The following is a 112,885-nucleotide window of genomic DNA, read 5'->3' as shown; positions in this document are numbered from 1 at the left end:
CTCCCCGCCCCGGCCCTCGTTCTCGTCGAGCGGGACGCGGGCATCAATGGCCTCGGCCAGCTCCGGGTCGAGCGGGGGCGTGGACGGCTGAGAACGGGCCAGCCGGATGCGCTCGTCGGTTAGCGCTTTGATGGCGACGGTGAGCCGGTCGATCTCGGCCCGCAAGCGGCTCCACTGGCCCTCTGCGGCGGTGAGTTCTGTGAGGTACTCGTGCAGACGCCGCTGGTTCTCTGCGGCCGGGTCCTCCACCAGGAGCATCACCAGGGGCAGGTCGAGGGCCTGGGCTGCGGCTACTGCTTCGTCCAGGCGCACAGCCCTCTGCTGCTGCTCAATGCGGGTTATGGCCGAGGGGTCGACCTTGATGCCGAGAACTGTGGTCATGCGCCGGGCGAGTTCCGCCTGGCTGATCTCGGCTCGCTCGCGCTCAGTGCGCAGGCGGCGTGCGAAGAAGTCGGACGGTATGGGTGTCATCGGTCGGTGGCCTCTTCCAGGGGTATGCGCAGGCGGCACGGCAGTGAGCAGATCGCACTGTACACACATGCTTGTGCGCCGAATGCACTGACTCGCTACTTCTGCCGCACCCGCCCTCGACTACCCTCACTACCTCGTCATCCCTATGCCATCCAGCCACCGATTGGATGGACTCATCGCGATCGACTGTTGATGATGATTCGAATGATGTAGATTGATGATTTCCAACACGCACCAAACAGGGGCAACAGGGCAGACGACGTTGGAGTCGAGAGGCGCCCGACTGCCAGTGGACAACCCGAGTCACCGAAATCAGGAGCGACTCGGGAACTCATTGCACGTCTACAAAGAGGGCGAGCGAGTCGCCTATGTCAATCAGTGGCCTGTCAGGTGTGCATCGGAGACCAAAAGGCGAGAGGGACCAATCATGACGACCATCAACGAAGCAGGGACGCAGACCATCGCGCTGCCGAGCGCGGCATGGGACATCGGCAGTTTTCTGGAGAACGCGACCAGCACGATTCAGGGCTGGGGCGGATCCCTGCTGATCCTGCTCGGATGCGTCGGGCTCATCTGGGGAGGCGTATTGCTCATCCTCAAGCTCACCGCCAGTCCTCAGAAGGAGCAGCAGCAGGCTGGCTGGGGCAAGATCGCGCTCCTTGTGCTAATCGGCGGCGCTCTCTTCACTGGCGGCTTCAACATCGTCCAGACCGTGGGATCCGGCGGTCAGCAGACCATTGAGGAGCTCGGCGGCGGGTCCGCCATCGTCTCTTCTTGGAACTGACCGGGACTACGACACGGGCTATCAGAGATTGGATCGAGTCGGTTGAGGCCACGTGGCCTCAACCGACTCGATCGTGTTTCGCACATCGAGAGACATAGCGACGCGGGGGTGTAGACGGATATGGCGATCAAAGACTCGATCATCGCCTTCGGTAAGAGGTTCAAGCTCGACTCGCACCACACGATGGAGCGCTTCGGCGTGGTGTGCGGGATCTTCGCGGTCACGGCGGTGGGCGTCTTCGGTGGGTCGATCTTCGCCGCCTGGAACTCCGGCAAGGAAGCTCTGGCCGATACCTCGGTGTACACCCTCACGTTCACGACGTCGAAGACGAAGCTCAAGGGCGACGTGGACGGGGTGTACACGAATGAGCTGGGAAACAAGGCCTTGTTGATCATGCACTTCGACAAGGGCGCACAGATCTCCTACAACGCCAGCGACTACCAGGGCTTCCTTATGGGCTCTGACGAAAACCTCAACACTGAGAAGGTCTCGACGTCAGGCATCTCCTCGTCCTTCTACGTCTTCGGTTCTACCGGCTACGTCGGCGTTCTCCTCGAAGCCGACGAGCCCTTCGCCCGGCAGGTACTCAACCTGACGATGCGAGCCAACCGGGAACTGTCGTTCAAGGAGGCCAACGACGAGCCCGCCGATGAACTGGTCGGGGACAGATCCTTCGCCCAGCACGACCAGTGGCGGATCTTCTTCAACCCCGGGGCACAGCAAGCGGAGACGATCACCTCGCTCGACGCAGCGACCTTTGACCCCGCCCGGGCCTTCTACGACGTGGTCCTGAAGTCGGATGAGCAGACGGCGCGCGAAGCCCTGGACTCCAAGCTCGTAGAGATGCGGACCGCCCTGTCGCGCATCGACTCCTACACCACGGACCTCGAGACGACGAAAGTCGATGGCCTCTCCCTGCGCCCGCCGCAGGTGCCCAGTCTCATCGCCGGCGACGAGGTCACCGGTGAGTCGAAGTCCGAGTCGGAGGAAGGCAAGTCGAGCCTGGCGCTGACAACGAAGACCGTCGTACCTGGGGGGTTCGACTTCAACTGGCGATCGAGCAACGTCTACGACGGCTACCTCGATGTCCTCGTCCCGGCTGGCAAGAGCTACGGCGAGTTTCTGTCGGAGAAGTCGGGCGAGAGCACGGACGAGGACGAGTTCGGAGTGGGCGACATCGAGTGGACTCTCTCGGACGGGTCATCACTGGCGCAGGACTACCGCACCTCGGACGTGACCATGCGGCCGCTGACGAACGTCATGAACAACCTCTCGCAGGCCTACGCCGACTACTACTCCGCCAAGAACGAGTACCAGTCGAACCTCCTGTTCGCCCTGTTGGCCATCGACGTCGATCTGCGCGACGTGCAGTCGAACAGCTCAGCCAACAGTGATGAGACGGCCCTCTTCATCAACTACTGACCTCGGCCCGATGGAGCCGGAAAGGAGCATCGATGGCCACGCGGCGGCCGCAGGGCACGAACGAGCCGCCCGGTTCCGGGCAGAACGCGTCGGCTCCTGATGGCAAGGTTCCCGCGCCCCCCTCACCTAAGGGAACGCGATCGGGGACGTCAACCGGATCGGGGACGCAGTCCGGTGGAGCAGGGCGGGGCGCGAAGAGCCTCGGGCCCGTCCCGGCAGCAGGATCGACGGCCAAAGCTGCCGAAAGCGCTCAGGCGTTGGAGAAGGTCGACAAGGCATCGAAGGGCGTCGATGGAGCCGGTGCCAACCTCGCGGGATCGGCTGCGCAGAAGGCTATCGAGGGCGACGGCAGCTCCACAGGGCGCAGGGCGGCGGGACGCTATGCGGGCTCGGCTGTCTCGGGTGCGATCGGCGGCGCCCAGAAGGGTGCAGCCGCAGGCGGGGTCGGGGCGCTGCCCGGTGCTGTCATCGGCGCGGCCAAGGGAGTCGCCGTCGAAGGCGGCAAGGACGCGGTCGAGGGCGGCAAGAGGGCCCTCGGCGCGGGCGGGACCGGCTATGCCCGTGAGCAGGAGAACCAGGAGCCCCCGGGCTCGAAGGTGGCCAAGGGCGTGGCGGTGGCTGGCGGCGTCGCCGCCTCTCCTCCGGCCGGGGCTCTCATCGCGCTGATGTCCCTGCTCAAGTGGCTGAAGATGCTGATGATGCAGGTGGCCGCGGCGACGCTAGGCTTCATGCAGTCGCTTCTGGCCTGGGTGTTGGCGATTCCGCAGATGATCGGAGCGATCATCGGCGGCGTCTTCGGAGCGATCGGCTCGGCTATCGTCGGCGTCGTCGCGACCGTTGTGGGCCTTACCATCGCCCCTGCGACGGCGACCATATCGGCGGTCGTGGCCACGGTAGCGGTGATCGCGCTGGCGGCGGGCACCCTCGCCAGCGCTGTCATTGACTCCCAGGCTGCGGCGAACGGGGACGGGAACTCCTCGTACGGTTGCATTGTCAACACCGAGTCGGACCCGATCAGGGTCGGCGACATCAACGCGGACGAGGAGGCCCACGCCCAGGCTGTGTACAAGGTGCTCTCGGGCATGGGCATGCCCGACGAGAACATCGCCGGGATTCTCGGCAATTGGGAAATCGAATCCGAGCTTGACCCGACCGGCGTCGAGGGCATCTACGACGAGCCCTACGAGCTCGGCCCGAAAAAGAAGGCCAAGCTCGACGGCGGCGGGACGAACTACGGGATCGGCCTGGGCCAGTGGACGGCCGACCGCAACACCAAGTTGCAGGAGTACGCCGAGGCAGCCGGCGGCCAGTGGTACGACATGGAGATCCAGCTGTCGTTCATGACCGATCCCGACGGTGACAATCCCTCGGATGTGGCGATCATCAAGGGCATGGTCTCCGAGAAGAAGGGGTCGCCGTCGGAGGCGGCCGAGTACTTCCTGACGCAGTGGGAACGGGCTGGCGTGCCCGCCCTCGGCGCTCGGCAGGAGGCGGCCGAGAAGTGGTTTGCGGCCATGGATGGTTGGGAGGAAGGTTCCGCCTCCGATGCGTCTGAAGTCGAGCCCGTCAATGACGGTCCCGCCGAGCGGCTCGACCTCGGGCAGGTCAAGCCGCATGTACAGGAGGCCGCAGACCTCATCTACTCGAAATTCAAGGACGGGCCAGGGTCAGGTCTCCAAGGTGCTGGCGGCTACCGCGACGGCGGCGGTGCGTACGACGATGATGCGCATGGTCACACCGCCGGACTGGCCGTGGACTTTATGGTCGCGCTCGATGACGAAGGCAAGAAGGCCGGCGACGCGTTGGCGCAGTACGTCATCGACAATCACAAAGAGCTCGGCGACGTGCGGTACGTGATCTGGCAACAGCGGATCTGGAACTTCAGCAAGGGCGACACCGACTGGCAGCCGATGCCGGATCGAGGCTCGCCGACAGAGAACCACATGGACCACCCGCATGTGAGTTGGAATTCGTCCGGCGCGGTCACCGACGTCGTCCCGGTTTCGACCGTCTCCTGCTCCAGTGGGGGCTCTGACGGCGAGAGTGGGGGCGCGGTCGGCCTCAAGGACGGCGGAATTGACTTCAAGACGGCCAAAAAGCTCATGGAGCTGTACAACGAGGAGGCCGACGAGGTCCTGGGCGAGGCGTTCGCCGACGGAGGCGGACCAGCCAAGTGCAACGGTTCCTACGTGCAGAATTGCACCTCGTTCTCATGGTATTTCGCGCACAAGTACGCGCAGTGGGATATGGGATACGCGAGCAACAACGGCAAGGACACCGCTCGTGTCATGGCTCAGCTGCTGAGCGCGAAGGCCTCGGACACGCCGACCCCGTACTCGGTCTTCTCCCACGGCAACTCCTCGGCTGCCGGTCATACGGGCATTGTCCTCGGCATCGACGGCGACCGGATTCTCATCGGTGAGGCCGCCTACTGCGCCTTCCCGGGCCGTGCCCGGTGGGTCGAGGTCAGCGAATGGAAGGACGCCGGTTGGTCGTTCACCGATCTCTCGGACCGCATCGAGGGAGGCGAAGTGAAGGTCTGATCAAGCACGGGCCGCGCCCTTGGGCCCGTGATCGCTTCGAGCGGTCACGGGCCCTTTCGCGTCTCTAAACCGACCGGGCGCACCACTCGGATATCAATGATCTTTCACGCTATGATTGATTCGTCTTTGAATGAGAGTTGATGGTCATGAAGGATCGAGTGTGAGCAGAGACGAGGATGTCAGCCTGCAGCCGGACGAGAGCGGGGGAAGCGCCTCGGACAGGGACCGGTCGGTGAAGGCGAAACTGAAGGCCATCACGGCCAACCGCAGGCCGGTGCGGAGGATGACCGGCGCCGAGCTGGAGTCGGCCTTTGACGGCTGGGCCATCGAGAAGCGAGCGCAGTTGGCCGCGCGCACGCCCGAAGACAACGCCCGCACCCTGCGCAAGGCAGGTGTGGCCGCCGTCGGCACGCTGATCCTCTCCCTGCTCACATTCACCGCGGTCTCTGAGGAGGATTACCGGGCCCAGCAGGCCGAGAACTTCGAGCAGATCATGTCCCTGACGCAGAACGTCGCCGAGGCCGAGGAGCCCCGAGACAACGAAGAGACCAAGGCCCTGCTCACCGCTTTGGCCACCGATGTCTCCGAGAAGGCCAAGTCGGTCGCGATGGAACAGCAGGGTTTCATCGACCTCTACCGCAAGGCCGCATCGGCCCCCACTCCAGGCGACGGCGCTCCGAGCCCGCAGATGGAGGACGTGGCCGAGCATCGCCGGGCGCTGGCACCGTACTTCGCCGACGAGGCCCTCGTTCACGACGACGCGGAAGCCTACCAGTGGTCGACGGCCCTCTCGCACGATCCGGGAACGATCGATCCCCGCTACGCCTGGTACGTCCGCCACGACGGGCGCACCCCGTCACCGGAGTCGGCCTCGACTTGGGCCGTAGCGTCGGCGATGCCGGTCGTGGGCGAGGAGGGCCTGGCTCACGCGGTGTGGACGTGCACCGACACCAAGACTGAGGACGTTCTGGCGTGGGCCAGCGCCGACTTCGACGGCGAGAAGGGCACGTTCGTCGGGCTCGATCTCGTCGTCACCACCGCCGGGGTCGAGCACCTGAGCACCGACGAGTCCGACATCGCGCCGACAAGAGAAGAGGAGGACGGGCGAACGACATGAGCGAGCGATCCTCGACAGGTCGACCGAGATTCCTCCGGCGCAACCTCTGGATGCTCATAGCCGCCACGGTGTTCGTGGCCGCGTGCATCGGAACGGGGCTGCAGCAGATGGATCGCAGCCGCAGGCTCGACGCCCAGGCCGGGGAGATCGCCAGCCTCGAAAGGCGACTGGCCACGGCTCGGGCCGCTGAGAACGAGGCCGCCGAGGCGAACACCTATGAAGCCCTCGGAGTGACGAAGTCGAGGCTGATCGCCGACAGGGTGGTTATCGAAGACGTGCTCGCCACGGCTTTCACCTGGGACGATGGCAAGTCCTACGAGGCGGCCCGTGCGGACCTCGTCGACGGCTTCGACCTCGACGAGAAGGGCCCTTTCCTCACTGAGTTCATGCCTCCGGCGACCTACACCGTCGTTGACGGCACGAGCCAGTACTACATCGATGCCGTGGGCCTGATCTTCTCTCTCGGCGGGGACATCGACATCGACCCGGTCAGGGTTATCGGCACGGACTACGTGTACGCCGTGGTCGCCGAAGTCGACGTGAGCTCGAGCAACGTGCGCCCGGGCTCCGATGGGAAGACACCGACCGAGACGAGGCGGATGCTTCTGCACCTCACCGTCAACGACGAAGGGGAGGTTATGGAGCTGACAGGCGCCCCTCCCCCGGGGGTGACACGGTCGAGTCGATAGCCACATAACAACACTTTTGAATTCTCGCTCTTGAGAATGTCTCGGTAGAACGAACGAATGAGTCGAGAGAAGAATGGTGACGACAAAGACCAAAAGGACCGACGCCGACGAGGACGTCGTCGAGGCCGCGTCGAGGCGGGTGTTCATCACGCCCGCAAACAGGCAAGTGGAGACGAAGCCGGGACCAGACGGGGACAAGTCTTCGCACGTGGGCGCAGAGGATGGCGAACAGCAGCTGTTAGGCACCCGCACCGTGGTGGCTGGAGTGATCATGTTCGTAGTCGCCCTTGTCACCGGTGTGCTCGCCTTCGGCTCCTCCAGCTCGACCGGCCCCGAGGTGAGCGGAGCCGATGCGCAGGAAATCTTCGACCTGCGCGAAAAGATTCACCTAGCCGAGGCCCGCGCCGAAGAGTTGCCCGAGGGCCGGGACGCCGAGCGCGGACTCGTCAAGGCGCTGGCCTCAGCCGACCGGGTCGCGGGCCTTCAGAACGACTACCGACACCTCACGCCGCAGATCGAGTCCGCCGACGGCACCCTCGACCCCGCGCTGGTGACCTCGACCCGCCGCGATCTCACTCCCCTGTTCACACCTTCAGTTGACGCCTCAGCGCTCGACCCCTGGTACCTACTCGCCTCCGACGCCTCGGTGCCAGAGGCCGTAGGCATCCCCGCCAGCTTCGACTCAGGCTTCGAGTGGATTGTGGCGAGCCCGGCCACCATCGAAGTCGACGGGACGATCCCCGTGACCTGGCAGGCCATCGAGCGCCACCCCGCCAAAGACCAGGACCCGGCGGTGCTCGCCTGGGCATCGGCGAACTACGACCTCACCAGCCAGACTTTCTCTGAGGTCCGCATCGGTACGACGGTCCACGGCGCAGCCCGCGGCGTGGAGGTGAAGCAGGAATGAATCAGGGCCTGGGCGCGTGGCTGAAGAAGCGCGCCAACACCGTCTTCCTCAGCATCTGCGCCGGCCTCCTGGCGCTGTCCGTGGCCAGCCTGGTGATGGCTCTGGGCCCCGGAGACCAGGCCTCGTCGTCCGAGCAGGCCGCGGGCATGAAGGCCGGACTGGTCGAGGACAAGGAGAGGGCCGAGGCCGAGCTACAAGACAGGCACTCCGAGCTGATCGCCGAGCTCGGCGGGATCGACGCGGACAGGGTCAAGCGCGACCGGAACGCTATCAGGACCTTCGTGCTCTCGCTGGCCGAAGCATCGGCGTCGTCGAGGTCGGTGCGTGATGAGCAGATCAGTCTCGATGCCCGTTGGGATGTTCTCGGACCGGACTCGCGCACGCTCACCGAGTTCTTGCCCGAGTGGATGGCAACCGGCGAGGGCCGGTATCACCGGTTGACCGACCTCGACGTCCAGGTCGCGGGGATCAGCAGTCTCGACTACAGCTACACCGCACTGGCGCGGCTCGAATCGGACGAGGGCGGGGCCCAGTTCGTCTTCCTGACCGCGACGACCAAGCAGGACGGCGCACTCGTCGAGGCCGAGGCCCACAGGGCCTCGAACGCCAGCAGGGCAAGGCTCGAGGCCGCCGACGGAGGCCGGGCTACGAAGGACGAGAGCGTTGAGCTGACGACCGAGCCCTCAGCAGGAGAAGGCGAGAACTGACCAGACGTACGGCGCCCACCCTTGATGACGAAGAGTGAGAAGGACGACGACACGATGACACGGGCCACTGAGCGCACCGAAATGATCTCCGAGGTCGAGGGGACCGACCACTCCTCCCGTGCGGGCTTGTTGGACGAGGAGCTTCGCCCGAGCCTGGGTAGGCGACTGCTTGACGATCTCAAGGGCGCTAACAAGGCCAAGAGGCGGGCGACTAGGAAGAAGCACTGGGCCATGGTCGGGTTCATCCGCACTTCGACCGTCGTCTTCTACTGGCTGCTCGTGTTCACGACCGCCACCTCGCTCCTGCCTGCCGTGGGTGCGTGGCTGCATATGGAGTCGGGAGCTGCTGGGCCTGGCGTGGGCGTCGACGGCCTTCTCGCGGTGTGGCTGGTGCCCCTGCTGTTCGTCGTCGGGATGCTCATGATCGGCGAGGTCGCGATCATGCGGGGCCTGTGGCGGGCCGGGACACGAAAGATCGAGCGGCTGCGCGCGCAACTGGAGTTCGATGCTGACGCTCCTGAGCGCGCCCGCTCTGGACGGGAGAAGACCACAACGAGCAGTGGCAGCAAGCAGAGGAACCGGAAGCGGAGGAAATGATGCGGACCGCAGGACTGACGATGGCCGACGTGTGGGCCGAGCGGGTGCTGAACCTGAAAGGGGTCAAGGTCCAGCGCTTCGAGCGGATCCCGGCCACCGTCGGGGTGCTGGTCGACACGATCGAACTGGCCCACCACGGCCAGGACCAGAAGTATCGACCCTACCTGCATGTCATCGGCGAGATGCGCACCATCGCACTGCCCGAGGGGATGCCCCACGGGCTGACCGAGCTGACGTACCCGGTCGGATCGGAGCAGGTCGATGTGTTCTATGAGTTCGACGACGCACAGCTCGTCCACATGGCTCAGAAGGGCTACTTCCAGACCGACTTCCGCGTGCCGGACGGTCGGGTCACTGGCGTGGAGTGGGAGCTGCCCGCCGAGATCGACGCGGTGGTGCTCGCCCCCGACCCCGGCGTTGACGGCGGCCAGCTACCGATCGTCTTCGCCCACGTCCATCGCCGCGGCCACCTACCCGCCAGCCTAGAGACCTCCGGCTACGACCTGGCCGCCTACTTCGACGACTTCTCCCGTTCCGAGGCCGAGGTCGCCCAGGTCACCGGGGAGCCCACGGTGGCCACCCACTCCGGCGAATTCGACAGCCTCTTCGGCGAGGACGTCTACAACGTCGAGTCCACTCGTGAAGAAGACGAGGCCGTCAACGAGCTCACGGTCTTCGATGAGTTCGACGGGCGCAAACGGGAGATCGAGGACGCCATCGAGGCCGAGCGCCAGGCGTTCCAGGCCGGACTGGCCGCAGAGGAGGGTACGCCCGAGCACCTCTACGCCCAGCAGGTGGCGTCCTCGCTGCGCGAGAGGAACGAGGACGACGGCGAACGGGAATGGGCCTTCCTCGCGACCGACTCGTCCTCGCTCGACAGACGTAAAGCCGAGGTCGCCGCCCGCGCCGCCGAGCTCGAACAGCCCTCGAGCGAGGTCGAGTGGGAGTACTGAGGCCCCACTGGCGCGACACCAGACCGACCAGCCCCGGAATGCGTGAACTTCATCGCGGGCCGGGGTTGGCCCCATCGACGGGAAGACCAGCGCTGTGCCACTGAAGACGGACATCGTCGTGGTGAACGAGTTCAGCGTGCCCCACTCCGGAGGCAGGGGCTCACGCGGCGGGACACCGGGGGCGTACGTGATCCGGTACATGGCCCGAAAAGGGGCGACCGAGTCCGTGGCCCCGATCCGGCGCCTGCGCACCGATGACTTCATTCTGCGCTACATAGCGCGCGACTCGGCGGTGGAGCGGATGCCCTCGCGCCGGGAGGCGAGGTACGAGATGCGCCACGCCCAGGGAGACGGAGGTGTGGCCTTCGGCTACGACTCGGTGTCCCTGTCCGACGAGCAGTTGCGGTCCGCCAGCGCCGACATTCAACGCCTCTTTGAGGGAGGACACACGGTGATGAAGACTGTGCTGTCCTTCGACGAGGTCTACCTCAAGCGCCACGGCATCGTCGCCCCCGACTTCCGCTGCGAGAAGGCTGGCGACTACCGCGGCCACCTCGACCAGATGAAGCTGCGGATGGCGATCATGCACGGACTCGAGAGGATGGCGTCGGGCGCCGGGGGCTATGACGACCTCCGCTACGTCGGGGTCGTGCAGGTCGACACCGAGCACGTCCACTGCCACCTGGCCATGGTTGACGCAGGCCCGGGGCGGCGAGCCAAGGACGGCGCACAGAAGGGCAAGCTGCTCGACCGGCACAAGGCCCGGCTGCGGCGGGGCATCGACGCCTGGCTCGACGAGAAACAGGCCGTGGCCCACCTCTCCAGCGCGGTTGGCTATGAGCGGCGCAACGTCACGACCTACATCAAGCGCTGGGCCCACGACCGGATCCGGTCCGAGGCTCTGCCGCAGTTCATCCTCGCGTGCCTGCCTGCGGGGGATCGAAGCCTGTGGCGGGCAGGGTCGAACTCGGCGTCGATGCGTAAGGCCAATGCGCTGGTGACCGAGCTCGTGGCCGAGCAACTGGCCCGCCCCGGTTCGCCCATGCCAGCGGCCATGGAACGTATCCGCGACTACGCCGACAATCGACGGGCCAACGAGGACCTGTCGACCGAGCAGTGGCAGCGGCTCATTGACCGCGGCCGTTCCCAGATAGTCGAGCGCGCCGTGAACGGCGTCTACCAGCTGCTGCGAGCGATGCCGGTCGAGGAGCTGACGGTGCGTACCCCGATGCTCGAGGTCATGGGGATGGACTACGAGCGCATGGCCGTGGCCGCTTCCCACGAGCGGGCTCAGGGCAAGGAGACCGATGACCTCATCTCCTTTGGCTTCCGTCTGCGTAGCTACTCCTCGCGCATGGCCCACCACCGCCGCCAGGCCGAGCACAATCGGAGGCTCGCCCTGCGTTGGGAGCGCTCGGATGCCGCCGGCGTCGCCGCAGTGGCATCGCGCCCCCTCTATGACCACTACCGCTTTGAGCAGCGCTGGCACGAGCAGGTGGTGTCCAAGTATCGGCACTTCCTGCCCTTCCTCGCCGATTCCAGGGCCTGGCACGAGGAGCAGCAGGCCATCTCTGACTACGGGGCCCGGTTGCTGTCTCTGATGAGCCTGCGCGCCGATGTCTCGCTGGCGCGGATGAAGGACGCCGAGGAGGCCGAGTGGATCGGCCGCGACGTCTACGACCAGCCCGGGGGCCGACACCTGACCCAGGGCAGGGCTGGGCGGGCCGTCCTCGACAGTCGGATCTCGACGATGAAGCGGTCCTACGACGAGCGAGTCGCCGAGTTGCGCAGCCGGTTGGCTAGCTCGGGCCTGGTCCTCGAGCTCGGCGTTGACCAGAGCGGGGGCGAGGCCGTCACCGACGATGCGGTCATCGCTGAGGGGGTCGGCCACGACTTCGCTGAGGTCAAGGCCCTCGATCTCCATCACCTCGGTTACGACTTCGTTTCCGACGTCGAGGTCGGGCAGCGGGCCGGACAGGTGTTCTTGGCCGCGGCTCGGACTCGGCGGCAGCTGGTCGTGGCGGCGATGGACTACCTCGAGGGCTCGGGTCAATCGGCGTCGATCGTCGAGCTGCCCGTCGACGACGTGGCGGCGATGACGCGTACGGTGCTGGCGCTGTCGGCGGGGCAGGCCGAGACGGGCAAGTTCGTCCTGCGTTCTCGCATCGCCGAGCTGCGGGCGGAGCAGGAGCGGGTCGAGGTGGGACGCCGGTCAAAGGCATCCTCGCTCGACGCCGAGCTGGCGGTGCGGGTTACTGCTCGGGTCGACCGGGCCGCACGCGAAGCGAGCGGGGCGGCATCCAATGCTGGCCAGGATCGTCAGCATGACTCCCCTAGGCCAACCCCAGCAAGAGACCTAGAGTCATGATTCAATGATTGCCAATGATCTGTAATAGTACTACTGTGAGAACCATTATTCGGTGATTCAATAGATCTATCCTGTTGGCGGCACTGATCACGACCGACCTGATTGCAGGCGGATTGGACGAAAGGGAACGATCATGGCCTACCTCCCGGGCGAAGGCGCGATGACCAACATCAACCTCATCGTCAAGACCCACTTCAACAACGTCACCAGGAACGGAAGGAGTCAGTTCCTCGACGTCATGGTCGACCACAGGGACCCTCGCGGCCCCGGCCAGACCAACCTCCACCTGGTCTCGCGGAAGCAGGAGCGCGACGGCAGGACCTATTACAACAACGGCGCGGGCTACTCCATGGACCAGTTCGAGAAGATCAAGGCCGCCGCCGGGCCCAACGTCGAGTCTGTGACCAACAAGGGCGGCGAGCAGATCGGCGCGGCGTTCGCGGTCAAGGCCAGCGTCATGCCGACCAAGGACGGCCTGATCATCAACACCAACAAGGAGATCGGCCAGGCCGACTTCAAGATGGAACCGAACACCCTCGAGAACCAGTTCAAGTCGATGAGGGCGGCCAAGCAGGCTCGCGAGGCCGAGAAGGTTGCCGAGACCCAGGAGGCGCAGACCACCCAACCCGACGCGACCCCGGCCCCGGCCCTCGCGGTCCAGGCGCAGGTCGCCGAACCGGAGCCCTCGATCGGCTGATCGGCATCGACCGCATGAGCGGAAGGCCCGCACCAGGGAGTCCCTCCCTGGTGCGGGCCTTCCGCTCATTTCAGACGCGGACCAGGGAGGAAGTGGTGACAGATGAGAGCGCACTCGGGCCGCGGAGTCGCCGCGCTTGATGCGATCTCGACGCGGGCGATCCGGCGAGGCGGGCCGCTGCCCGAACCGCGGCGACGCATCCCGGGTACAGGTCGAGCGGGCCCCAGGGCGAAGACCGCCGAGCACGAGATGAGGGTCTGAGACGGCGGACGAGCACATCGAGATGTCGTTGCGACCGTGCCGGTCTACGGGGTTGTCTCCAGGGAGGTCGAGCAGGCGGAATTGAGCGGCGAGCCGCGGTCGAGCAGCCCGGGAGTATCGGCGAAGAGACTACCGGTCAGCCCGCAGGTCAGGACCCGAAGGTCGGCAAGACGATCCGGTTCGAGGGCCCCCGAAAGGACCCGAGGGAGTCACCCCCGAGCCCTCTTATGCGCGCATTCGAATCATTCATTTGATAATCTTTCCACTTGTGATTCAATCGAATCAGTCAGATGTCCAGGGGGTCGATCCGGTAGATGTTCCACGACGAAAGGCTCGATGCGGCCTACCCGACCCTCTCGAAGCTGTCAGACCCGCTCAAGCCAGCGGAGCGCGAGATCGTCGGCCGCGAACGGGAGCAGATACAGGTCATGGCGGGGATGGCTCGGCCCGAGTTGTCGAACGTGCTGCTGCTGGCCGAGGCCGGCACGGGAAAGACCGCGCTTGTCCAAGCGGTGTCGGTCCAGGATTCTCAGCGCCGCTACCTCGAAGTCGACCCCGCACGGATGATCGCTGAAGCTGGCAACGGCCAGCAGATGGCCGCCCTGCTCAAGCGCTTCTTCGACGAGGCCGAGGAGTTCCACCGGATCGAGCAAGAAGAGCTCGTACTCTTCATCGACGAGTTTCACCAGATCATCCAGCTCTCCGACGCCGCGACAGAGGCGATCAAACCGGTGCTGGCGGCCTCGGGCACACGCGGGATCCGGATCATCGCAGCGACGACCTACGAAGAGTTCCACAAGCACATATCGTCCAACCAGCCACTCGTCGAGCGCCTCCAGCGCATCAACCTCTCCCAGCCGGACCAGGCGACGACGGTCGAGATCCTCAAGGGGATGGCCGGTCGCTATGGAGTCGCCGACCAGTTCTACGACGACCACATCTTCCAGCAGATCTACGAGTACACCCAGCGCTACATCCCGGCCAGCTCTCAGCCGCGCAAGTCGATCCTCGTACTCGACTCAATGGTGGGCTGGCACCGGATCACTGACCGGTCCATGGACCGAGAATTGCTCGCCGACGTGATCATGGAGTCGACGGGCAACAACGTCGACGTCCGTGTCGACGGGGCGAGGATCAAAGTCGAGCTCGACGAGCGGGTGTTCAGCCAAGACCTCGCCACGAGCATGCTCGCCCGTCGCCTGCAGCTGTCGGTGGCCGACCTCAATGACAAGAGCAAGCCGAGAGCTTCCTTTGTATTCACTGGGAGTACAGGCACTGGTAAGACAGAAACGGTCAAGCAGCTAGCGAACCTCATCTTCGGCGACGACGAGCGACACCTCATCCGCTTCGACATGACGGAGTACGCGAGCGAGGAGTCCTACGCGGTCTTCCGCTCGGAACTGACGAAGCGGGTGTGGGACCGGCCCTACTCTGTGCTGCTCTTTGACGAGATCGAGAAGGCGCACTCGATCGTCACGCGCATCCTGCTCCAAGTTCTCGACGACGGTCGGCTCTCCGACGACAACAACCGGACGGTGAGCTTCCTCAACACCTATATCGTGCTCACCACCAACGCCGGCTCGGAGATCTACAAGACGATCGCGAGCTACGCTTCGTCGGACACCGGATCGGGCGAGAACCTCGTTGAGTACCAGAAACTCATCCGGCGCTCAATCTCGCAGACAACCGGCGGCAACCGATTCCCGCCAGAATTGCTGGGTCGCATCGACGCGATCGTGCCCTTCCAACCGCTGTCAGAGGAGACTCAGAAGAAAATCGTGCGCGGCAAGATGCGCTCGGTCGTTCAGGAGGTCGCGGTCAAGCACAACGTGCGCGTCGACGTTGACCGGAAGGTCCTGCAGTACCTCGTCGAGGACAAGGGCGAGTCGGACTCCGACTCAGGAGGCGCGCGCGCCGCGGTCGCCAAGCTCACCGATGAGGTGACCACCGGCATCGCGACGTTCATCAACGAGCACCCGGCTGAACGACGAATCCGGGTCCAAGTCACAGGGAAGCTCGTCAGCGACAACAAGCGCCTGCTCAAGTCCGACGCGCGCATCGTCGTCCGCACCCACCGAGGCTGAATCTCCTTTCAATTCAAGCGTCCTGAGGCAATCTTCGACTGCCTACACCGCCGCCCTGAGCCCGCATCGGAGGAGGGACCAGCCTTCGGAAATGCGCGCTGCCCTCTCCGCCGAGGCGAACTAGGCAGTCATGTCACACGCGGAAACGACTTGCTCTCACGGTGAACACCGTGAGAGCAAGTCGTTTCCGCGTGTGGGGTCTACTCCTCCCTGGTGGGCCTGTGGGCGTGGGTCGGGTCGGCCCAGCGGTCAAACAGATCGCCCAACGCCTGTTGGGCCTCCTGCGCGGACACCGGCCGGTCGACGCCCACCAGCTTGCGGACCCACTCGTCCGCCTCTTCACGAGCTACTCGGGTGTAGAGATCCATGATCTCCCTCTCGGTGGGCCTGTGGGCGTGGTGTGCGCTCATGTTTTCCCTTCCTTGTCAGCACTCCGGGTGTGGAGCGTCCAGTGAGAACGTCTCGTAAGAGGACTCCGGAGAGTGGTATTTCGTGACGCCTCGGAAGAGTGACCTGAGCCACTCGCGATCGATGGCGAGGTGCCCATGTGCGTCCTGATACGTGACGCTGGAAGCCGTGTTGTTCGGCGATGCAGTGAGAGCACGGACAGCCCGGGTGAGGGTCTCGGCGTCGAGCTCTCGCGCAGGTGCAGGGGGCGGGCGATGCCGTTCAGGGTGTGGTTGACCGGACTGTCGGAGGTCTCGGCGGCCACGCGCAACAGAACCTCAGCCATTCAATGACACCATGCAATGACTCTTTCATTGTCCATTCACTGACGTGAACGATAGGATGCCCACAAAACAGTCGACCTGCGTTTCATCCAGTGAAGGGATCCACACGCATGCCCATTCCAGGGATGCCGGTCACAACCCGCAAGAAACAGCGCAGGAAGAAGCCGGACGAACTGCTGTCCTCGGTCGTGCACGAGACGGCGACCACCGGGACAGTGGATCTGCTCAGGAGGAACGAGAGGTTCGTCTTCCCCTCCGGCACCGCATGGGTAATGCTCGGTCTCGCCTCCGAGGCCGTCGGCGGACTCAATCGCCGTCAGAGCCGTGACGAAGCCAAGGGCTCGATCATCAAACTCATCGAGAACGACGAGATCGAGACCGTGGCCACCGCAGAGATGCTCGCAGAAGAGGTCTTCGGCATCATTCCCACCGTCTCCACGCTCGAACGGATGGATGAGTACTCGCTGCTCACAGAAGCTGAGTACTCCTGGGCCGTGGTCTGGGAGACCGGTGAGGGGGACTTGCACGTCGAGTTCGTCGGTAAAGCGTCCTTCTCCCAGACCCAGCAGATCGCCGCTGGCACCCTCAGCCTCGAGCAGGCGGTGGGATGGCAGGTTTGGGCCGACCACTCGGGACTTTCTGGCGCCAACCCCGTTGAAGCCACAGTCTCTGATCCGACGCAGGCGACAGACGTCGTCGCCCCCCTTGCGCACGAGGACGGCGACGAGATCTTCGCTCCGCTCGATGAGGATGACTCCCCCACTGGCGACGACGATGAGCCGGTCTTTGAGGGCCTGGCCGCCGAAGAGGAGCCCGATTTCGAGGCCCCCGAGACGAAGCCGATCAGCGGGCCCGCACCGGCATCCAAAGCCCCCGTCGCGACGGAGAACCCCGGGGACGAGGGCTTCGGCATCGACGAAGACGACTCCACTCTGGACGGGCCCAAGCCCGTCGATCCAGCTGAGGGTGTCTACGCCGACAACCAAGAGACCGTCCACGACAGCCTTGCTCGGCGCTTCCTGCCCGAGGACCTGGATCTGGGCATCCGACTCGACGAGTTCAACCGCACCTTCTCGATCGGTGCCCCGGCCGTTCAGATCGAAGTGCCCGAGGGCGCGAGCCAGTGGCTCGGCGACCAGGTTGCCCAACTCAGCCGACAGGCCAACGCCGACCTGGCCGGTCTGCGCTACCAGCACGAGGACGAGCTGCGGGCCCTCTACGTCAATCTCATGTCCACCCACATCGAGCAGGTCATACGCGCGGTGGCCACCGATCACGAGGACAGCCGCTACAAGCGGCTCATGGACAGCATCGAGGCCAAGCAGGTCGAGAGGCTCTCAGAGAGAGACGAGAAGGTCCGCAAGGCCAAGGCCCGGATCATCGACGACTACGAGGAGCACGTGAAGGTGCTCAAGGAGAAGGCCGCAAAGGACGCCGAGGCCCACTACCGGGAGCGCAACAAGCCCCGAGTCGACAGGGCCCAGGCCGATGCTGTCGTCGAGATTGATCGGGAGATGAGCAACGCTCACACCCACGACCTGCAGGAGATCCTGCGAATCCGGCGCAACGACGCGAACCTCAAGCTCCAGGTCGGCCAGACGCAGATCTTCAAAGTGCTCGCAGAGAAGCAAAGGGAGAACCTCTCCGCCGAGCAGGAGTGCCTGCATCGCTGGAAGGAGGAGGTCGACCGGATCGTCGCCGATCACCGAGGTAATGACATCGTCCGGGCCGAGGCACTGGCCGAGCAGCTGGTGCGCACCGACGAGCTTGCTGAGGCCCGCTCCGAGCACGCTGGCGCACTCGAGGCTCAGCGTGCCGAGCATGCCGACCGGATCCGTCGGATGGAGGACGAGCTCGACCTCGCCCGCCAGGCGGCGGTCACGAGGATCAAGGAACGCGACGCCGAATGGGACAAGGACTTGTCGCTGGAGCGGGCCAAGACCGAGACGCTGACCAAGCAGGTCCAAGATCTGCGCGACGAGAACGCAGTGATCGAGACCCGTGCCGCGGAGTTCGCTGACCGTCGTCTGCAAACTGTCATGGCCGATCGGGACGCCGCCGACAAGAATCTCGAGCGCTTCGCGGTGCTTCAGCGGCACGCGACCTGGATCATTCTGAGCATCATCGTCGGCTGCGTGATCCTCGGCCTGGGGGTCGGATTCATCGCAGGGACACTCGCGGCCACCTAAGCGCAGGAGCAACGAAGCGCACGGAACGAAATCCACGGCGATGCTCCGGAGGGCCAGGCACCACCGTCGGAATCAGAAGGGCCTCCGAAAACGAGGGATGGGATTCGCACGCCATGGGACTGAAAGCACTTCGGGCCAAGAGGCCCACCGCATCCACCTGGGACAAGATCAGGGCTAGGCGGCCGGACGAGACGCTGAGCAACAGGGACGTGCATGGTGCCCAGCAGCTCGACCGATCGACGCTGGGCACCCGACGCTCGCGCGCCCCGGGATTCATTGGGGCAGCCATCGTCGGCGTCGCCGTCTTCGCGGTGGCCTGGCTGCTCTACTCGCTGTTGGCCACTGTGTTTATCGGTGTCTCCGGCGCCCTGGGCGGAGCGAGCATAGGCGCTCCGACTGAGAAGCTCTACTACGTCAAGACCCAGGTCAGCGAGGACGGAAAGTCGGTGACCTGCTACAGGCAGACCGGCGAGACCGGTTCACCGGCACCTGGCGGGAAGTGCTACAGCAACGCCGAAGAAGTGCCGAAGCCGGATTGGTACCAGGGCGAGTCCGAAAGGGGCACCGATGAGCCCACGGTGACAACGAACATCGAAGCTCAACTGGCAACCGTGACCGGCTTCAAGCTGTTCATGACGGTGGGCACGGGACTGGCCGTCGCCCTGGCCATCTCGACCCTGGTGACCCGGCGGGTCAGCGCTGAGAACCTCATGCACAACACCGACGACATCAACCAGCACCAGAACGACCAGCACATCGCGCTGCCCGAAGAGATCATGGAGAAGTTCGACTACTTCCCCGATGTCGGCGCGCACTCGGCCGTGCAAGTCTCGTCAGTCATTAGCCACACCATGCTCAAGAAGAAGGGTCTGGGCACCGTCGATCTCGTCGAGCGGGCCGAAACCGACATCTTCGACGAGGACAGCGAGATCCTCTACTACGCTGGCGATCCCCTCGAGGACGCCGACGGCAACGTCAAGACCCGGACCATGCCGCTCATCGACGAAGTCTTCGGCGAGGCCCTGTTCGAGGCCTCGGGCGTCCCCGACGTCAAAGGTGGCGATGGCAAGCCGCTGCGGAAACGCTTCGACACCACCGTCATCCCGTACAACCCGGACGGCAAGGCGCGGGAGAAGCTCGGGGAATACAAGACCGTCGCCGAGCTCATCAAGAGCGACTGGACGTTCCCCGATTACGAGGTCCAGCGCCCGGCTGGGGCCTATGTTGTCGACACCGCTCCAGTGAACACCATGGTCCTGGCAATCACCCGAGGTGGCAAGGGCCAGACGATCATCGAGCCGACCCTGGACATGTGGAGCCGGGAGAAGCGGCCCTCGAACATGATCATCAACGATCCCAAGGGCGAGCTGCTGGTCAAGAACTACGTGCCCTTCGTCATGCGCGGGTTCGAGCCGGTTCAGTTCAACCTCATCAACCCGGTGAAGACGAACATCTACAACCCGCTGGGCATGGCCGCCGACGCCGCCCGCGAGGGCGACTCGACCAAGTGCGCCCAATACGTGGAGAACATCGCCGACGTCTTCTTCCCCGTCTCCGGTGGGGAGGACCCGGTGTGGCCCAAAGCCGCCGGCAACTCGTTCAAACGCGCGGCCTACGGCCTCATCGACATTTACATGGAGGAGGAGCGAGAACTGCGGGAGCACGCTGTGGCCACCGACATGCCTCCGGAGGTCCTCGAGCAGCGCCTCGACGAAATGTGGGGCAAGGTCACGCTTTACAACTGCTACCAGATGTTCGTCCAGCTGACGTCGAAGAAGATGAAGAACCCGGAGGCAGAGCTCGAGAAGCGGGTGAAGAAGGGCGAGTTTGACAACGACGAGGAGGGCCTGCAGGCCGAACAGCGCCGGGTCGAGGCGCAGTCGCCGCTGTGGGAGGGCAAGCCAGAGCAGGACATGCTCACGCTGTACTTCAACGCCACCGCGGCCCTGCCGACTAACACGGTGCGCACCCTCATCGGCAACGCCGACAACGCGCTACGCGCGATGGCCGGAGCTGAGAAGATGATTGCGAGCGTCTACGGCATTGCCCTGACCGCGATGTCGTTCTTCTCCGATCCGACGATCTCGCGCCTGACCTCGGGCCGACCGTCGCAGACGACAGATTTCGGCAGTCTGTCCTTCCCACGACGGATCGGCGTGCGATTCTCACAGAATTACCTCAAGCGCGACAATCTCATGCGCGAGATGCTGGCGAAGTGGTCGGCCTACTCCGACCCGATGTTCTCCGAGTCGCTGGGCAAGGACTTCGACCATCAGGACGTCGTCACTCCCGAGGGTTGGGCCCGCTACTACTTCGAGGGGAAGTTCCCCACCGACGAGTCCTGGGTCAAGCTCGAGCTCGTCGACGCCCAGAAGCAGATGCTGGTGCGTACCTTCTACTTCCACTTCAAGAAGAGCTACCAGCTTTCGCTCAATGGTCGGCACTTCGTCAAGGAGCAGGTCACCGGCGAGAAGATCGTCAAGGACGGCGTTATCCGCGAGCTGCGCCCGGTGCGAGAGAGCAGCAAGGCCGACGGGACGATCCTGTCGTTCGAGCCGTCGAACACGATGTACCCGCAGGACAAGCTTAATCTGGCCGACTCAGTCGTGCCCGAGCGGGTCCAGGGCAGGGCGCGGGCGATCCAGCAGACCATGGTGCGGTACTCGGAGAAGACCAAGGCCGTGTTCCTAGTGACGCCGCCGCACCTGACCAAGTACGCCCAGATTGTGCTCATCCTGATCAAGCAGCTCGTCGATCTCAACTTTGACAAGAGCTACATGACCAAGAGCAACCAGAAGCCGCTGTACAAGACCCGGTTCATGCTCGACGAGCTCGGCAACCTCTCCAGTGACGGCGAAGGGATCTCGAGCTTCCAGACGATGCTGTCCATCGGGCTCGGCCAAGAGCAGCAGTTCACGCTCATCCTTCAGACCCTGCAGCAGCTGCGCGACGTCTATGGGGACTCCGTGGACAAGATCGTCCAGGGCAATACCTCGAACATCATCTTCCTCAAGTCGACCGACGACTCGATGCTCGAAACCCTCGAGAGGATGAGCGGCAAGACCCACCGGGTCTACCGCGACTCCAAGCAGATCACGCAGGACATGGACAAGGTCATCGGCGGCAAGACGCAGGGGGCCGTGTCGTACACGATGAGCACACAGGAAGAGCCGCTCATCAAGTTCAACGACATGTACTTCATCCCCGAGCGCAACAGCATCGTTTTTCGCGCCGGGGACGCACCGGTATGGAACCGCAACGAGACGATCCTGCCGATGAGCTGGCGTCTGTTCAAGAACACGATCCGCCACGCCGGCCACGACGAGTACACGCTGCAGACGCTCCCGACCTTGTCGACGGCCGTCGACTTCGACGTCAAGCTCAATCAGCCGGACTTCAAGAAGCTGCTCGACAAGCGGATCGCCCAGGCGATGTGGGCCGATGAGGCCAAGCAGCAGTACCAGGACGCCTACGGCTACGAGGACATCGAGATCGCCCGGCTTGACCCCGACCTGTACGCCGACGAGGTCATGGAGATCATCCGCGGCCTGGCGGCCAAGGATGAGGGCCTGGACCCCGACGCGGCAGTGTTGATGGACCCGGACGACTACGAGGCCTCGATCATGATCGACGACGACCAGTTCATCGCGAACGTCGAGCTGGCGGCCGAGGTCCACGATCTCGAGGCCGAAGAGTCCAGGCGCGAGGAGCGCATCTACGCTGAGGGGCTGGTGAGCAAGGAGATGCTCGTTCACCGTAACGGCGTGGCCAAGCTCAAGACGCTCGACGTGCCACTGGCCGAGGCCTACAAGCACGTGATGCTCGAGATGCACCACGACGACGAGCACTTCTCGGTTGGCGGCGACGGCGAGCTGCGCAGCGCTGATGGGTCGGTCACCTACATCTCACCGATGCGCTCAGCGACCTACTCCGAGGCAATGCAGCGGATCAACGCCCGCCTCGACGACGAAGGCTCCAGGGCCTTCGCTGAGCAGGAGTTGACCGAGGAAGATCTGCACAGTCTGGCGACGGCGAAGATCCACGCGGCCTTCTACCAGTACCTCGCGTCTCTGGAGTCGTGGGAGGTGCTGGCCGGCGGGGCATTCGACCGGGCCATGGCCGTCGAGATGCGCCAGGAGACCCATCCGGCGTAGCCCGGTCTCGACGCGGGGGACGCCCCCGGCCTGGACACGGCCGGGGGATTCGGGTCGATTCCGAAACATGCGGCAATCAGCAACAAAACGCAGTCGAAAGGCTCATTGGAACAGAACGCAATGATTGATGATGACCGGTCGAATGGTCTATACATGATTCTGTAACCCGTAGTCCCAGAGGAGACAGAGACATGAAGAGCGCGCACGGTCTGCGGAGGTACTTCTACGAATACGTCTTCCACCAGGCCATCGACCATGCCCGCGAACAGACTTCGGAGATCGTGCCGATCTCCCAAGCCAAGGCCATCCGATCCCGGGTCGCCAAGATCCTCGCCGGGCTCCCGGCGATCCCCGAAGCCGAGGGTCTGCCAGCGACAGCCCCGCGCCTGGCCCATCCCAAGCTCGGCATCCGGGACTGTCTGAGTGCCATCGACCAGGCGCTGGGCGAGTCGGTAAGCGACTACAAGCCCCAGTTCGGCGACCACTCCGCCGACAACGAGCGCTACCGAGCGCTACAGCGGAACTTCAGCCGGGCCACCGGCGTCGGCGGCGAGACGAACCCGAAGTCAGCTCGGCTGCCGATCAGCCCCTACGACCCCGAGTGGGCCGAGCGGGCGACGATCAAGCGTGGGGGCACCGCGTTGTCCTACTTGCCTGACGAGACCGTGACGAAGATGACCGGCGGCGAGGTCGACCGAGTCGCGGCCCCGCAGCACGGCAACGCGGTGCTCTGGCGCATCGACGACGATGGCAAAGCCGTCGAGGCCGGTCGGGCAATGACCTATGACGACGCCTCGGGGTTGACCGCCCTCATGGACAAGATGAGCGAGGCCGAGTACAACCAGGTCCGCGGCTGGGTGCTCGACGGCGGTCGGGACCCCCGCACCGGGCGCATCGACCGTAACCGCTTCATGTCCCAGGCCGCCGTGGGCCGCTCTGTGGCCGTGCTCGACGAGCTCAAGGCCCAGGGCACGGTCTATAAGGTCGTCCGCGACATCAACCCCGGTCAGATCAAGGCCGTCCTGGCGGACACGGGCCTGGAGATCCGCCTCACCGAGCCCCGAGAGTCCGAGAACTTCGCCGGAGCCCGCATCTACGACAACGGCCTGGTCTCGCGCTACAGCACCAATCACTGGGTCAACGGCGGCGTGGTCTTGCACGCGACGAGCCCCGACGAGGCTGTCGCCCTGCTGCACTTCGCTCAGGGGAGGCCCGTCCCGCGCCGAGACGTCCCGGGAGCGACCGCCGGGGTGCCGGGCACCACGCACACGGAGTCGAGCCGCTCTGGCCCCGTCGAGGTCCCCGACGCCTACTACACCGACAAGGAGTCGATGTTCGTCGTCGACGACTACACGCCAGGCTCGAGCTCGAAAGTCCTGCTGCGACGGGAGAACACCTCGCGAACGTTGCCGACCTACTTCGTCGACGTCGAGGCGGCCGAGACCTACGGCCGGGCGGCTGTGGAGTCTGCGCGGACGAACCTGCAGTCGGCCCTCAACGTCGAGGGTCTCATCAGCATGTTCCACGCCCAGCGCTCGCAAGGCCTCAACCTCGTCGAGTTCGAACCCCCTGAGTACTCGGCTGACGCCGAGGTCGCCGCGATTCAGCGCTCCTACTGGGACGTGCTCACCGGCGAGCGAACCTCGCTGCTGCGGCCAGGGGCAACCGATGAGATGTACGCCGAGAGGCTCGAGGCCATCGGCGAGTCCGCCGAAGCGGGCCTGGGCAACCTCGTCTACGGGGGCTCGCCCGAGGAGATCATCCGCGCTCACGCGGCCGACGTACCCTTCGAGCTCATCGGCACATGGGAGTCCGAGACCCACCAGATCGACGGCGAGTGGGTCGACCAGCGCTTCGACCCGGTCCGGGTGGCTAAGTACACGACCAGCTCGGCAGGTCAGTGGTCCAATCTCGACGACCTCGCCGCGGCGCTGCGCCGGGCCGAGATCGATCCGGCAGAGATGATGGGCACCGGCTTCCAGGCCACACGGTTCAAGGACCGGCTGGTCCGCTTCGACGCCGAGACGGCCGTGCCGATCCAGGCCCATCCGTCGGCGTTCATCCAGCGTGTCGGCACAACCATTCACGACTCGCTGGCCCGCTCAGGCACGGTGCCCGGTGAGATCCTCATCGACGACCAGGGCGTAATCTCCTACACCGCTGAGAAGCAGCGCCGCAACGGGTCACGGGCGCCGGTGTCTGGGCAGATTGGGCAGATCTTCGACGTCGGCGACCACGGCGAGATCATCACGCGGTTCGCCTCTGGCGAGAACGCACTCATCGTGCCTGGCTACCAGGCCCGGATTCGGGCCCAGATGCCAGGACAGCGGCCGGCCTCTGTCGAGGAGCGTACGGTGCTGCGCGGCTACGAGCAGCTTGTCCACGAGCGCATCGCCCACCAGATCGCCAGCGACCTCGTGGCCACCCGTAGCGAGGTCGGCGAGCCGGCGAGTCTCAACGGTGTCTACTCACAGCTCTACGGCACCAAGCACCCGACCGACTTCATCGAGCGGGCCACCGAGCTGAGCGTGGATCCCGCGACCGGCGAGATCAGCTCCCAAGTGGACCCGTGGGTCGAGACGATCCTGTCGACCGAGGCGAAGCGGGTCCGCTACAGCAACGAGGTCAAGGTCGGCTCGACTATCTACGCCGAGTACCGGGCCGGGCGGGACCGCATCGACCCGGCCGACGACAATTGCTTCGACGCCTGGGCGCTGACCGGCGGGCGGAACATGACAGTGCTCACCGGCACCGACGCTAACCGTGTCCCTGCCCCAGAAGGCTATTTCGACCCCGTGATGACGGGTGGGGCCACCAACCAGGGCATTGTCCGCTACCTCACGAACGACGCCGAGGTCTCCTTCGACGGCTCGATCGTGCCCGGAGACCCGGAGACCCTCACCGGTGCGCGTGCCCCACTCATGACCCGGTCCGAGCTGGAGACCCTGCGCTATGACCCCTTCGACCGCCAGCAGATGACGGCCTCGACGATCATGCAGTCGTCGAAGGTGACCAGGCCTGTGGGCACGGCGATGATGACCTTCGGCGGCTGGACTGCCGACGACCCGATCGTCGTCTCCAAGGAGTTCACCGAGGCCCACCAGATCCGTGGTGCCGAAGGGAGGCTGCGCGACCTTGTCGTCGGCGACAAGCTCTCCGACCTGCACGGAAACAAGGGCGTGATCTCGCTCGTCGTCGATCGTTCAATGAGTATTGAGGATGCCGAGAAGCAGAGCATCGCCGAGGAAGTCGCATGGTTCCGCGAGAATCCGCAGATGGACGTGGTGATGAGCCCGTTCTCATTGATCTCGCGCCGCAACGCAGGATCGGCCCGGGAACTCATGGCTGGCGACGTCGAAACGCTGATGGCTCCGTCGATGCGTGGACAGGAGTCCAGCGAGTTCTCGAGTGCTGCGGCCGAGGCTGGTGTCGGCCAGATGCGCTTCGTGGTCACCCATATGGCCGTCGACGAGAAGACGAAGCTCTACGACGACGAGGCAATCCAGGCCGGGCGCGGCCGCAAGGCCTCGAGTCAGCTCGCATGGGCGCTGGGGTCGAAGGACTGCCCGGCCATTATGCGGGAGTTCTACGGGCACAACACCGGCCCGGAGTCGAACGTGCGCGAGTACCTGCAGGTCGCGGGTCTCGATATGGATGCCAACGGAGCGCTGCGGATCGTCGGCCAGAGCGAGCACGGCGAGGAGAGGCCGACGCGGCAGCTTATCCCGATGCCCGAACTCGTCCGCACGAAGCCGGGTAGGTCGACCCGGACACCCGGGCTGAACACCGCAGCGATGCGCAAGTCCTTCGGCAACCTCATCGGAGATCGTGGGGGCGACCTCGAGCTGCCCTTCGCCCTGACCTTTCCCACTGGTGAGCAGACCGAGCAGACCTCAGCGACCAGCTGGAAGCTGCCCGTGCTCTCCTCGCACCTGCGCAACAGCCAGGAGTTCGACGACGGGACCTCGGTGATGCACGACTACACCCGGTCCTACCAGGAGGTCTTCGTCGAGTCCTGCCGGTATCGGTTTATGCAGGAGAAACTCACGAACGATCGGCTCACCGACGACAAGCGTTCGAAGCTGCTGGCGGATATGTCGACGACCGTCCAGCGAGCACAGCGCTCCTTCGAGGCCATCACCACCGACGTGACCTCGCGGGTGCTCACCGGCAAGAACAACGTCTTCAAGACTGGGCTGATGGCCTCGCGGCTGTCGGACTCGGCGACCATGGTGTGGACGGCCGACCCCAGACTGGACATCGACCAGGTGGCGCTGCCGTCGGACAAGGCGACCCGGCTCGGCCTCGCAGAAGGTGACCACGCTCTGGTCTGGCGCGACCCAGTCCTGCGTGACTCGGGTGTGCGCTACATGCGTGTGACCCTCGACGAGCGGCTCACCGGTGCGGCGATCAACCCGGTGATGGATAAGTGTTTCGACGGCGACTTCGATGGCGATGCCGTGGCGGTGGTCAAGCTCCACTCTCAGGCGGCCAAGGACGAGGCAATGGCTAAGTTCTCGGTACCGGCGAACCTGCTCGACACCGGAGTGGTGGACGAGCGCGGGACCCACCCTTTTGCGTTGCAGGTCTCCTTGGACACTCAGGTGGCGATCTCCAAAGACCCGTTCCTTCAGGATGGTCTGGTCAGGCTCAACGGCGAGGCGAATCTCAACACTGTCGAGCCGAGCTATGACGATCCTGAGATGAATGAAGGTGTGGCCCAGCGCAACCGCGACGGCAACGTTGACCTGACCCGTCGACTCAGCGACTTCTATCGGTACGCCCAGCGTCATGAGTTCGGCTCTGCCTTGCGGTTCGACAGCCTGGAGACGCACCTGCAGAGCATCCACGAGGTGTGCGTCGAAACCGGCGCGAAGGGCAACGAGCGCAAGCTTGCTGACTACGCTCGCAACCTCGGCGACAATCAGGGAGTGCCGGGCATCACCCAGGCCGACCAGGAGGCCTCGATGTTCGCCACGGCGATCAAGGCCCACGGCACCGGCCTCGGCGGCGCCTACAGCCAGCGGGCGGTGCGTGCGCTGCGGGGGGACGACCTTAAAGCCGTCCTCGAGGTCACCTACCCGGTGACGCAGTCGATCCTCCAGGCCAAGCACGACGCGACTGAGGCCCGGCACAAGTACGAAATGCTCCAGGGCCCGGGCCGTGACCTGTGGCGGGGCCGGAAACTCGAGCACCTCGGCGTTGGTCAGTGGAAGCCCAAGTTCGTCGAGGGCGAGCCGGTGCAAGCGAACACCGCGGAGTGGGCTGAACAGTTCAAGGCCTTCTACGAAGCCCCCGACGGCTTTAACGTGCAGGTCAACCCCGAGTACGTCCAGCGAGTGGCCCAGGCCCTCACTGACCCGAACACGGGTCTGGTGCGCAACCTCGATGAGGACAAGTCGCTGTCAGGCACCGTCATGGACCGCATGGCCTACGGCGGTGACTTCGAGACCCTCGTGGCAGCGGCTGCGGCCCGGGAGAACGTCTACGACGGACCGGGCAACGAGCAGTTCGCCCCGACCCCCACCGCCCGGGCCCGGACCCGCTCGACCGAGGCCGAGACGGGCGTCGGGGCGCCGACAGTGGAGACGGCCGTACTCAAGCGCGATGTGCTCGCTGCCAGCTTCGACCAGGCGCGCACGCGCCAGGCGAATCGGCGCTCGGCCCAGGCCGTGGTGGTCGGCATCCGGCCGGAGTACACGCCCTCGATCGACATCGAGCAGTCCGTGGCGGGCGGGCGGGACGAAGGAATGGGGTTCTGACATGAGCGGGCGAAGGCGCCTGGGAGACGTAGAGACGGTACCGGTGGGCCGTACGCCCATGACCGTCGACGCACAGGGTCGGATCGACGCCGATGAGTGGACGGCCGAGAGAGCCGAAGCGCAGGATGCCGGGGCGGCCTACCCCGCGTCGTCGGGACCGGCTGACGAGGAGCCGCTCGAAGCCGAGTTCACTGAGGCGTGGCCGACGACCGGGCAGAGGGCTCGCCGCGTGTGGGAGGAGAGCAGAAGGAAGGCGCGAGAGTTCTTTAGCGAGAGTGTGCAGGCCACGATCGTCGATCACGAGGAGCAGCGGGCCAGGGACGAAGAACGGGCGGCGACGGATGACCCGGAGGCCAGCGAGCGAGAACAGCTGCTCAAGCTGCGCAGTGAGGCGAGGATGGCAGGCGAGGAGTACCTCGATTCGCTCAGGCGCTCGCAGATTTTCGTGCCCGGGTTCACGGAGGAGAAGGCGACCAAGCGGCTCGACGCCATGCACCAGGTCTACGTGCAGATGATGGTGCAGAGCTGCCTGCGTCCGCTCTCGCGCGGGGTCAACACCAACTCGGTCATCCAGACTGTGGGGATGATGGCCTCGATGGCACTGCTGTCTGAGGACTTCCGTGATCACACTCGACCGCACGTGGACCGGCTCAGGGAGAAGATCCAGGACCGCATCGACACCAAAACTCGCTCGAGGGTCGGCGCGGCTGAGAAGAGCATCGAGCGTCGCCAGGACTTCTTCAGCGGGGTCGTTGATGAGGAGAAGAGGGCGCGGCTGGTCGGCTCGACCGACGCGCGTGCCCAGCTGTCGAGGAAGTGGCGCAAGCGCTACGACAATCTGCTCTATCGTGAGCGCGGCCGACGGCAGCTCTTCACCCCGGAGTCTGCGGCGCTCACGGAGCTGGGCCTGATGGAGAACGCCTTCGCTCAGATGAGGAACCCGGAGACGGAATCGCAGGAGGTCTATGAGTCCTACCAGAAGCTGCGCTCGCACCTGTGGGCCCAGTTCGAGGACGACGGTCTCGAGCGCCAGGACATCGTCGACCGGGTCAAGGCGATGGTTGGGGTGCGGCTGCAGCACGAGCCGGAACTGTGGACGATGTTCAAAGGCGCCGCCCATGGACGAATCGTCAAGAACTACCGCATCGACGAGGTCACCGGGGCCCGGGACGAACAGTGGCGCGGGAACTGGGCGAACCACATCGGGGCCAGGATGCCCCGCGAGGCGACGTTCTCCCTACGCCCGCCCATGACGAGCGATGAGCACAGCTCGACGATCGCCGAGACGATGCGGATCTCGTTTGCCGACGCGGTGAGAAAGGACATGGAGAACGGCGGGGCTGACGGCGAGCGATTCCGGGCGATGACCATCGGGTACATGGTCGGCTTTGCCGGACGCAGGCAGGGCATGGATCTACGCGGGGCCCCCGCCCATGTGCGCATGGCAGTCGAGCAATCCGAAGTGATGATGGCGACGATGACCGTCGACGGTATCGAGCCCGAGGCTCAGCGGGCGGCGTACTCGATGGCCTACGCCAACGCCATGGACGAGGTCGCCGAGCAATGCTCGGAGGTCAAGGACCTCATGTACGAGCAATTCGGCCCCGATTGGAAGGCGGTACTCAAGGACGCTGCGGACAACCCACGGGACTTCATCATCGCGATGAAGACGAAGCCGCGACCGTACTACGCCGGGGCCGACGGGGGTCCGGCGTACGAGTCGGCCCGGGAGTACGACGCTGCCCACGAGGATCCCCAGCCAGCCTGAGGGGTTGGAGGACGAGGCGGCGAGGAGAGAGGCGGGAGAGATGTCAGAAGACGCGATCCAGCAGCACAGCGAGCCGCGGGGCTCGAAGTTCGCCGAGATGTTTGGCTACGTCAAGCCTGATGACCGGGCGCGGTGGGACCAGCAGCGCCAGGCGATGCAGCGGCGACAGGGGCCGATGAAGACGGGGGCGAAGCAGTTGCTGAGCTCGATGACGGAGTTCGGGCAGATGAACGTCCAGGCCCGGCTCCAGGCCGCTCACCGGATCAAGGAGCAAGAGGCCTTCGATGACAGGAAGGACCGCGTAATCACGGGAGAGGACGGCGAGGTGCGGGTTGAGTCAGTGTCGTACCGTGACAAGCAGATCAGCGACCTAGGGCCGGAGATGGGATAGCAATTCACCGTCGGCGGGGGCTATTCAGTTACAGACAGAAGATGGAGCCCCGAGGAATGATCCCTCGGGGCTCCTGCCCGCTCAGGACGGATTCAGTTGCCGGTGATGGCCATGACGACGAGAATGATGACGAGCATTCCGACGCTGGCTCCGGCACTGGCCAGGAGGCCGTCAACGCTCAGGCCGTTGATGGAGGCCATGAGCTGCCCCCAGACCTCGGCGACGTGGGCGGCGAGGCGGGAGAAGAATCCGGTGGCCCAGGCGCTCAGACCTGCGAGAGAGACACCAGCCAGTACACAGAGGCCGATGACGAGGCGGGTGTTGCGGAGCATCAGAACCTCACGCCCAGGCGTTCTTCGAGGATCGCGAGGATACCGAGGTTGGACAGGAGGAAGATAATACTGACCCCCCAGGCGCGCCGGGGATCCTCGACACACCAGGCCACACAGGCCTTGAGCAGTGGAACGTAGGCCACAAGTGGGGCGAGCAGGTCAGTGCGCAGCACCAGGTAGCAGACGCTGCCCGCGAACGCGACGACGATCCCGGCGGCCAGCAGTCGGCGCAAGAGCAGTCGCGACTTCGATTTCCTCTGCCCGACGGCCCGTTCGGCTGCCGCTCCCTCGTCGGCGTCGCTGACCTCGATCTCGCCCTCACGCATCGAGCCCCCTCTCATTCAATGATCTATTGAATTGACATTATATTGAAGAGGATCACCCATGGATTCAAAAAGGTGCGAATGGTCCAGGGACTTCAGGGCACATCAGGGCGTGCGTGACCAGTGGGCGATGCTCATGCGGCTCTATCCCTGGTCATTGGGGCCACTGGGGTTGTGGCCGGGTGGAGTGAGGTGGATGGGTATCAGATGGCCTCGATCTCGTCCGCAGAGAAGTTCAAACCCTTGGTGTAGAAGTGGTCGTCGATCACGACGATGTACTCACCGCGGTCGTTGATGCTGGTGATGGTGCCAAGGGAGCCCGCAGGGATGGCGTGCCCGGGTGGGAAGCCCGGGGCGGAGGTGAGGGTGATGGTGGTGCGGACGCGGTCGTCGGGGTGAAACATCTGGTGCTCCTCAGAAGAGGGTTGGGTGAGCCTCGGAGGGCCGGGTGGGCGTTGGGGTCAGCTGTTGAAGGTGACGTTGTCGACGATCTCGACGACCATGGGCATCTAAGGGGCGCGCACGTCGTCCTCGGGCATGAGCTCTCCGATGTTTCCGGGGGTCGGCCATACAGTCCTTCGTGTGTTCGGTTGGGTTCGTGCCCGCCCCCGTGCCTTGTACGCGGTGTCTGGCTGGGTCCGGTCAGCCCCTCTCAGGCCATGGCACTGGTCAGGCTGTCCCGCTCGCCCCGGACTGCGTGGGCGGGGTCATCCACGCCTTCGCGTGCTCGGCCAGGTACCGGTGGAACTCCGACGGGGTCATTCGCCCGCGGGCGGGGGGCATGTGGTGGGACAGGTAGAGCATGGTGCGAAGCGCAGCGGATCAGACCGCGTAATCCGACGCCGGATCTCCGAGGCCGCGGCAGGGTCGCGCTCGGGGTGCGCGAGGAGCTCCCGAACCCGTGGGCGCATCAGCTGATCTGCTCCTCGCCGAGGAGGTAGGTGGCCTCTGGCACCGAACACGGCAGGATCGAGCGCAGGTGTTCCACCACGTGCAGCGTCAACCTGTCGGGCGCGTGGACGTGGACAGCGTGCCTGGCCTGAGCGGCGACCTCAGGCTCCTGGACGGCGCACCCCGGCTTCCCGCAGGCGGGTAGGGGCAGGCGCGGCAGGTTCCCGATCGAGGGCGCGGCCGCGCTGTCGCTTACTCCCTACCGGGGTCCGCTTCGTCGTTCGGGCATGGGGCTCCCCCATCGTCCTGATGGGTCACCGAGCCACCGTCCAACAGGTCCAGCACGTCCTCGTCGGTGCCGGTGCCGTTGGTGACGGTGGACTCCAACCTGGTGGGAGCATCCGTTCGCGTGGAGGGATCTGGTCCCGGTCCTGGCGGTCCTGGTGTCGGGGTGGGCGCTCGTGCAGACCAAGGCTGCTCGTGAGGTCGCGGAGAGATCGACGCGGGCGGCGGAGGAAGCGAACGTGATCGCTGCGGGCGCGAAGACGGCAGCGGACCAGGGGAACGTGATCGCTGAGCGGATGGAGACGCTAGCGAAGGAAGCAGCGATCGAAGCGAACGAGATCGCTCGGGCAGCCAATGACCTCGCCAAGGACGCCAACGACCTAGCCAAACAACAGACTGCTCGGGAAACCGAGAGAAGCGACGTGCGCTGGGACGCGGAGTTCGTACGCCCGGGTGTGTTCCGGCTGACGAACGTGGGCGCGGACACGGCTCATCGAGTTGCGGCGGAGGTTCGCTACGACGAGCAGGAGTGTCGGGTTGAAGTTGATCAAGTGCTCGGAGGCGCGTTCTTGGAATTCGAACTACCTGGCGCCAAGAAGGAGTACGAGAATCGCAAGGCGGGGATCGCGCGGGCGCGAAAGCAGAAGTGGGATCGGAGGCTAGCCCTAGCCGACACAGAGAAGCATTCCGTGCTCGTCTCTACCTTCGCCCAGATGGATCGGGACGCCAACTACGGGGATGACCTGGAGATCGACAGGCTCCAGAGGGTTATGGAGTGGGTGTCTGAGTACGTGCAGTGGGAGACGACTCAGGGGACACCGAAAGTCCATAAGGAGGCGCTGATGCATGGCAACCTGGGTGCGGACCTGTAGACACTGCGGGGGTGCCTAGCAGGATGGCCGCTAAGCACCACGTGGCCCAGACCTCAGAGGAAGGCTAGACCTTGGAGGCCGAACTCATCGCAACCTCTGCGCGCCATGCCAGCATCCCACAAATAAAAATTGCAGCGTAAGATCCCACGACAATGGAGGCCGGAATGCTGACAATGAGAACAGTTAGCTCCATGATCTGACCCCAGGGCGCAGGGAAACTGCGAAAGACATCTCCGCGCACAACAGCAAGGATCACCCCGAATTCCAGTGGAATGATCACGAAGAGCATGTGGATAAATAGAACAAGAGAAAAGGAGGAAAACATGGACTTACGCACTTCACGACGAACCTGCCATGCGCCGAACATCAGACTCAGTGCAAACCTGGAGCCTTGAATGAGCCGCGTGATAGGTCGAGACTCAGAACCATGCAGGATTTCATCAAGCACCCCCAGCCAGTCACCCTCGCAGTCTGCGCGGTAGCGCTCGGGGACGATCCGCGCGGCGATCCTGACCAAGGTCCTAGGCAACCCGTCTAGACGACTACGAACTTCCTCGCTGATCATGTCGCTGAGCACGGTCATGGTCGTGGCCATGAGGAAGGTGAAGACCGTTGCTGCGATGACCCAGAGCGCGCTCATGCAGGATCTTGGCGGGGGCGAAGGGACAACCCGAAGGGCTCATCCTGTTCCGCGCGGAGTTGTTCATGAAGTTCAGCGAGGGCGCCACGGCCGCGCGTGCGGCCTTCATCGGTGTAGCGGTAGTAGCGGCGGGCCGGGCGCTCCTCGGCGCTCTCATCGATGTCCTCGAACTCTCCGATGATCCACTCTGCGCGCTCAAGGCGGGCGAGAACGGGGTACAGAGAGCCGCTGGGGAGCTTGGTTTCCTTCATGAGGTCGTAGCCGAACCTGGGGCGCTCGGGCTCAGAGAGCAGGGCTCTGAGAACTTTGGCGACGTTGACGGTGACCCTGATACTGACAGCCATGTTTGTATCGTACATAGGCCCACTGCATGGATCAAACATAGGGCCTGAGGTTGAGTTTTATCCCTGCCCTTGTCTCGGCTGCCTTCGGCAGAGGTCGGAAGGGCTTGGAGGTGGAAGGTCTCGCGAATGATTCAGACACCGAAGGCCGTCGGCCGGTGCGCCTACGACCGTACACAACCGAATCCCGCGTGGTACTGCTCGACTCCGGACAAGGGTGCCGCTCAGCGGGACGGTCACTGAGCGGCACCGTGGCCGCGACAACAGCCGGGGTGGGCAGGGTCGCCGCCGGACGGCCCTCCCCCGGCCCACCGAGCCCACCGGAGACACCCAGGACCCCCGAGGCCGCCCGCCCGCCGCTCCGGGCACGGCGCGCAGCCACGACTCCCGACGGAGCCAGGGCGTGCGCCAGCGCCGCGCCGAGCGTCATCGCCCTTGAGGAGGCCGAGCGCACCAGCGCCACGACCCGGTCCACGACCTGCCGCAGAGTCGCCCCGCTCGCCCCCTGGGCGACCGCCGCCGGGTGGATGATTGCCCACAGTTCTCGTTCGGTCTGCTCCTCCAGCTCGCGCAGCGTCGTGTCGGGAACCGGGTCCGGTCCCACCTCCTGGGCTGCGAGGCTCACAGCGCCTCCATCAGGCTCATCTGCACAGCGCCTGTCGCGCCGCGCGGCTGCTCCTGCTTCGAGGACTGGCGGCGACAGGCCTTGCAGGTGACCGGTGCGTCCCTCGGGACGAGGCGGGCCGCGTCGAGGGCGAACCCGCGTTTGCAGCCGGGAGCAGGAACGTGAACCCCTGACAGCCAGGGGAACAGCACCACCCGGTGCACGACCTTGGACTTGCCGATGGACAGGTTCATCCCCGCGAACTCGGCACGCTGCTTCGCGGCCTGCTCCTGGACGTTCGCGCTCACCGCTTCGCCCCTGGGCCAGTCGGGAGCCGTCGGACGGCGACGCGCTTGCGGGGCGGCGGCCGCCGCGGCTCGTGCGGCCGCGTGTCCATGGGGGTGAACGGGGCTCTCCATGGGGACTCCTCAGAACAAGGTGGGGTACGCGATGGGCTCGAAGGTCTCCATCCCGTTGCCGTACGAGTACAGCTCCACGTGGTGACAAACGGGGCAGGCGAACGCACACACCACGTACACCGGCCACGCGGGGACCTGCACCTCCTTGAGGGGCATCCCCTCCTGGTGGCCTCGGTCGCGGGGTTTCAGACTGGTGAAGGTCTCCCCTGCCCGAGGGTGAGCACGCGCGGCGGTGAACCAGGGGTCCGCCCCCGAACCGCACCCCTCGCACTGGCGAGAGGGGACCGTAGTCGAGCGCGAGCACACGAACACGGTCATCCCCTCACGTCACGCGTCCCAGATGAGGCGGCGGCCCTCATGCTCGGGGTAGTCCGGCAGGGACGGAGCGCCCGGGAGCGGACGCAGATGCCGATCACGCACCCGCACCACCCCTCCCACCAACCGCCCACCACCGGCTCACCGCGGTGCTGCCCGGGGCATCCGCCGCTGTGGGCACGTGCCCGGCGGGAACGAACAACCCGCGCCGATCAACGTGTTCGCCGCACGGCTGGAACATCACACCGTCGTGCCAGCGGCAGAACGCGGGCGTCCGCACGCCGTCGAGGTCATAGCCGAGCCGTGCGATCGAGCTGGACGCCCAGCCCGCGTCGGAAGGTCGGGAAGCGCTCACGCGCGACCTCCAGTGTTAGGGGTGTGAGGGGTTTTCGGGGGTGGTGGTCTCGGTGATGTGGACCAGGTGGGTGAGTCCTTCGGCGGTGATGGCGATGACGTCGGTGTCGTCGGGGAGTTGGTTGGTGAAGGCCCGGCGGACGTAGTTGCTGACGGCGGGGTGGCCGAGGTTGGCGTCGGGCCAGGGGGTTTCGAGGAGTCGGTCGGCCCAGTCCTGGACGGTGCAGTCGAGGGTGGCGCCGTCGATGTAGGTCTTGCGGGGGTGGTCCCACAGGAGGGTGTTGGGGCGCAGCGTGACGGGTTGGCCAGCGTGGGGGTGCGGGGTGGGGTGGATGGGGGTGCTCATGTGGGCTCCGGGTTGTGGTGGTTGATCTGGTCGGTCAGTGCTGTGGCGGTGGGCGCGAAGCGGGTCAGGGTGGGCGTCTTGGAGAGGTCGCTTCCATCGGGTGTGGAGCGAACCTGACGGGTCGTGCGGCTCGCGTTCGATACAGGGTGCGCGTTGGGGGTGGTGACCTCGTGGTCGCCGTCGCGGGCGGTCGTCGCTGAAGGGCGAGTCGAGGCTGTCGGACGGTGGCCGAGCAGACGGCGGCTCAGGATCAGGCGGGGCAGGGCGTGGAGCCACAGCCCGCGGTCTACACGGCCGGAGGGGGCGCCGTCGCCGTCACCGAGGAATTGGATGGTGTTCCACTGGGGTCGGGGACTGCTGCGCAGGGCGAAGGCGCTCATACCTGGAGGCTAAGCGTGCCCCAAGGGTGGGGTCGTCACTTTCGGGATATCTCAGGGGGCTAGGGCTGCGTCGATCGCCGTGAGGGTTGGGCACGGGTAGGGCCGACGCTGACCGTGTGGGTCTGTGCAGTGGGCGCACACGGCTGGGAGGCGGGGCACGAGTGTGCACACCATCAGGTCCCTGTGAACGTCCCACCGGTGACCTTCGATGAGCTGGCCGACGTGACGGCCGCAGTGCTGGCAGTCGCGGTCCCCGCTGTCGTCCAGGGCTGGGGGGTACTCTTTCCGGGGCTTGTGGAGGGCGCGCACGGCGTCGAGTGCGTCGGTGGCTCGGCGGGCCTTGTTGCGGGCCCTGGTCGCGGCGCCGCGTGCGCCACGCAGCTCGCGTTCACGCTGGGAGGCTTCGGCGTGCTCTTCGTCGGTGAGCTCCTGGGTGGGGACCGGTAGCGGGAGTGGTGGGGAGACGGTGAGCCGGATGGTGCGTGGCGCGCTCGGTGTGTAGGTGAGCACGCCCAGCTCTGCGAGTCGGCGGATGTGGTGTCCGACCGTCGAAGGGGACGCCATGACGGACCGGTCACCGATTTCGCGGATGGACGGCGGGTAGCCCAGTTCAGCGGTCAGGTTGCGGATCGCGTTCACCACGGACGCTTGGGCGGCGGTCAGCAGCATGCGGGCACCTCGTTCCGGGGAGTGTGTCACTGGTGTGACGCATGGTGGGTGTGGGGGGTTGCCTCGGTCAGAACGGCGGCTCGGGGATGCCGCCCTGGCCGCCGCCGAAACCGCTGCCGCCCTGGTTGCCGCCGAAGCCGCCGTCGCCCTGGCGGTGGTTCTTCGTGACCTTGGCGGTGGCGCTGCGCAGGGCCGGGCCGACCTCTTCGACGTCGATCTCGAAGACGGTCCGCTTCTCACCCTCGCGGGTCTCGAAGGACCGCTGCTTCAGGCGGCCCTGCACGATGACGCGCATGCCACGCTGAAGGCTCTCGGCCACGTTCTCCGCCTGCTGTCGCCAGACGGTGCAGGAGAGGAACATGGACTCTCCGTCCTTCCACTCCCCCGACTGACGGTCGAAGGTGCGGGGCGTCGAGGCCACACGGAAGTTGGCGACCGCGGCTCCACTGGGCGTGAAGCGCAGTTCAGGGTCGTCGACGAGGTTGCCGACGAGCGTGATCTGGGTTTCGCCTGCCATGTCAGCTCTCCTTGGGGGTGAGGTTACTCAGGCAGGCGACGCAGGTGATGCGGGCGCTGGACGGGAAAAGCGCGCCTCCGGGGGTGCGGTGGTCGTAGCCCTTCGCGCACGCAGTCCAGTGTGTGTAGGAGCCGCCAGCCTCCTGAGCGGCGTGGGTGACTCGGCCGCCCCACACTCGGACCCGGTGTGGATACTCGCCCTGGTTCGAACGCGGACGCGGCGCCGGCATTCCAGGCAGGATTTCCATCACGGTCCTTCTTCGTACAGGTCGTCCCACTGGTCGACGAGGTATCCGCACTCGTACATGCACGGGTCGGGCTGTGCCACTAGTTCTCCCTAGCGATCGCGTTGTAGAGGTCGCGCACCATGCGCGCGTCCCCGAGTGCGGTGTGCCGATCGTAGTCGTCGAGGTTGATGTCGAAGGTGCGGGCGATGTCGTGCGTGCGGGCTGGCACGTGCTCGTCGCCGGGGTATACGGTGGCGGCGCCCATGGCGAATCCCCACCCGAGGGTGGTCACGTCGATGGTGCGGTAGTGAGCAGCCCACACCTGGCCATTTTTGGCCAGCCACCGAGTCAGGAACCTCTCGTCGAACGACGGGTTCGACCCGACCACCACCGCCGAGGCGAGTAGCTCCGCGACCTGCTGGGCAACGTGCTCAGAGGCCTCCATGTCGCCCACGAGGTCGGTGTCCCAGTGCGCAGTGACGGTTGCGATGCCGGGGACATAGGGGTTGCCTTCGGTGACGGTGAAGTGCCGGTCCCAGTACCCGCCCACCTCCAGTGCCTTAGGGTCGGCGTGCGTCAGGTCGGGGTTGATCATCCAGGCGTGCTCACGGCCGCGCTGGTCGATGAGGGCTATCTCCCACACATCGTGCAGGTCGGGGTTGAGGCCCGTGGTTTCGGTGTCTAGGAATACGAGCTTGGTCACTGGGTCCCCTCGGTGGGTTCGGGCGGCGTGGTCAGACATCGGCGATCTCCTTGGCTTCCGGGTGGCCCTTGGGGATCCGGATCGGGTCCACGGGCGGGCTGACCGGCCCGCTGGTGGTGCCGTTCTCCATGCGGAACTGGGCGGCAAGGTCACGGCACGCGCCGATCTGGGCTCGAGTCAGGCCACGCACCCGGTACCGGAGCAGGTATCCGTGGAGAGCGGCCGCGGTGAACCAAAGGGCGGTCACGACGATGACCAGGGCGACGGCTGCCAGGATCACGGAGGCAGACCACATCAGGACGGGCTCAGGAGTGGGCATCGTCGGTTTCCTTCACCAGCTCGGCGGTCTCGCACGGCCAAGGGGTTTCCTCACCCCAGTTAGTGAGGCAGTGGGTGCAGGTGCGGCGCGGGTTGGTGCGACACCGCAGCTCCCCGCGCTCGTCCGCGAAGTGATGTTCGGTGAGTTCCCCGGAGGTGTCACGGACCGGGTCGTCGCAGTGGTCGCACTCTCGTGACCATCCGTAGGGGTTCGCGCGGTAGTAGTGGGTCTCGGGGGCGTGCAGGGCGCGGACGGCTTCAACCTGGGCGGTGGCCTTGTCCGCGCGCTCACGGTGCTTGTCCAGGGCCGCGCAGGCCTGGTCGTAGGCCCACTGGGTGGGCACGCAGTGATGCGGCTCGGTACCGGGTGAGTCCTCTTCGTCCGGGCCGCTGTCGGCAAGGTCGTCGAGGTGACTGGCGGCGTTCTTCCACCCCTCCCCGAACCAGACCGGCCCGGTCAGGGCGGTGGCGTCGATGGGGACCCCTCGTAGGCGTTCGGCTGCCCACCGCAGCGTGGCCGCTTGGGCGCTGGTCACGGGCGGCTCGGGGCGGGCGGCGAGGGACCGGTTCCACCCGGTGCGGTAGGCATCGTGGATGCCGCGCCGGATGCTGTCGGCGCGTTCGTGATCGTCGCCGGTGCGGCGCAGGATCAGGTCGTGAGCGATCTGGGCAGCGTCGTAGCTGGCCGCCAGGCCCGGGGCGAGGTCGCGCTCCCGGGCATCATCATGAGACATCAGCTCTCCTCGTCTTCCGGGTGGCCCTTGGGGATCCGGATCGGGTCGACCGGCCGGGATCGAGGCCCGTTGGTGCTGCCGTTCTCCCTGCGGAACTGTGCGGCCAGATCACGGCACGCGGCAATCTGGGCTCGGGTCAGCCCATGCACGTGGTGGCGCATCAGGTAGGCATGGACCGCGTTCGCGGTGAACCAGAGGGCAGCCACGGCGGTTGTGAGTGCGACGGCCACGAGGATCACCGCGGCTGACCACAGGAGAACCGTTTCGTAGTGGCTCACGGTCGGTCCTGTGTCGGGCGGTTGGGCTGGTCCAGAGCGATGACAGCTCGGACGTTGCGTTCGGCGTCGGAAAGGAACGCGGACATGTCGCGGCCGGTGGCGCCTTCGGCATACTCGATGTGGAAGGCGTCGCCGTCGGTCAGGCGCTTCAGCGCGGCGCGGGCGTCACGCAAGTGGCTGATGGCGTTGTCGAGGGCGGCTGCGAAATCGCTCTGGGCCTGGTACAGGTTCTTTTCGTGGTCGATGGTGGCGGACGCGGAGTCGAGCATCTGGCAGGCGCGGAGGCTTCCGTGCCGGGCCTCAAGAGCGTCCATGACGGCGGCGAACTCGGCGCCTTGGAGTCCGCCTTCCAGAAGGTCGGCGAGCTGGGTGTCGGTCTCGGGCAGGTCCGGGGGTGTGGTGATCTGGTCGTTCATGGGTTCTGTTCCTGTCTGAGTTCTCGGTGGCGGGTTCCCATGGCGGGCCCCCGGCGATGGGGCGCCCTGGCGCTGACTGCACGCCTCCGTGCTGGTGATGGTGATGGTGCAGCTGGGGACGTAGTCGCACCTCTCGATGACGGCGGGCTGGTGGTGGGCCCGCCCCGGAAGGGCAAGGCGGGCCCGGACGGAAGGAAGTCAGGAGGTCTTCTTGGCGCGCCGCTTGAGGGTGCGTGTGTAGTCCTCGTGGCGGGCCTTGGCGATCACCTTGCGGTCGGCCGAGCGCAGGATGACGCCCTCGCAGACACCAGTCCCGTCTTCGCTGAGCATGGCCTGGGTCGTGGGCAGGACCTGGGGAAGGTAGGTGGCCATGCCCTCCACGTCGGTGGGCAGCTCCTCGGCGTTGACCCACCCGAGATCAGGTACCAGGTCGACCTGTTCCCGATCCGCCCAGTCCTCCAGCTCTCCATCTCGCGAGAGGTAGTTCTGACCGCCTTCCTCACGCCACTGACTGATGTCGAGCAGCTGGCAGTCAAGGACGCTCATCGGGATGCGTGCAACGTCGAATAGCCGGTGGCCGATGGTGGCGCGGTCGCCGGTGTACCAACGGCTGCCGTCTGTGATCTTGGCGCCGTAGACCTCCAGGAAGTGGACCTGGATGCCTTCCTCGGGCGGAGTGAGGCGGTCGGCGAGCTCGCGCAGTTCCTCAACCAGGCCCATGGTGGGGTTGATGATGTAGTCGCCGCGTGCGTGGATGAGCTGGTCGCGAGTGCCGATGACGTAGTCGCCGTTGGGGTCGAGGACGATGCGGGCGTTGGTGCCGTGGATCTTTTCCGAGAGGTGAACCTTGCCGGTGAACGGGACGGCGTTCTCTTGGAGTGCGCCCTTGTGGCCGAGCTCGTGGTAGGTGGGGATGGACGGGTACTTGGTGGCGCTGTCGAGTGCGGCGACGCTGTGGGAGCGCAGGCTGGTGGTCACGGTGCTCTCTTCTTTGTGATGTGGGGCCCGCCCCGCTGGGGCGGGCCCGGGTGAGGTTGCGTCAGTGGGTGTTGCACATGGCGGGGTCGGCGAGGAGCAAGGCGGCGCGGCCGACGAGGCGGTTCATGGTGCTGTGGTCCATCGTGGTGACGGCGCCATCTTCGGTCGCGACCTCGGCCAGCCCTTCGGCGGCCGCCGGAAGGGGCTCGGTCAGAATGGCCAGCAGGTCTGCCACCACGGTCGGTCCGTAGCCGGTCAGCGGGATCACTGCGTCGATGTCGGCATCAGGTCGGACGGTGTGGCCCCACTTCCAGCCGGTGTAGTCCCACTCCAAGGCGACAAGAGCGCCAGCGACTGGGCCGTCCTCCGGGGCGTGGAAGGCCCACCACCCGCATGTCTCGTCCTGGTCCCACTCGACCTCACCGACAACACTGCCGAGCTGGTCAGCGACCTGGGCTCCCTCGAAGGGGGCGCTGGCTTCCACGTAGGGCCTGAAGGCGTCCACCAGGGCTTCGGTGACCGGGCCGACGATGCTTGCGTGCTTGTTGCTGATCTTGGTGAGGATGGCTCGGGTGTCGAGTTCGCCTTGGGTGGGCTTTTCCCATGGGCCGTGCCATCCGCGTCGCTCGGGGGCTGTCAGGTGAGGGGTCACTTCGCTCTCGCGGTACAGGGCTGTGTCGCCGTCGGGGCAGCGGGTGCAGAGAGCGTGCCCGCTTTCGTCGATGGCGATGAAGGGTGGGTATTGCATGGTGTCTCCTAAGCGATCAGGTCGGCGGGTAGTCCAGCGGTGATGGAGCTGAGCATGGCGCGGACGGTCTGCCGGTCGGTCTCGCAGCCTTCGCAGTCGACGAAGGTGCGGATGGCTCCCAGCCCGTGGGCGCAGGTCTCAGCGCAGAACTGGGTTGGCAGTTCCGTGGCCCGTTCCCACTGCGGGAGTTCGTCGGCGCACCAGGTGGTGATGTCCCGCGCCTGGCCGCGGGTGATGAAGTAGGCCACTTCCCAGGGGTGACTTCTGCGCCTTCGCCGTCAATCACGGTGAAGGGTGGGTGTGGCCCTGGCAGAGAGGTGACTGGTCAGATCCGGGGATGTTGATACCTCCTTCTGCCAGTTCCTGACGGAGATCCACGTTGCGCTCCTCGATGACGATCGGAGTTGTGAACGCCATGATCGAGCGAAGGGAGATGGTGCAGACACTGAGCAACAGCAGGCCAGGACGTCCATCCATAGGCCTCTGGCACGGACGAGGTCGAGGAGGTCGGCGTAAGCGGGGGTCAGGGCGCGGGCGTGCCACCAGGTGATCTGGTCGGGCGCGGCGAGCAGGGGCGGCGATTACTTGCTGCTCTTGCTATTGAGGGCGACCTTGAGTTTCTTTGCGAGCTGGCACCCGTCACACGAGAACCCAGTGCCGAGGGTGTCGTGGCCGCCGGTCCCGGTGGCGGGGTAGGCGTGGGTGAGTCTCAGGTAGTCCTCGGCATCGCGGAGATGCGCCCGAAAGTGGTCGCGCTCGGTTTCCAGAGCGCGGACGCGTTCGCGCTTGAGCTGCCACGCCCGGGAGTTGCCCTCCTCGATAGCAAGCATGGACTCGATCTCCTCCTCCAGTTGGCGGACACGGGCGGTGCCGGGCCAGTGTGCTTGCCGGAGACCGTGTTTGCGGCCCTCCTCCCAGCGAGCGTCGAGGGCGGCGGTGATGACGGGCATGAGGGTGGTCGCTCGGTCGGCGGCGATCCTTTCGACCAGGGCGCGGGTAGCAGGGTCAACCTCCGTCCGGCGGCCGTTGGACTCCACCAGGGTCTGCTCGGCCAGAACCGCAGCGATCCGGTCGCGCAGGTCGGCGTCAGCTGGGGTGGATCCAGTAGTCCGATCACCCATAGGGGTTCTCCAGGGGTAGCTGGTGGGTGAGGGCTATGGCCTCGTCGTGACCTCCCACCGAAACCACGGGGTGACCGGACTCAAGTTCCCACGCAGCGCTTCGGGTACGCCTCAGTACCGGGGTATCAGTGAGCGCCCCGGGCCACGCGTACACCATGGTGCCCGCCAGGTACCGGGCGTTCCACTGTTTGGCGGTCAGGCCGGGGATCGGACACCGGCCAGCATGGGAGACGGACCGTATCCAGCCGGGGTTGCCGAACCAGAAGGATCGACGGGGCGGGGTGGCGGAGTACTCGATCAGGTCGCCGGGTTTGATGGGCTGGCCGCACAGGCGGTCACACTGGCGGGGTTTGCGGGCGCGGCGGGTGACGGTCAACATCCGTTTCGGTCCTTCGCGGCGAGGAGGGCGCGGGCGGTGTCGAGCGCGGCGACGCCGTTGGGCCGGTAGCGCTCCGCGAGCTCTTGGGCGTCGGCCAGCTGGTCTTCCAGGAACTGGACGCGGCGGCGGAGGTTTACGGTCTCGTCGTGCAGCTCGGAGATGCGGCCGCACGCCTCGTCGTAGCGGGCGGCCATGGTCGGCGCGTCGGCCCGCTCAGCGTGGACCCGGGCGACGGTGGCGTCGATGGCGGCCAGCTGGGCGGCGGTGAGGGTGTGGTCAGCCACGGTCGACCTCCTCGGCGGGGGTGGTGGCGTCGACGTCGATCTCCTCGACCAGGGGGCGGGCACGGTCCAAGGCGTCGCTGACCTCGTCGACGCTCCCGGCGCACGACACGTCGTCGAGGACCGCTCGCAACCGGCGCACCTGGTCCTCCAGCTCGCGGACCCGTTCGCACTTCGCCAGCCACGCCGTGCTGTTGGCCTCCTCGATGGTGAGCATGGACTCGATCTCCTCCTCCAGCTGGCGGACACGTGCGTCGCCGGGCCGGTGCGCCTGCCTCAGGCCGTGCAGACGGCCCTGCTCCCAGCGGGCGTCGAGCTCGGCGGCGACGACCTCCAGGACGTCGGTGAGGATCAGGTATGGCGTGGTCGCGGGCTGCTCGGCGGCGGTCGGCATGTGGCGGGACACCGCGGCCGCGATGGCCTCGCGAAGGTCGGCGTCAACCGGGGTCGGGACGGGTGCGATCTCGTGGGGGTCGTAGTGGGCGACCAGGCCGGTCGGGTCGTCGTCGAGGAGGACGCCGTACCCCTCACCTAGGGGGCTGGTCGGCGGGTAGTGGTCGGTGACGGTGCCGAGGGTCCCCGCGGGGATGTCTCCGTCTTCGGGGAGGGTGCGGACGCGGTCGCCGGTCCGGAAGGTCGCGGTGTTGGTGTCGTGGGGGTCGACACAGTCACGGCAAGGCTTCAGTGCTGGGGGCTCCTCGAACCGTCCGCCGCAGGATCCGGTGAAGGAGTCCTTCGGGTCGATGGCGGACCCTCCGCAGCGTGTGCAACCGTTGGCGGTCTTGGTCTCGTTGGTCAGGTCGGGGCTCATGTGGGTGCCTTTCAGAACAGGAGGGGTCAGAGACCGGTCCTCGGTGGTGGGAGTAGTCCAGGTGGTATCGAGGCGGGGTTGGCTGCGTCCGCGGGCGTGTTGAGACCGCGGGGATCCGGCCCGGCCTGCACCTCGTCCATGTTCTGGTCGGGTCCGAGGACAGGAGTCCAATCAGCACCAGTCTTCTGCCAGGTGTGCTCGCCAGAGGCGTAGAGGCCGTCAGGCAGCTCAGACAGGGCCGTGGGCCGACCGGGTGCCTCGGTGAGGGCGACGCGCGAGGCGATCTCCAACAGGCGCTCGTACTCGTCGGTGATGTTCTCGGCAAGCTTGAGGGCAGCGGGCAGGCCGGTCAGCTCTAAGCGGTCAGCGAAGAAGGAGTCCCTATCTTCGCTGGTAGCCAACCAGGTGCCGTAGGTGCCCAGCGCGGTCATGATGTTGGCACCATCGATGTTCCTTCGCCGTCGCAGAAGAACTCGAACTCGAAGGCACCCACCCGGCCCCGAACCCGGTTGTGGTGGGTGCGCAGGCGCTCGGCGACGGCACACGCCTCTGAAAGATCATCGCCGGTGAAGGCCTCGAACTCGTCAAGCATGTCTTGGGCGCTCGTCGCCGACTCATACGGATCGTTTGCGGGGTCGAGCAGGATCGTCAGCAGGGTCAGCTGCTCGGCCCCGAGTCCGAGCTCGAAGCTAACGCGGTAGACGAGTTCGAAATCGGGATCAACCATGTCGTGTTCTCCTGTTCGGTCCTGGTGGAGTGGTGGAGGTGGCTCCCAGGCCCCGTCCTCCGGACGCGAGGGTGGCCGGAAGGGCAGGCCCTGGGGTTAGCGGCAGCCCTGTGTTTGCACGGGCCCACTCCGCACGTCCTGAGCTACTCCGCGTCGGGCTCGGCCAGCTCTTGCAGGTGACCCATGGGGGGCGGGGTGCGGCCCTTGTCGGGGTAGATGACGTATTGCAGCGCGTAGCGGCATTGTTCAGACCGCGCGCGGGCAGCGAAGAACTTGTTGCAGAAGCGCTCACGGTCTTGGCGGGCGCGCTCGTACGTCACCTCCAACTCCACGTTCTTGGCCGGGGTGCGTGCGGCCACGAAGCGCTGACAACCGTGGGGGGGGTTAGTGGCAACCGTGGGTGCGGTCGTAGAGGTCGGCCAGACGCCCGATGTCTCGGGCGTCGTTGGCGCCGATGACAGCGCAGGCCTCGGTCAAGGCCTTGACGCGCTCCATCGCGCCGCTCAATCCCGCCCCCCATCGGGTGGTGTCGGTGTAGGGCCAGACCTCGCCCCGTTCAGAGAGGATCTCCACGACGACGCCCCACTCCTTGAGGGCCATCTCGATCAGGGCAGCGCGCTCGACCTTGGTGCTCACAGGGATCTCCGTTCGGTTGGTGGGGTCCTAGGACTGGTGGGTCGGGACGAAGTCGGCGTTGTACTCGTTGAGGGTGAATCCATGGCAGCCGTGCGCGGGGCGAGGTCCGCAGGGAGGTGGGTGGTCGTGTGGTCGGTGTTCTAGGCGCAGAACCTGCAGCGCGGGTTGAACTCCACCGCGCACATGCCGCAGGGGCCGACCAGCTTCCAGCGCTGGTCGGCGTCCCAAGCCTGCCCCAGGGGCAGGAGGCCGAGCTCGACCTCGGCCGCGTCTTGGAGGACGTCGACCAGCTCATCGGTGGGCTCGCCCGTGGCAGGGTCGATCAAGCGCGTGCTCACGCACAGCTCGGCCAGAGGCGCCTGAGGGTCATACCTGTCCATCGAGCGCGCCGACATCAGCGCGAGCCGCTCACCGCTGTCCTCGATCACGTCCTCGACGTGGGTCCGCTTGCCGTAGGTGGCGATCACGCCTCGGGCTCCCACCGCCATGTACAGATGATTGTGGGCACCCAGGACATAAGTCCGTGCGATCAACTCGGCCACCAGGGCGCGGTCCACCTGCGGGCTGGCCACCACACCCTGGGCTTCCAGGGTGATGGTGGGAAACGAGGTCGAAAGGATCGCCGCGCTCTCGGCGGGCCAGCACAGCTCCTCCAGTACCTGAACCAGGGCCCGCAGCGGGGTGGTGGCGGAGGTCGGGTGCGCGGTGATGTCCTCGTGCGCGGTGGTGTTGGTCCACACGTGTGCGATGCGGTCGGCGGCCGCGCCCACGCGCAGCACGCGCGAGGCGGCGATCTGGCTGTCGAAGAGATAGACGGTGTAGTCAGGCACGGTGTTCTCCTTCGTGACCTGCAGGCGCAGGCAAGCGCGGCGGTGGGGGATCGGCGATCGTGGTGATCCTCGATCGAGTTGCGTGGGTCAGCTCGGCCCGATCAGGACGAGATCCAGCCGAGGACCTGGTCGAGAGTGGTGGCGCCGTAGACCGTGTCCGCCTCAACCACCTCGGCGAGCCCGTCGTCGGGATGCTCGAGGTAGTGGTTCGTGGCATTGACGAGGAGGTTGAGTGCGTCGATCGTGCCTTCGTCGGGCAGGCTGGCGGCATCGGCGATGTCACCAACAGCCTGGTCGAGGGCTGCGGCGATCTGGTCGTGGGTGTACGCGGTGGGGTCGGGCATGTCAGCCCTCCTTGTCGGAGAGAGAGGAGCGCGAGGCGGTGCCGAGGTGGTCCCACACGATGTGGGAGAAGCCATGAGTGCCGCTCGTCCTGATGAGCTGCGAGTTGTCTTCGTTGGTTATGAGTACTTCCTTCTTCGCTGGCGCAGCCGCCACCGATAGAGAGGCGACGGCATGCGGTTCGACTTGCGGGCGTTGTGCCACTGGCAGAGAGCGGCTCCGTTCGAGAGTGCGGTCACCCCTCCCCTGCTCCAAGGGACGACGTGGTCGGCCTGGAGTTTGGTCGTCATCCGGCAGCGCGACCACAGCGGGTGCTTGTGCTCGCATCGCCAACGGGCTCGGGCGAGGAGGGCCTTCTTCTGTTCCCAGGTGAACAGGCGCTGGGGGTCGCGCCACCTGCGGTGTTGGCCGATCGCGTTGGCGATGATGGCGAGCGGGACGAAGGCGAGGAGGATCGTCGCGAGGACAATCAGTGGGTCGGGGCTCGGGTCCACAGGCGGCTCCTGAGATCGGGGGCGCTGGCGGGGTGGGCGCCCGTCAAGACGGGGTCAGTCGGCGCGCGCGGGATCAGCCGGGCGGGTGATGGGCGGAAGTCCGTCAGCGAGGCCAGGTCTGAGATGCCCCGCCCAACGAGGAGGTCTCCTCTCGGACGGGGCCTTCATCAGGACCAGTAGTCGTTCACGTCGCGCTCCATCTGGTAGCGAACGGAGCGCCCGTTCAGCTCGGCTGTCCGCACGACTTCGGGCATCGAACCGCCGAGCGATTGCCAGTGGATCTTCGCCCCGGGCACTTCGTCGGGCACGGCCTCGGAGATGGCCACCGCGATCAGCGTCTTCAGCTCCTCGGTGTGCCAGCGGTCAGATGGAGCCTCTACGGTGAACACCACCCGGATGCGCTTGGGCTTCACGTGTTCCCCCTGCCCATCTGCCACAGGTGGTAGTTCTCCAGGGCGATGTCCCGTTCACGATGGGAGTCGTAGGTGCCGAGGATGACGTCGCCCTCGACGTACCGGGCGAACCCGTAGACGTCGGCCTGCGGGTCGTCGTAGGCCGCCACGATCACGTAGGGCCAGTCGCCCATCTCCTCCCCCTGCCAGTTGGGGATGACCTTCCAGTCGTCGGACAATTTGCCCATCCAGTCGTAGCCGTCGTCGCAGTACCAGACGTGCGGCAGGCCGGGCAGTCGATCGTTGTCGATCTTCACCATGCTGGTGCTCCTCAAGGGGAGGCCCCGGCCGCGCGCATAGCGCGGCGCCGGGGCCGGGCTGGGTCAGAGGCGGGTGTGGATGACGCGGACCCGGTACAGACACGCCACCGCCAGAGCGGCGGTTTCGTCGTCCAGTTGGACGGCCAGTTCGCGGTCGGCCATCAGAGAATCGGCCACGGTCGCGAGGTAGGACAGGGGGACCGTGATCTCGATGTCCCCGACCTCGCCCGTCAGCCCTAAGGTCACGGTGTCGTCCACTCCGATGAGGACCTTGGACACCGCCGTGACCTTCACTTGACGATCCGCTCGGGCTCGCCGGGCTCGGCGAGGAAGAACCCGGTATAGAAGTCCCGGAGCTCCTTCTGCGCCGCCCGGTAGAACTCCGGGTTCTCCCGGGGGAAGGACTTACGGACCTCCATCATGGCCCTGTGGAGCAGGCGTGCCACGTCTCGGTTGACCACGTGGCGCTTGCACGGCAGGCAGGCCGACCACAGGCCGTTGTCGTTCGCCTGGTAGCCGTCGTCACCCTCGCCCGCGACCACCGTGAGGAGCTTGTTCGTACGGATGGTCCACTCCCAGTTGGGCGCCGAGCAGAAGTCGCAGCGACGCGCCACGTCGGCCGTGTCGGCCGGTGCGGGGACCGGATCGTGGTCCGCGCTGGACCCGTGCGCCCACACCCACGTGCGCTCGCCGTCCGGAGCCGTGAACTCGATGGTGTTGATGAGGTCGCCGCAGACGGAGCATGCCGTCACCAGCCCGGTCATGGGGTTCTCGATGCCGCTCACTGGTTCTCCTCCTTCGGGAAGAGGAGCTGATCCTTCTCTTCGCGGAACCGGTCCCAGGTGAACAGGCCCTTGTGGTGGGGCAGCAGGGGTTCGCCCTCGGGGGGCAGGTCGAAAGGACCGCCTCCGTGGAGCCGCCAATGCGCGGCGGCGATCACGTCGGTCGCGGCGTTGCGCTCGGCGGGATCGGTGAACACGCGGGTCTCGATGTCGCCCTCGGTATAGCTCGCCACCGCGAAGACCCCGTTCCTCCGGTCGTCAAGGTGGACGACAATGACCAGCGGCCAGGAGCCGAGGTCCCACATGTCCAGGCCCCAGCTCGGCACGCTCTTCCAGCCGAACCTCAGGGCGTCGATCCAGTCGTAGCCGTCACCGACCAGCGCAGTGGGCAGTGCGGGCACGTGCAGGTGTGCGGGAGTCAGCTCAGACACGGCGCTCCTCCAGATCCACACCGGGGACGACCTCGCGCGCGGGGGCGGGGGTCCACCCCAGGTCGCGCCTCACCATCAGCCGCGGGGTCGCGACGGTGCTGGCGTTGCCGACCTGGAGAGCGGGGTCAGCGGTCGTGGGGGTGACCAGGCGCTCCAGGTCGGTGAGGCAGAAGGAGTCCCACAGCGTCGCAGCGTCAGGAGCGGGACGCCAGTATCCGTAGGCCATCCACTTCTGCGTGTCGCGGTCCTGCCAGACCTCGGCCACCCACCAGTCGGCGAGGAACGCCGAGTAGTGCAGGTGGATGACAGTGTCGGCCTGGGCTAGCTCCTCCTGATCGAACTTGCCGGGGATGTCGGCGAGGTTCGCTGGGAGGAAGTCATGCCCTCGCGCCTCGGGCTGCGTCTGGACCGAAGCGGTTTCGCACAGCGGGTTGTTCTCGTACATTGGGACTGCTGCCTTCCTGATTCGTCGGGTGGGACAAGCACGCCCAGGCCGGGCACGGGTCTCTACTTCGCTCCCGGCCTGGGCGGTCAACACTGGCGCCGCTGGTCCTGTTGAGGGATGGGACCAACGGCGTCCGTGCGTTCCGGGGTCGCCCCTTCGGGCGACGGGTAGTGGTGGTCCAAGGCGTGCATGACCGCGGCCTCCACGGAACCGTGGAAGCCGGTCACCAGCAATGCCGTGCGCGCCGATCACGTAGAACCCGACACCGCGCAACTGCCGGTGGACCTGGGAGTAGCGCCCATCCAGCTTCGCCGCGAGGGCCATGAGCGAATCCGAGCCCGGAACCACGGGCGACTCCTGGGTTCCAGGTGGGCGGTCATCGGGGCACGGTCAGTCCTTCGCACTCGGCATCGCAGATAGCCGATCGAGAATTCGTCGGAGAAGGGTGGCCATGGTGGTTCCTGAGTGAACGAGGACAAATGAGGGTCAAGCCAGGCCCCTTAACAGGTCCGTCCCTCACGCTCGGAACGCACGGCGGCCCAGTGGGCGAGGACCTCCCGGCGGTCGAGAGCCCGCTCGGCGGAGGCCATCTCGCGGTCGATCGCCTGGTCCAGGCGGGCACGTGCGCTCTCGTCGCCGTGTTCACGGACGAGCTCGGTGAGCTCGTGGACCGAGACGCGCAGCTCCTCTCGAGCCTGAGGCACCGCCATGATCTGCTCGCGGGCCTCAAGGGCGCCAGCGGCCACCGAGGCGTCGGGCGCTTTGTGGTCGAGGATGCTCACGTCGATCACGGGCTGGGCCGGTCGGCTCTGCACCCGGTTCTGACGGACGAGTACGTAGGTGTCATTGACGCCACAGCGCTCGACGTGCTCGTTCCACAGGCGCGCCGTGAGGTCGAGCGCGTAGCAGGCGAACAGGAAGTGGACGTTGTACTCGCGCAGGTCCCACTCCCAAATGTCGGAGCCGACCTCGTCCTCATGCTCGGCAAGCCACGTGTGGGCTTCCGGGACGCTGTCGGCGTGCCACCTGGCGTCGTCGAGGATCTCCTCTCGGCGCTCGGTCGGCGTCACACGCGGGACCTCGACGTCGGCGAGCTCCCTGTAGTCGTGCTCCTCGACTAGGGCGGCGAAGATCTCATCATCGATCCCATCGACGCTCCAGAGGGCGGACAGCGCGGAGCGGGCAGCCTCGTTGCGCTCCCGCCGCAGCGTCGGGACGTGGTCCTTCGTCGGGCGACGCACGCCGAGGGCAGCGCAGCTCTCCTCGGCTGCCCAGTGCGCCTCGAAGAGCTGCGCTCGCGCGCCCTTGTCGAGACCTCGGAGTTCGTGGATGCGTGTCAGCAGCGCAATCTGGCGTTCGCGGAAGTCGCCAGCCTCGGTGCCGATCTCATCGTGCTCCTCAAGGTGCTCTCGCACCTGCTGCAGGAAGAGGTGGGGCTCGTATCTCTTGATGTCAACGAGATCGCGGCCCTGCAGCTTCTCAGCCCAGTACCGCACGTCGATGCGCGGCGCGCCGTCGGGGTAGGCAGCGCTCTTGCCTGCGCGTGAGAAGAACGCCAGCATGTCGGGCTCGCGGGCGAAGACATGGCCGTCGGCGACGTCACCGGAGGTGGCCAGGTGCCCCGGCCACGTCGTGACGTCCCACGACCACATCCGGGTTCCGGGGGCTTGGACGCGCAGGTGGCGATACAGCCCGTCGTCACGGAGGATACGGAGCTCGTGGTGCTCGGTGTTCCTACGAAAGTCGGCGTAGGCCTGGGGGTAGGGGTTGACGGGGCGCGGCATGGAGCACCTGCTCTTTCAGTCGAGGGTCGGGCAGCCGGAGTCGTGGGGCTGCTTCCAGTCCGTGCCGCAGTGCGGACAGTGGTCGAATCCGACGCCGTGTGCCGTGGCGTCGACGCCGGTGCCGCGGCAGTCCGGGCAGGTCTTGCCATCGGGTGACGAACCTCCGGCCCAGCCGCGCTCGGACCGGCCCGTACCCTGGCAGTTGAGGCAGGGCGAATGGTCGTCGATGATTTCGTAGGGATCGGTGATGAGCAGGATCAGGCCCCGACCGGAGTCCCAGTCGACGTGGATCTGCCCGACGGCGGCATGAACGCAGAGGACCGTGCCGATAGTGCCGATCGGCAGCGGGCTCGGGTCCTCAGGCATGGTGCCGGTGAGGCGAACGCGATCGCCAGGTTGCGGAAGTTTCGCAGGCATGGTTCCTCCTCGTTGTGAGCGGCGTGAGCAGGCAGGGACTGGTCGAGTTGGTGAAGCGCGCTAGAAGTCGATCGGGTGCTTCGGCGGCCGCCGGAGCAGCACCGCCGTGCCTGCGAGGTTGGGCACCTTGGCGTCCTCTCCAGCATCGGCACGCTCCTCGCCAGTGCGCGTGTCGAAGAGCTCGAAGGCACCGGGGGGTAGCGCGTAGCCATCCGAGGTGGGAAGGGCGTTGCGCATACGCAGGCGTAGCCCGAGGTCCAAGCACCAGCTCTCGATCGACTGCAGCGCGTCGGGGTCGAAGAGGTCGAGCTCGCCCTCGATCTCGTCGGTCTGGCCGTCGGGCCAAGAGATGACCGCGTGGACGGGATCGTGGCCACGACGGCTAGTACGCTTGATGTTGAGGTCGCCGATGACTGCGGCGAAGTCCTCCCCCAGTCTCAGCTCGAAGGCGATGGCGCGCAGGTGGTCGAAGTTGAGATCGATCTTGCGCGAGAACTCGACGACCGCCGAGACCTGCTCCCCTGCGATCCCGGGCACCTGGTCGCGCAGGTACTCGGCGACGGACTCGGGCCCCGGGTAGGCGAAGCGCATGTGGTAGTGGAACCGGCCAGGGCGGTTGAGGATGTAGTCGCTGGTGCGGTGGAGCGAGTTGACCGAGAGCACGTAGAGGCGCTTCGTCGTCGAGAGACCGTCAAAGAGGGAGAGGAACTGGTTCTGCGGCGCCTCGTCGTCATCGACCGGCGCGAAGACCTTCTCGAACTCGTCGAAGACCACAAGGCATTCGCCGAGTTCGTCGAGAAAAGAGGCAAGGTCGGGCGTCGAATGCTGGACGAGGACCGTCGGCAGCTCATGCTCCTCACGCATCTTCTCAGCGAGCATACGGATCATCAGCGACTTCCCCATGCCCTTGTCACCGGAGAGAATGACGCCAAGCGAGCGGTCCATCGCGGCGTAACTGCCGGTGATCCGGCCCACGCGCGCGGCGTGGTCGCCGTAGACGGCCTCGTCGCCTGGGGACAGAGGCGCGTTCTCGTGGAGGCTGTAGCCGGTCATCTTCGAGAACTGGATCGTGTACGTCGCGACGGGGAGCCGGTCAAAGGTCTGGACCGAGTCGTCGTACAGGCGCAGAGCGCCGCCGGAGGAGACAACGGTGGTGGCGGGCATGTGTACTCGCTTTCACAGGAGGGGTGGGTGGTGGGAGGGCATATGCTCGGCGCACCCAGCCTTAGGCGCCTGACAGGCCGATACATGGCGTAGGGCTCGCCGAGGTCGACGTCATCGCGACGGCTGGCAAGAGCAGGTTGGACAACAGCCTGGTCAGCCGGTGCTCGTTTCGTTGCCCGGGGAATCGAAGCATCGCTCGGCGTGCTCGACGAGGGCCTGCTGGCGGTCCGCCGCCCAGGGCAGGAAGCGCGCGACGACGCCGTGGCCGTCGCCGTAGTTGGTGATGACCGGCTGCAGACGCAGCGGGCCCTCGGGGCGCACCGGGCGGTCGGTGTCGGCGATGATCTCGGTGATCATCCGCCGGTTGCCCTCGTCTTGGCGCTGATCCCGGCGAGAGCGCGGCGTTTGACGTAGGGCCAGCCGTGGGTGCGCAGGAACTTCAGGACGGTGGTGTTGTGGCCGCCCCGCAGGACGGGCGGGGCGGCCAGGTGGGTGGTCAGGTGTCGCGCCGGGGGCCGCATTCGCCCTCGTGGGCGACGCGGCGCGCGCAGGTGACAGTCGCTCCGTCGGGCCGGTCGATGGTGACTCCGCAGTACCGGTACTCCTCGACGCGCACGGCCTGGTCGCGTTCGCGGGCGGCGTCCTCCAGGGCGTCGACGCGGTCGTGCAACCGGTCGACTCGGCCCTGGGCGACCTCCAGGAGGCCGAGGCGGCGGGTGAGGTTGTGGATCTCGGTTTCGGCGTCGATGAGTCGGGTGGCGGCCTTGCCGTCGGTGTCGTCGAGGAACCGGGTGTGCCGCTCCTGGCGCCGCATGTCGGACTCGAGCTGGGCGACCCGGCAGGCGAGGCATCCGAGGTCGGTGCACGCGGTCGGGTCGTGGCGCTCGGCGTCCGACTGGGGCTCCGGTGCGGGGTCGGTGCGTAGGACCTGGCGGAGGCCGTTCCGGACCTCGACGGTGTTCTCGGTGTCGCCGTCGGGGAGCAGCGGCAGGGTGCGGATCGCAGTGGCGGCCTCGGCCTGCGCTTCGGGCTGGAGGTCCCACCGGGGCTGTATCGCGGCGAGGGCTCGCTCGCGCATGGACACGGCACCACGCAGCTCGGAAGCGAGCCGAATCTGGTCGATTTCCTCAGCACTGAAGACCTTGTGCCCGGTGTCCCCGGCGGCGGCCAGGATGGCGCGGGCCAGGCGCACGGCTTCCTCCCCGGTGGGGATGTGCGTGGTGATGGTCCCCTCGCCCTCGGCCACGAGGCCGATGATGTCGTCGGTGACGGTAAGCCGGGTGTCGTTGAGATCGGTGTGGGTGAACAGGGGGTTAGGCACGGTCGTCCTCTTCCTGGGCGCGGTGGTGGGCGCCCTTGGCGGCGGGGATGATGTCGTCGGCCCTGGCCGTCAGCCGGGCGACCAGCTCGCGTTCGGCGGCCAGGTCCTCCCGGAGTTGGACGACGGTGGCGGACAGACGGCGTGCCCGGATGACGGCCAGGTCGGCGCGGACGCCCCGGGCCAGCCACCCGATGGCGGCGGCCCCGAGGACGGCGACACCGAGGGAGTAGGGCATGGCGGCCTCGACGAGGGCGGCGAGCGCGGTCACAGGTCCCTCCCCTACGTGTCGGGGTGGGCGGTGATCTCGTCGGCCAGGGCGGCGGCGTCCCCCTCGAGGAGCGCCCGCAGGTCCGCGCCGGTGGCGCCCTCGGCGTCGTCGAGCTCCTGGGCGGCGCGCTTGAGCCGCTCCGCGAGAGCCTGCTCGGCGTTCGCGATGGTGATGACCGTGACGGGGATGCCCTCATAGGAGCCCCTGATGACGAGGTGCTCCTCACCGCCGAACATTCTGGTGGAGACCACCGGACCGGCACCGATGACGCGTTGCCACGCGGCTATGGCCGGGCGGCGATCCTCCTGGGCGCCGAACAGCACACCGGCCAGGGTACGGCCGTCGGGGGCGAGCCCCCAGTGAGCGGCGGGCGCGTCCTCCTGGACCAGCTGGAGGAGGGTGGTCGCTGTGGTCACCTGGTCGAACTCAGCCCGGGGGCTGCGGAGGGATCGGGGGTCTGTAGACTCGTACATACGAGAACCTCGTTTTCTCGTCACGCCTCCGACCGGGTCACGACCGGTGCGGGGCCCTTCTGTGTGTGTGGGGGGGGACAGGAGGCGCGGTAGGCGCCGGCTTCTTCGCCAGGTCACGCAGTGTGCTCGGCTGCGGCCAGGTCGGGTGGGGTCATGACGCCCAGGGTCGACCTGCGTTTTCCAGCAGGGGTGGGCACGTAGACGTCCACGCTGCGCTGCGGCAGAGCTTGGCCACAGAACTGAGGGCCTGGCCGGAGCAATTCGCACGCGCGGGTCGGTTCAGGAGCACGAGGCCCTTGAGCTCCGGGGTCGTGCGCGGCAGCCAGCCTGTCGGCCGTCGGCGGGTAGTGGTCGCGGAAAGCGATCCTGCCCCGGTCGATAACGATGAGGTCGTGGGCGAGGTCGGCGTCATCGACGATGCCGCGCGAGTCGAGGGCGATCTTGGGACGTCTTCTGGGGTGAGCGGATGAGCGTTGCCGTGCGCGTTCTCGTGGGTGTCGTTCACGGCGTGCAGTGCACCCTCGGTCTCAGCCTCCAGCTGCCGAACGCAGTCGTGGCCAGGCTGTTATGCCTGCCGGAGCCCGTGGAGGCGGCCCTGCTCCCAGCTGGTGGCGCACTCGGCATCGGCGATCGCCATGACTGCGTCGGCCGCCGCCTCGAGGGCCCGCCGGGCGTTGCCCCCAGGCTCGGCGGCGGTCAGAGCAGGGGCTCAGGGGTCACCGGACTTCCTGATTGGAGTCGGCGATCAGGTGCGGGTAGCCCCAGGGTTCCTGGGCGACAACCAGGACCGGCCCGCCCGAGATCTGGCGGAAGTCGAGGCTGTACTCCATACACCACGGGCCAATCGAGTCCGCACCCGAACCCCCGCCCAGTAGGACCTCCTCCTTGCTGGGAATTCGCCACTGCTCCTCGGTGTAGTACTTGCCGCTTGGCTTGAAGAGGATTACCTCGGCGGTGTTCATGGTGGTGGTCATGTTGCAGCTCCGGTGAGTTCGTTAGCAGTGTGGGCAACGTGGTAAGAGTCGCAGTCGGGGGCGATGCAGGACACCAGCTGGGCGTTGACGTCGAGGCGTAGGGACAGGGCGCCTCGAGGTTGGGTCAGTCGTCTTCGGTGATGGCCTGTCGTGCGAGGGCGACCAGCTCGTCGGCGGCAGATCACACCGCCTGGGGCACCGACTCGCCCGCGGTCTCCTCGTCGTCGACGAGGTGCGGGTCGATGTCCAGCGCCTCGGCGCGAGCGCGCCGCTGGCGCTCAGCGGCCTCGGCCTCCCGCGCCTCGAGCAGGTTGCCGATGGCCTCGTGAGTCGACACGATCACGGGCTTGTCCGTGGTGCCGTAGGACAGGACGTACTCGGTCTTCTTCGCTCGGGTGAAGGCAACGTAGTAGAGCCGACGCACGTCCTGGGCCATCGCTTTGTCGTCCTTGTGCAGGATCACAGCGTTGTCGAATTCGAGGCCCTTGACGCCGTGGATCGTCGAGACGACGAGGTCAGCCTTCTCGTCGAGATTCTTCTCCTTGCGTGCCCGGTTGCGGGCCTCCGTCAGCGACTTCTTGACCGCGTTCTGGGAGATCTCGAAGGCCAGAAGGTTGTCGCGCAGGCGCGTGAAGAATTCGGCGGACGGCATGGAGCCCTGGTGGACCAGGTTGACCCAGGCGTTCGTGGTGGTGGCGTTCTCCAGCCACCACTTGGAGACGAGTTCGAGCACGGCGCGCTCGACCTTCGGGTTGCCGACGTTTTTCGTTAGCTTCTCCATGTTGTCTCGGATGCCCTGGGTGACGACGAACGTGGCGTTGTTCGGCGGGACCTGGAGGACGTCATTCCAGAAGAACTTGATGTACTTGGAGAAGATGTCGGTGGCGAAGACGCGCTCGGACACCAGTGAGGCGACGTGGCGGCCCGGATACTTGGATTCGAGCACCGCATGCATGAGCGCGACCTCCCGGCGGGTGGACGCCAGGAAGACGACTTGCTCGCCGCGGGCCAGGCAGGGATCGACGTACTGCGGCAGCACCCGGTTAGCCAAGAGCGGGCTAAGCTCGCCGGAGAGAAACCCGCGCATCTGGGGCAGGTGCACGTAGTCGAGCCTGACCTTCTCCTCGAATGAGGCTTTGGTGGGTTCCTCCAGCGAGTTCGCCCGCAGCTGGATCTGTGCGAGTTGGTTAGTCTCCAGCTCGCCGAGGACGACGTTGGCGAAGTCCAGGATCTCCTGGTTGCTCCGGTAGTTCGTCGTCAGCTCGTAGGTGGCGAACACGCCCGAGCCTTCGAGCGTGTTCAGCGCCCGGGGGTTGGCCGAGCGGAACTCGAACAGGGTCTGGCTCGCATCGCCGACGATGTACAGCGACTGGTGATGTTTCGCCACGTACTTGAGCATGTAGATGAACTCGAAGACCGAGTTGTCCTGAACCTCGTCGATGATGAGGTGGCGGCAAGCCACGTGGGCGGGCTCGGCCATCTCGTCGATGCGCTGGTAGCAGATGATGATCTCCAGCTCGAGCGAGGTCTGTCCGATGGCGTCGAGCATGGCCATGACTCGGTTGTAGTGGCGCTCGACGAAGGTGTTGAGCGACGTCGCTGCCCCGACCTTGTTCCTGTCCACGTCGAGCAGGCGCGCTCGGAAGTCCGCGGCTACCTGGCTGGTGGGGAAGAAGATCTCGAGCGAGTTGATGATGGTGTCGATGCTCGAGATGTCGTGGCCGGAGTTGTTGAGCTGGTAGATGTCGTTGATCATCGCGGCGATGGTCATCGACCCCACGTCGGGATTGCGCTCCTTGATGTTGTCGGCGGCGGCGTTGGTGAACGACAGGACCGTGATGTCGCCCGGGTCCACCCCGCAGGCCACGAGGTGGGCGATGCGCTCGATGATCGTCGAGGACTTGCCTGTGCCTGCACCGGCGCGCACCATTACCAGCGGTTCGGTGGTCGAGACGCAGGCGACCTGTTGCGGCGACAGGTACTCCGGTAGGGCCGGGGGCGGGTTGGGCGGGAACAGGCGCGCCAGCTGCGGCTTGATCGCGTCGAGGTCGGCCAGGGTGTGGTTCATCAGCAGGTTGAGGTTCTGCTTGGCCAGGATCTGGGCGACGTCGGGGTCAAAGGCCGCGGTCAGCGCCTGGTGGATGCGACCGTAGGCTTCCAGCGGCACGTTGTAGTTCTCGAGGTAGCGCAGCTGGATGGCGAGCGCGTTGAGCACGTCCTTGTCGAGGGAGGCGACGTCGGCGATGTAGGCGTTGACTTCGGCGGCGATGGCCCCCGAAGACCAGGTCTCGGCCAGGCGCACGATCCGGTCGTGGATCGGGTACTCGTTCATCCACGTGTCGAGGGAGTCGAGGTTCGTCGCGGTGATGCCCAGCCGACCCAGCGCAAGGAAGATCGTGTTGACGGCCGTCTCCATCGGGCTGGTGTCCCAGTCGAGGAGCACCGCAGCGTCGGTGACGGCGAGGTTGGTGCCCTCGGCCAGGCACACGACGCGCTCGGGTTCAACCATGCCGACGCGCATGAGCACAAGCTCGGTGCGGTACTGGATGGTCAGCTCGTGCTTGGTCGGCTTGGAGGACTTGTCCTCGCGCAGCACCAACGCTTGGGGGGTCATGTCGAAGACGGCCTCCCAGTCGTCGGAGTCGGTCTCGACGACGAAGCGCTCGTCCGCGGCAGGCGTCGGCAGCGTCGCAGTCGGCAGGGTTTCGAGCGCGCGGCGGGTGATACCAGCCAACGGCAGGGTCACGACAGTGATGTCGTGCTGAGTGGTCGTGGTCTTGAGCTCGATCCGGGCCGGGGTCTCGACGCTGGTCGCGTCGACGGGGCGCAGCCCCTGGTTGAGGCGACCGGTCTTGTTGCCCGAGCCGTTGAGCTTGGAGCTGAAGAACTTCGCGTCGACCTTCTTGGCCTTCGTCGGGTCGAGGTCGTCGAGCAGCAGAGGCATGGGTGTCGTCCTTAGGTGAACGCGGTCGGCGGACCAGCGAGGGACCACCAAAGAAAAGGATCATTTAACTCATCATTTAAATGATGTCATAAATGCCCCAAGAGGGGCATTAGATGGACCATCGAAGAAGGGCGAGTGGGGAGAAGGCGCTCATAAGAGGCAGAGCCCAGGCCGCCAGGCAGCCTGGGCTCTGCTCCTCTCAACCCACCCGCAGGGGCCGTGAGGCCCCTGTCCGGCTCGGGCACACCCGAGGGCACGGAGATCATGCGTATCCGACTTACCCTCAAAAGAACGGATCGGCGGCGTCAGTCGCGGCGGTCGACGAGGGTGAACTCCTGCGGAATCGCCTCGACCATGCGACCTGAGGCGTTGGTGCGGAGCAGACCGAGCATGCGGCAGTCGTCGCATTGGGCGCTGGCGCACACATTCCGGCATCGGCGACCTGCTCGCTCTTGTCCTCGGACTTGATGGTGGCGACGGTGATGATCACGCGCGTCGGCAGGCTCCACATCCCGGGAAGGAGGAGTTGGGAGGCGGGCGGCGTAGCCCCGCGGCTGTGGTTTCTCGTAGGGCGGTTCGGCTGAACGACCGCGCCACCTTTGTGACGTAGATTTGCAGTACGAACGCCGAAGCCGAAGACCTCTCCACTCGAACCGCGCTCCCCCGACCACGTCAGCGGTTGTCCTCGGGGGCCTCCCCCTCAGTCACCCTCGACGATCGTGCGGGCGATCGCCGCACTGGTCTGGGTCTTTGCAGCCTGGGCTGCCATGAGCCGGTCCTCGATCCAGGACCTGACCGCCCTAGAGGCGGGCCGGGCTCCCTGGGAGTCGACGTAGGCGGTCTCTGCCAGGGCCCGCAGCTCATCGTCGGGCATCACCGCAGGCAAAGCCTGAGCGAGCCTGGGTTTGGCGTCGACGATCCGCGCCACTTGGCTCTCGTAGTTGGCAGCCATGATCTGCCGGAACACGACCTCGTCGATCTGGTTGAAGCCCACGATCAGCGAGAACCGACCCAGCAGTTCGGGCTCGAAGTGCTTGGCGAGCTCTGTGTTCAGACTCTGCTGCGAGACGACCCTCGGGCCTGAGATGAAGCCGATCGAGCTGCTGCTGAGAGCTTCGCGGGCCGCATTGGTCGTGACGATGACAACGGCCTTGGAGAAGTCGAGCAGCTTCCCGTGCGCATTGCGGATGTAGCCCTCGTCGAACGCCGAGAGGAACAGTCGCTGCACCGCCATGTCGGCCTTCTCGAACTCGTCGAGCAGGACGACGCGGTGCGGGTTGGACTCGAGCGTGTCAAAGGGCAGCTCCTGGTCGGAGTCGGATCCGATGTAACCCGGAGGTGCTCCGATGATCTTCGCGGTCGAGGACGGGGTGTGGTACTCGGTCATGTTGAGCACGATCGGCTCCTGGCCGGTCATCTGCTCGGCGAGGATCTTCGCGGTCTCGGTCTTGCCCGAACCCGAGGTTCCGGCGAACAGGCACGTGAGCGGGGTCTTCGTCGGGAAGATCCCGAGCTCCTCGCGGGCGATGCGGTCGGCGACCTTCTCCAGGACCTCGTCCTGGCCTTGGAGCCGATCGAGCAGCGTCGTGCGCAGCGTCGCGGCGTCGAAGTCCGGGCGTTGGGCGTTGCCTGTCATCAGTGACTTGGCGACGTCGAGGACGCGCGTGGCCGTCAGCGGCACCTGCGGAATCGACCGCAGGGTCGCCACCAAGGCCCGGTCGCCGGCGGCCTCGGCCTGGGTGATGAGCTTCTTCTGCTCCAACACGCGGTCGGCCATCGAACGGTCGAGCAGCGTGATCGCGCTGTCGGGCCGGTGGGCACTGGCCTTCGAGTTCGCCTCGGCGATCTTGACCGTCTCGGCCAACACGTCGTCGGAGACTCCGATCTGGTGGCGGTAGTGCGCCATCAGGCCGGGCCGGACGGTGCCCAGGACCGCGAGCGTCTGCTCGACGGTCAACTCGTCGACGATGAGCTGGGTGAAGCGGCGGGCGAAGGCCGGGTCCTCATCGAAGGCACGCGACTCGTTCGAGGTGGTCGCGCCGATGACGCTCATCTGCCCGCGGGCCAGCGCCGGCTTGAGGATCTGGCTGATCTTGCGGTTGGCCGGCACGCTGTGCGAGCTCGATCCGCCGGTGATCTGGTGGATCTCGTCGATGAACAGCAGGGCCCTGTTCTTCGGGTCCGAGGCGAAGTCGACGACGGCCTGGACCTTCTCCTCCAGCTGGCCGACTATGCCGGAGTCGGCGACGAGGTTGGTCACCGACAGCTCGTAGACCGTATGGTCCTTGAGCAGGTCCGGGATGAGCGAGTCGCCGAGGGCGATGCGGCGGGCAATATCCTCGACGATCTTGGTCTTGCCGACGCCAGCTGAGCCCTTGAGCAGGGCATTGGGCTTGTTCTTGCTGATGAGGGTGGCCAGCGTCTGCTGGATGAGCGTGTCCCGGAAGAGCGTCGGGTCGGCGTCCTTGAACTTCTCGTTGTAGTCGACGAGCAGCTCCTTGACGGCGTCGTCGCTTTGGCTGCCCGGGGAAAAGGGGCCTCCCATGCCGACGCCGTTGCCGCCGGTCGGTGGGCCGCTGCTGTTCGCGTCATCGTTGTCCTGGGTGAAGTTGGACAGTCCCATGGTGAGACCTCCTTCGGTGGGTGCCGGGTCGAGGCGGCGCTGATGGGTATGAGCGATCCCGGCGGTGAGTGCAGACGGATGAGAGATGAGGCGGCCGATCCCGCAGCGCCGCCTGTCGGATCAGGGTGCGCTGCGGGCCGCAGCCGTGCGCTCGGCCGGTCAGACCACCATGCCCAGCAGCTTCTGGCGGATCGACGGGTCGATGTGGTGCATGCCGTCGGCGAAGTCCCTGGCGGACTGGACCATGAGGGTCCAGTCCTTGGCCGAGCACGGCGCGTAGTACAGGTTCATCGGGTGGTCGACGCGGACCGACGGGGGCGGCCACTCGAAGTCGGTGATCATCAGGCTCAGCTGCCGCTTGCGCTTGTTCGACGCGTTGATGTAGTCCCAGACCTGCTTGAACTCGGTGCCGCCGGTGACCTTGGGCACCTGGCGGAACTCCTTCCAGATCTGGCGCAGCGACTTGTTCTCCACCCTGAGCAGCGTCTCCTGGGAGAGGAAGTGGCTGAACGAGTTGAAGTACAGGTTGACGTTGAGCTTCTTCGCGATGCGGATGAGCATCATCACCGCCTCCTGGTAGTTCTCCTCGGAGATCGACCCGGAGGTGTCGATGTAGACGTGCAGGTCCGGCATGTACTGCACCGAGCTGATCCGGCCGGGCTTGTTGAAGTCGTCCGGGTCGCGCCTGTTCGTCTTGAGGAACGTCGTCCTCGTGGTGCGGTAGACGTTCTGCGACCTGTTGACCTTGCCCATGCGGCGCAGCACGCGAGTGATGTCCTTGAACAGGTCCAGCTTTGTGGGCGGGGCCTTGCGGAACTGCACCTGCGCGGAGCGCGAGCCGGACTGACCTGGCTGCTGGTTCGCGCCCATGGCTGCCGCCTTAGCGACGGCCCGCGGCAACGAGGTCAACTTGGAAAGCGCCGAGTTCGAGACGACCTTCACCGGCGAGACCAGCGACTGGTTGATGAGGTTCCACTCCCCCGTGACCTGGGGCGCGGAGGCGCGGGCGTGCGCCTCGACGTTGACCAGGACCACGGACTTCGGGCAGAACAGCTCGCCGACTGTGAACGGCAGGACTCCGACATCGGAGGTCTGACCGCGCTGCTGGCCGACATAGGTCATCAGCATGTGCATCAGCAAGCGTGGGAAGGACAACTCGTCATTGCCGTCAGAATCGTCCTTGCGCAGCAGCAGGGACTCGGTGAGCCCCTTGAGCGAGAGCTTGGTGAAGTCGCCGACCAGCTTCAGGGTTCTCGTTGGCACTGGCGAACTAGCGCCTCCCAGAGCTTGGGCCTGAGTGGACAGCCAGACCTGGAAGCCGTCGAAGGCAGCGGCGGACTGGAACCAGAACCCGAGCGTATCCGGGTGGAAGGCGTAGGCCACAGAGGCGAAGAACTCGCTCTCGTCGGCCGAGCCGGCGAGCAGTCCCTTGGCCGCAGGGATCACGTCGGACTGGGCGGTGTAGATGACACGGGGCCCGGGTGCGGGCATCTTGTTCCGCTGCCCCGCCTGGACGGCGAAGAGCTCGCTGACTGGCAGGGGCGTGGTCTGATCGTAGTTGACCATCGTCTGGCCCAGCAGCTCCTTGGCGACCTTCTCGGCGCTGGTGTTGACGCTGTCACCGAAGCAGGACATGAGGATCCTCGGGACGTCGTCGGTCAGGTCCGTGCCGGACCCGTCGACGATCGCGGCGGGCGCGTGCGGGCTTAACGGCTCGAGCAGCGGGTCCACCAGCGCCTTCTGGAGGGCGGGCATCGGGTCGTAGTTGCCGGTGCACGTGATCGTGTGGACCGCGTCGAGGACGGCTGGCTTCTGATTGGTGACGGTAATCGTCATCGCGGTGGTCTCCTTCTGAGGTCAGGGGGCTGCTGGGGGCCACCCCCAACTGCGATGGGGACGGCCCCGCTTGTGCTAGGCGCCGCCAGTCGTCACTGGGGTTTGGCGTCCTCTTCCTGACGGTCGCGGACGGATTTCGCCCACAGCCGCGCGGGCGTGCCCGCTTTCAAAGCGCTCAGGATGAGCAGGGCCATGCGGTATTCAGCGTCAGCGGCCAAAGCCACATCCAGCGCGGCCAGAGCGAACGCGAGATCCTGGTTCATCCACGCGGCAACAGCGGTCAGAGTGGCGGGGGCTGCCCTGTCAGGTGTGGTGACGGCCCGCGTCACTCGGCACCACAGGTCCCGGTGAACGTGAGCCGTCTCGGAAGTGATATCGATCCACGTAGCGTCACGTACCTGGAAGTCACGCAGAACCACGGCCAGACGAACCAGTTCACCGAGCCCGCGCGGGCCGGTGTTGGTGCGCTCGGCGTCGATGGCGCCGCGCACCAGCGCCATTCCGCCGTCGGCCAGGCGCTCGGTGTCGGACTCGGCGTCAAGAGTGGCCTGCGCCACCGCCCCGGGCCGCATGGGCGCGTCAGGTTCCAGGAGCCGCCGGTTCTTGGCGATCCGCTCTGACGTTGACAGAGATCGACCCCCGTGGGCTACCAGTCCCCGCACGACCGCCTCAGCGGGCCCCGGGGATCGGGCGGTGTCAAGGTCGGTACCTTGTGGCGGGCAGCATCCCGGAACCTGGCACGTGTAGGACCAGTAGCGCCCTTCGTGTGCCCGAACGGCTTCCCTGACCTTCAAACGGTGCGTGGAGGCGGAGGCGCGAATCGCATCGATGTGTGGGGTGATGACGTTGCCGGTGCCGTAGCCGACGACAATCAGGCCATCGCACCCCTCAGAAGAGAGCCAACGCACGGCAGAGTCGGCGGAAGCCGCGGCGGTATCGGTCTTGTTGGCGTTCAGGTCACGCACCGCGATCGAGTGCACGCGTCCGCCGTGCAAGGAGAGAATCACCAGGCCGGTCGTGGGCGGCTCTCCTCCCAACAGGTAGGGCAGGGTCATAACGACATCGTTGGGTGAGGTCAAGCGCAAAGGGTTCTCGGTGTCCACGGGTCTTCGTCCCTTCGTGTGTGTCCCGGGTGAGCGAAGGTCACGCCCCGGTGGCCGACCACAGCAGGTTGCTGCTGTGAGCGATCAGCGCAGCGCACCGCAGCAACGGGTTCGGTCACGGCCTCAGGTACCGGGGTCACCAGTGCGGGCGCGCTTGTGTCCGCTACCCCTCATCAGTTGTTCGGGGCTTCCCCGCGTGGGTTCGGCGTCCTCGGACCATCCCGGCCACGTAGGTCATCGAGTCGGGCAACGTGTCAGTCCCAGCAGGGCCGAGGCCAGGGGCACCACCGACTCAGCTTCCATTTCGCACATGGCGGGGGAATCACCCTGGGGTTGTGCTCCCACACGATGTGACCCAATTCGTGAATGAGGGTCCTGACAGCTTGGGTCGGGTCGCTGACACGCACCGTTCGGGTATCCCCGACAACCCACAGAACCCTTCGCAGGCGCGGTCACGCCACGAAGGGTTCTGTGGGTTGTCGGGGAGCAGGGAGCGACGGAAGCCGCTCCCTGCTGCGGTGCGGCCTCGATCAGAGGAATGCTGAAAGGATGGGCTTGGCCGCGTTGGCGACCGGCGCGTCGATGTCCAGGAAGGCTTCCAAATTCTGGCGGTCGACCTGCTGGCTGGTCACCATCTCGATGAGGGTGCGGGTGTGCTCCGGCTCGATCTGGGTAGCGGTCTGCGCCAGCTGCTCGATCAGGCGGGCGTTGTCCGAGTTCTCCTTGAGGGCGTACAGCAACGCGCCAGAGACCTCTTTCTCGGTGAGCTCTGCGATCTTCCTGGCCAAATCCGTGACCGTACGCGCGGCCTTGAGCTCCGCGTAGCAGTTCGGCTTCGGGACGTTGACCCGGTTGGCGGCGGTCGGGCCCGAGTTCGAGGCAAGGTCCTCGGCGATGGTGGCCACCACCTGGGTGGTGAACATGGTGTCGCCGGTGTAAGCCTCGATGATCTCGTTGAGCTCGGAGGTCTCGCGCCCGCCGATCTGGACCGGGGTCGCCAGATGGTTGGCAAGGTCCTGGCGGTCGGCTGCGTTCAGCCACTTCGACAGGTAGTCGATTGTGCGCGGCGTGGTGAGCTGGTTCATCTCCTCGCCACCATCGAACAGCTCGGCCATGGTGACGTTGCCGTCGTCGTCCTCGTTTTGGCCGTCGGCGACGATCGCGTCCGGCGTGGACTTCTGGAAGATCAGCGCCGGGTACTGCGTGAGCACCTTCTTCACCCACGGGTTCAGATTCGGGATGACAGACATCAGGGTCGAGGCGTCGGGCTCCACGTGGAAGATGGCGAACCGGGACAGACTCGCCTCATCCAATGTGGTGACGTTGCCCTTGTCGTTGCCAGCGACGACGATACGCACGTTCTTCGGCAGCTCGACATGGCCCATGCGGCGCAAAGTCACCAGAGTGAGTGCGCCGGAGGTCACATCAGAAGTTGTGCGGTTGATCTCGTCGAGGAAGAGGATCGGCCATTCGCGGGGATTGGCCTCGGCGTAGTCGATCGCGTCCTGGATGACCTGGTGGGGATAGAAGACCTGCTTGTAGCTTTCGGTGCCGTCGTCCTTGGTGTAGGGCACGAGGCGCGCCCCGGTGAGGTCGGCCTTGTCAGCGAGCTGGTTGCAGGGTAGGACGAAGGCTTTGGTGTCCATGCTGTAGGCGAGGTCCTCAACAAAGGAGCTCTTTCCGATGCCGGGCTCACCCATGAGCGCCGGTGTCGCGCCAACCTCGAGGGCTTGCCGGACGAGCTTGGTCAGGGTGTCGGTGAACTTCACAGTGAATTCCTTTAATGATGGGCGAGAGGGGCTACTTGACCATCGGGCTGGGCGTTGCGAGCAGAGGGCCGGAGACGGAGCAGGGCGTTCCAGGGGAACCGTTCACAGGTCACGCCAGCGGGCTTGCTGGGACCATGACGGTTCGGCTCTGCGGTCGAGAACGAAGACCTTTGCCGTGAGGCGGTGCGGCCCTGCCTCAGCACCGCCTCCATCCCCGGATCGCGTTTCGCGATCCAACCCCCACACCGGGCAAAGCCGAGCCAGCAGCGTTCAGGCAGCACCGACGGACCGCTCCTACGTCCGCGCCTGCCGATCGGCGACCAGCGAGGCCGCACGGTCGAGCAGATAGGGTCGCCCGTTACGCGTCTCCGTGTGCTTCGCTCGTTTGGGTAGCACCTCGACGGCGGCGGTATAGAGAAGCCAGGCCTGGTCGCTGGCCGAGTAGCGCGTCTGCCTCATCCCGGCATGGAGGTTCATCGCTTGGACCTGTTCGGCGTAGAGCGTGCCGAGGACGGAGAACTCCCAGCGGGAGCGGTCGTGGTCGAAGTCGGACAGATCCTTGCGCCGCTCCTCGGAGCCGGTAATCGCCGCGGCGACGATGTCGTGCGCACCAGGGATGTCGGGCATCTCCTCGTCGGTGACGATCTCACCGGCGGACCCGGCGGCGCTGGGGCGGGCATTCTGGGCCAAGGCGGAGTAGAGGTCCTCGAGCGAGGCGAAGTGGGCCGACGGCCCGTCACCCGCACATCCTCCGGCCACGGGCCTGCGGGTGAAGGTGATCCAATGGTCGAGGAGGATCTCGAACCATCCGTTCCTCTCGCGCAGGACGCGCTTGTGGGCTGCGTGCGGGAAATCGTGGAGGTTCTTCGGCCGCGGCATGACCAAGTGGTATCCACGCCCCGACATCGAGGTCTCGGCCCAGAGGACGCCGGGCAGGCGCAGCAGATCGACCGCGAGTTCGGGCGGGCAGTCGGGCTCGACGTCGACGACGACGACTCCGTCGCTGTGTGACTGTAGGTAGTAGGCGTGATTGGCCGCGTTGGGCAGGGCGGCAACGAGCTCGTCGAGGCTCACCAAGCAGGTCGAGTCGAGGGCGAAGGCCCCACGCACAGGGCCGTCGTGCTGGCACCCCGGACGGCAGCCCTCGAGGAGATGGCGGACATCGATCGGCGCCTTGCTCCCGGAGTCAGGATCGGCGCCGATCCGCCCGGACACCGTCCAACGCCGCACGGGGGCCAGCGTCTGGATGGTCGGGTTGGCATAGAACTCCGGGAAGAGCGCGAGCGGATCGACGGTCACATCAACTACCTTCGTGTGTAGGCGGGTCGGGGGAAGAAAGACGAGACCCCGCGCTGGCGCACAGAGCGGGGTCTCGGCGATCGGTCACGAGCGCGTCCGCTCAGCCGTTGTAGGCGATCCCGGCCTGGGGCTGGGACTGCTGCGGGGCCCAGGGGCTGCTCGGGTCCGAAGTCCCGAAGGCCGAGGCCACGTCCTTGACCGCCTCGTTTTCGGCGCGCAGCCTGGCATTCTCGGCCTCGATGCGGACGAGCTTCTGCTCGGCGCTCTCCTCGGCCTGGAGCGGGACGGGCTGCGCCTGCTGGGCGACGGGGGCCGGAGCCATCTGCTGCGCCGACCGAGTTGACTCGGCCGGGGCCTGCTGGACCTGACCGGCTGGCTGAGGAACCGGAAAGGACAGGCCGGAGGCTTCGTCGACCTGGGTGCCCACAGGCTCGACCCCACCAACAGGGGTGGCTTCGTTGGACGGCACAGCCTGCATCGGCTGAGCCAAAGTGATGCCGCGGGCCTTCAGCTGGGACTCGTCGACGCCGCCGGGGGTGTAGTAGCGAGGGGCCTCGTTGACGAGCACGTGGGTCAGTCCCAGACCGCGGTTCTCCTGCCCCCGGGCCTTGTACACCTCGAGGACGAGGGTGACGTCGAGCCCGTGGGCGAGCTCCTGGCCGCTGAAGTCCTGGACGAAGCCACCCTCACCGGGGACGCCGATGCTGGGCAGGTTGTTGCCCTTGGAATCGATCGAGTAGCTGAGGCCGTCCTCGGGCTTCATCTTGGAGGTGTAGCAGCGCTCGGCGACGTACTGCTCCTCGAGAGTCGGGTTGTCGGGGTCGGCATAGATGACCTGGACTCCGCCGCTGATGGTGGCGGTGGTGTACGGGCTGGTGAGGTCGTACTTCATTCCGGCCTGGCGGCGGCGGGCGTTGGCCTGCGCGAGTTCTTTGCCCTCGATGCGGCGCGTGAGCCGGGCGAAGGCGAGCTTGCCCCGGATGGTGACGACGGAGCCCTCGGTGAGCTGGTCGGCGCGGACGGTGTTGTTGGCCATGTTCGATTCACTTTCTGCTGGTTAGCCAGTGGTCAGGCGCGCGACGAATCAAATGATTATTTGATGCTTATTAGATTCATCTATCATATCAAGATTCGCCCGTGTATGAGTGGATGCGGGAATGGCCAACCTGATCGCGGTCGTGCGATCCGGTCGGCCGATGAATGAGACGGATCCGGTTGCGGGACTGCGCGGCTTCAGTGCAGCGCTCAGGGGCAGGGGGTTGGCGGATAGTCTCCGCCCCACCGCGCTAGACCCGCATCCCCCGGAGTAGAGGCTCCGTACTCATCGCCCCATCCGGCTCGTCCTGGCACGGGTGTGAGGAGAGGCGACAGCGCACGAAACCGGGATCACGTTCGGCTTCCTCCGGCGTTTGCGCCCGACCGGGCGGAGGTGGTGTGGACACTCGGTGCTCGCGGTCGGGGCACTGGCACGGCACCCGGGATCTCCGGGCATGACGAAGGAGAGGGTTCAGAAGAAGCGCAGGCGCTCCCGCTCCTGGCTCTGGGCGTTCTCGACGTAGACGCGGTCGCCCTCGGCCATGACGGACTCGAGGTAGGCGTACGCCTGAAGGGCGCGGTTGATGACGTCGGTCTGGGTGTCACCCGTGGCCGCGACGGCCTCCTCCATCGCCTTCGTGGAGCGCGCGGTGAGGTTGACGGTGACTCGCGCGGGGGACCCGGCGACCCTTCGTGACATGGCAGGACCTCGTTCTCTGGCTTGACTGCGGTGGTCTCGATCCGCGAGGAGCCGCGGGAAACACGAGCTCGGGGAGTGCCGGAGACACCGCGCGCGGGACGGCGCGGTCGGCACGGGGAAACGACGGGGCTCGCACGGAGGATCGAACGCCTCGACGCGGTGATCCCTCCGACAGCGGCACAGGCCGGAGCACTCCCATGAGCTGATCCCGGCCATCGACCTCTCCCCCAGCACTTCTGCGCCTTTGGTAAGGCTCAGGAAAGCATAACAGCCTGACATTAGATGCGTTCGAAGCATCTTTCATCATCACAACAAATGCCCAAGGGACCGTCGTAGGAGCGGCCGAGGGTGCCGTCGCCGATTTTGTAGACCCCGACTTCGCCGTGCCTGTAGGCGATGGTGAGCTCGATGAGCTCGGGGTCGAAGCCGCCGGTCATGATGTGAGGGTCTTCTTCTTGATGTCGGGGGCGCGCCGAACGTGGACGGCGTCCATGCGCACGGCGGAGCCGGAACGGGCGCGGATCCAGTTGCCGATGAAGGCGCAGGAGTTGCCGACCATCCAGCGCATGGGGTCGGTCGCCTCCAGGACAGTTCCTGCGGGGCCAGGGTCGGTGACCCGCAGGCAGAACCGGCGGAGCCGCCCCTCGTCGTCCCAGATCGTCACCCCCAGCCAATGACCGGGGGCGTCAACGGCTGGGTTGTGGTCGGGTCGGCAGGTCTTGAGGTGAGCCAGGGTGAGCAGCACTCCACCGTGGCAGTGACCGGTAGGGCAGGCACAGACCAGGTCGCGGCCAGCGAGCTGGCCGACGTGCTCGCGGATCCACCGCGCGCGCTTGTCCGGGGCGTGTAGGACCCACTTGTCGAACTGCTCGACGATGTCGTTGAGCGTGCCGTCGCGCCCGGCCCTGAACGGGGTCGCCCATGACGATCCGGGACCGATGTCAACGACGTTGGCGGGCCTGTCGCGGTCATTCATCCGCCAGAGTCGGCCTTGACGGGTGATGGTCATGGGGACCTCCTGGTCGATCACGGGATGCGGCGAACGGTCGGGGCTAGACCCAACAACTCGTCACCCGGGGCCGGCGTGAGTCGGTCCTGCTCCTGCGCGCCGAGATGGGCGACCCCTTTGACGGAGGGGCCTCCTGGAGCCACCGACCCAGGGGTCGGTGTCTACAGGGGGGGCAAGGGGAAAGCGGGCTCTCGCGGCGGCCGCGAGTTCGACCCGGGCCTGATGGGGGGAGGTCGGGGCGGTAGCCGCCCCAGGGTTCGTGCGGCATGTTCGGTTCGGTGAAGACCACGACGGCGGCGGCACGGGAGAACCCGAGGCTGGCCTCGATGTGGTCATAGGTGACCTCGTCGACAGAGAGGTCGATGACTCAGTGCTCCGCGCCCCCCTTAAGCCCGCTCTTGTCCCCCAGGTGGCGCTTCGTGGCCGAGCACTGGACGGAACCGGGCTTGCTCTAGGAATGATCGAGGGTGCGGGCACAGCGGCAATACTTCGTCGCTGGGCAGTGGGGCCAGAGCCCTCTAGGGGTCGCAGGTTCCCTGGTCCTGATCCGGGGACTCTGGAGAGCCGAGGACAAAGCCGCGGGCTTCACCGGCGTCGAGCATGTCGCTGAGGTGAGCGAGAACCATTGCCTTCTGAGTATCACGACGGTCGGTGACAGGGTCGTAGCCACGGAGGACGTCCATATCAACGACCCAGCCGTCCTCGGCGTCGGTGAGGTCAGCGAGTTCAGAACCGGCGCGCAAGTTCAGCCCGGTCACGAGGTGGTCGAACTCAGGCGTGAGGTCGAGGTGCTGATTCTCCTCGTCGGTGTACAGGACGTCGCTGCCCACTCGTTGCCCCTTGGCGTCGAAGGCCGTAAGGAAGACCCTGTCAGCGCGGGCGATGTTGTCGACGTGTACGGCAGCGACCGCTTCATCACCGAAGAAGTCCGTGATGGCGAGCCTCTCGAGCGTGCGGACCCGGCCGTGATGGCACAACAGGAGCCGATTGGCCTCGGCGAAGCCGGCGAACTCGTCTCCGTGGGGGATATGGGGGTGGGCTGTCATAACCCGAGGTTTTCACATCAGTAGAAACATTTCCACCCAGAACACAAATTATATTTAGGGGCAGCCCTTAAGCCGCGAGCCACTCTGAGCTTGAGTCGAGACTGTCACGAATGGCGCAGAGCTCGACGACGGCGTCTTTGAGCATCGGGTCGGCGAGCGGCACGAGGCACAGCATCGCCCGTGTCGAGGGCTTCACCGGCTCCGGCGGGACGGTCCCGGTGAGATGGATGAGGAGGGCGGCCGACAGCCGTGGATCCTCGGGATGCCTGGTGCGGATGGCGCTCAGGGCCTCATCCTCGTCGCCACGGATGAGAGCCAGGCCGTCGTTGGTCTCGATGGTCAGGCGGGTCAGTCTGGCTCGCGAGTCGACGTGGCGATCACCATACGAGGGCAGCACCACATCCGGGTGGAGCATGGTCACCTGCGCCCAGAGCGGGCTGACCACGTCGTCAGCCAGGCGTCCGAGGACTTCGTGACGCAGCCTGTCCAGCCCCTTGGGTATGCCGCCGAGGACGAGCCCGGCGAGCACGAGGACAACGGAAAGGAGGAACAGCCAACTCCTCACCTGGGTGTCGTTGTCGACTGCACGGTCGAAGAGGTGGACCCAGGAGAGGACGACAAAGGCGCAGACGACCACCATGCTGCCGCTGACGAGACCGAGGGCGAACCTGGCCACGATCGGGTGCCGGGAGGAAAACGCCACCCACGCGCAGGCATGGAGGGTGATAATCGCAGCGGCGGCCATCGTCACGAGGTAGAGGCCGTGGTAGACGATCGTCACGGCGTCTCCTCCGTGCTCGGGGAAGCCGTGGATGGCGATGTCGACCGGCTCTGAGAGAGCGAAGTAGAGGGTGATCTGGAGTAGGCCGGCGATTGCCGCGCAGACATAGACGGGCCAGGGCCCGCGCTTCGCCGGAGAAGTGTCGCGGAAGGAGAGGACAAGGAGAACCGCGACGAGCTGGAATCCGATGAGCAGAAGGCGCTTAATGAGGTCGGTGGCCAACCAGGCATCGAAGGTATCGATCTCCCGCAAAACGGTGGCAGCGAACAGCATCGCGCTACCGAAGCGCAGAAGCCAACTGCGTCGGCCCGGTCGGCGATGAATGAGGCTGACGACGAGGAAAAGACTGAATGTACAGGTAAGAACGATGAGCGAGGTCATTAACCCTTGTCGGCCCCGCCGAGGAAGTTGAGGATGTCGATCCTCTTGCGCCGCATCCCCACTCTCGCGAGCAGCTCCATGCCTGTAGCCTCGGCGCGGGCCTCTTTAGGATCGCCGAAGGTGGTGCGCGCACACACCGTGGGAGCGGTGGCAACGACATCGCGGTGAAGGATGTGGGCGTACTCGTGCATGACCGCCTGGAGTTGGTTGAGCGGTTGGAGGTCGTCGTCGAAGTAGACGTGAGCGACCTCGCCGACCACGACGACCAGGCCCGTGACCTGGGGGTGGCGCAGGTGCGGCGGAATCGGCTTGACCACGACTGTCAGCCCGTGCAGATCGCCGATGGCCCGCCCCAGGGACTCGATCGTGATCGGGTCGGGCCAGGCGATCAGACTCAGTGGGTCGGTGGCCATGGCGCCTCCTCTTCCCCCGTATCATCGTCGAGTTGCTCGCTGCGGCGTGCAATGTCGATGATCGAACTGATGGACGCGAGCGCCCCGTTGCTCAGCCCGTGCACTCTCAGAGCGATGCTGCGCTCGGCCTCGGTCAGCTTGGTCTCGACGACGCCGTTCGCTTCGTCACTATTGGCGTCGCTCTCGTCAACAAAATACGTCATTGGTACGTCGAAAGCGTCGGCGAGGGCACGCAGGTGCTGAACACGTGGATTGGTGGCCTGGCCCGAGCGCAGCTGCTGTAGGTAGCTCAACGACATCGTGGCGATGCCTCGGCGCTTCATCCTGTCGACCACCTCCTGGAGGGTAACTGGTCGCCCTTTGTCACCAGCGGTGTCGGCGAACAACTTCTCGAGTCTGTGCGCGAGGGTCAGGGGCACGATGTTTCCTTCTCCGTCGAATGCGCGGGACCGCGCGCTGCATCGGAGGACACAGCGAAGAGCGCCCATGCTACTGGAAAGAATTCCATAGGGATAGAAGGGCGACTGGCGCGCGGCCATGCTGAGACGGTTACAGCCCTGTGCGCCAGTCGCCTCACTCCTGGCATAGGACCCTACTGGTGGGCGGTGCGCTGGGAGGCCGGGGCGATCTCCTGGCAGCGACAGTCCAGGGTGTCTGGGGCAGCGCGTGGCGGCGAGCATGGGAACGTGGGTGGCTACCTCCACAGAGGAAAATGACAAGAGCGGCAGGGATGAGGCGGCGGGTTTATCGTCGTCGGGCGCGGGAGCGCTGGATCGAGGCCTGGTCGACAGTGGGAGCGCAGTAGGCGCGCAGCAGGCGCGCAGGTACACCCAGGTAGCGGTACCGGTCCACGGCCGCAGCGATGTCGTCGGGCGCCAGCTGGTGTTGCCCGGCGCCTGCTGTCTCCTCTCGGGGGGTCATGGGCAAGACGAGTTCGTCCAGGGGCGGCGGCGGGTCGCACACCCGCTGGGCCAGCAGGTCACCTAGGACCGTGCGGCGACCCGAGATCCGCAAGGGGCGTCCGCCGGTAGTCATGGTGTGCAGGTTGCGCGCTGTTCTCCACAGCGCGGACGCCACCCCCCGGCGGCGCATCGTCGGTTTCACGTAGATCTGGCTGGACTCCCCGCTGGCCTGGTGCCAGCGGATCGCGCCGATCTGCTCATCGACGACCTGACGTGCGGCGGCCGTGGTCATCGTCATCACGATCCCGGCCCCGGGGCGGCCCTGTTCGTCGCAGACCAGTGCGAGCAGTTCATGGGCTTGGTCGGGCCCGGTACCGGTGGCGGGGATGTGCACGAAGTACAGGTCCATGACGGGGCCCTCCTTCCTTTGGCGAACAGGTGGGGTCACCATGGGGCCTGGGTGCGCTCGTCCAGTCAGACTGCGGCCGGGGTGAACAGGGGGTCGATGGGGGTGGGGACGTAGCGCGCTCGACCACGCCCGGGGACAGGTCACTGAAGGGGACCTTCTCGAAGAGGGACTGCCCGTCGTGGCTGATGCCAATGGCTAGGCGTTCGAAGACGGTGTCCAAGCACGTGAGATGGCTTTCAGTCGAAGTAGGGCGCGAAGCCCTCATCGCTGAGGTCGATGTCGACCCGGCGGTCACCGTCGACAATGGTGAACACGCAGATCTCGTCAACGCTGGGCTGGAGCGGGCCGCCGCGGAAGAACTTCTGCCAGACGGCGATCGCGGCCTCGATCGGCGACTTGCCGTCCTGATTGATGGCCCAGGTCACGAGGTACTCGACCGGGCAGGGATGCGGTTCGGTGGGATCGAGGGGCAGATACCCCCCATTGGGCGGATTCGGCTGCGGACCGAAGACTGCGGACCAGACGTTGCGGGCGAACTGCTCGAGATCGCCCTCGATCGTCACGACCTCGTCGTAACTGAGGACGAGAATCTCGTCGTCACGTTCGCCTTTGTACTGGCCGCCGGTCTCCTCGGCGAACCCGGCTTCAGTGGTCTTCGAAACGGTGGGATTGTGGACGGCATCGATGCGGAGAGACACAGCTGATTCCTTCGTGGAGTGAGCGAGAGGGCCGGGGCGCAGTCGAAGAGCCATGGGAACAGCGCCGTGTCGATGGACTGCACCCCTGGCGCTCTATGGGTTGATCAACCGCGCAACATGGCGCCACTGCGCTCGAGATCCCCTTCGGTGTACGTGAGCATTTCGTCAGTGCCGGGGTGGGCCATCACGTAGTGGTAGGAGGCCTCGCCCGCGGTCATCTTCCAGCCAGCTTCGCTGAGGGCTTCTATCAGCGATTCCTCTCCCCCAGATCCGGCGAAGAACGCCTGGTCGATAGAGAAACGGCGGACGAAGTTGCGGTTGAACTCGGCGATGATGGCGTCGTAGCACTCGTCGAGGAGCACTGCGCGGACCTGGTCGAAGGTGGATACCCTCCGGTCGCGGATGCGAGCGAGCTGATGTTCGATCTGGGCCCAGAAACCCTTTGGCACCGACGGGCACCGGTGGTCATGGCCGGAGCCGAGGCAGGTCCGGCAGCGGTCAATGGGCTCCTCGCGGGTCCTGGGGGCGTCGGCGGCCCACCCGGGGCGACCGAAGCAGTCCAGACATGTTGGTTTGGACATAAGAGGGGTCTCCTTCGAAGAATCATTGGGTCGGTCGCCAGGTCTGACCCGCGACTGTCATCGGGGACGGGAACCGCAACTAGCGTCGAAAGCGTCGTAGCCGATGTCTGAGGCGAAGGCCACGTGCCTGCGGAAGTTGACTCGATAGGTCTGGGCTACGTCGGGCATGATCACGTCCTGGCCGACCAGCCAGCCCTCATCAGCTCTGCAGGGGACGGCGGTAGAGGCCATAGAGCCCAGACCGTCGTCGACCTCCAGCCAGTAGCGCAGGCCGCCGTGGTCGATCTCGTCAAGCTGGTGCGGGGTACCCTCGAGCTCAACCAGCTCGGTGCGGCCGTTGAACTCAGTGGCGGCTTCGTTCTCCTCGCCGTGGTCCCACTGGGCCAAGTGCTCGGCAACAGCTTCGGGTGAGCCCCCGCGGTCCTTGGCAGCTTCGACGGCGTCTTCGTAGTACTGGCCCTCCATGAAGGCGATGCAGACCAGCGGGTCGGAGGTCAGCTGGTCGATCGCGGCCCGGCGCACGTTGTCGTAGGCCTCCCAGAAGGAGTCGTCGACGACGGCACGGATGGCGTCGTCGATCTGGGCATCGCTGAACGCGGCGATACGCTCGGCCTGGGTGGGAGTGAGGTCGTGAGCGTAAGGTACTTTGGCCAACTCGGTGCGGACGGACTCAGGGCCGCCCAGGACGATAGGCATTTCGTTTCTCCTCAAGTGGAGCAGTGAATGAGTAGGAACAGCGAAGCCCGCCACTGGAGCGCGGATTGTTCGCTGGGATGCGCTCGAACGAGAGTCGAGGGGATCGGAACGCCCGGCGGCCCGCTCCCATCGACTCTGACCCGCGCCCGCCGTCAGGCGGGCCCGTCACATCTCACCGCGCTCATCAGGGTCTTCACCGTCGTCGAATCCGGAGACGATCTCGTTGATAGCGTCAGGTATCGAGGAATTGACGATCGCTGAAGCGAGCCGGTCAAGGTCGTCACCGCTGAGCGGGCGATCAGCCCACTCCTCAAGTTGCCATCGTGTGAGAGTGATGCTCTTTACCATTTCTCTTCCTCAGTCGCCAATGTTGGGTCGGTATCCTCACTGACGCCGGGGACAGACCGGCGTTGCAGCCTCGAGCCCCATCCGCCAAGGAGGTGGGCCGGAGTCCGCCATGTGCCGAAGACCTCGCGTGTGAGGGTGTCCTGGTGGCGGATGATCGCCGGGACGCCGAGCAGCGTCAGGTGGATGTAGATCATGTGGACGGCCTGCGGGGAGAGGTCCTCGGCCGTGACGTGCAGCTGGGTCTGGTGGTCGAGCCCGTGCGCGCCCATCTCCTCGGCCACCGCGACGACGAACGCACCGGCCCCGCAGGCGGGTTCGTAAAACTCGGCGAACCCGTGGATGGCCACCTGGTCGACGATGTCGTCGATGGTCATCCTGGCCATGAGCCGAGCGACGTCGCCCGGTGTGTAGACCTGGCCCAGACGGTCGTTACCGAGCTCGAGCTCCATGTAGAGGCGTCCGAGGACGTCGCCGGGCTCGACCTCCATCGCCAGCGCGGTCAACGCCAGGGCGCGGGCGAAGCGATCCAGCTCCTCTCGCGAGTACCGGTGGGCGATGGCGAGGTACCGCGCTTCCCGTTCGTCGCGCCGGCGGATCTCGGCGGCGTTGCGCAGCGTCAGGGCAGCCGTCTCGACGAAGTTGTCGAAGACCTCGGGGAGGCGGCGGGGTCCGGCGTTGGCACGCAGCAGCTGAGCGATTTCTCTGCGGTGGGCTGCGGCTGTGGTCCTGGTCATGGGGTGGGCATCCTGTTCTGGGTCGAAGCGCGAAAGACCCGGCCGCTGGTGAGCAGCCGGGTCTTCGAACGCGCGGATATGAGGTTCTGGAGTGGTGCCCACGTGGCAGATCGACCCTGGGCAGCGGTGCAAAGCGTTCGGCCCGCTCACCCGTGCGCGTGAACGCCAACCAGTCACGTGAACTCTCAGCGTTCTGCCGTGAGACGGCCGAGGTCACGAGCCCCGGCGTCAGCGTGTCGCCGACGAGTCCGATCCCGAGTCCATCGGCGCTTAGGGCATCGGGGAGGCCGCTGCACTGGCAGTCAGCTAGCGAGACAACTCCTCAGGCCGTGGAACTACCCCGACCAGCACGGACACTCTTCGTGATCGTGATCAGCCATCGCCGACGGTGCAGAGAACCTTTGAGCGGCGACGTCAGCGACCTGCTCGACATCTCCTCGCGTCCAGATCAGGGCCGTCGTGCGACGTGCGAGCCACAGCCCCCTGGGCAACGTCGAGGCCGCTGTGTCGGCCGAGCCGATACCCCGCTCATTCGGGGGCGAGGGCGCGGATGTCGTCGGCGAGCTCGTCGCAGAGAGCGGCGAGCTTCGGGTCACCGCGGCGCTGCATCGACACCGCGTCGAGCAAGGCGTCCTGGGTATTCCTCTTCTCCTCCAGGACACCGGGCATCCGATCGTCATGAGTGTCTCTGGTCAGCAGCCGGTAGATGATCACCGGTCGCGTCTGCCCGGGGCGGTCGAGACGCTTGTTCGTCTGTAAGTAGTGCTCGAGGCTGAACGGGACGGTGTACCAGATGAGGGTGTGGCCGCCGTCCTGCAGATTGAGCCCATGGCCGGCTGATGCCGGGTGGACGAGCATCACCGCGACCTGACCGGCGTTCCACCGGCGGATCATCGTTCGCGAGCCGTCGAACTCCTCAGCGGCAATGCCAGCCTTGGTCAGCCTGGCCAGCAGCTGCTCCTTGTCGGAGCGGAAGTGGTAGGCCAGCAGCACCGGAGAGCCGCCGTTGTTGCGTATGAGGTACTCGGCCATCTCGGCCTTGGCGGTGTGAATGACCTCGTAACGGCCCTTGGTCGACAGATCGTCCGGGTCAGCGGTGTAGAGCGTGCCTGAGGCGAACTGCAGAAGCTTCGAGGTCAGCGCGGCCTCGTTCTGAGCCACGACCGTGGTCACCAGAGACGCGTGATTGGCGTCGAGGAAGTGCTGCAAGTGGCCTTGATACGTGTCCTCGTGGCGCTCGCCCGTCAACCCCGACAACTCGGCGCGGATCGCCTGGGCATCGGGGGCAGTCGTGGCCAGCCACTGGTCGAAGTCCTCGCGCGCGAGGGGTACCAGGTTCTGGCTGACGATGTCGAGGACGAGCTCGCGCTTGAAGGACCGGTAGTCATCCATCAGGTCCGGCGCGAGCCGAACCGTGACGTCCTCGATCATGCGACCGGGTAGGTCGAGCCCGGTATTCTCCGCGCTCATCACCAGATGCCCGATGGCCCAGTGGATCTCGTCCTCGGCACCGGGATTGGGCATCCACTTGGCCGGGGTGTTCGTGCCAGGGACCATCTTCGGGGTGAACCAGCGGTCGCGGAAGGCGGTGATGTTATGCCCAAGGGCCTCGCCTCCGTCGAGGAGGTACATCTGCGACCACAGGCCCTCGAGCCCGTTGGCCGCAGGCGTACCCGTGAGCTCGATGAAGCGGTCGACGGCGGGGCGGACGGCCTTGAGCGCCTGGAACCGCCTTGAGGAATGAGACTTGAACCCCTGCGACTCGTCGATGATCACGGTGCGGAACGGCCAGGTGGGCTCGGGCTCGTCAAGCAGCATCTGATCGACGAGGCCGAAGCGGCACTGACGACAACCTTTGGCCGAGCAGGAGCGGCACTCCACGGTCTCTCGCACCAGGCGGGAGGTCTTGACCAGCTCCGTGATCCAGGCGGCGACACGGGCCTTGGCCGGTGGCTTCTCTCCGCGATCGGCGGCCTCGGTGATCACGGCTGCGATGAGTTCATCCTGCTTCAGCGGGCCCAGTGCCCGGCTCAGGTCGAGCACGATCTGCGCCTCGGATGAGACCGGCAGGGAGCTGGCTGTGTCGGGAGCGGCGACGAGCACTCGGAGCGAATGGGATGACTGGGTGAGCATCTCCTGGTTGATGAAGTACATCGATGGGGGATCAGTGGCAATCTCAGCGAAGCGGGCGAGCCGCTCGTCTTTGCTCAGCTTCCGATCGTTGGCGTCAACGATGAGTGAACGGGTACGAATAGGAATCTGCCACTTTTCGATCTCTTCGATCCAGGTCGACCGAGCGATCGCCACGGGCGCGATGACGAGGATGTGGCCGACCGGCCGGAGCTGCATGAGCGCTGCCAGGGTCGATAGCGTCTTGCCCCCACCCATGTCCACCCAGACACCGCAGTGCGGGCGGCTGGTGATGAAGTCAACCGTCTCCTGCTGGTGCGGCTTGAGCGCGATGGCCATAGTCGGCCTCCTTTCGTGGTGCGGTAAGTCCTTCGAACTCGTCGAGACGCCGATGCGGGCCACCCACGGCGCCTCGTCGCCCGAGCGTTGGCCCGCACACGAATCGATCGACCATTAGGCCTCGAAGGCCTCCTTTACCAGCGCCAGCCGGGCGGTGGTCTCACTGAGTTCTTTTTCGATCTCGGCACAGCGCTCCTCGGCAGCGACTGCACGGCGTTCCTGTCTCATCGCCTCGTCGGAGAGCGCTTTCTTCTCGGCCTCGAGGGCCTGCACGCGTGGGTCCTCGCCGAGGAGCGAGCGGATCTGGTCGAGGATCTCGGCGGAATCAGCGTCAGAGGAGAGGGCTTGTTGGACATCGGCCCTCGCCGTCTGATTCGGTTCGACCAGAGAGGGCACGTTGAGGCCGGCGCGCCGCAGCTTGCTCGGCGTCGCGCGGTACCGCCCGTCCTCGTCACGGCATCCGACGGCTAGCAGCCTGTTGCGCACGGTCTTGCCAGTCACCGAATTGGCCTCGGCGACGGCGGGCACGGAGTACACCACTTCCTCGGCTTCTACAGCGGGTGTCTCGACCGGCGTCGGAGCGGACTCGGGCAGCAGGGAGAACAACGTCGATCCGTCCGCGGCGGGCACGACTTCGACCTTGTCCCTGGGGCTCAGTCCTCCGCCGTGGGTGTCCATCCAGTTGGAGAAAGCCATGCCATAGCGATCGAGGGCGTCGACGACCGTGATCGGCGAGGTGGGTTCTGCTGGCGTGGGCAACACCTCTGCCTGGTTCACGTGGCCCTCGAGGAATCTCTTGAAATCGGCGGCGGCGTTCTGGGCCGAGCGGTTGAGGGAAACCGAGGTGGGCGGCACCGACATGGTCTGGCCGGCGCTGTTGTGCAGGATGGCGTGTCCCTTGGACGAGACGCGCCCGGTGCAGCCGACGTCCATCGCGGCGAGGACGAGTTCTGTGGCCCTTTGGTCAAAGGCCCTGAGGTCGCGGTGGGTGAGCCGGCCGAATTTGGTCCGCTTCTTCGACATCAGAGCCCGCCCTCCTTGTGAGCGGCGATGGTGCACGCGGTGGAGGGGTATTTGGTCAGGGGGAGCCGTACCACAGGTGAGGGGGTTGTCATGCGGGTGTTGATCCTTCGAATCTGGGTGGTCAGTCGACTGCCAATTCGGTGACGAGGGCATCGACGGCGGGCCGGTCATCGACGACGTAGACGACCGCACCGGCGTGGAGCATCTTGGCCCTGATCGCCCGTTGGAGGCGGCGAAGGTGTCCGCCAGGGCGCTTGACCTCCACGAAGACCGTGGCCTGTGGAGTGATGACAACGCGGTCGGGTACTCCCGCTCTGCCGGGACTCGTGAACTTCCAGCAAAGGAAGCCGGCGGCTCGGCAGGCATGGAGCAGGTAGGTCTCGATCTCGTTCTCGGCGGTGCGGGTGTCGTTGGTCGGCACTGCATGGTCCGCGATGGCCATGGGTTCCTCCTTCGTCGTCGCGCCTACCTGGGGACGGGCGTGGCTCAGGCCGGGCTTCGAGGCGCCACTCTCTCCTCGTCGTGGGTGAGCGGTTCGTACCTGCGCAGCAACTCCAGGAGGACGTGCAGAACCTTCGAGCGGCCGAGGACAGCCTTCTTCACAGTGGTTCACGAGGCGTTGGGGTTGCCTGCCCATACAGGCAGCATGGAATGGGACATGGTCGATCCTTTCAGCAATGACCTCTTGACCCGAGAAACACCTTCCAATCTCTCGATTGTGTGATGATTACATGGAGAGAAGATTCGTGGCAATGCCTATGTCGATGACCAGGGCGGATTCCGTCAGCGACGTTGAATCGCTGACGGGGCCTGGGCAACCGCGCGGGTGGGGGTCCTAGGTGGCGTTCTTCCAGTTCTTCGAGAACGTCGCATCGAGCATCCCCAGATACACTTCAAGGTCGAGCGAGGCCATAAGGTCGTCGAGCTCGTCCACGCTGAGAGTCCGCAGATCGTCGTTGCACACGGTCATCGACCACGAGGGGTCGATGCCGTTGATGCGCTGGGCGACGACGTCGCGGTCTTCGGGGATGAGCGTGAGCCCGTCGGACATGCTCTGTTCCAAGCGGTCAGCGGCCCAGCCGTGGGCGCGCAGGATACCCAGGGCCTCCTTTTCCCGTCGGATGGGAGCTTCTCCCAGATCATGACGCCGATCCTTCGAATCGACGCCCACGACTCTTGCCCTGGCTGACAGCAGACTCTTGGCTCCGGAGGTGCCGTGCTTGACGGCGTAGACCCGATTGACCATCTGCAGGGCTTGCGGATTGACTAGGGCCGGTTCTTCGTCGGCGGCGTCTCCGTCACCCAGATCGAGCGGGTCGACGGCGAAGGGGTAGGTGATCGAACCGCGTGAGGCGGTGATGATGTTCTGGAAGAGCATCAGGGTCTTCACCTGGTTCCCGTGGCTGATGGCCTCCTGGAGGATCCTGCGCCCCAGCTCGGGGTCGAAGGGATCCGCCAGGGCTCGCTCTCCCCTGGCGGCGACCGTCTGCAGGTAGCGGGCGAGAGCGAAGTCGGTCACTGCGGGATGAGCGAGCTTCTTTGCGGGGGTGGGACCGGCGTGGCAGGCCAGTGTCCCTCCGCTCGCGGCGTCGATCTCCCAGTCGGCGACCGAGAGGCGACCGACAGCGCGACCGCTGTGGCTCTTCAGGACTGCTCCCTCGACCACGTTGGCGTGGGCATCCGCGGGCGATTTCTCCTTCTCTGGCTCGACGAGCTCGAGGCGATTGTTCGAGTCCTTGCTGATGAGGAACATCGGCTCGGGCTCGATCTCGATGCCGATCGCGGCTTGCTGCTCGGCGAGCACTTTGTTGTTGACCTCGGCGTCGAAGGTCCCTGGCACGCCGGAGGTGTCGACGACTGAGTAGAGGCCGTCGGTGTTGGTCGAGATGATCCGCGCCCCGGCCAGCGTCTGGGCTTGGCCGATCCGCCAGGAGAAGAGCTGGCCGATGATGCGCATCGAGATGATGGTGTTGTTCATCCGGATCGGCGAGTTCCCGAAGGTCGTGTCCCCGGCACCGGAGGCCGAGTTAAGGATGAGCTTCGTCCCGTTGCGCAGGGTATTCAGCCGCGTCTTCTCCTCCGGGCTGGTACCCGGGGCCTTCATCTGCTTCCCATAGCGCTCCTTGTCGAAGAAGATCTTGGCGTAGCGGTCCTCACCGAGGTCCGGGTTCCAGAACGCCCTCATGTTGCGCAGGAGGTTCGGGTAGTAGGAGCTGAAGTCCTCGTGGATGACGTGGCCGGCCGAGGTCCGGGTGTACTTGGAGTCGAGCCGGGTCGAGTGGTCGCCGGGACTCTTCTTGTTCTCGACGAACAGGCCCGGCGGCCTGGCCGCGGGGACGTCGCGGTAGGTCGCCCCCGACAGCGTCTGCTTGGCCAGCACGGTCTTGCCGAGAAGCATCTCCCCGGTGGGTAGGACGACGTCGAGCTCCTCAGCTTTAGGCCGCTGGGTGGCCAGCAGCTTCTTGAGGTCGGCGACCTGCTCCTGGGCGCGGGTCAGCTGCTCGTTCTGGACGGCGTCGCCCTTCTTCGGCTTGCGCCACTTGCTGCCGCTGACAACCAGCGACTTGGTCACATGGGAACCGTCGGGCAGCGTCAACAGTTCTTGCTGGCGCTTGGCCTCGGCGCGGAAGTCGAGCGGGTCGGGAAAGGCCGACCGCGCGCGCAGAAGCATGTTCCACGCCTCGGCGTGGGCGAGCTTGTCGGCGGCGAAGGCCCTCATGTCCGCCTCGGCCCCGTGGATACCACCGGTGGAGAAAGTGGCGAAACACGAGGTCGGCCTGCCAGCGGCGTCGAAGTAGGGCAGGTTGTTCGGCAGCTTCGGGATCTCCTTGAGGACCTTGGCCTCGCGGTCTCCGTGGACCCTGCGGTACTCGTCGGAGTCGTTGAAGTTCTCGCCCTCGATCGACCGGTAGTAGGCAACGACGTCCATGAACTGCCGGTGGGCTTTGGCCTGGTCGGGATTCGTCGACCGATCGGGGGCGACCTCGCCCTCGAAGAAGCGCTGGCACTGGGCGAGCACGTCGACCTGGTCGATGCCCTGCTCATCGGCCACCGACTTCGCCGGGTACTTGAAGGACACCGTGGGAATGTCCTGGAGCTTGCCGTAGGGCGAGAGGATGAGGCCAACGAACTTCGCCGAGGTCGAGTCGATAGTCAGCCGATTGCGGCGGACCCGGGCCGGGTCGATCGCTGGCTTGCCGGTGCGACAGTCCTTCTCGTAGACGGTCTCCGGGTACTCGGCGAGCAGGCCGACCTTGAGGTCGAACGTCGAGGAGTAGGTCGGTTCCTTGAACAGCTGGGCCAGGCCCAGGCAGTCCGAGACATTGTAGGCCAGCAGCTCGTAGAGGTCGTCGAGCTCGGTCAGCGTCGTGTTGTGGGACAGCCGGTCGGACTCCTTGATCTGGCGGCCGAGAAGTCCGAGCAATCCTTTGAGCGGAACCTTCCACTGCAGCTCGTTGAGGCGGGCGACGTCGATGTGGCGACCGGAGTGGAGCATCGCCTGACGGATCCTCGCGGGCGTGGAGTCCCAGCCCAGGTACCTGGGCATGTACTCGATGATGTCGTCGCTGAAGAGTCGGTCGTTGTGCGCGCGCATTTCGGCGGCCGTGGTCGGACGGAAAACGTCGCACTCGGGGGCCTGGAAAGCCTCGTGCAGATAGAGGGCGAGCATCGTCGTGTCGTAGTTCGTCGAGTTGTACCCGGCGAGGAACGGATGGACTGCGGGGTCATACTCGGCGTCGGTGTCGCACACCGGGCGCAGACCCGCCGGGTAAGACGATGGCTCGGCCGGGTCGTTGACCTGGCCTGCGTCGGAGAGACCGACGATCTTGGCGAGCCGGACGTTGCTGGCCTCGGCCCGTAGGTCGAAGAAGGTCACTGCGGTTGAGGGAAAGGCAGGCAGGCCCGGGTTGGCTGCGAAGAGCCGTTGACCGAGGGCCTGGTGGTGGATCGCGTCTGCGAGGTTGGTGCCGTCACCCGCGTCGTCGACGAGGTAGAAGACCTCGACGCTGCCCGTGCCATCGGGATATGGCGTGTAGGCGACGAGGCTGAAGACATTGGCCAGCGACTCGATGTCGTAGAAGGTGAACAGCGATTGCTCAGCGGTGTTGGGCGTCCTCTCGGTGGTCATGAGGGGTGTGCCTTTCTTCTCGGTGCGGCTCCGAGGCCGGTTCTACGTAGGCCCGGTTTAGAGCCGGTGTGCGGAGCGCGCGGGCGTGGCCTCCGAGCGCTCACGGGGTCCCGGCTCAGCCCTGAGCGTCCTGGTCACCGGCGACGGTCTGGCGAAGGAGCCCGCGGTAGTTGGGCTTGAGCAGGGGGCGGGAGGCCTTGGTCGGGTCCGTGCCGATGTAGCCAGGCTGCTTCCAGGCTTTGAGATCGAACTCGGCGATGAGGGTCTCCGGCTCGCTCATCAGGCCGGTGTCGGGCTTGCCCGGGCGGATCTTGCGGTTCTTGTCCGGGCAGTGCCACTCGGTGTCCGAGCGCACGATCGCCACCAAGTCGGTGACGAACTGCTGCCTCGAGACCGGTGAGCCCGATGGCGAGACCGAGACGAACCACACCTTGTACAGGTCGTAGAGGAACGTGAACGGCAGCAGGTCCCAGGCGAAGCGCTCCCTGAACTCCTCCCAGAACGCCCTCACCGGGTCGTTGGCCTCCTTGTACTCGGCGAGGACGACCTTGGTCGCTGGCGGCTCGGCCAGTTCGTAGTAGCTGCCAGGGACGTCGACGCTGCCGGGGGTCTTGTACTCGGAGGTACCGGCGATGTTGAGGACGTGCCAGAGCGCGTACTCGAGGACTTCCTTCCGCTGGAGGAAGTCGTCCTTGATGTGGCGCTTCTCGACGCCGGTGAAGGACTTCATGAAGGGGACGAACAGCTGCCGACGGTAAAACGACTCGGATTTGTCCTTCACGCGCGGGAATTCATTCAGACACTGGACCATGAAGCCGAAGAACTGGTATGCGATCGGCATCCGGTACTTCCGGTCGATCTGGATGACGTCGCCGGTGACGACTGCCTTGAGGTTGGCGGCCTTGTCAATGAAGGTCCCGACGTCGTTTTCGTCAACGATGATCGCGTTGGCTCGCACCAGTGGCTCGAGGGCGAAGTTCTTGCCGAAGTCGGCCAGCGGGATCGAGGTGTGCGAGCGCGGTCCGCACAGGTTGCGCATGAGCGCGCAGAGTGTGCCCTTGCCGTTGTTGCCCTGTTCCGAGTAGAACCACGCGGTCTTGTTCCACCGCACGTGCGGGCGGATGATCGCGCCGACGATCTCCCACAGCAGGTCTGCCACGCCCTCGTCATCTGTGAGCTCGGCGACCCAGGACACGATGTCCCAACTCGAGCCGTCGAGGGGGTCAGTGAAAGCCGGATTTGTCGCGTCGGCGACGTAGTCGACGTGGCACTTAGCCAGGAAGACCAGGGCAGGGTCGAAAGGGTGGAGAGCCTTGGGCTCGAAGGCGAAGCTCTCGCCGCCGATGGTGGCCAGGGTGGGCTCGCTGCCGTAGTGAAAGACGCCGTTGCCGACGGCGATGAGGTCGCGGTGCAGGCACTGGGTCGTCCGGGGCGCGTCCTCCTTGAGCACGGCCATGACCTCCTTGAAGTCGTTGAGGGTCAGGCTGGCGTGGTAGCGGCGGGCCTTCATCCGGATGTCGTCCTCGCTGACCGTGTAGGTCCCGCGGCCTGGACCCGAGGACTGGTACATCGCCAACAGGTCGTACTCCCGGTCGGTGTCCTTGTCGGAGGGGGTGATGCGTTTGAGGTGGTGAAGGCGCAGGAGGGCCTGGGCGATCTGCCAGGGGGTCAGGTGCTTGGCCACGGGTAGCTTCATGGCCTGAATCTTGGTCTTGGTGTTCTCGCCGATGACGACATTGTTGACGATGGCCAGCAGCTGCTGCTCCAAGGCTGCTGGCCTGGGTGGTCGGTCAAGGTCGAGATCCGCGAGGTAGGCCTCAGTGACGAAGCTGATCACCTGGTTGAACGGGGCGATGGCCTGGGTGCCCGCGAAGTGGGCCTTGATCGTGTCGAGGGTGGACTCGACGTCGTGAACCGCGTTGTCGGCTGATGCAGATGCGCTCTGGTCAGGAGTCGTCATGAGGTTGTCTCCCTGGCGGGCGAGACCTACCGGCGATGGCGTGGGAAGCCGATGAGTCTCGTGATCGAATGGAACGCAATGCCGACACTATGCCATCAAAATCATCTTCTTCAACGCATTGAATGATGGGGGGGATGGCCAGTGGATGCTCGAGCTGCGGCGCGCCGAGCACCAGCCGGAACTGATCCACCCCCACGAGAAGCCCCTGGGAGCCGAGGCCGGACGCGGATGCCCGGACGCGAGCGGTGGCTTCTCGTGCATCACCAGCCCGGAGGCGGCGTGAGCCGCCTGCAACAGGTCAGAAGGGCGCGACGGAGATCTCTCGGCGAGGAATCGGCGACAGGGGCACCGAGAGGGGGGTACCCCCTGGGGGTTCAGAAACCTTGTACCAGACCACGGTGCATCCGTTTACCCAGGTCAGAAGGAGGGCGCGAGGGGGTTCTGTACCACGCGTACCATTTCTTGTCTTTGATGTGGTACATCCGGTTGCCCAGGCCAAGGATCTTTATATACCCTCTGTACCACTTGTACCACATGATTAACATAAAGTAATACGCGTGAGACCCCCCCGAATCTCCACCGACCCGATGCCGACACACCCTTATAAGAGAGTGAGAAAAGTCTGGCGCACGTGGTACAACATGCTGAATCCCGACCTCGACCTGCACGAACGGATGTACCGCGGCGACAATTCGGTGTGGTACATACCCCCCAGAGAGCTCCTTCGAAAGAAACGTTTGACCAGGCCAGAGCATGAATGATGGATGTACCAGAGGAAGTGGTACATGCCGAGTGCATGAATGTACGATCAACCCATCATCCAAGCCGGAGCGATGCGCATGATCTATGATTTTCGGGGCCAGTCGAGTAATCACACGGGGGAATTGGTACTCTGTTAGAGTTGAGATTGAGTGAAGGGGGTTGTTCAGCCCTCACATCCGTGTGGTTGTCACACAGGAACGCAAAACGGAAAGAGGCCGGAGGTCTTCCCTGTGGGAAGGGGACCTCCGGCCTCTTCGTGCCCCTGGGGACTGCGGGCGCTGGATCTCAGTACGGGGCGAAGTCCGTGGGGTTGAAGCCTTACAGGGGCACATCGTCCCGGGAAAATCCCGCTCTGGGAGATACGGCCTGGAAAGATAGGTCGGTCTCGACGGCGTAGACAATCTTGTAGGTGACCGCGTAGTTGCGACTGACCGGGATGTGACCCGTAGAACGCTGGACGCTGATCTTTCGGAAGCCGGTTTCGAATTCGAGGCGATTGAGCGTCCGAGCCAAGCCATTCTTACCTCGGCGCACGGCTTCTTCGGGGCTCTTGGCGTAGAAGTTCAGCACGGCGTAGTGCGTGTACCCGCGGTCGAGAGTGAGGGCATCGACGTCTTCACCGCCGATACTGGTGTCCATGCTCACGTAGGCGCGACCGATCGCGGATGCGCTGGGGCACAGCAGCTTGCCGTCCGTGTCGTACTCACAGGGTCCGATGACAGCCATGATGGTCCTCTCCTTTCTGCACGAGTATGACTGATGACCAACTTTCAGTCACCCACCCGCTGACCGGATGACCCGGTCATCCCGGTCCGACCGAGTCCCCGAGCAGCCTGGCGCGCGAGTGCGCCAAGCACAGAGACTCGGTCATCACCGAGAGTAGAGAGGAGGTAGAACTTGTCTTGGATGCCGACCGCCCTCAGGCAGAACGGCTGCGGGCGAGACCGGCGAGCACGAGCCCAAAGGCCAAACCCAGCGGCATCACAGCCAGCGGATGGGCCAGGACCCCCAGCCAGGACGGCGGTACGAGAGCCGCGGCGAGGTTGAAGCCGATGTGGACCAGGACGACGGGGACGAGCCCGTGGGTACGCTCGTAGACGATCGCTAAGAGCGCTGCCAGGGGCAGGACTGAGGCGATCTGGACGATGTTGGCGTGCATGATTGCGAAGGCCGCGGCCTGGATGGCCACGGCGACGACGATCGCCACTCGCCTGCGCAGCAACGGGTAGAGCACTCCCCGGAAGAGGGCCTCCTCGCTGAGCGGGGAGACGAACAGGGCGAGGATGATCGCCATCGCGCCGGCGGAGTGCCGGGAGACGGCTTGGGCCTCGAAGCCCGGAGAGCCGTAGCCGAGGTAGAGCCACAGCCCCATCGCCTGGCCGGCCAGGAAAGCCAGCAGCCCGGCACCGGCTACTCGTGCCCAGAACCGGACGGCTCCGCTCCTGCTCCGCGGCAGGTCTGGAGCTGGCTCGTACGCGAACCAGGTCAGGCGTCTCCAGCGCAGGAGGCCGATGATGAGCGTGACCACCGCGCCGAAGACCACTGTCGCAGTGATCGGGTCAGCCACGAGCCGAGCGGCGGCGAGCCCGAGGCCGATGTAGGCACCGACGACGAGGGCGGGGACAGCCAGGCACCAAAGGAGCGCCCCCGCCCGGGGCGGGGAGTCTGCGGGATTCGACGCTGTGGCCATGGCCAGGCCTGCCCCTTCATGCCAGCTGCTCGTCGACGACAAGTTGGACCCGGGTTTCTCCCGCGAATTCGTTGAGCTGCAGCTTGGCGAGGAACCGAAGAGGCTCCGTGTCCGGGTCCTGCTGGGCATCGCGGATCCTGGCCGAGAGAGCTTCGGCGTGCTCGTCCGCGGCGTTCCACCACAGGCAGACCAAGCCGTCGCGGGTGATCACCCGCAGGTGCTTCTTGCACCGGAAGCACACCCACCAGCCGCGCTCGCCCTCAACCCCATTGCCCGGGGTGCGCTCGTGGTAGCAGTCGGTGTCGGAGCCGATGCGGTCGAGGCGCAGGTCGGCCGGGGGCAGCACGACCTCGACCCGCGGTTCAGCGAAGGCGTGGCCGAAGGGTTTGAGGGACTCAATACGCTCGACGAGCTCAATGAGCGGGGTCATGTCGGTCAGAGGGGCATCGGCCTCGGCGGTGGTGCCCAGGACGAGGTCGCCGGGCGAGGCTGCGGTGTCGAGCCGGAGCCTCGCCAGCCGAGTCTCGTCGGACAGCACCTGGGCCAGCTGTGTGAGCCGGTCGGCGCGCTCGACCTTGACACCACAGGCCTGCCGGTGGCCGATGGCCGACAGGCCCTTGTGCGGCTCGAGACTGGAGATGATGTCGAACCACTCTGGGGCCCGGCCGGAGCCGGAGACGAACTCGTCGGGACGCGCGGGCCGGGTGACGACAACGGCCGGGTGGCCAGTGCGCTGCATCATTTGGTTGGCCAGCAGTCCGTACATGCCCGCCGGGGCCGAGGAGAAGTAGACCCAGGGGATCAGTGGCTGGTCGGCACCGAGGATCTCCTCGGTGTAGGTTGCGGTGAGCTCCTTGCGGTGCTCGTTGCCCTTGATGACTGCCCGCGCCGCGTCGAGTTTGGCCTCGGGCGTCGGGGCGGTGAAGACCTCGAAGCAGGTGACCAGCGGGGCCTCGATACGCCGCGGCGAGTTCATCGCCGGTGCCAGGTAGAAGCCGTAGAGCCCCTCGTCGATCGAGTCGACCTCGCGGATCTTGCCCGCCTGGGTGAAGGCCTTGAGTAGCAGTGCGAAGCCTTCGAAGGCCGAGAGGAAGACCGGGTGGTGGTCGTCTGCACGCAGCAACTGCAGCAGGACGGCCCGATCAACGTCGATCCTCTCCAGATCGGGGTCAAGGCCGCCGAACCGGTTGGGGATCGTCTTCGGGGGCGAAACCCACAGCAGCCGGGCCAGTGAAAGCGAGTCGCGCACGAGGCCACGGTTCTCATACAGCAACGGCATCACGTCGGAGACGGTGCCGAGGCCAGCGAAGAGCCGCAGCAGACGGACCTCCCACAGCTTGTCGGGACGGTGGGCGGCGGCATGAGCTTCGATTACCTGGTAGAGCACATGGGCCCCGCAGATGCCCTTGAGCGCGTAGGTCTCATCGATACGGCAAGGGTCGACGGTGACGTCGGCGCTCGATCCGGGCGGGAGCTCGGCGTGGTGGTCGGTCACCAGCGTCGTCCACCCCAGCGTCCTGGCCGCTGCGATGCCCTCGTGGGAGTTCACTCCCCCGTCGCAGGTGAGTAGCACCCGCGTATCGGGCCAGGTCGCGTGGATCTCGGCGATGTCCTCCGGGCTCAGGTCGTGACCGCGACGGTAGTCGGGCAGATGCAGTTCAACTTCGAAGCCGAGCTCGGAGAGTCCCGCATAGCCGAGGACGCCGGAGGCGATGCCGTCCATGTCGAAGTCGGGCGCGATGACGACCTTCGCCCCCAAGGCCCGGGCGTCCTCGAGCACGGCGACCATCGTCTCGATGTCCTTGAGGGCGGCGTGCTCGTCGGACTGGATGGCCGTGAGGTACTCGTCGGTCCAGCCCCGGCGGGCGCAGATCGTGGCGAAGAGGCCCTGGCCGGTGACACCGTCGAGGTCGTCGATATCGATGGTGGGGGTATAGGTCATGGCGAAGGCCTTTCGGATCCGGGGGTCTTTCACGCGCGGATCACGAGTCGGTGCGCATGATTCGATGGTGTGATTCTAGCAGCGCACAGCATGCTAGATGCGCGCATAGCATCATGAACGAGCCCTAGTCAACGATTCGGCCAGCCTGTCTTTGCCGTCATCGATCCATGGGTTACTCTCACCAGTATGGCCATTCGAGAAGTGATCGAATCAGACCTCAGCGGCAAGCCCGATGCGGCGACCTTCACCTTCGGGGTCGGCGATCAGTGGTATGAGATCGACCTGACGCCCGAGGAGCGCAAGAAGCTCGAGGCTTCGCTGAAGGAGTACATGAAGGTGGGGCGCAAGGCATCCAAGGCGCCAGGGAAGAAGAAGGTCGTGCCCGACATGACCCCAGAAGAGCGGGAGAAGATCCGGAAGTGGGGCCAAGACCACGGGTTCGAGGTGGCCGAGTACGGGAGACTCCGGAAGGAGCTCCTCGAGGCGTACGGGGCTGCCCACGGCGGCCCACCCAAGGACGATCCCAACGATTCGCAGGCAGTCTGACCGACCAGTGGATCGACAAAGCCCCGGACCGACTGCGGTCCGGGGCTTCTGCGTCCATGTCGCTGTTCAGGTGCCAATGACGTCGACGACGCCGATCCCGGCTGCCATCGCAGCGCGGCGGCAATGGATGGTGCCGTGTGAGAAGTGGCCCCGTCGAACGGGCAGGAGCTGCTCGTCGTTCGCCTGCGGGCAACCGGCCTTGCCGCAGAGGTCGAGGAAGGCCGCGGCCCGTACTTCGGTCCCCGCCTCGCAGAGTCTGAGCATGGTGTCAACCATCTCGACGTTGCGCCTCAGCCCGGCCTTCTTGCCGTGGACCTTCCAGTCTGCTGGCATTCTGATGACGTCGAGGCCAACCGAACCCCACAGACGCTCGGCCATGGCGTCGGCGCTGCGTCCGTGCTTGTCGGGTGGGCAATGGCCTGAGACCAGCACGGGCCGGACAATGGGGCCTTGAGCGGTCCAGTTGTTCCAGACCTCGTTGAAGACCCGGCGCATGGCGACCTCGTCGTCCCAGGTGCGGGGGCCGGTGACAAGGAGCGCGTGGGAGTAGTCGACAGTCAAGATCGCACCTCAGTCCGTCAGGGTGTTGTCGACGGTCCGCGCACCGTTGTCGTCAACGACGATCGTCTTCTTCGCGTGACGAAGGCTGACGACGATGTCTTCGTCCAGGACGTGGTTGTCGATGACCACGACGTGCCGACCGTCCTCGCCACGCTCGACGTGAACGGTGCACACGATGGTTGATTCGTCGTTGTCAAAATCGACCCTACCGAAGCCGTCTTCTTCTATGGCGCGGACTTCGGGTGACGACCTCGCGAGAGCGAGGTGCGTCGGGGTCGGCCAGACGTGGGGCTCGTAGCGGGCACCAGTGTCGTAGGGCGTGAGAGGGGGCATCGCCATTTGAATCGTCCTTTCGGTGCTGATTATCAGAATGATTCGGTTCTGCCGGAGACGACGGTCTCGTACAGGTCCTCCCTTGGGGCTCACGGCAGGCGCCGTGTCGGGTCGGAGGAATCCGTCGGCTCCTGCTTCATCCCGTGCCAGCTGTGCTGGCCATGAGCCGCCATCAGGCATGCTTCGAGGCGATCGCCATTCCTCTCGTGTGCGCCCGTAGGGCGTCTTTCTGTGGATACCGGGCGAGCGCCGAGGCGGCTCATTCTTCTGCAGAGCGCAGCGGATGGGCATAGGCCGAGGGAGCGCCAGCGACCGAGGATCCGGAGGATAAAGCTGTCGGCTATGCCGACCAACCCGACCGAGCGCAGCGAGGGTCCCCGCAGGGGTGGGTTGCCAGCTTTACTTATGCCCTTTTTCTCTGTTCCCATGTTCCGCGTCCGAGGCCTTGGCCGAGGACCGGAACAGCACGTGTATCAGGGGAAACATTGTGTACGTCCATCAACCGTACGGTTCGTTTTCGGCCGCGAAGCGGTGTACGGACGGTTGGGTTTTCCGTGGTCATGGCAACAGATCGGCGTACAGTAGTTTCAGCGACCGTGGCATCGCCGTACGGTCTGGTCTTTTCGCTCTAGCGAGGCACGAGCGGGTGACCGTACGGTTGATCCCCACTACGGCGCACCTTTGTATCGACGGTTGAGCAGCTGTCGCCGCAGGCGTTGACCCTCAGCCCCTCTTCGTCGTCGCGATAACCGCATCACTCTCGTGGCAGTCATCGTTCCGAACCATCGCATCCGCTGTCACCGGCTGTTGCTCCAGCTGTAGTTCTGACAACGCGGCTTGTCATTCCGCTGTCACGGCGCCCGCTCCTCTTCCTCTTCCTCGCCAGCACCGTGGCGCACCTTGCCCGAGGTCGGCTGCGCCCGTCGTCGCCGAAGCCGGATGTCCGCCCCGTCGTGAGCTTGCGCGTACCCGCGACCGGGGTAGTCGACCTGGGCCTATGAGGAAGGGAACGACCCGTTGGCAGCGAACCGTTACTGGGGTAGATGTAGCATTCGCAGGCTGCGGTATTTCTTGGCGAGCACATGCTCACGCGGCCTCGACCGGCTCCCGGTAAGGTGCTGCCGTGGGTGCATCACGACGGGCTTGTTACCGCCTCGCGCGCCGCCATCTTGTGGGGTTTGGATTGGAGGAGCACATTTGAGTCCGCGTACCCCGTGGGGGACGTACCACCAGATCGCGGATGCCCTGCGCTCCCGCATCATCAGCGGGAATCTGGCCCCGGGTGATGGGCTCCCCTCCGAGGCCGCTATGGGTAAGGAGTTCGGCGTCGCTCGCACCACCGTGCGCCGGGCCCTGGCCGAACTGGAGTCGGAGCGGCTAATCAAGGCCATCCCGGGGACCGGCCGCGTCGTGTGCACCACCGAGGAACACGAGAGCACCCCCGGTGACGGGCTGCCTCCCTCCCTGTACCGGCGCATCGCCGCCGAACTCCGGGAGAGGATCGCCAGCGGTGACCTCGCCCCCGGGGAGGCCCTGCCCAGCGAGGCCGCCCTCGTCCGCCAGTACGACGTCTCACGGGGGACCGCCCGTCAAGCCCTCTCCGAACTGGAAGGCACCGGGCTCGTGGTCACCGTCCGGGGCAAAGGACGGTTCGTTAAGCGGGCGGTCGCAACCGAAGACTAAGGTTGCCTCTCACCAGGTTAAACGTTGCCTCCTTTCTCCCCGGCTTCACTACTCGTGTCGTCACCTCGCCATCGGTCCCATGGCAGGCCGTCCCGGCAAGCACTGCCCCAGGGAAGCGGATCTCCTCCACCGCACTTCCTCCGGCTCGTTGTCGAATCCGGTTCTCGGGGCCGCAACGCGGCACCACGTCTCCATTCCGGCATCGCTTTGACCCGAACGTGGTTGATCTCCGGTCGGATGGCGGTCATGCATGACCCATGTCGACTAGCTCGGTCATTGCCGGTTCGAATCGGGTCTTCCGCGTCCATGAACCGGCAATGATGTGGCCATTGATGGGCAGGACTCCTCGTTGACCACAATCAGCCCATGATCCGCCCGGATGGTGTATCACGCTGGGCGTGATGTGACCGAGGTTGGCACGTGGTCTTTTCGCGTCCTGCCCGAAATACGGCCATTGCTGGCAGGTTCCAGGCCATGACCGGGTGTGGCCTGGACGCCTCTCCGAGATCGTGGTCAAAGCCGGGCACACAGCGTCCGAGATGAGGTCTGTTCTGGGTGCGCACGATCGACCGTCGTGGGGCGGCCGTGTGCGGGACGCTCAGCGTAGACCCCATACGTTCTGGATCCGACCATGGATGGTTTGCCATTGGCCACAAATGACCATTAGGATGCGATTGGGCAGTCGATAGAACTGATCATTAACTCGTCGTCGATTGCAGAGGAAGGAGAGCGGATGACCACGATGCGAGGGGTTCGAGATGGTTGCTAAGACGAAGCCGGAGTCCAGGCGCGTCCGGTTGACGATCCCTGCCGCCGATCAGTCGTCGCAGGCGTGGATCGACCTCCAAGACGACCCGTCGGCCTCGATGCGGATGCTCATCCGCGAATCAATCCAGCGCGACGGCTACGTCGACGTGGTCAATCGGCCCGTCGAGCAGCAGCCCTGGCGGGGACGGGCACCGCGGAGCGAGGAGGAGGCTTCCGCGCAGCTGCCCCAGGTTGCCGCTGCCGAGGAGATTGATGGCCCCGATCCCATCGAGGCCGAATCGGCAGACAAACTCCGCCATGAGGCGGAGGTCACCGGGGGGCGAGCCCAGCGGACGCAGCCGACCGAGGAGCCGGGGCAGGAGCAGGTCGAGCCAGCCGCCGACGATGAGACGAAGACCAAGAAGTCGCAGGCCCCCTCTGGCCTCGACGCCTTCCTCACCGGTTTGTGAGGGCTAGCCGCGATGAACGCGCATTTTACGACGAAAACTACTGAGAGGTTCCTCGCAGCATGAGCACGCAGGACACGAGCATGATGCTCACCGGCGGCATCGACGTCGGCAACGGCTACGTCAAGGGGGTCGTGCGCGGCACCGTGGACGGTGAGACGGTCTACGATTCCGTCGATCTGCCCTCTGCGGTCTCGAGCACGTCCCGATCGATGCTGAAGGTTCCCGAGGCCGATGCCAACTCGATTCCCGTGGCCGTCGACGACGACTTCTTCAACAAGTTCTCCGGGTCGTTCACCACTCCCCTGGTCGGCCACTCCGATCTGCGCACGATGGGCCGAGCTGCGCTGACGATGCGCGGGTCGAAATTCACCCAGTTCGAGGTCGTTGGTACCCGGTCAAAGGCTGACCAGGAGCTCTCGGCCGTCCTGGTCCTCGGTGTCTTCGCTGCCAAGGCCCTGCGCGACTACGTGCGTGCTCACGGCGCTCTGCCCGAGGCCGAGCTGCGGGTCACCGTCCGCGCGGGTCTGGCGCTACCGATCGCCGAGTACGTCCAGCGTCGGTCTGCCTACGCCGCGCAGTTCATTGGCGCAGTGGGAGGCACGGACCCGGCGGTGCACATGGTCACGATCAAGAACTTCTCGACTCCGGTGGCGGTTCGCCTGCAGTTCGAGGATGTGCAGGTTCTGCCTGAGGGCGCGAGCGCGCAGTTCGCCATCGCCGACAAGGGCCTGGGCCTGGCCCAGGCCCTGCTCGACGACTTGCGAACCTCGGACCCGGCGGCGGCGGAGGTGTTGGTCGACGTCACCGCCGAGGCACTGGTGGGCGTGCGCAACACCATCGGGGTCGACGTTGGCGAGGGCACGGTGAACTTCCCCGTCTTCACCGACGGCGACTTCAACCCGGAGGCAGCGGCGACTCTCGAGCAGGGCTACGGGACGACGCTGACCAACGCGCTGGAGCAGATGGTCACCAGCGGGCACAAGAACCTCGCGTTCGCCAACCGCAAGCAGCTCGCCGACTTCCTCCAGACCGAGCCGAGCCCCTTCACGCGCAGCCGCTACGACATCGTGTCCGGCTTCGTCGAGGAGGAGGCCAGCTACCTCTGCGACGAGATCGGGGCACGGTTCGAGGATGTCTTGGCTGAGGTCGGCGGCACCACTGAGGTGATCTACGTGTACGGCGGCGGCTCGGGTCCGATCAGAGAGCTGCTGCGCCCTGTCCTGCAGAAGGCGGCGGGCTCCACGCCGGTGCTCTACCTCGATTCCGGCTACTCGCGCCATCTCAACCGTGAAGGGCTCTTCCTCGCCGCGACCACCGCGGAGGAGCGTGCAAATAGGGGCAAGCACAGCACCGCCGCGGCCTGAGGCCGACGACGGCGCCGGGTCCTCCTCCAGGGCCTTCCTGAGAATGGAGGCCGAGTGTTCTTGCACGGTTCGGCCCGAGGTCCAAATTCCGCTCACAAACCAGGTCGTGACCCGCGGCGGGCCCATCTACACGGCCGGGCGGCTGGCTGAGATGACCGGGCACTCTGTCGAGCGTCGCCGAGCTGCCCGCCGGGTGTGGAATGTGGCGATGGCGATCACCGGCCAGGCAGATATCGGTCATCGACGGCTCGTGTTCGTCGGCGATCGCGTCCTCGACGACGGCCGGCCTCGGCTCGACAGCGGTCCTGCTGAGCATGAGCGCGATGCTCATGATCGGCGACCTCAAGCCTCTGGCGAGCGACTGTGAACCCAGCGATGACGGATCGGGCAGAAAGGAACGGAGCAATGGACGACGAGGACAAGAACGGTGAGAAGCGACCCGGTCTGATCGAGAGGGTCAAGCGGATCTACGTCGAGCGGCCGATCGTCTTCGCGCTGGTGGTCATGGGCGTCTCCGCCGTGGCCTTGGTCATCGGCGGCTTCCTGGTCGGTGACATCGGGGCGTCGACGACGCTGACCCCCGGGCCTATGCCGCCGTGACGGGGCCGGGGCGCGGGTTCACGCGGGCCTCCATCCCCACCCTCTCGGAGAATAAAGAAGCCTCCCCGCCAGCAATCACTGTTGCTGGCGGGGAGGCTTCTCTGTCGTAGAGCAGGGACGCGGCGATGAGCTCGCCGTGCTAGCTCACTCGTTGGTGGGCGCGAATGGCCATGATCAATTCTCCGAGCATGTTCTGGCCGGGGGCTTGTTCGTGCCGGTCACAGAAGCAATCGCCCCAGAACTGGTCGTGCCAGCAGTTGGTCTCGACCAGCCGGAGTGATCCGGTGGCCTGGAGCCTGGCGCTGAGCTCGGGCACGGAGAACTTCGCCATGAGCACTCGCTGCATTGCCCAGACGCGTACTCCGGTATCCCAGTTCGGCCGCAGAGTTACGTGCCGTCCGCGCCTCTCGCTCTCCCCTGGAGTCGGGGCAGCCAATACATGGCGGCGCTCGGCGTCAGAGAGGGTCTTCAGTGCGTTGAAGGCGTGCTCCCCGGACGGCACGTCCGTGCTGAGCTGGGAGACAAAGAAGGACGTCGTGTCGAAGTTCGACAGGAATCCGAACTGTCCGTCGAAGTTCGACAGGAATCCGAACTGGCCGGTGGACATGGGGGTGGGCATGGTGGTCCTCCTGCTGGTTGTGTGTCGTGGCGCTCGCGGGGATCGAACCCGCGACCTCTCGTGCGTCGCCCTGCGCCGGGCCTGTCGCCTGGGTCTGCCCTCCCGGTGGTCGCGATGCGGAGTCGAACCGCGGGCAGTCAGAACGCCGAGTGCTCTGCCGCTGAGCTAGAGCGCCGAAGTGATGGTCATGCTTCGGAATGGTGGTGGTCCCAGGCGGGTTCGAGCCGCGCGTCCTCGTGCGGTAGTTCGGCACGAGGTCCTGTATCGCTCGTCCAGAAAGCGGTGAAGATCTTCTTCGGGGAAACCCCGGCGAGGCTGTGCCGAGCCCTGCGAAACGCCGGCGGGCTCCTTCCTCCGGACCGCACAGGTGGCAGTGAACAGGCCCCAGGTCCAGGTGCAGTCACACCAGGCGTGGGAGGGCCTCGCTTGTTGCGGAACTTGGCCGCGATGGCCGCATCGGCGCCCCCGTCCGTGCGGTACTGCTCTGGCCCACATGTGGCCCGAGATGGTGTTTTCCTTCAGATGAAGATCCGGGTACCGCGCACGATCTCGATGGCCGGGATGCGTAGGCGGTGGCCGCCGACGGGGTAGGCGGGGTGGTCGGAGGCGACGACGATGCAGTCCCACGAGCCGGAGCGGCGCTTGGGCGGCCGTAGCTCGCGCCGGCGGCCAACGGCTGGCCGGTTCTCGTCGTGGAACTGGAAGGGCACTACGACGACGCGGTGTTCACTCTCTCCGGTAGCCCTCCAGGGCAGCTCGATGAGCAGGTCCTGGGGCCACTCGAGGATGGTCACGGGCAGCTTGACAGCGCGTGGCTCTTTGATCCGGCTGCGGCGGAGTCCAGCCGCTCAGGCTCTAGTTCTGCGGTTTCGGTGACAGGGCGAGTGAATGCCATGGTGACCAGTGCTCCTCATCGGCCTCGACCTCGTCGCCGGACTTGGCGATGCGCATGGTCATGACGGGCTCCAGGCGGTGATGATGTCCTTACGAAGAAGCTCCCGAGCTCGGCTGCGCCGAGCCTGACGGCACGAGCAGTGCGGTGACAAGCCCCTCACGCCGAGTTGCTACGAGGTGGACAGGGATCTGGCCAGCTTCACCCAGTCCTGCACCAGGGTGTGGGCCGCGCCGGAATCCACGGTGCAGGAGACCGTCTCGTAGGCGGCTGCGAATGCCGCGTCAACCCTCTCGTCCACCCTTAGTAGGCGGCCAGGGCGCCGGTGGCGTTGGCCAGGACCGCGTCTCGGATCGGTCCGCGCTCACCCCGCATGACCTGGTAGAGCACGCTGGCGTTGAGTGTGGCGTCGCCTCCGCGCAGGGCGTCGGGGGCACAGCGGGGCAGTCCATGCGTGGCGGTGTCGAGCTGGGCGCGTTCCACCTGTCCCCCGGCGACCGCCCACACCTGGGTGGTGGTGGCGGTGGTGATCTCGTCGAGTCCGTCGTCGCCGCGCACCACCAGGGCGGTGGCGCCCCTTTCGGCCAGCACGCGGGCCAGCACAGGGGCGAGGTGGGTGTTGGAACAGCCCCCCAGGGAGGCCGCGGGAGAGGCGTGGTGGGCGATGGCGTGGCCCGCGCCCCAGGTTCGGGCGGCGTGCTGCCACATGGCGACCACCGCCCAACAGGCGTGCCGCGAGCTGTTCGACGCTGCGGGCAGCATCGCCATCCACCGGTCCACGGGCTTGGAGCAATGCTGGCGCGACAGCCTGGTCGCCTCCCGGGGCCGCCAGCTCGCCGGCGCAGCGCCTCTGGGCGACTCTGTGGCCACGGACCTGCGATGGACACCCTTCTCCACCAGTTCCTGTCCCACCCAGGGACAACGACAGCCGTGACCGACCTTGAGGGAGGGTCGTGGTCCTTCGACGCGGTCCTGGGCGCCGCCGTGGATGTGTCCGAGCAGATCAGCGAGCGCGGTGTGGGGCCCGGGCACCTCGTCCTCGTGCATACCGAGGGCGGTCTTGCTGGGGTGGCGAGGACGGTGAGCATGAATGGGGAGTAGGGCCCTAGCCCTTGACCCAGTTGCCGTTGCTGTCCAGTTGCCAGCTACGCGCCTCAATGCCGTGGACGTACAGTTCGCCGCTGCTCATCACGGAGACCTCGGCCCCAATGAAGAAGGTGGTCCCGCCCTTGTCGTTGGTCCGCACGAATCTCACTTCGGCGGTGTCACCGTCATCGGTCGGCGAAAGGCCACACTTCAGCTGGACCACCGCCGAGGAGTAGTCCTCTTCCATGTCAGTATCATTCGGGGCTTCATTGGTAAAGGCGTTGAACGCAGCTTCCTGCGGTGGCCTGGTTTCGTAGTGATTCTCAGCGAACTCGGTGAGACGCGCGAAGTCAGCATCGGTGTAGTCGAAGTCGTACTTCACAGCGCACTGCGAGGGGTCTTCGGCTTCGGTCGCAGTCAGGGTCACGGAATCGACCACACGATTTTGCGAATACTCCTGATCCATCTCGAGTAGCTCATCAGGAACTCTGAACTCGATGGTCTCAGCCGGGCCCATGGACAACTCGGTGAAATCGAACACGTTCGAAGACTCAGCGTCTCCAGCCGACTCCACCGGTTCATTGGCGGAACCAGCCCCCTCGGACGGCTCAGAGGAAGAGCAGGCGGTCAGCGCGAACACGGTGGCCAGACCTGCGACGGCCAATCGTACAGGGGGATTAATACTGGTCACGGGGTAAGTCTCCTCAACTTTGGCTGAAAACACAGGGATCACAACGCTCTCTGTTTTACCGCACCACGATGCGTCACAGAATCCCATAGAGGAGGCCGACTCTCCCTGTCTGGGTGTCTGGGACGGCTAAGGGTCTTGGCTCCACTCTCTCGCCGCGGGAAGGCGCCGACGCTGTCAAGACCAGTCCTCTCAGTCAAGCGCAGCACGAGTACTTGGTCAGGCTCGCCCAGCGGGTGACATGGCGGCCTTCGACAGCCACCTGGCAGTCGCGATCTGGGGCACGGGCACCGCCCCGTGGGCGCGCAGAAAGCTCTGAATGAGGATGGTTCCGACCGCGAGCAACCTCAGCACGCGGTTTCAGGCCCACCAGGGAGTATCCCTAGCACGCGTACTTGCGCAGTACCCCGAAGAACCGCATTGACCTGCAATAACGCAACCCGTAGGGGTGTCTGGCGCCCTTGGGTTGTGTGCCGGACGTCACATGCCAAGATCGATCCAGGATGTGAACGGCCAGACCGGTTCGCACCGCACCTTCGGTGAGCTCCAGGCCAACATGGAGCAGGCGGACCGCGACGGACGGATCACCGACAACGTGGTGGATCGCCTCGTTCGCGAGCTGGGGATCGGGAAGACTCGGGTCCGAAGGCTCCGCGACTGGACCAGGGGCACTCGCTTGTTCGAGACGATGCACGAAGACCAAGGAGGTTCGTCGGCGGCTGGTGGAACTCTGGGGTCCACCTCGCAAAGGGACGAATCGTCATTATCTGCGAGAATGTATGGAACTATTCATCTCTCCAGAAAAGAGGGGTGCGATCAATACATTCACGGTGCAGGCAACGCCAGAGGCTTCACTGATGTCCCCCAGGTGCGTGCCAAACATGGATGCAGCGTCTATGCTTGCCATGCGACGAAGCCACTATTTGCCGTGGGTTTTGTTCGTAACGGCCGCCGTCGGGGTACCAGCTCGGCGGCGGCCAGCTCATCGATTAACACCTTTGCACCAGGGAAGCACCTCAGCGCCTGGACGTTGGAGCGGACGGTCGCGTTGATGTCGGGCCTTGATGGGCCTGGTCCGCGATGCACGCTCGGGCTGGTGGTGAACGGTCTGTTCCGGCTGGTGTGTGGGCTTTCCTCGGCGGCGTTCCGGGGCATCGGGGCTGATGATGCGGACCTGGCAGCGTGGACGAGAGACGGCACCCGGTTCACGGCCCCGCGGAAGGCCCCCGGGGTCTCCCCCTACGTGTTCCACGACGAGGGTGAGGAGTAGTGCGGGTACCCGCCGGGGGATTTCTCCAAGCGTGGTGGCTGAACCTGGCCAACTTTGACGACCGTCGGTGCAAGCAGGGTTACGGTGCGGACTGCGGCCCCCGGATCTACCCAGGAGATGCGTTGACCATCACCGAACCCTCCCCCGCTCCCGCGACCGGCAAGCTCTGGTTGGACGTCACCCGCAAGTGCCAACTGGAGTGCCTGCACTGCTACAACACTTCCGGCCCCGACGGCGACCATGGCTCCATGACCCTGGAGGACTGGGTGCGGACCCTCGACCAAGCAGCGGAGTCCGGTGTCGGCCATGTGCAGCTGATCGGCGGTGAACCCCTGCTCTACCCGCACACCGCCCAGATCGCGGAACACGCTCTGGCCCGTGGGATGGCGGTCGAGGTGTACTCCAACCTCGTGCACGTCACCGCCGCGTGGTGGGAACTGCTCCAGCGGCCGGGGATGGGCCTGTCCACCTCGTACTACAACGCGGACCCGGCCCGGCACAACGCCATGACCGGTCGGGGAGCCTCGCACGCGCGCACCCGGGCGAACATCGTCCGCGCCCTGGAGCTGGGCGTGCCCCTGCGGGCAGCGATCATCACCACCGACTTCTCCGGGGTGGAGGAGACGCAGGCCGAACTCGAAGCGCTCGGCGTCGAGCGGATCACTGTCGACCGTGTCCGCCCCTACGGGCGCGGGGCTGAAGGTGGTGGCGAGCCCAGCTGTGAGGGGTTGTGCGGGGCCTGCGGGGACGGGCGCGCGTCCATCGGCCCGGACGGCAGCGTGTCCCCGTGTGGGTTCTCCACGTGGATGAGCACGGGCAACGTCCGCGACGAAGGGCTGGCGGACATCCTGAACGGCCTGCCGATGGCTCAGGCGCGTGCGAGGATCAGGGCGGAACAGGGCGATCCTCCGCCCAACCGTCTGCCTTGCTCGCCCGACGAAGACACCTGCACCCCAGGCGGGCCGCCGTCATGGTGCTCGCCACGAACGTGAGACGACATGGAACAGCACATCCTCGACCTCATCGCCCCGCACACCGGGACCGTGAGAGCGGTCGAACCGGTCACCGGTGGCCACCGGTCAGCGGCCACCGCCATCGTGAAAGCCGACCGGGGCGCCTTCTTCGTCAAGGCCAACCCCAACCGTGCCGGGGGTCATCTCGACGCGGCCCGCCGCGAGGCGGCGGTGGCACCACACCTGGAGGGTGTGGCTCCGAACTTCCGGTTCCACACCGAGGACGAGCGGTGGTTCGTCCTCGGCGTGGACGTGCTGGACGCGCGGCCGACGGACTTCGCCCCGGACTCGGGGGACCTGCCCGTCCTCGTGCAGGCACTCGATCGCATCACCGCGATCGGTCTGCCCGCGGTCGTGACGGAGTGGGTGGACACACGGTGGGACCGCTTCGCGGATGAGGAGGAGGTCCCGTTCCTGCGCGGTGACGCGCTCACCCACGCGGACCTGCACGGTCGCAACATCCTCGTGGACCCTGCGGGGCGGGGGTGGGTGGTGGACTGGGACTGGCCCACGCGAGCGGCGGTGGAGGTCATGTTGACGAGCGTGGCGGTGCAGCTGGTCTCTTCCGGGCACTCCCCCAAGTCGGCCCGTTCGTGGGTGGAGCAGACCCGGGCGTGGTCGGGTTCCTCGCCGGAGGGGGTGCGGGTGTGCGCGGCGGTGAACGCTCGGATGCAGTCCTCGTTCGCTGAGCGGTGGCCGCAGGAGCAGTGGCTGAAGGCGATGGCCGACGCAGCCCGGGAGTGGGCGGATCACGCCAGCGACATCAGCGGGTGAACCGCTCGTGGTCCTCCACCGATGGGTGGAGGACCTTTCCACGCTCCCCTGGCAGTAGCCGCACACGTGTGTGCGCGAGGGCGTCAGGCGGGTGTGTCCGGCGCAGTGCTGGTGCGTTGAGTCAAGAGCTCGTCGTAGACGGCGACCGAGGGCAGTGGACGTGTGTCGCGAGGTAGGGGTCGGCGGGCCTTGCGGAGTTCCAGGCCCAGCCGCGCCTGCCTCTCGTGCACGCCGGGGCGGGCGACCACGATGTCGAACAGCTGGGCGCGGGTCCTGAGTGACGGGGGGATCCTAGCCATGAGCAGGACGTCGTCCCCGACGCCTTCGAGGAGCTTCCTGAGCTGCCCCACGGTGATCGGTGTCCGTTCGGGCACGGCGACGGAATGGTCAAGCTGACCGTAGTACTCCTCCGCGTGCTTGCGATCGCAGTAAGTGCAGAACCGCCCGGGGGACGAGGTGGGTGTACTGCCACAGCCGAGACACACTCCGCCACCGCAACCGTGGCAGACGACGATATCGGAGTCCGAGTCCGAGTCAGGGTCCGCGTTGGCGATGGCCACGCACCCTTGTCGGCACCGGGTGACCCCGTGGCGTTCGTCGTAGGCGGCCACCCTGTCGGGGTGGTCGAAGGCGGTCGGGGGTGGTGGGTCGCTCCAGTGGAGACTCACAGCGGGAGCCCTCTCATCAACGATGAATTTCACCCATGGTAGCGAGTCGAACACAATTGCGAGGGGGTTTGGGGAACTCACTCCCAGCCCTACGACGCCAGCGCCTGCCTGCTCCACCCACGAGCGGACGTGGTCTCGGTTAGGGTCGCGCTCATGACCTCGTTGGAACGCAACGATCAGATCCAACCCGGTCCGCCGCCAGCCGTGCCGCGGTTGGTGGTGTTGAGGGGCAACTCCGGATCGGGCAAGTCCACCGTGGCCCAGGGCTTACGGAAGGTGTACGGGCGGGGGCTCGCGATCATCCCCCAGGACGTGGTGCGCCGCGACATCCTCAAGGAGCGGGATCGGCCAGGAGCTGTCAACGTCGAGCTCATCGATCTCATCGCCCGTCACGCTCTGAGCAACGGATTCCATGTGGTGCTGGAGGGCATCTTCTACGGTGACCACTACGGGAACATGCTCACTCGCCTGATCCGCGACCACTCTGATGTCGCCCACTGCTACTACTTCGACCTCCCCTTCCAGACCACCCTGGAGCGGCATGCCACCAAGCCCATCGCGAAGTGGGTCGGGGAAGCCGAGCTGCGTCGGTGGTGGCGGCCCTGCGACCTGCTGCCCGGAGGGCTGGAGGAGATCATCGACGAACGCAGCAGCCTCGACCAGAGCGTGGCGCGGATTCTGAACGACTCCGGCCTGGCAGGCACGGGACATCGACGCTGACGGTTCCGTCTCATCCGCGATCCGGCTCGTCGGCGTGCCGTGGTGTCGGGTAGAAGCCAGGATTCCTGAAGTGCGGTGGCCGGGTTCGGCCATGACCACCCGAGCTTCCTCCTCGGATGCCACAGTGTGCACGTGCACTTGCACGTGCACACCAGTCGGTTCGCTGGTCAAGGGGATGGTGTGGCCCTCAGTCTCGAGGCGCTCGACGCGCCTCGTTCCCCCGCCAGAAAGGAAGCCGACGATGAAGTTCCCGAGGAAGCGCACGACATCCCAGGAGGACACGAGGTGGTGGGTGTGGCGGCTGGTCGCTGACGCCGGTCGCACCCTGCTGGCTGTGGTCCGCACGATCCTGTGGCTGTGGCGTGAGAGCGGGGAAGGTGGTCCCGGCGGACAGTAGAGCCGCCCGCCGGGACTCGGAGGGTCCGCGTGCTGTCTGCCGAACAAGGCGCGGACCCTCAGTTCAACCCGCGAACGGGTCACGCGAACCCTACTCGCCCCAGGAATTGATTCTCACGGCGCCAGCGCCTGGGCGATGCGTTCCTGGAGGTCGTGGGTGATCTCGCTCGACGTCCGTCCCGCCTCGCGGTGCAGATCCGTGAACCTGCGTCGCACGCGCACCGAGCTCAGGTCCGCGCCGACCTCCAGCGCCCGAAGCCCCGCCTCGCGGGCGCCGTCCAGGTCGTCGACGACCAGGAGCGAGCGGGCAGCCCCGATGGAATCGAACGCACGTGAGCGGGCGCGTTCAGCCGAGCGGCTGCGTTCGGCCGAGTTGAGCATCGTGACGGCGTCGCGGGCATGGTGGGGGTGGCCGCTGGTGCGGGACAGGAACAGGAGCACCTCCCCGCAGGTGGAGTTGATCTCCGCCTCGCTGAGGTAGGCGGCGAACGGCGGCAACCGCCGGTCGTGCTCCTGGGCGAACAGGTCCAGAGCCTGGGTGACGTGGCGGAGGGCTTCGGTCTCCTGGCCCTGGAGGGCGGCGAACCGGCCGCCGAGAGCGTGCAGCCCGGCGCGCAGGACGGGGTGGGCCGAGCGTGCCCCGTACAAGGCGAGGCCGATGCAGTCCGCCGCGGTGTCGGCGCGGCCGAGGTAGCCCCACACCCGGGCCAGGCACTGGAGCAGGTGCGCGGTCAGCTCGCGGTCGTCGGCCTCGCGGGCCGCGTGGACGGCCAGGGTCAGGTAGCGCACGGAGGCCTGCCACTGGGCGGCGTCGTGGGACATCCATCCGACGACCCCGGCGAGGTCGGCGACCTGGCAGTAGAGGGCGCGCCCGGTCTGTTCGGTGTAGTGGCCGGTGCGGACGGTGGTGGCCACCGATGCGAGTTGGGCGGTGGCGGCCATGAGGCTCGCCCCGCCGCCGTGAAGGTTGTCCAACTCGCGGAACACGTCGGTCTGCCGCGCCATGCGAACGGCGTCGGAGGTGCCGAGCCTGCGCCCGGTGCCGGTGGGGAGCGGGTGGGGTTGGCCGTAGGCCCACCGCTCCAGCCGGGCCAGGGCGACCTCGGGCCGGTGGGGTGCGGTCTCGGGTTCGGGGGGAAGGTCGGGTCCGGCCGCCAGCTGCGCGGCGGTGGCCTCTCCGAGGTCGGTGAGGATGTCGCTGGGGCCTCGGTAGGCGGCCCCCTCGGCTGGTCCGTAGCCGAGGTCGGCGGGGGTGAGCGGTTGCCCGCAGTGCGCGGAGAGCACTTCGGCCAGCAGGGCTGGGACGGGGTCGCGGGGGCGTTGGCCGCGTAGCCAGCCCCGCACTCGGGAGTCGTCGGGGGTGATGTGGGTGTGCCCGCGGGCGCGCGCCCGCTCCGTGATGGCCTTACCCAACGCCGCTTTGGACAGGCCGGACTGGGCGATCCAGTGGGCGAGCGCAGTGGCTGGGCGGCTGCTCATCCGTTGCCTCCACGGTGTGTGAGGGGGTGGATTCTGACGGTAGCTCAGCGAGAGGACGGGTCGGCGACGGTGAGGACGACCTGATCGCGCTGCTGGAGCGGCACAACACCGGGTACCGCGACGGGATGCTGCACATGCCCTCCGGTCACCTGGAGGAGGGCGAACCCGCCCACGAGGCCGCGGCCCGAGAAGCTGAGGTGGAGGAGGAGGTCGGGGTGCTCATCGACCCCGACCACCTCACCCTGGGCGCGCTCATCCACCACTACCAGGAACCCGGGCTCGCCCGGATGGGGTTGTTCTTCGTCGCCACACGGTGGGAGGGCGAGCCGCACAACGCCGAACCCGACCAGGCAGGCAAGCTCGTGTGGGAGGACCCGCATCTGCTGCCCTCGAACACCATCCCCTACCCGGCCGCCGGCATCCGGGCCTGGCTGGCCGGTACCGGGTTCGCCCCGCACGGCTGGTGAGACATCAGCCGGTCGGGCGCACCAGGGTGTCGTAGGTGTCGGTGGTGCGCTCCAAATCGACGCCGAGACCATGGGCCCAGGCGTCCAGCTCCTCCTGGGCGGCCCGCCCGTCACGGTCGTCATCGACCAGGATCTCCAACTCCAGGAACACCCCGGCGTTCTCCACCTCGTCGACGCAGATGGAGACCTGCCCGGCGGTTCCGACACGGCGGGTCTTGGCGATGCGCACGCTGGGCTCATAGCCCAAGGAGAGCAGGGCCCCGTGCATCTGGTCGCGCTCGACCACGGTGGTCTCGGACTCGACGCACTCCATGGCGTTGGCCACGGGGGTTTTCGTCGTGAAGACGTGTCGGCCGTCCTGGGTGCGCAGCCGCGCGAAGGTGTAGCCGACCTTGCCCTGTGAGGGGTCCCACCCCTGCGGGGCGTAGGCCTGGTCGTCCTGGTGAACGGGGTCACCAAGGCTCACTCCGGTGTTCTTGAGCGCCACCAGGAGCGTTTCCAGGTCCCGGACCCGGTACTTCGTTTCGATCTCGCGCATCGGTGGGCCCCCGGGTTCATATTGTCGTCTCTGCTCCCCGGGAGGCTACCGGTGTCCCGCGTCTTACGGGGTGCTTTCACGAACCGTCACTGCCAGAAGGGACCTTCCGCGAGCGGACACCGGAACACGACATCGCGAAAGAACGCGGGCCTGAGCAACCTCTTCCTCGAGTTCGGGGCAGCGTGTCGTTGCGGGGTTGCGCCGGGGTGTGCACGGGTCATGCGCACCCTCCCCCGGACCCCGAGTCCTGCCCGATCTAGCTCTACGGCGCCGGCGCCCGCGTTCACACATCGGCGTGCAGCTTCCTGGTCGTCCGGTGGGCGAATCATCCCCTTTGCGTGGGTCCCTCAGTCGGTCACCGCGGGGGCCTGATCATAAACTGGGACCCGCCACCGCTGTTCGGCGACCTTTGCTGCTCTCTTGAACTGTTCCCGTGCTGGCGCGCCCCAGTTGAGCAGGCGCTCGGCCTCTGGCAGGGAACAGCGGTGTCGGACGTGCACACGGCCGTTGTCCGGGTCGGGGGCACGCTCGCCGACCTCGACCAGACGCGCGGCCATCCGAAGTTGGGCGCGCAGTGGCGGCCCGCCATCCTCGCCCACGCTCTGATAGCCCAGGTACACGGGGTCTTCGAAACGGACCTGGACTTCCTCCCACACTTCGCGTTCCAGTGTGGCAACAGAATTCAGGTCGATTTCGGGTTCAGGGGTCCCGCCCGGGGCGTTCCACACGCCCTCGTCCTGGAGGACCACCACTCGGCCCCGGTCGTCGAAGACATACCCGTAGACCTGGGTGATCGGTAGGTCTGCCGGGGGGTGCTCGTCGCCGTGCCAGAGGTAGTCAAAGCCCATGTCTCCAACATAGAGGTCGAAACCTTCTTGGGTTGTGTGATCATGCAGATCCGTCCCAACCAAAGGGCCTAACCTGACCACACGAGGGCTCGGGAAGTCCGAGAACGTCGCCCGTTTCCGGCGCCTGAGTACAGCAGGCATCCTGCCCAGCGAATTGACCTGACGAACAGCAACCGGAACACGCCCCCCCACGGAGACGACGATGGTTCACCCCAGCCAGACACACGGAGAGGTTTTGGGGAGCACCGCGTCCGCCACAGCGACCCCGCTTCGGCCACCATCCCCCAACCGGGTAGATGCTGTGCTTGCTCACCGAAGGGACATGCAGGTTTCTGGAGGCCAGCGAAACGGGCACCTCATGAATCCAATCACCGTCTGATCACCTGAGAATAAGGACCGATTGCAGCGATGCTGAGCCCCGAGGAACACCACGAACGCGTGTATCATAACCTGCTCTGCGGCGTCAGCGGGATGGCCTTGCCCTGGGAGAGAGGAACCGCGGAGGCGGCGCTCGACCTCGACCCGGGCCAGTCGCCGATATTCTGGACTATCACCCGTCCCGACGAGGCCACCACGACCGCCGAGGGCGTGCAGATGACAACCCTGTACAGGCAGCTCCACCCCTTGGGCGAGACCCCCACGAGGCAAGAACTACTGGATTCCATCACCCAGATGAAAAGCTCCGGGTACGAGCGATACCCCGAGGACAACCTATACACCGCCACCCGCACCCCGGACGGTTGGCTCTACCGCACCCCCCAGGGCCAAGAAGCCCTAAAGGACGTCGAGATCTTCGACGCGTATTGGACGCTGGAGTGGCTCGCCGCAGGCCACTGCGGCATCGACCCGCACGGCACCGTCATCGACCTTGACGCTTAGAACACATTCGGTGTCGGGGATCCGTCCCTGACACCGGGCCCGGCCCGGAGTGCGAACCAGCACCGAAGCCCCTCACCGGAGTGCGGAGACGTGCCCGACCGAGTCGATGTCCGCCGCGAGATCCACCGGAACGTACACGAGCAACGCCCCGGGGGCGGGGAGCAGACGACCGGGATCGTCCTGGCTCGCCCGTTCGGTCATGGTCGCATCGATGACGCTCTCGGAGCCCGCATCGTCCCAAGGAGTCACGACCGCGTTGACCGGGTCCTCCGGCGAACCGCGCTCCATGTCGACGGTGACCAGCTGCTCGGGCAGACCGACCGCCGACTCAGGAGTGTCCCCGGGCCAACGGTCGTCGGGAAGTGTGACCGATGCGGTCACCTCTCCGTCGAAGGTCCTGAGTTCGTGGGCCGGGTCCTCGGCCAGAGGGTCGGGTCCGGCGAGATAGTACCCCTCACCGACCGACAGCACCGGTTTCGGTGACTCCGCGAGCACAGTGCCGTCGGCGGGGTCGATAATCAGCCACCCTTCCTCACCGGGCAGGTCGGCCACCACGGCGCCGTGGATCAGCAGCGCCTCCGCCAGTCCCAGGCCCTCGGTGTCCCCGGACTCATGGCGCCACAGCTCTTGCCCGTCCGCCGGGTCCAAAGCGACCAGTGCGTTGACGGTGTCGGCTTCGGGAATCCGGAGGGCTTCCTCCGATGTGTCCTCGGAGCAGTGGAGCAGAAGGACGAGCGCCTCACTGGCGTGTAGCGCGGAGATCAGTCGGCTGGGGCTGTTCCCGGGGCAGGCCACCGGGGTCTCCTGCTGCCAGAGGGTCTCACCGGATTCCAGGTCACTGACTTCGAAGAGGAGTTCCGTCGCCTCACCGCGATAGTCGAGCAGGCGCGTCTCGTCGAGGAGGAGGGTTTGGCCGTCCCAGTCGACGTCCTCGGCCACGGTCGCCCCCGTCTGCGTGTCCAACAGGGTGGCGGGTTCGTCCGAGGCCGTCACCAGCACCTGTTCCCCGGAAGGGGAGAACGAGGCGGAGAAGCCCCCGGCCTCGGGAATCCGATAGCTCCACAGCTCTTCACCGGTGTCGCCCCGCAGACCGATGAGCCCGTCCGTCAGCTCGACCACGGCTCCGACCGGTCCGGCGTGCACCTCCGAGGCGCTTTCACCCTCGCCCGGATGCCACTCCCAACCGACCTCGCTCACGGAGGTGACGTCCTCCGGAGCCGCCACCCCGCCCTCGGAGACTTCGTGGATCGCGTTGGCCTCCGAAGCCGGCTCCTCCCCGGACGCCCCCTCGGAGGACAGGGTGCAGGCCGACAGGAGCAGCGTCATACCGGCGGCTGTTACCGACCCTTTTCTGATAGTCACTTCAAACGATTTCCATCGAGTATCGATCGCTTGGCTCCGGCGTCATGTCAGGTGCGGCCCTCCAGCGCTTGCCTGCCCGCACTGTTGGATTGACTGAAGTCGCCGATGACTGATCCGCCCAGCTCCCTCTCGGCGCCGTACAAGGGCGATCGCCCGATCACCTGGCTGAGCTCCTACCGCAGGATGACCGTGCACTGGGTAGGCGCGGCCTCCAATTCCTGCACTGTGCGAGGCGCCCAGGAACCCTCGATCACTGTCTGAACAGCGCACGCAAGCCACCGGAGTCCCACAGAATGAGGACAAAGAACCGTTTCGGCACAGACGTTCTGGAATCCAGAAGACTCCTAATATAGGACTCTTTCGTATTCCGATTCAGCGAATCCCCAGGACACCGCTGCCCCCTCCCTGTCCGTGAAGGGAATCGCGACCGATCCGGGAACGACAGCACCGCGCCCGAACTCCATACGCGCCTGTTCATCGACGTCCATCGACAATTCCACTTCCTGATCCGAGCCGTGGAAGCGAGCGAACACAACGTCCTCTGAGCCACCCTCCACGTTCTCGGACACACGCACCATCCCTTCAGCCAAGGCTAGTGGAGCATTCCGCTCCGCAGGTTCGTTCACGCTGTACAACACCTCACCGGACCGGTTCTCGACTCGATACTCACCATTCCGCCAGATCCCGAATTGATCTCCGTTCTCATAACTACTCACCACACCTGCATCTTCGATCCAACCGTGTTCCTCTGATATCGGATCGATCCAGTAACCCATACCCCAAGGCGAGAAGTCCACAGAGACAATCCCCCCAGGGTGCACGGTCAGGCTCCGATTCCGCGAGTCAACGGGAAGAGAAACCTCCGGGGTCTCCAACCTCCATATTTCCCGACCATCACTTGCGCCCCAGGCCACCACTTCTGAA

119 protein-coding genes, 1 tRNA gene and 1 pseudogene (2 of these 121 cut by a window edge) are annotated in these 112,885 nt (G+C 65.9%); 32 read left to right on the top strand and 89 right to left on the bottom strand.

The genetic code is table 11. From position 1 onward, the window contains the following. On the bottom strand, window positions 1-471 hold the 5' portion of the coding sequence (locus AC0VYM_RS12115) for a helix-turn-helix domain-containing protein (RefSeq protein ID WP_475462221.1). Its footprint begins 33 nt before the window's first position; only the first 471 of its 504 coding nucleotides appear in the window; its start codon is at window positions 469-471; the stop codon falls past the left edge of the window. Between the two features lie 427 nt (window positions 472-898). Here AC0VYM_RS12115 and AC0VYM_RS12110 point away from each other — a divergent pair, with 427 nt between their 5' ends. From AC0VYM_RS12110 to AC0VYM_RS12055, 12 genes are all read left to right on the top strand, one after another. Then, complete coding sequence (locus tag AC0VYM_RS12110) at window positions 899-1,255, top strand: hypothetical protein (RefSeq protein WP_475462220.1); 357 nt, start codon at window positions 899-901, stop codon at window positions 1,253-1,255. 120 nt (window positions 1,256-1,375) lie between these two features. After that, window positions 1,376-2,677, top strand: a complete 1,302-nt coding sequence (locus AC0VYM_RS12105; RefSeq protein ID WP_475462218.1) for a hypothetical protein — start codon at window positions 1,376-1,378, stop codon at window positions 2,675-2,677. Between the two features lie 257 nt (window positions 2,678-2,934). Further along, window positions 2,935-5,220: a phage tail tip lysozyme gene (locus tag AC0VYM_RS12100; RefSeq protein WP_475462216.1), complete on the top strand. Its 2,286-nt coding sequence runs from the start codon at window positions 2,935-2,937 to the stop codon at window positions 5,218-5,220. A gap of 160 nt (window positions 5,221-5,380) precedes the next feature. Then, entirely contained in the window at window positions 5,381-6,337 is a 957-nt protein-coding gene (locus AC0VYM_RS12095) for a hypothetical protein (RefSeq protein WP_475462214.1), read from the top strand. Further along, window positions 6,334-7,026, top strand: coding sequence for a hypothetical protein (locus tag AC0VYM_RS12090; protein WP_475462212.1), 693 nt, complete (start codon window positions 6,334-6,336; stop codon window positions 7,024-7,026). The genes AC0VYM_RS12095 and AC0VYM_RS12090 overlap by 4 nt, the downstream gene beginning before the upstream one ends. A 76-nt stretch (window positions 7,027-7,102) precedes the next feature. Further along, a complete protein-coding gene (locus AC0VYM_RS12085) occupies window positions 7,103-7,933 on the top strand; it encodes a hypothetical protein (protein WP_475462211.1) in 831 nt (276 codons plus the stop codon). After that, window positions 7,930-8,640: a hypothetical protein gene (locus tag AC0VYM_RS12080; RefSeq protein ID WP_475462209.1), complete on the top strand. Its 711-nt coding sequence runs from the start codon at window positions 7,930-7,932 to the stop codon at window positions 8,638-8,640. The genes AC0VYM_RS12085 and AC0VYM_RS12080 overlap by 4 nt, the downstream gene beginning before the upstream one ends. A 24-nt stretch (window positions 8,641-8,664) precedes the next feature. Continuing rightward, the gene (locus AC0VYM_RS12075; protein WP_475462208.1) at window positions 8,665-9,237 is read left to right on the top strand and encodes a hypothetical protein; all 573 of its coding nucleotides are present in this window, start codon (window positions 8,665-8,667) and stop codon (window positions 9,235-9,237) included. Continuing rightward, window positions 9,237-10,190 carry a hypothetical protein gene (locus tag AC0VYM_RS12070; RefSeq protein ID WP_475462207.1) on the top strand — a complete coding sequence of 318 codons (954 nt, stop codon included), beginning with the start codon at window positions 9,237-9,239 and terminating at the stop codon, window positions 10,188-10,190. The genes AC0VYM_RS12075 and AC0VYM_RS12070 overlap by 1 nt, the downstream gene beginning before the upstream one ends. Before the next feature lie 94 nt (window positions 10,191-10,284). Further along, window positions 10,285-12,558, top strand: coding sequence for a relaxase MobL (gene mobL / locus AC0VYM_RS12065; RefSeq protein WP_475462206.1), 2,274 nt, complete (start codon window positions 10,285-10,287; stop codon window positions 12,556-12,558). A gap of 133 nt (window positions 12,559-12,691) precedes the next feature. Further along, window positions 12,692-13,255 (top strand): hypothetical protein, encoded by a 564-nt coding sequence (locus tag AC0VYM_RS12060; RefSeq protein WP_475462204.1) that lies wholly within the window; start codon window positions 12,692-12,694, stop codon window positions 13,253-13,255. A gap of 575 nt (window positions 13,256-13,830) precedes the next feature. Beyond that, window positions 13,831-15,600, top strand: a complete 1,770-nt coding sequence (locus AC0VYM_RS12055) for an AAA family ATPase (protein ID WP_475462203.1) — start codon at window positions 13,831-13,833, stop codon at window positions 15,598-15,600. A 200-nt stretch (window positions 15,601-15,800) separates the two neighbouring features. Here AC0VYM_RS12055 and AC0VYM_RS12050 read toward each other — a convergent pair whose 3' ends face one another. After that, window positions 15,801-16,010: a hypothetical protein gene (locus AC0VYM_RS12050; RefSeq protein ID WP_475462201.1), complete on the bottom strand. Its 210-nt coding sequence runs from the start codon at window positions 16,008-16,010 to the stop codon at window positions 15,801-15,803. Window positions 16,011-16,441: 431 nt separating this feature from the next. Between AC0VYM_RS12050 and AC0VYM_RS12045 the strand changes: the two genes are divergently transcribed. The 5 genes from AC0VYM_RS12045 (at window position 16,442) to AC0VYM_RS12025 (ending at window position 30,595) form a co-directional block, all read left to right on the top strand. After that, window positions 16,442-18,520 carry a hypothetical protein gene (locus AC0VYM_RS12045; RefSeq protein ID WP_475462199.1) on the top strand — a complete coding sequence of 693 codons (2,079 nt, stop codon included), beginning with the start codon at window positions 16,442-16,444 and terminating at the stop codon, window positions 18,518-18,520. Between the two features lie 113 nt (window positions 18,521-18,633). Further along, window positions 18,634-22,674 (top strand): type IV secretory system conjugative DNA transfer family protein, encoded by a 4,041-nt coding sequence (locus tag AC0VYM_RS12040; protein ID WP_475462198.1) that lies wholly within the window; start codon window positions 18,634-18,636, stop codon window positions 22,672-22,674. Between the two features lie 191 nt (window positions 22,675-22,865). Beyond that, window positions 22,866-28,436: a hypothetical protein gene (locus AC0VYM_RS12035; RefSeq protein WP_475462196.1), complete on the top strand. Its 5,571-nt coding sequence runs from the start codon at window positions 22,866-22,868 to the stop codon at window positions 28,434-28,436. Window positions 28,437-28,494: 58 nt separating this feature from the next. Next, entirely contained in the window at window positions 28,495-30,204 is a 1,710-nt protein-coding gene (locus AC0VYM_RS12030) for a hypothetical protein (RefSeq protein WP_475462194.1), read from the top strand. A 4-nt stretch (window positions 30,205-30,208) separates the two neighbouring features. Next, window positions 30,209-30,595, top strand: coding sequence for a hypothetical protein (locus tag AC0VYM_RS12025; protein WP_475462193.1), 387 nt, complete (start codon window positions 30,209-30,211; stop codon window positions 30,593-30,595). 92 nt (window positions 30,596-30,687) lie between these two features. On the opposite strand, the gene AC0VYM_RS12020 is transcribed toward AC0VYM_RS12025, so the two are convergent. The 3 genes from AC0VYM_RS12020 to AC0VYM_RS12010 all read right to left on the bottom strand — a co-directional run bounded on the left by AC0VYM_RS12020 (window position 30,688) and on the right by AC0VYM_RS12010 (window position 31,654). Then, the gene (locus AC0VYM_RS12020) at window positions 30,688-30,927 is read right to left on the bottom strand and encodes a hypothetical protein (protein WP_475462192.1); all 240 of its coding nucleotides are present in this window, start codon (window positions 30,925-30,927) and stop codon (window positions 30,688-30,690) included. After that, complete coding sequence (locus tag AC0VYM_RS12015) at window positions 30,927-31,253, bottom strand: hypothetical protein (RefSeq protein ID WP_475462191.1); 327 nt, start codon at window positions 31,251-31,253, stop codon at window positions 30,927-30,929. Before AC0VYM_RS12015 ends, AC0VYM_RS12020 begins: the two co-directional genes overlap by 1 nt. 200 nt (window positions 31,254-31,453) lie before the next feature. Beyond that, window positions 31,454-31,654 carry a hypothetical protein gene (locus AC0VYM_RS12010; RefSeq protein ID WP_475462189.1) on the bottom strand — a complete coding sequence of 67 codons (201 nt, stop codon included), beginning with the start codon at window positions 31,652-31,654 and terminating at the stop codon, window positions 31,454-31,456. A gap of 948 nt (window positions 31,655-32,602) precedes the next feature. On the opposite strand from AC0VYM_RS12010, the gene AC0VYM_RS12005 reads away from it, so the two are divergent. Continuing rightward, window positions 32,603-33,298, top strand: a complete 696-nt coding sequence (locus AC0VYM_RS12005; protein ID WP_475462187.1) for a hypothetical protein — start codon at window positions 32,603-32,605, stop codon at window positions 33,296-33,298. Window positions 33,299-33,362: 64 nt separating this feature from the next. Here the strand turns inward: AC0VYM_RS12005 and AC0VYM_RS12000 are convergent, their stop codons facing one another. From AC0VYM_RS12000 to AC0VYM_RS11670, 67 genes and pseudogenes are all read right to left on the bottom strand, one after another. Next, window positions 33,363-33,938: a hypothetical protein gene (locus tag AC0VYM_RS12000; RefSeq protein WP_475462185.1), complete on the bottom strand. Its 576-nt coding sequence runs from the start codon at window positions 33,936-33,938 to the stop codon at window positions 33,363-33,365. Beyond that, window positions 33,935-34,282, bottom strand: a complete 348-nt coding sequence (locus AC0VYM_RS11995; RefSeq protein ID WP_475462183.1) for a PadR family transcriptional regulator — start codon at window positions 34,280-34,282, stop codon at window positions 33,935-33,937. The genes AC0VYM_RS12000 and AC0VYM_RS11995 overlap by 4 nt, the downstream gene beginning before the upstream one ends. Before the next feature lie 618 nt (window positions 34,283-34,900). Continuing rightward, window positions 34,901-35,191, bottom strand: a complete 291-nt coding sequence (locus AC0VYM_RS11990) for a hypothetical protein (protein ID WP_475462182.1) — start codon at window positions 35,189-35,191, stop codon at window positions 34,901-34,903. Between the two features lie 120 nt (window positions 35,192-35,311). Continuing rightward, window positions 35,312-35,458 carry a hypothetical protein gene (locus AC0VYM_RS11985; protein WP_475462181.1) on the bottom strand — a complete coding sequence of 49 codons (147 nt, stop codon included), beginning with the start codon at window positions 35,456-35,458 and terminating at the stop codon, window positions 35,312-35,314. Between the two features lie 529 nt (window positions 35,459-35,987). Then, window positions 35,988-36,317, bottom strand: coding sequence for a hypothetical protein (locus AC0VYM_RS11980; protein ID WP_475462179.1), 330 nt, complete (start codon window positions 36,315-36,317; stop codon window positions 35,988-35,990). Further along, the gene (locus tag AC0VYM_RS11975) at window positions 36,314-36,697 is read right to left on the bottom strand and encodes a hypothetical protein (protein WP_475462177.1); all 384 of its coding nucleotides are present in this window, start codon (window positions 36,695-36,697) and stop codon (window positions 36,314-36,316) included. Before AC0VYM_RS11975 ends, AC0VYM_RS11980 begins: the two co-directional genes overlap by 4 nt. A 51-nt stretch (window positions 36,698-36,748) precedes the next feature. After that, entirely contained in the window at window positions 36,749-37,366 is a 618-nt protein-coding gene (locus AC0VYM_RS11970; RefSeq protein WP_475462175.1) for a LexA family protein, read from the bottom strand. A 94-nt stretch (window positions 37,367-37,460) separates the two neighbouring features. Further along, window positions 37,461-37,883: pseudogene (locus tag AC0VYM_RS11965) on the bottom strand (single-stranded DNA-binding protein); the annotation flags it as partial. A 326-nt stretch (window positions 37,884-38,209) separates the two neighbouring features. Further along, window positions 38,210-38,812 carry a 3'-5' exonuclease gene (locus AC0VYM_RS11960; RefSeq protein ID WP_475462173.1) on the bottom strand — a complete coding sequence of 201 codons (603 nt, stop codon included), beginning with the start codon at window positions 38,810-38,812 and terminating at the stop codon, window positions 38,210-38,212. Between the two features lie 31 nt (window positions 38,813-38,843). Next, window positions 38,844-39,131: a hypothetical protein gene (locus tag AC0VYM_RS11955; protein WP_475462172.1), complete on the bottom strand. Its 288-nt coding sequence runs from the start codon at window positions 39,129-39,131 to the stop codon at window positions 38,844-38,846. Beyond that, window positions 39,118-39,864: a hypothetical protein gene (locus AC0VYM_RS11950; RefSeq protein ID WP_475462170.1), complete on the bottom strand. Its 747-nt coding sequence runs from the start codon at window positions 39,862-39,864 to the stop codon at window positions 39,118-39,120. Before AC0VYM_RS11950 ends, AC0VYM_RS11955 begins: the two co-directional genes overlap by 14 nt. Next, on the bottom strand, window positions 39,864-40,142 hold the full coding sequence (locus AC0VYM_RS11945; RefSeq protein WP_475462168.1) for a hypothetical protein: 279 nt from the start codon (window positions 40,140-40,142) through the stop codon (window positions 39,864-39,866). Before AC0VYM_RS11945 ends, AC0VYM_RS11950 begins: the two co-directional genes overlap by 1 nt. Next, on the bottom strand, window positions 40,139-40,558 hold the full coding sequence (locus AC0VYM_RS11940; protein ID WP_475462166.1) for a hypothetical protein: 420 nt from the start codon (window positions 40,556-40,558) through the stop codon (window positions 40,139-40,141). Before AC0VYM_RS11940 ends, AC0VYM_RS11945 begins: the two co-directional genes overlap by 4 nt. A 198-nt stretch (window positions 40,559-40,756) precedes the next feature. Continuing rightward, window positions 40,757-41,536 (bottom strand): RNA ligase family protein, encoded by a 780-nt coding sequence (locus AC0VYM_RS11935; RefSeq protein ID WP_475462164.1) that lies wholly within the window; start codon window positions 41,534-41,536, stop codon window positions 40,757-40,759. A gap of 61 nt (window positions 41,537-41,597) precedes the next feature. Further along, complete coding sequence (locus tag AC0VYM_RS11930; protein WP_475462162.1) at window positions 41,598-42,284, bottom strand: hypothetical protein; 687 nt, start codon at window positions 42,282-42,284, stop codon at window positions 41,598-41,600. Between the two features lie 8 nt (window positions 42,285-42,292). Continuing rightward, window positions 42,293-42,532 (bottom strand): hypothetical protein, encoded by a 240-nt coding sequence (locus tag AC0VYM_RS11925; protein WP_475462160.1) that lies wholly within the window; start codon window positions 42,530-42,532, stop codon window positions 42,293-42,295. Between the two features lie 333 nt (window positions 42,533-42,865). After that, window positions 42,866-43,405, bottom strand: coding sequence for a hypothetical protein (locus AC0VYM_RS11920; RefSeq protein WP_475462159.1), 540 nt, complete (start codon window positions 43,403-43,405; stop codon window positions 42,866-42,868). Beyond that, the gene (locus AC0VYM_RS11915; protein ID WP_475462157.1) at window positions 43,398-43,784 is read right to left on the bottom strand and encodes a hypothetical protein; all 387 of its coding nucleotides are present in this window, start codon (window positions 43,782-43,784) and stop codon (window positions 43,398-43,400) included. The genes AC0VYM_RS11920 and AC0VYM_RS11915 overlap by 8 nt, the downstream gene beginning before the upstream one ends. Then, a complete protein-coding gene (locus AC0VYM_RS11910) occupies window positions 43,778-44,068 on the bottom strand; it encodes a hypothetical protein (protein WP_475462155.1) in 291 nt (96 codons plus the stop codon). The genes AC0VYM_RS11915 and AC0VYM_RS11910 overlap by 7 nt, the downstream gene beginning before the upstream one ends. Next, complete coding sequence (locus tag AC0VYM_RS11905; RefSeq protein WP_475462154.1) at window positions 44,061-44,876, bottom strand: hypothetical protein; 816 nt, start codon at window positions 44,874-44,876, stop codon at window positions 44,061-44,063. The genes AC0VYM_RS11910 and AC0VYM_RS11905 overlap by 8 nt, the downstream gene beginning before the upstream one ends. A gap of 26 nt (window positions 44,877-44,902) precedes the next feature. Next, complete coding sequence (locus AC0VYM_RS11900; RefSeq protein ID WP_475462153.1) at window positions 44,903-45,307, bottom strand: hypothetical protein; 405 nt, start codon at window positions 45,305-45,307, stop codon at window positions 44,903-44,905. Beyond that, entirely contained in the window at window positions 45,304-45,603 is a 300-nt protein-coding gene (locus AC0VYM_RS11895; protein WP_475462151.1) for a hypothetical protein, read from the bottom strand. The genes AC0VYM_RS11900 and AC0VYM_RS11895 overlap by 4 nt, the downstream gene beginning before the upstream one ends. A gap of 143 nt (window positions 45,604-45,746) precedes the next feature. Continuing rightward, window positions 45,747-45,962 (bottom strand): hypothetical protein, encoded by a 216-nt coding sequence (locus AC0VYM_RS11890; protein ID WP_475462149.1) that lies wholly within the window; start codon window positions 45,960-45,962, stop codon window positions 45,747-45,749. A gap of 25 nt (window positions 45,963-45,987) precedes the next feature. After that, complete coding sequence (locus AC0VYM_RS11885; protein WP_475462147.1) at window positions 45,988-46,239, bottom strand: hypothetical protein; 252 nt, start codon at window positions 46,237-46,239, stop codon at window positions 45,988-45,990. A gap of 140 nt (window positions 46,240-46,379) precedes the next feature. Continuing rightward, on the bottom strand, window positions 46,380-47,069 hold the full coding sequence (locus tag AC0VYM_RS11880; RefSeq protein WP_475462146.1) for a hypothetical protein: 690 nt from the start codon (window positions 47,067-47,069) through the stop codon (window positions 46,380-46,382). A gap of 101 nt (window positions 47,070-47,170) precedes the next feature. Then, window positions 47,171-47,413 (bottom strand): hypothetical protein, encoded by a 243-nt coding sequence (locus tag AC0VYM_RS11875; RefSeq protein WP_475462144.1) that lies wholly within the window; start codon window positions 47,411-47,413, stop codon window positions 47,171-47,173. A 117-nt stretch (window positions 47,414-47,530) separates the two neighbouring features. Next, window positions 47,531-47,905, bottom strand: coding sequence for an HNH endonuclease (locus tag AC0VYM_RS11870; protein WP_475462142.1), 375 nt, complete (start codon window positions 47,903-47,905; stop codon window positions 47,531-47,533). A 167-nt stretch (window positions 47,906-48,072) separates the two neighbouring features. Then, window positions 48,073-48,318, bottom strand: coding sequence for a hypothetical protein (locus AC0VYM_RS11865; protein WP_475462140.1), 246 nt, complete (start codon window positions 48,316-48,318; stop codon window positions 48,073-48,075). After that, entirely contained in the window at window positions 48,315-48,617 is a 303-nt protein-coding gene (locus tag AC0VYM_RS11860) for a hypothetical protein (RefSeq protein WP_475462138.1), read from the bottom strand. The genes AC0VYM_RS11865 and AC0VYM_RS11860 overlap by 4 nt, the downstream gene beginning before the upstream one ends. Window positions 48,618-48,680: 63 nt before the next feature. Further along, the gene (locus AC0VYM_RS11855) at window positions 48,681-48,896 is read right to left on the bottom strand and encodes a hypothetical protein (protein WP_475462136.1); all 216 of its coding nucleotides are present in this window, start codon (window positions 48,894-48,896) and stop codon (window positions 48,681-48,683) included. 11 nt (window positions 48,897-48,907) lie between these two features. Further along, window positions 48,908-49,402 (bottom strand): hypothetical protein, encoded by a 495-nt coding sequence (locus AC0VYM_RS11850; protein WP_475462134.1) that lies wholly within the window; start codon window positions 49,400-49,402, stop codon window positions 48,908-48,910. Continuing rightward, window positions 49,399-49,830, bottom strand: coding sequence for a hypothetical protein (locus AC0VYM_RS11845; protein ID WP_475462133.1), 432 nt, complete (start codon window positions 49,828-49,830; stop codon window positions 49,399-49,401). Before AC0VYM_RS11845 ends, AC0VYM_RS11850 begins: the two co-directional genes overlap by 4 nt. After that, complete coding sequence (locus AC0VYM_RS11840; protein ID WP_475462132.1) at window positions 49,823-50,275, bottom strand: hypothetical protein; 453 nt, start codon at window positions 50,273-50,275, stop codon at window positions 49,823-49,825. Before AC0VYM_RS11840 ends, AC0VYM_RS11845 begins: the two co-directional genes overlap by 8 nt. A 500-nt stretch (window positions 50,276-50,775) precedes the next feature. Then, a complete protein-coding gene (locus AC0VYM_RS11835; RefSeq protein WP_475462130.1) occupies window positions 50,776-52,059 on the bottom strand; it encodes a hypothetical protein in 1,284 nt (427 codons plus the stop codon). A gap of 15 nt (window positions 52,060-52,074) precedes the next feature. Beyond that, window positions 52,075-52,476: a DUF4314 domain-containing protein gene (locus AC0VYM_RS11830; RefSeq protein WP_475462128.1), complete on the bottom strand. Its 402-nt coding sequence runs from the start codon at window positions 52,474-52,476 to the stop codon at window positions 52,075-52,077. Between the two features lie 60 nt (window positions 52,477-52,536). Next, the gene (locus AC0VYM_RS11825) at window positions 52,537-53,640 is read right to left on the bottom strand and encodes an AAA family ATPase (protein ID WP_475462126.1); all 1,104 of its coding nucleotides are present in this window, start codon (window positions 53,638-53,640) and stop codon (window positions 52,537-52,539) included. Between the two features lie 153 nt (window positions 53,641-53,793). Beyond that, window positions 53,794-53,997 carry a hypothetical protein gene (locus tag AC0VYM_RS11820; RefSeq protein WP_475462125.1) on the bottom strand — a complete coding sequence of 68 codons (204 nt, stop codon included), beginning with the start codon at window positions 53,995-53,997 and terminating at the stop codon, window positions 53,794-53,796. Then, window positions 53,994-54,161 carry a hypothetical protein gene (locus tag AC0VYM_RS11815; RefSeq protein WP_475462123.1) on the bottom strand — a complete coding sequence of 56 codons (168 nt, stop codon included), beginning with the start codon at window positions 54,159-54,161 and terminating at the stop codon, window positions 53,994-53,996. The genes AC0VYM_RS11820 and AC0VYM_RS11815 overlap by 4 nt, the downstream gene beginning before the upstream one ends. Further along, window positions 54,137-54,961 carry a hypothetical protein gene (locus AC0VYM_RS11810; protein ID WP_475462121.1) on the bottom strand — a complete coding sequence of 275 codons (825 nt, stop codon included), beginning with the start codon at window positions 54,959-54,961 and terminating at the stop codon, window positions 54,137-54,139. The genes AC0VYM_RS11815 and AC0VYM_RS11810 overlap by 25 nt, the downstream gene beginning before the upstream one ends. Next, complete coding sequence (locus tag AC0VYM_RS11805; RefSeq protein ID WP_475462119.1) at window positions 54,954-55,229, bottom strand: hypothetical protein; 276 nt, start codon at window positions 55,227-55,229, stop codon at window positions 54,954-54,956. Before AC0VYM_RS11805 ends, AC0VYM_RS11810 begins: the two co-directional genes overlap by 8 nt. An 11-nt stretch (window positions 55,230-55,240) precedes the next feature. Next, complete coding sequence (locus AC0VYM_RS11800) at window positions 55,241-55,702, bottom strand: hypothetical protein (protein WP_475462118.1); 462 nt, start codon at window positions 55,700-55,702, stop codon at window positions 55,241-55,243. A 716-nt stretch (window positions 55,703-56,418) separates the two neighbouring features. Continuing rightward, window positions 56,419-56,676, bottom strand: a complete 258-nt coding sequence (locus tag AC0VYM_RS11795) for a hypothetical protein (protein WP_475462116.1) — start codon at window positions 56,674-56,676, stop codon at window positions 56,419-56,421. Between the two features lie 181 nt (window positions 56,677-56,857). Then, window positions 56,858-59,620 carry a UvrD-helicase domain-containing protein gene (locus AC0VYM_RS11790; RefSeq protein WP_475462115.1) on the bottom strand — a complete coding sequence of 921 codons (2,763 nt, stop codon included), beginning with the start codon at window positions 59,618-59,620 and terminating at the stop codon, window positions 56,858-56,860. Window positions 59,621-60,320: 700 nt separating this feature from the next. Continuing rightward, complete coding sequence (locus AC0VYM_RS11785) at window positions 60,321-62,243, bottom strand: AAA family ATPase (RefSeq protein WP_475462113.1); 1,923 nt, start codon at window positions 62,241-62,243, stop codon at window positions 60,321-60,323. A gap of 159 nt (window positions 62,244-62,402) precedes the next feature. Beyond that, a complete protein-coding gene (locus AC0VYM_RS11780) occupies window positions 62,403-64,079 on the bottom strand; it encodes a hypothetical protein (RefSeq protein ID WP_475462111.1) in 1,677 nt (558 codons plus the stop codon). A 92-nt stretch (window positions 64,080-64,171) separates the two neighbouring features. Continuing rightward, a complete protein-coding gene (locus AC0VYM_RS11775; protein ID WP_475462110.1) occupies window positions 64,172-65,182 on the bottom strand; it encodes a DUF4192 domain-containing protein in 1,011 nt (336 codons plus the stop codon). A gap of 530 nt (window positions 65,183-65,712) precedes the next feature. Continuing rightward, window positions 65,713-66,951 carry an AAA family ATPase gene (locus tag AC0VYM_RS11770; RefSeq protein ID WP_475462108.1) on the bottom strand — a complete coding sequence of 413 codons (1,239 nt, stop codon included), beginning with the start codon at window positions 66,949-66,951 and terminating at the stop codon, window positions 65,713-65,715. Between the two features lie 294 nt (window positions 66,952-67,245). Then, window positions 67,246-68,250 carry a hypothetical protein gene (locus tag AC0VYM_RS11765; protein WP_475462106.1) on the bottom strand — a complete coding sequence of 335 codons (1,005 nt, stop codon included), beginning with the start codon at window positions 68,248-68,250 and terminating at the stop codon, window positions 67,246-67,248. A gap of 100 nt (window positions 68,251-68,350) precedes the next feature. Beyond that, window positions 68,351-69,286, bottom strand: a complete 936-nt coding sequence (locus AC0VYM_RS11760) for a hypothetical protein (protein WP_475462104.1) — start codon at window positions 69,284-69,286, stop codon at window positions 68,351-68,353. Window positions 69,287-69,757: 471 nt separating this feature from the next. Next, entirely contained in the window at window positions 69,758-69,985 is a 228-nt protein-coding gene (locus AC0VYM_RS11755) for a hypothetical protein (RefSeq protein WP_475462103.1), read from the bottom strand. Window positions 69,986-70,263: 278 nt separating this feature from the next. After that, window positions 70,264-70,422, bottom strand: coding sequence for a hypothetical protein (locus AC0VYM_RS11750; protein ID WP_475462101.1), 159 nt, complete (start codon window positions 70,420-70,422; stop codon window positions 70,264-70,266). Continuing rightward, on the bottom strand, window positions 70,419-70,994 hold the full coding sequence (locus AC0VYM_RS11745; RefSeq protein ID WP_475462099.1) for a DUF4326 domain-containing protein: 576 nt from the start codon (window positions 70,992-70,994) through the stop codon (window positions 70,419-70,421). The genes AC0VYM_RS11750 and AC0VYM_RS11745 overlap by 4 nt, the downstream gene beginning before the upstream one ends. Window positions 70,995-71,512: 518 nt before the next feature. Beyond that, on the bottom strand, window positions 71,513-72,040 hold the full coding sequence (locus AC0VYM_RS11740) for a hypothetical protein (protein ID WP_475462098.1): 528 nt from the start codon (window positions 72,038-72,040) through the stop codon (window positions 71,513-71,515). A gap of 67 nt (window positions 72,041-72,107) precedes the next feature. Then, window positions 72,108-73,202: a DUF6545 domain-containing protein gene (locus tag AC0VYM_RS11735; protein WP_475462096.1), complete on the bottom strand. Its 1,095-nt coding sequence runs from the start codon at window positions 73,200-73,202 to the stop codon at window positions 72,108-72,110. Beyond that, window positions 73,202-73,615: a hypothetical protein gene (locus tag AC0VYM_RS11730; protein WP_475462094.1), complete on the bottom strand. Its 414-nt coding sequence runs from the start codon at window positions 73,613-73,615 to the stop codon at window positions 73,202-73,204. Before AC0VYM_RS11730 ends, AC0VYM_RS11735 begins: the two co-directional genes overlap by 1 nt. Next, entirely contained in the window at window positions 73,597-74,034 is a 438-nt protein-coding gene (locus AC0VYM_RS11725; RefSeq protein ID WP_475462093.1) for a helix-turn-helix domain-containing protein, read from the bottom strand. The genes AC0VYM_RS11730 and AC0VYM_RS11725 overlap by 19 nt, the downstream gene beginning before the upstream one ends. 325 nt (window positions 74,035-74,359) lie before the next feature. Then, the gene (locus tag AC0VYM_RS11720; protein WP_475462091.1) at window positions 74,360-74,926 is read right to left on the bottom strand and encodes a GNAT family N-acetyltransferase; all 567 of its coding nucleotides are present in this window, start codon (window positions 74,924-74,926) and stop codon (window positions 74,360-74,362) included. Window positions 74,927-75,162: 236 nt separating this feature from the next. Continuing rightward, entirely contained in the window at window positions 75,163-75,624 is a 462-nt protein-coding gene (locus AC0VYM_RS11715; RefSeq protein WP_475462090.1) for a hypothetical protein, read from the bottom strand. Window positions 75,625-75,728: 104 nt separating this feature from the next. Continuing rightward, a complete protein-coding gene (locus AC0VYM_RS11710; RefSeq protein WP_475462088.1) occupies window positions 75,729-76,205 on the bottom strand; it encodes a hypothetical protein in 477 nt (158 codons plus the stop codon). 57 nt (window positions 76,206-76,262) lie between these two features. Next, window positions 76,263-76,901 (bottom strand): hypothetical protein, encoded by a 639-nt coding sequence (locus AC0VYM_RS11705; RefSeq protein ID WP_475462086.1) that lies wholly within the window; start codon window positions 76,899-76,901, stop codon window positions 76,263-76,265. A 165-nt stretch (window positions 76,902-77,066) separates the two neighbouring features. Then, on the bottom strand, window positions 77,067-77,249 hold the full coding sequence (locus AC0VYM_RS11700) for a hypothetical protein (RefSeq protein ID WP_475462084.1): 183 nt from the start codon (window positions 77,247-77,249) through the stop codon (window positions 77,067-77,069). Beyond that, entirely contained in the window at window positions 77,243-77,983 is a 741-nt protein-coding gene (locus AC0VYM_RS11695) for an N-6 DNA methylase (protein WP_475462083.1), read from the bottom strand. Before AC0VYM_RS11695 ends, AC0VYM_RS11700 begins: the two co-directional genes overlap by 7 nt. Window positions 77,984-78,511: 528 nt before the next feature. Continuing rightward, window positions 78,512-80,452: a hypothetical protein gene (locus AC0VYM_RS11690; RefSeq protein WP_475462081.1), complete on the bottom strand. Its 1,941-nt coding sequence runs from the start codon at window positions 80,450-80,452 to the stop codon at window positions 78,512-78,514. A 114-nt stretch (window positions 80,453-80,566) separates the two neighbouring features. After that, complete coding sequence (locus AC0VYM_RS11685; RefSeq protein WP_475462079.1) at window positions 80,567-81,475, bottom strand: hypothetical protein; 909 nt, start codon at window positions 81,473-81,475, stop codon at window positions 80,567-80,569. A gap of 121 nt (window positions 81,476-81,596) precedes the next feature. Then, window positions 81,597-81,917, bottom strand: a complete 321-nt coding sequence (locus tag AC0VYM_RS11680; RefSeq protein ID WP_475462077.1) for a PDDEXK family nuclease — start codon at window positions 81,915-81,917, stop codon at window positions 81,597-81,599. A 393-nt stretch (window positions 81,918-82,310) separates the two neighbouring features. Next, the gene (locus AC0VYM_RS11675) at window positions 82,311-85,604 is read right to left on the bottom strand and encodes a hypothetical protein (protein ID WP_475462076.1); all 3,294 of its coding nucleotides are present in this window, start codon (window positions 85,602-85,604) and stop codon (window positions 82,311-82,313) included. A 115-nt stretch (window positions 85,605-85,719) separates the two neighbouring features. Next, a complete protein-coding gene (locus AC0VYM_RS11670; protein WP_475462074.1) occupies window positions 85,720-87,564 on the bottom strand; it encodes a DNA primase family protein in 1,845 nt (614 codons plus the stop codon). 145 nt (window positions 87,565-87,709) lie between these two features. Between AC0VYM_RS11670 and AC0VYM_RS11665 the strand changes: the two genes are divergently transcribed. Beyond that, on the top strand, window positions 87,710-87,847 hold the full coding sequence (locus tag AC0VYM_RS11665) for a hypothetical protein (RefSeq protein ID WP_475462073.1): 138 nt from the start codon (window positions 87,710-87,712) through the stop codon (window positions 87,845-87,847). Window positions 87,848-88,644: 797 nt separating this feature from the next. On the opposite strand, the gene AC0VYM_RS11660 is transcribed toward AC0VYM_RS11665, so the two are convergent. From AC0VYM_RS11660 to AC0VYM_RS11650, 3 genes are all read right to left on the bottom strand, one after another. Then, window positions 88,645-89,052: a hypothetical protein gene (locus AC0VYM_RS11660; protein WP_475462071.1), complete on the bottom strand. Its 408-nt coding sequence runs from the start codon at window positions 89,050-89,052 to the stop codon at window positions 88,645-88,647. A gap of 193 nt (window positions 89,053-89,245) precedes the next feature. Then, the gene (locus AC0VYM_RS11655; protein ID WP_475462070.1) at window positions 89,246-90,016 is read right to left on the bottom strand and encodes a lysostaphin resistance A-like protein; all 771 of its coding nucleotides are present in this window, start codon (window positions 90,014-90,016) and stop codon (window positions 89,246-89,248) included. Window positions 90,017-90,032: 16 nt separating this feature from the next. Then, window positions 90,033-91,958 (bottom strand): DHH family phosphoesterase, encoded by a 1,926-nt coding sequence (locus tag AC0VYM_RS11650; RefSeq protein WP_475462068.1) that lies wholly within the window; start codon window positions 91,956-91,958, stop codon window positions 90,033-90,035. A gap of 186 nt (window positions 91,959-92,144) precedes the next feature. On the opposite strand from AC0VYM_RS11650, the gene AC0VYM_RS11645 reads away from it, so the two are divergent. Next, window positions 92,145-92,504, top strand: coding sequence for an Lsr2 dimerization domain-containing protein (locus tag AC0VYM_RS11645; protein WP_475462066.1), 360 nt, complete (start codon window positions 92,145-92,147; stop codon window positions 92,502-92,504). A 66-nt stretch (window positions 92,505-92,570) separates the two neighbouring features. Here AC0VYM_RS11645 and AC0VYM_RS11640 read toward each other — a convergent pair whose 3' ends face one another. Continuing rightward, on the bottom strand, window positions 92,571-93,065 hold the full coding sequence (locus AC0VYM_RS11640) for a hypothetical protein (RefSeq protein WP_475462064.1): 495 nt from the start codon (window positions 93,063-93,065) through the stop codon (window positions 92,571-92,573). A 9-nt stretch (window positions 93,066-93,074) separates the two neighbouring features. Next, window positions 93,075-93,404 (bottom strand): hypothetical protein, encoded by a 330-nt coding sequence (locus tag AC0VYM_RS11635; protein ID WP_475462063.1) that lies wholly within the window; start codon window positions 93,402-93,404, stop codon window positions 93,075-93,077. Between the two features lie 1,191 nt (window positions 93,405-94,595). On the opposite strand from AC0VYM_RS11635, the gene AC0VYM_RS11630 reads away from it, so the two are divergent. The 5 genes from AC0VYM_RS11630 to AC0VYM_RS11610 all read left to right on the top strand — a co-directional run bounded on the left by AC0VYM_RS11630 (window position 94,596) and on the right by AC0VYM_RS11610 (window position 98,262). Then, window positions 94,596-95,081, top strand: a complete 486-nt coding sequence (locus AC0VYM_RS11630) for a GntR family transcriptional regulator (RefSeq protein WP_475462062.1) — start codon at window positions 94,596-94,598, stop codon at window positions 95,079-95,081. Between the two features lie 758 nt (window positions 95,082-95,839). Next, on the top strand, window positions 95,840-96,298 hold the full coding sequence (locus AC0VYM_RS11625) for a hypothetical protein (RefSeq protein WP_475462060.1): 459 nt from the start codon (window positions 95,840-95,842) through the stop codon (window positions 96,296-96,298). Between the two features lie 59 nt (window positions 96,299-96,357). Further along, window positions 96,358-97,662 (top strand): hypothetical protein, encoded by a 1,305-nt coding sequence (locus AC0VYM_RS11620; protein WP_475462058.1) that lies wholly within the window; start codon window positions 96,358-96,360, stop codon window positions 97,660-97,662. A 208-nt stretch (window positions 97,663-97,870) separates the two neighbouring features. Next, window positions 97,871-98,029: a hypothetical protein gene (locus tag AC0VYM_RS11615; RefSeq protein WP_475462056.1), complete on the top strand. Its 159-nt coding sequence runs from the start codon at window positions 97,871-97,873 to the stop codon at window positions 98,027-98,029. A 38-nt stretch (window positions 98,030-98,067) separates the two neighbouring features. Beyond that, window positions 98,068-98,262, top strand: coding sequence for a hypothetical protein (locus AC0VYM_RS11610; RefSeq protein ID WP_475462054.1), 195 nt, complete (start codon window positions 98,068-98,070; stop codon window positions 98,260-98,262). 139 nt (window positions 98,263-98,401) lie between these two features. Here AC0VYM_RS11610 and AC0VYM_RS11605 read toward each other — a convergent pair whose 3' ends face one another. From AC0VYM_RS11605 to AC0VYM_RS11585, 5 genes are all read right to left on the bottom strand, one after another. After that, on the bottom strand, window positions 98,402-98,881 hold the full coding sequence (locus AC0VYM_RS11605; RefSeq protein ID WP_475462052.1) for an NADAR family protein: 480 nt from the start codon (window positions 98,879-98,881) through the stop codon (window positions 98,402-98,404). 27 nt (window positions 98,882-98,908) lie between these two features. Further along, a tRNA-OTHER gene (locus AC0VYM_RS11600) sits at window positions 98,909-99,056 on the bottom strand. Window positions 99,057-99,399: 343 nt separating this feature from the next. After that, window positions 99,400-99,675, bottom strand: a complete 276-nt coding sequence (locus tag AC0VYM_RS11595) for a hypothetical protein (RefSeq protein WP_475462051.1) — start codon at window positions 99,673-99,675, stop codon at window positions 99,400-99,402. A gap of 270 nt (window positions 99,676-99,945) precedes the next feature. Continuing rightward, window positions 99,946-100,074, bottom strand: coding sequence for a hypothetical protein (locus AC0VYM_RS11590; RefSeq protein ID WP_475462049.1), 129 nt, complete (start codon window positions 100,072-100,074; stop codon window positions 99,946-99,948). A gap of 2 nt (window positions 100,075-100,076) precedes the next feature. Next, the gene (locus AC0VYM_RS11585; protein WP_475462048.1) at window positions 100,077-100,541 is read right to left on the bottom strand and encodes a hypothetical protein; all 465 of its coding nucleotides are present in this window, start codon (window positions 100,539-100,541) and stop codon (window positions 100,077-100,079) included. Window positions 100,542-100,703: 162 nt separating this feature from the next. Here AC0VYM_RS11585 and AC0VYM_RS11580 point away from each other — a divergent pair, with 162 nt between their 5' ends. Beyond that, entirely contained in the window at window positions 100,704-100,874 is a 171-nt protein-coding gene (locus AC0VYM_RS11580; RefSeq protein WP_475462046.1) for a hypothetical protein, read from the top strand. Between the two features lie 4 nt (window positions 100,875-100,878). Here the strand turns inward: AC0VYM_RS11580 and AC0VYM_RS11575 are convergent, their stop codons facing one another. After that, window positions 100,879-101,550, bottom strand: a complete 672-nt coding sequence (locus tag AC0VYM_RS11575; RefSeq protein WP_475462045.1) for a hypothetical protein — start codon at window positions 101,548-101,550, stop codon at window positions 100,879-100,881. A gap of 1,389 nt (window positions 101,551-102,939) precedes the next feature. On the opposite strand from AC0VYM_RS11575, the gene AC0VYM_RS11570 reads away from it, so the two are divergent. Beyond that, complete coding sequence (locus tag AC0VYM_RS11570; RefSeq protein WP_475462043.1) at window positions 102,940-103,809, top strand: radical SAM/SPASM domain-containing protein; 870 nt, start codon at window positions 102,940-102,942, stop codon at window positions 103,807-103,809. A gap of 6 nt (window positions 103,810-103,815) precedes the next feature. Continuing rightward, on the top strand, window positions 103,816-104,604 hold the full coding sequence (locus tag AC0VYM_RS11565) for a protein kinase (protein WP_475462042.1): 789 nt from the start codon (window positions 103,816-103,818) through the stop codon (window positions 104,602-104,604). An 83-nt stretch (window positions 104,605-104,687) separates the two neighbouring features. On the opposite strand, the gene AC0VYM_RS11560 is transcribed toward AC0VYM_RS11565, so the two are convergent. Continuing rightward, entirely contained in the window at window positions 104,688-104,978 is a 291-nt protein-coding gene (locus AC0VYM_RS11560) for a hypothetical protein (RefSeq protein WP_475462040.1), read from the bottom strand. Between the two features lie 447 nt (window positions 104,979-105,425). Between AC0VYM_RS11560 and AC0VYM_RS11555 the strand changes: the two genes are divergently transcribed. Then, a complete protein-coding gene (locus tag AC0VYM_RS11555) occupies window positions 105,426-105,992 on the top strand; it encodes an AAA family ATPase (protein ID WP_475462038.1) in 567 nt (188 codons plus the stop codon). 241 nt (window positions 105,993-106,233) lie between these two features. Further along, the gene (locus tag AC0VYM_RS11550) at window positions 106,234-106,389 is read left to right on the top strand and encodes a hypothetical protein (protein WP_475462037.1); all 156 of its coding nucleotides are present in this window, start codon (window positions 106,234-106,236) and stop codon (window positions 106,387-106,389) included. Between the two features lie 113 nt (window positions 106,390-106,502). Here AC0VYM_RS11550 and AC0VYM_RS11545 read toward each other — a convergent pair whose 3' ends face one another. After that, the gene (locus AC0VYM_RS11545; protein ID WP_475462036.1) at window positions 106,503-107,867 is read right to left on the bottom strand and encodes a hypothetical protein; all 1,365 of its coding nucleotides are present in this window, start codon (window positions 107,865-107,867) and stop codon (window positions 106,503-106,505) included. A 26-nt stretch (window positions 107,868-107,893) separates the two neighbouring features. Between AC0VYM_RS11545 and AC0VYM_RS11540 the strand changes: the two genes are divergently transcribed. Next, entirely contained in the window at window positions 107,894-108,334 is a 441-nt protein-coding gene (locus AC0VYM_RS11540; RefSeq protein ID WP_475462034.1) for an NUDIX domain-containing protein, read from the top strand. Window positions 108,335-108,338: 4 nt separating this feature from the next. On the opposite strand, the gene AC0VYM_RS11535 is transcribed toward AC0VYM_RS11540, so the two are convergent. Then, a complete protein-coding gene (locus AC0VYM_RS11535; protein WP_475462033.1) occupies window positions 108,339-108,872 on the bottom strand; it encodes a class IV adenylate cyclase in 534 nt (177 codons plus the stop codon). A 347-nt stretch (window positions 108,873-109,219) separates the two neighbouring features. Further along, on the bottom strand, window positions 109,220-109,720 hold the full coding sequence (locus AC0VYM_RS11530; protein ID WP_475462032.1) for an NUDIX hydrolase: 501 nt from the start codon (window positions 109,718-109,720) through the stop codon (window positions 109,220-109,222). Window positions 109,721-110,128: 408 nt separating this feature from the next. On the opposite strand from AC0VYM_RS11530, the gene AC0VYM_RS11525 reads away from it, so the two are divergent. Then, a complete protein-coding gene (locus AC0VYM_RS11525; protein ID WP_475462031.1) occupies window positions 110,129-110,599 on the top strand; it encodes a hypothetical protein in 471 nt (156 codons plus the stop codon). Between the two features lie 72 nt (window positions 110,600-110,671). On the opposite strand, the gene AC0VYM_RS11520 is transcribed toward AC0VYM_RS11525, so the two are convergent. After that, the gene (locus tag AC0VYM_RS11520; RefSeq protein WP_475462030.1) at window positions 110,672-111,925 is read right to left on the bottom strand and encodes an outer membrane protein assembly factor BamB family protein; all 1,254 of its coding nucleotides are present in this window, start codon (window positions 111,923-111,925) and stop codon (window positions 110,672-110,674) included. Between the two features lie 380 nt (window positions 111,926-112,305). After that, window positions 112,306-112,885, bottom strand: the end of a protein-coding gene (locus AC0VYM_RS11515) for an outer membrane protein assembly factor BamB family protein (protein ID WP_475462028.1). It continues 833 nt past the right edge of the window; 580 of the gene's 1,413 nt are visible here — the last part of the coding sequence; its start codon lies off the right edge, out of view; the stop codon is at window positions 112,306-112,308.

This window comes from Nocardiopsis sp. iso_237 (genome assembly GCF_056173345.1).
This window is presented reverse-complemented; position numbering and strand designations above follow the sequence as displayed.

Coding starts and splice junctions, on each gene's coding strand:
- AC0VYM_RS11645 (WP_475462066.1), top strand. CDS start 92,145: ATGGCCATTCGAGAAGTGATCGAATCAGACCTCAGCGGCAAGCCCGAT.
- AC0VYM_RS11985 (WP_475462181.1), bottom strand. CDS start 35,458: ATGCCCCTCAAGGAGGTGCAGGTCCCCGCGTGGCCGGTGTACGTGGTG.
- AC0VYM_RS11740 (WP_475462098.1), bottom strand. CDS start 72,040: ATGACAGCCCACCCCCATATCCCCCACGGAGACGAGTTCGCCGGCTTC.
- AC0VYM_RS11825 (WP_475462126.1), bottom strand. CDS start 53,640: ATGCCCGCCACCACCGTTGTCTCCTCCGGCGGCGCTCTGCGCCTGTAC.
- AC0VYM_RS11760 (WP_475462104.1), bottom strand. CDS start 69,286: ATGGCCAACAACACCGTCCGCGCCGACCAGCTCACCGAGGGCTCCGTC.
- AC0VYM_RS11735 (WP_475462096.1), bottom strand. CDS start 73,202: ATGACCTCGCTCATCGTTCTTACCTGTACATTCAGTCTTTTCCTCGTC.
- AC0VYM_RS11685 (WP_475462079.1), bottom strand. CDS start 81,475: ATGTCGAAGAAGCGGACCAAATTCGGCCGGCTCACCCACCGCGACCTC.
- AC0VYM_RS11660 (WP_475462071.1), bottom strand. CDS start 89,052: ATGGCTGTCATCGGACCCTGTGAGTACGACACGGACGGCAAGCTGCTG.
- AC0VYM_RS11675 (WP_475462076.1), bottom strand. CDS start 85,604: ATGACCACCGAGAGGACGCCCAACACCGCTGAGCAATCGCTGTTCACC.
- AC0VYM_RS11745 (WP_475462099.1), bottom strand. CDS start 70,994: ATGACCATCACCCGTCAAGGCCGACTCTGGCGGATGAATGACCGCGAC.
- AC0VYM_RS11555 (WP_475462038.1), top strand. CDS start 105,426: ATGACCTCGTTGGAACGCAACGATCAGATCCAACCCGGTCCGCCGCCA.
- AC0VYM_RS11755 (WP_475462103.1), bottom strand. CDS start 69,985: ATGTCACGAAGGGTCGCCGGGTCCCCCGCGCGAGTCACCGTCAACCTC.
- AC0VYM_RS11900 (WP_475462153.1), bottom strand. CDS start 45,307: ATGACCGCGCTGGGCACCTACGGCACCTGGTTGGCTACCAGCGAAGAT.
- AC0VYM_RS12045 (WP_475462199.1), top strand. CDS start 16,442: ATGCCCATTCCAGGGATGCCGGTCACAACCCGCAAGAAACAGCGCAGG.
- AC0VYM_RS12090 (WP_475462212.1), top strand. CDS start 6,334: ATGAGCGAGCGATCCTCGACAGGTCGACCGAGATTCCTCCGGCGCAAC.
- AC0VYM_RS11995 (WP_475462183.1), bottom strand. CDS start 34,282: ATGGCTGTCAGTATCAGGGTCACCGTCAACGTCGCCAAAGTTCTCAGA.
- AC0VYM_RS11605 (WP_475462052.1), bottom strand. CDS start 98,881: ATGCCCACCCCCATGTCCACCGGCCAGTTCGGATTCCTGTCGAACTTC.
- AC0VYM_RS12035 (WP_475462196.1), top strand. CDS start 22,866: ATGAAGAGCGCGCACGGTCTGCGGAGGTACTTCTACGAATACGTCTTC.
- AC0VYM_RS12110 (WP_475462220.1), top strand. CDS start 899: ATGACGACCATCAACGAAGCAGGGACGCAGACCATCGCGCTGCCGAGC.
- AC0VYM_RS12030 (WP_475462194.1), top strand. CDS start 28,495: ATGACCGTCGACGCACAGGGTCGGATCGACGCCGATGAGTGGACGGCC.
- AC0VYM_RS11930 (WP_475462162.1), bottom strand. CDS start 42,284: ATGCAATACCCACCCTTCATCGCCATCGACGAAAGCGGGCACGCTCTC.
- AC0VYM_RS11710 (WP_475462088.1), bottom strand. CDS start 76,205: ATGTCCAAACCAACATGTCTGGACTGCTTCGGTCGCCCCGGGTGGGCC.
- AC0VYM_RS12055 (WP_475462203.1), top strand. CDS start 13,831: ATGTTCCACGACGAAAGGCTCGATGCGGCCTACCCGACCCTCTCGAAG.
- AC0VYM_RS11800 (WP_475462118.1), bottom strand. CDS start 55,702: ATGTACGAGTCTACAGACCCCCGATCCCTCCGCAGCCCCCGGGCTGAG.
- AC0VYM_RS11940 (WP_475462166.1), bottom strand. CDS start 40,558: ATGAACGACCAGATCACCACACCCCCGGACCTGCCCGAGACCGACACC.
- AC0VYM_RS11835 (WP_475462130.1), bottom strand. CDS start 52,059: ATGCCGCGCCCCGTCAACCCCTACCCCCAGGCCTACGCCGACTTTCGT.
- AC0VYM_RS11615 (WP_475462056.1), top strand. CDS start 97,871: ATGGCGATCACCGGCCAGGCAGATATCGGTCATCGACGGCTCGTGTTC.
- AC0VYM_RS11565 (WP_475462042.1), top strand. CDS start 103,816: ATGGAACAGCACATCCTCGACCTCATCGCCCCGCACACCGGGACCGTG.
- AC0VYM_RS11920 (WP_475462159.1), bottom strand. CDS start 43,405: ATGGGTGATCGGACTACTGGATCCACCCCAGCTGACGCCGACCTGCGC.
- AC0VYM_RS11650 (WP_475462068.1), bottom strand. CDS start 91,958: ATGACCTATACCCCCACCATCGATATCGACGACCTCGACGGTGTCACC.
- AC0VYM_RS11875 (WP_475462144.1), bottom strand. CDS start 47,413: ATGCCCGACCCCACCGCGTACACCCACGACCAGATCGCCGCAGCCCTC.
- AC0VYM_RS11700 (WP_475462084.1), bottom strand. CDS start 77,249: ATGGTAAAGAGCATCACTCTCACACGATGGCAACTTGAGGAGTGGGCT.
- AC0VYM_RS11585 (WP_475462048.1), bottom strand. CDS start 100,541: ATGGCGATGCTGCCCGCAGCGTCGAACAGCTCGCGGCACGCCTGTTGG.
- AC0VYM_RS11525 (WP_475462031.1), top strand. CDS start 110,129: ATGCTGAGCCCCGAGGAACACCACGAACGCGTGTATCATAACCTGCTC.
- AC0VYM_RS11665 (WP_475462073.1), top strand. CDS start 87,710: ATGCTCGAGCTGCGGCGCGCCGAGCACCAGCCGGAACTGATCCACCCC.
- AC0VYM_RS12010 (WP_475462189.1), bottom strand. CDS start 31,654: ATGTTTCACCCCGACGACCGCGTCCGCACCACCATCACCCTCACCTCC.
- AC0VYM_RS11670 (WP_475462074.1), bottom strand. CDS start 87,564: ATGACGACTCCTGACCAGAGCGCATCTGCATCAGCCGACAACGCGGTT.
- AC0VYM_RS11905 (WP_475462154.1), bottom strand. CDS start 44,876: ATGAGCCCCGACCTGACCAACGAGACCAAGACCGCCAACGGTTGCACA.
- AC0VYM_RS11915 (WP_475462157.1), bottom strand. CDS start 43,784: ATGTTGACCGTCACCCGCCGCGCCCGCAAACCCCGCCAGTGTGACCGC.
- AC0VYM_RS11790 (WP_475462115.1), bottom strand. CDS start 59,620: ATGCCTCTGCTGCTCGACGACCTCGACCCGACGAAGGCCAAGAAGGTC.
- AC0VYM_RS11635 (WP_475462063.1), bottom strand. CDS start 93,404: ATGGCGATGCCCCCTCTCACGCCCTACGACACTGGTGCCCGCTACGAG.
- AC0VYM_RS11975 (WP_475462177.1), bottom strand. CDS start 36,697: ATGAGCGCCTTCGCCCTGCGCAGCAGTCCCCGACCCCAGTGGAACACC.
- AC0VYM_RS11705 (WP_475462086.1), bottom strand. CDS start 76,901: ATGCCTATCGTCCTGGGCGGCCCTGAGTCCGTCCGCACCGAGTTGGCC.
- AC0VYM_RS11840 (WP_475462132.1), bottom strand. CDS start 50,275: ATGTACGAGAACAACCCGCTGTGCGAAACCGCTTCGGTCCAGACGCAG.
- AC0VYM_RS11955 (WP_475462172.1), bottom strand. CDS start 39,131: ATGCCCACTCCTGAGCCCGTCCTGATGTGGTCTGCCTCCGTGATCCTG.
- AC0VYM_RS11780 (WP_475462111.1), bottom strand. CDS start 64,079: ATGACGATTACCGTCACCAATCAGAAGCCAGCCGTCCTCGACGCGGTC.
- AC0VYM_RS12015 (WP_475462191.1), bottom strand. CDS start 31,253: ATGCGTGAGGGCGAGATCGAGGTCAGCGACGCCGACGAGGGAGCGGCA.
- AC0VYM_RS12020 (WP_475462192.1), bottom strand. CDS start 30,927: ATGCTCCGCAACACCCGCCTCGTCATCGGCCTCTGTGTACTGGCTGGT.
- AC0VYM_RS11535 (WP_475462033.1), bottom strand. CDS start 108,872: ATGCGCGAGATCGAAACGAAGTACCGGGTCCGGGACCTGGAAACGCTC.
- AC0VYM_RS11545 (WP_475462036.1), bottom strand. CDS start 107,867: ATGAGCAGCCGCCCAGCCACTGCGCTCGCCCACTGGATCGCCCAGTCC.
- AC0VYM_RS11795 (WP_475462116.1), bottom strand. CDS start 56,676: ATGACCACCACCATGAACACCGCCGAGGTAATCCTCTTCAAGCCAAGC.
- AC0VYM_RS11530 (WP_475462032.1), bottom strand. CDS start 109,720: ATGGGCTTTGACTACCTCTGGCACGGCGACGAGCACCCCCCGGCAGAC.
- AC0VYM_RS11815 (WP_475462123.1), bottom strand. CDS start 54,161: ATGCGGCCCCCGGCGCGACACCTGACCACCCACCTGGCCGCCCCGCCC.
- AC0VYM_RS11785 (WP_475462113.1), bottom strand. CDS start 62,243: ATGGGACTGTCCAACTTCACCCAGGACAACGATGACGCGAACAGCAGC.
- AC0VYM_RS12050 (WP_475462201.1), bottom strand. CDS start 16,010: ATGAGCGCACACCACGCCCACAGGCCCACCGAGAGGGAGATCATGGAT.
- AC0VYM_RS11690 (WP_475462081.1), bottom strand. CDS start 80,452: ATGGCCATCGCGCTCAAGCCGCACCAGCAGGAGACGGTTGACTTCATC.
- AC0VYM_RS11750 (WP_475462101.1), bottom strand. CDS start 70,422: ATGACCGGCGGCTTCGACCCCGAGCTCATCGAGCTCACCATCGCCTAC.
- AC0VYM_RS11820 (WP_475462125.1), bottom strand. CDS start 53,997: ATGATCACCGAGATCATCGCCGACACCGACCGCCCGGTGCGCCCCGAG.
- AC0VYM_RS11625 (WP_475462060.1), top strand. CDS start 95,840: ATGGTTGCTAAGACGAAGCCGGAGTCCAGGCGCGTCCGGTTGACGATC.
- AC0VYM_RS11730 (WP_475462094.1), bottom strand. CDS start 73,615: ATGGCCACCGACCCACTGAGTCTGATCGCCTGGCCCGACCCGATCACG.
- AC0VYM_RS12040 (WP_475462198.1), top strand. CDS start 18,634: ATGGGACTGAAAGCACTTCGGGCCAAGAGGCCCACCGCATCCACCTGG.
- AC0VYM_RS11980 (WP_475462179.1), bottom strand. CDS start 36,317: ATGAGCACCCCCATCCACCCCACCCCGCACCCCCACGCTGGCCAACCC.
- AC0VYM_RS12060 (WP_475462204.1), top strand. CDS start 12,692: ATGGCCTACCTCCCGGGCGAAGGCGCGATGACCAACATCAACCTCATC.
- AC0VYM_RS11695 (WP_475462083.1), bottom strand. CDS start 77,983: ATGACCAGGACCACAGCCGCAGCCCACCGCAGAGAAATCGCTCAGCTG.
- AC0VYM_RS11520 (WP_475462030.1), bottom strand. CDS start 111,925: ATGACGCTGCTCCTGTCGGCCTGCACCCTGTCCTCCGAGGGGGCGTCC.
- AC0VYM_RS11720 (WP_475462091.1), bottom strand. CDS start 74,926: ATGGACCTGTACTTCGTGCACATCCCCGCCACCGGTACCGGGCCCGAC.
- AC0VYM_RS11610 (WP_475462054.1), top strand. CDS start 98,068: ATGGACGACGAGGACAAGAACGGTGAGAAGCGACCCGGTCTGATCGAG.
- AC0VYM_RS12080 (WP_475462209.1), top strand. CDS start 7,930: ATGAATCAGGGCCTGGGCGCGTGGCTGAAGAAGCGCGCCAACACCGTC.
- AC0VYM_RS11970 (WP_475462175.1), bottom strand. CDS start 37,366: ATGCTGCTGACCGCCGCCCAAGCGTCCGTGGTGAACGCGATCCGCAAC.
- AC0VYM_RS11550 (WP_475462037.1), top strand. CDS start 106,234: ATGAAGTTCCCGAGGAAGCGCACGACATCCCAGGAGGACACGAGGTGG.
- AC0VYM_RS11860 (WP_475462138.1), bottom strand. CDS start 48,617: ATGGTGAAGATCGACAACGATCGACTGCCCGGCCTGCCGCACGTCTGG.
- AC0VYM_RS11620 (WP_475462058.1), top strand. CDS start 96,358: ATGAGCACGCAGGACACGAGCATGATGCTCACCGGCGGCATCGACGTC.
- AC0VYM_RS11895 (WP_475462151.1), bottom strand. CDS start 45,603: ATGGTTGATCCCGATTTCGAACTCGTCTACCGCGTTAGCTTCGAGCTC.
- AC0VYM_RS11655 (WP_475462070.1), bottom strand. CDS start 90,016: ATGGCCACAGCGTCGAATCCCGCAGACTCCCCGCCCCGGGCGGGGGCG.
- AC0VYM_RS11830 (WP_475462128.1), bottom strand. CDS start 52,476: ATGCCTGCGAAACTTCCGCAACCTGGCGATCGCGTTCGCCTCACCGGC.
- AC0VYM_RS11950 (WP_475462170.1), bottom strand. CDS start 39,864: ATGTCTCATGATGATGCCCGGGAGCGCGACCTCGCCCCGGGCCTGGCG.
- AC0VYM_RS11680 (WP_475462077.1), bottom strand. CDS start 81,917: ATGGCCATCGCGGACCATGCAGTGCCGACCAACGACACCCGCACCGCC.
- AC0VYM_RS12105 (WP_475462218.1), top strand. CDS start 1,376: ATGGCGATCAAAGACTCGATCATCGCCTTCGGTAAGAGGTTCAAGCTC.
- AC0VYM_RS12070 (WP_475462207.1), top strand. CDS start 9,237: ATGCGGACCGCAGGACTGACGATGGCCGACGTGTGGGCCGAGCGGGTG.
- AC0VYM_RS12075 (WP_475462208.1), top strand. CDS start 8,665: ATGACGAAGAGTGAGAAGGACGACGACACGATGACACGGGCCACTGAG.
- AC0VYM_RS12000 (WP_475462185.1), bottom strand. CDS start 33,938: ATGAGCGCGCTCTGGGTCATCGCAGCAACGGTCTTCACCTTCCTCATG.